Raw genomic sequence first — 111,244 nt, forward strand, 5'->3', positions numbered from 1 at the left:
CGCTCCGGTCGAGGCGGAGCGGCGGCGGCTCGACGCCGTGTTCGCCGCCGAGCTCGACGGTCACGGCGCCTGGACCGACGGGCAGGATTGGCACGCCGCGTAAAGCGCGACCATCCCGAACGAACGACCGCGCCCCTGCCGAGACCCGGCGGGGGCGCGGTCCGTGTTCGCGGGGAAGCCTACCGCTGGGATGAGCACAACGCCGTGCCCCCGGGGGCCCACGGCGCCTATATGAGGGCCGTCCCCTTCCGCGGAGATGGTCCATGCCCCTCGACGTTTCGCTTCACATTGCCGGCCGCTGGCGCTCCGGGAGCGGCGGCGAGACGCTCGCCGTCCTCAACCCGGCCACGGGCGAGCCGGTCGGGCAGGTGGCGGTCGCGACACGGGCCGATCTCGACGAGGCGTTGGCGGCGGTCGAGCGCGGATTTTCCGCGTGGCGGCACGTCTCCGCCTACGACCGCGCCAAGGTGCTGCGCCGGGCCGCCGCACTGATGCGCGAGCGCGCAGACGACATCGCCCGCACCATGACCCTCGAACAGGGCAAGCCGCTCGCCGAGTCGCGGATCGAGACGGCGGTGGCCGCCGACATCATCGAGTGGTTCGCTGAAGAAGGCCGGCGCGCCTACGGCAGGGTCATCCCCGCCCGCGCCGAGGGCGTGCTGCAGATCGTCACTCGCGAGCCGGTCGGGCCCGTGGCAGCTTTCACGCCCTGGAACTTCCCGATCAACCAAGCGGTCCGCAAACTCTCGGCGGCGCTCTGCACCGGCTGCCCGGTCGTCCTCAAGGGCCCCGAGGACACCCCGGCCTCCTGCGCCGCGCTCGTGCGCGCCTTCCTCGACGCGGGCGTACCCGGTGACGTGCTCGCCCTCGTCTACGGCGATCCGGCCGAGATCTCCGGCACCCTCATCCCGCACCCGGTGATCCGCAAGATCACCTTCACCGGCTCGACCGCGGTCGGCAAGCAGCTCGCGGCTTTGGCGGGCCAGCACATGAAGCGGGCGACGATGGAACTCGGCGGTCACGCCCCGGCCATCGTCTTCGACGATGCCGATGTCGAGACCGCCGTGCGGGTGCTGTCCGCCAACAAGTACCGCAATGCGGGCCAGGTCTGCGTCGCCCCGACCCGCTTCCTCGTCCAGGAGCGCGTCTACGACCGCTTCGTCGACGGCTTCGTGGCGGCCTCGAAGGCGCTCAAGGTCGGCGACGGGCTCGATCCCGAGACGCAGATGGGCCCGCTGGTCCACGGCCGCCGGGTCGAGGCGATGGAGGCCTTCGTGGCCGATGCCGAGGCGGCGGGCGCGCGGCTTCTCACCGGCGGCAGCCGCATCGGCAACCGCGGACACTTCTTCGAGCCGACGGTCTTCGCCGACGTGCCGCTCGACGCCCGCATCATGAACGAGGAGCCGTTCGGACCGATCGCGGCGATCCGGCGTTTCTCCGACGACGAGGAGGCGCTGAGCGAGGCCAACCGCCTGCCCTACGGGCTCGCGGCCTACGCCTATACCCGCTCGGGGGCCCGCGCGGCCCGGATCGGGGCGGGGGTCGAGGCCGGCATGGTCTCGATCAACCACCACGGCATCGCGCTCCCCGAAACGCCTTTCGGCGGCGTCAAGGATTCCGGCTACGGCAGCGAGGGCGGCTCCGAGGCGATCGAGGCCTACCTCACGACGAAGTTCGTGACGCAGGCGAGCGCCTGACTCGCCTCGACGAAGCAAATTCGACGAGGGGAGGGGTGCGGCATCCGCTGCGCCCCGCCTCCGGCCGGACAGGGTTGGGCAGGGGCCAAGCGGCGAGCCGGCCGGCACTCGTCGGATGCGGTGGAGGATGCGGCCAAGTCTGGCTTTGAGGAAGCTTCGTCCACAGCCCATCTTGAGCAAACGAAACCTTTTCTCATCCGGGGGAGTTTAGTCCCTCACCAACGGAAGAAAAGGACAGCTTGGTTCAAGCGAGCTGCTCCAGGAGAAGCGCTCGCATGCTGTATCCTCTTTACGAGGCCGGCCACCTCATGCTCGCACCGATGCGGCTGATGGCGGAGGCCACCCGGATCGCTTGCGAGAACCCGTTCAATCCCCTTGCCTACGCCCCCCAGAGCCGGGCGGTGGCGGCAGGCTGCGAGATGTTCGAGCGCACGACCCGCGTCTACGCCAAGCCGGCCTTCGGCCTCGGCGTGCCGGAGCGGATCGTCTGGGAACGCCCGTTCTGCCGCGTCATCGCGTTCGGCGAACCCTCCGCCGAGCTGGACGCCAAGCCCAAACTGCTGATCGTCGCGCCGATGTCGGGCCATTACGCCACGCTGCTGCGCGGCACGGTCGAGGGCTTCCTTTCAAGCCATCAGGTCTTCATCACGGATTGGGCGGATGCCCGACAGGTGGCGGCCTCCGCCGGCCGGTTCGGACTCGACGATTACATCGACACCTGCATCGCCCTGTTCGAGGCGCTGGGGCCGGACCTTCACGTCGCGGCCGTCTGCCAGCCCTCCGTGCCGGTGCTGGCCGCCATCGCCCGCATGGAGGCGGAGGATCGCCCCCTCGTACCCCGCTCGGCCGTGCTGATGGGCGGACCCGTCGATACCCGCCGCTCACCGACCGCCGTCAACGCGCTCGCCCAGGAGAAGGGGTTGGCCTGGTTCGAGCGGCACTGCATCCATACCGTGCCCGGCGGCTATCCCGGCGCCGGCCGCTCGGTCTACCCAGGCTTCCTGCAGCTCGCCGGTTTCATGGGCATGAACTTCGACCGGCACGCGGATGCGCACCACGCCATGTTCGACCATCTCGTGCGGGGCGATGGCGATTCGGCGGCCCGGCACCGCGCCTTCTACGACGAGTATCTCGCGGTCATGGACCTGACCGCCGAGTTTTACCTGGAGACGATCGAGCGCGTCTTCGTGAACCACGACCTGCCGCGCGGCACCCTGCGCCATCACGGCCGGCCGGTCGATCTCGGCGCGATCCGCCGCTGCCACCTGATGGCGGTGGAGGGTGAGAAGGACGACATCACCGGTATCGGCCAGACCCGGGCCGCGCTCGAACTGGCCGTGAACCTGCCGGATTCGGCCAAGCGCTACCATCTCCAACCCGGCGCCGGGCATTACGGCATCTTCAACGGCTCCCGCTTCCGCCAGGACATCGTGCCGCTGGTGCGGGACTTCATGGAGCACAGCCTGCGGCCCGCCGCCCTGCGGCAGGTTCCGGTCGTGCCGGCCGAGGAGCCGCATCCGATCCTGCTGCGCGAGCCTGCCGCCATCCAACCCCCGCGCGCCGCGCCCACGCCGCCCCCCATCCTGCTGCCCCTGGCCGCCATCCCGGATCGGCCGGCACCTCAGACGCCGATCCCGCAGCGCCTCGCCCTCTAAAAGCCGGACGACCCGCATCGCCGAACGGCCGCCGATGGACGCTCGGCGGCCGTTCTATCGCGAAAGTGCCCTGCGGCTCCGCGGCGTTTGACCCGCCTCTCGACAAGAATTATGAATTCAAAAGGGCCTCGATCCCGCTCAGGGTGAGGTCGGGGGGCGGGAGATTCCACTTGGGCGCGAGCGCGAAACCGGCCGGGGCGGCGGTCGAGGCACTGGCTTCGAGCGCGCGGGCGAAGGCCCGCAACGATGCGGGGCTGCCCCGCAAGCTCGCCGAGGTGCTGCAGGGCGAGGCCCGCTTCGACGCCTTCACCCGCGGGCGCTACGCCACCGATGCCTCGATCTACCAGATCATGCCGGCCGGCGTCGTCTTCCCTAGGAATGCGGCTGACATCGCCGCGACCCTGAAGGTCGCCGCCCAGTTCGACCTGCCCGTCATCATGCGCGGCGGCGGCACCTCGCAGAACGGCCAGCCGATCGGCTCGGGCCTCGTCGTCGATTGCTCGCGCCACTTCAACGGGGTGATCGCCTACGACGCTGAGGGCGGCACGGTCACCGTCGAGCCCGGTCACGTGCTGGAGCGCCTGAACGCGCGCCTGAAGGCCGACGGCTGGTTCTTCCCCGTCGAGCCCTCGACCGCGACCCGCTGCACCATCGGCGGCATGGCCGGCAACAATTCCTGCGGCGCCCGCTCGCTGCGCTACGGCAAGATGAGCGACAACGTCCTCGCCCTGGAAGCCCTGTTTCACGACGGCGCCGCCTTCGGCTTCGGCCTGACCGGCAACGAGGCGAGCGCCGTGACGGGCGGGGCGCGGGCGGACGACCTCGCCCGGCGCATGCTCGCACTGGCTGCCGAGCACCGCGACGAAATCGAGAAGATGTATCCGCGGGTGCAGCGGCGGGTCGGCGGCTACAACCTCGATTCCCTGATCGAGCCGCGTCCGAACCTCGCTCATCTGCTGGTGGGTTCGGAGGGGACGCTGGCGGCCACCACCTCGGTGACGCTCAAACTCTCGCGCCTGCCGGCCCACCGCGTGATGGGCGTCTGCCACTTCCCCTCGTTCCGCGCGGCGATGGAGACCACGCGCCACATCGTGGCCCTCGACCCCGTCGCGGTCGAGCTCGTGGACAACAACGTGCTCGTGCTCGGCGCCGACATCCCGCTCTTCCGCACGACGCTGGCCGACATCACCAGGGGCCAGCCGAACTGCCTGCTCCTGACAGAGTTCGCGGGCGACGACCTCGCGGCGCTGAAGCGCGACCTCAAGCGCCTCGACCAGTGCATGGCCGATCACGGCTTTTCCGACGCCGTGGTCGAGGTGGTGGAGCCCAACCGCCAGAAGGCGGTCTGGGAGGTGCGCGAGGCCTGCCTCAACATCATGATGTCGATGAAGGGGGACGCCAAGCCCGTCTCCTTCATCGAGGATTGCGCCGTCCCCCTGGAGCATCTGGCCGACTACACCGACGCGGTCACCGAGGTGTTCACGCGGCACGGCACCCGCGGCACGTGGTACGCCCACGCCTCCGTCGGCTGCCTGCACGTGCGCCCGATCCTCGACATGAAGCAGGGCGGCGACGTCAAGAAGATGCGCGCCATCGCCGAGGAGACGGCGGAGCTGGTGCGTCGCCACAATGGTTCCTATTCCGGCGAGCACGGCGACGGCATCTCGCGCTCAGAGTTCGTGGAGCCGCTGTTCGGCTCGAAACTCACCCGCGCCTTCGAGACGGTGAAGGACGGCTTCGATCCCGACAACCGCCTGAACCCGAACAAGATCGTCCGCCCGCTCAAGATGGACGACCGCTCGCTGATGCGCTTCGGCCCCGACTATGCCGTGAGCGAGCCGCAGAAGACGGCGCTCGACTGGTCCGATTGGGGCGGTTTCGGCCCGGCGGTCGAGATGTGCAACAACAACGGCACCTGCCGGAAGCTCGCCGGGGGCGCGATGTGCCCCTCCTACCGCGCCACCCGCGACGAGCAGCATCTCACGCGCGGCCGCGCCAACTCCCTGCGGCTCGCGATCTCGGGACAGCTCGGCAAGGATGCGTTCCTGTCGCCCGAGATGAAGCGCACGATGGACCTGTGCGTGTCCTGCAAGGCCTGCCGCCGGGAATGCCCGACCGGCGTCGACATGGCCAAGATGAAGGTCGAGTTCCTTCACCACTACCACGCCCGGCACGGCCTGCCGCTGAAGGACCGGCTGGTCGCCGAGATGCCGCGCTACGCGGGCGTCGCCGCCGCACTCGCGCCGCTGCTCAACCTGCGCAACCGCTACCCGGCGCTGGCCCGGTTCGGCGAGACCTGGGCCGGATTCTCGGCCCGCCGCTCCCTGCCCGCGTGGCGCCGCCCCTGGCGCGAGGCGGGCGAGACCGCCCATCCCGAGGACGTGACCGGGGACTTCCGCGACATCGTCCTGTTCGGCGACACCTTCAACCGTGCCTTCGAGCGCGAGAACCTGGAGGCGGCCGAGCGGGTGCTGCGGGCGGCCGGCTACCGCCTGCACCGCGTCTCGGCCCGGACGGGCCGCCGCCCGCTCTGCTGCGGCCGGACCTATCTCGCCTCCGGCCAGACCGACCGTGCCCGAGCGGAGGCGCGACGCACGCTCGACGCGCTGTTGCCCTTCGTGCGGGCCGGCGCCCGGGTGGTGGGCCTGGAGCCTTCCTGCCTCTTCACCTTCCGCGATGAGTTCTTGTCGCTGCTGCCGAAGGAAGAGGCGGGTGAGTTGGCGGGGCAGGCCCTTCTGTTCGAGGAACTCCTCGCCGCCGATCTCGCGGCGGGCCGCATCAGCCTGCCGCTCCAAGACCAGGGGGGCCGCGTGGCGCATCTGCACGGCCATTGCCACCAGAAGAGCTTCGGGGCGATGGGCGCCGTCGAGACGGTGCTGCGCACCGTGCCGGGGCTCGATCTGCGCGTCATCGAGTCGAGTTGCTGCGGCATGGCCGGGGCCTTCGGCTACGGCAAGGACACCATCGACGTCTCCTTCGCCATGGCCGAGCTGTCCCTGTTCCCGGCCCTGCGCAAGGCGGGCGCCGACGACCTCGTGGTTGCCGACGGCACCAGCTGCCGCCACCAGATCCACGACGGGCTCGGGCGCGACGCGATCCACGTCGCGCGGGTGCTCGACGCGGCCCTTGGGCCTGCGGGTTGACCGCGGCTCAGGGTCGCCGCTTCGGAACGGCGGCCCTCGCATCCGGTTGTCGCGGCAATCCCCCAAAGGAGCCGTGATGACCGATCCGCTGACGAAGTATCCCCGCCCGCCCTTCGAGTCGCCGGGCCAGGGCTTTCCGGGCATGACCGACAGGATGGCGCCGGAGCCTGATCACGGCGAGGAGAGCTACAAGGGTTCGGGCCGGCTCGCCGGCAAGGCCGCCCTCGTCACCGGGGGCGACAGCGGCATCGGCCGGGCGGTGGCGATCGCCTATGCCCGCGAGGGCGCGGACGTGGCGATCTCCTACCTCCCCGACGAGCAGCGGGACGCCGAGGCCGTCGGCAACTGGATCGAGCGGGCGGGCCGGCGCGCCCTGCTGCTCCCCGGCGACATTCGGGACGCGGCCTACGCCCGCGAGATCGTCGAGCGCACGGCCAAGGAGTTCGGCCGGCTCGATATCCTGGTGAACAACGCGGCCTTCCAGCAGCCGAACCAGGGCGTGACGGACATCGACGACGCGCTGTTCGAGAAGCACTTCCAGACCAACATCTTCGGCCCGTTCTTCGCCACCAAGGCGGCGCTGGCGCATCTCAAGCCCGGCGCCTCGGTGATCTTCACCTCCTCGGTCAATTCCAAGCACCCGGTGCCGACGCTGTTCGCCTACAGCGCCACCAAGGGCGCGCTCAGCAACATGGTGCTCGGCCTCGCTCAATTGCTCGCCGAAAAGGGCATCCGCGTGAACGGCGTGCTGCCCGGCCCGATCTGGACGCCGTTCATCCCCGCCGGGATGAGCCAGGATTCGGTGAAGACCTTCGGCAGCCAAGTGCCCTTCAACCGCCCCGGCCAGCCTGCGGAACTCGCCTCCGCCTACGTGATGCTGGCGGCTGAGGAGAGCAGCTACACCTCCGGCGCGCTGATCACCGTCGCCGGCGGCATGCCGATCTTCTGAGGACGCGGCTTCGAAAACAGGTCCTTTCGTGGGTCCAGGGCAAAGCCCTGGAGGAGTGCCGGGGCTCTGCCCCGGCGCCCCGCCAAAGGAATGATCCCTTAAGATTACGAGCGATAGGCCGCCATCCAGCCGAGGCCCGCCTGCGTGCCCGAGGCAGGCAGGTACTCGCAACCGATGGCGCCGTCGTAGCCGAGGCGGTCGAGCGTCGCGAAGGCGGCCGGAAAATCGATGGCACCGCTGCCGGGTTCGTGCCGGCCGGGGGCGTCGGCGATCTGGACATGGGCGATGCGGGCGCGGTGGGCGCTGAGCGACTCCGGCAGGTCCTCGTCCATCCTCGCCATATGGTAGAGGTCGGCCTGGATGAAGAGGTTTTCGGTGTTGACTGCCTCGATCACCGCCGCGGCGTCGGCGAGGCGATTGAGGAAGAAGCCCGGCATGTCGCGGTCGTTGATCGGCTCGATCAGCAGGCGGATGCCCGCCGTTTTCAGTTCATCGGCGGCGTAGGCGAGATTCTCGATCAACGTCGCCAGAAGCCGCGCCCGCTCGATCCCCGCCGGCGCGAGCCCGGCCAAGCAGTTGATCTGGCGGCATCCGAGCGTTCCAGCATAGTCGATCGCGCGCGCCACCCCCTCGCGGAACTCGGGCACCCGGTCGGGCAGGATGGCGATGCCGCGCTCGCCCGCTGCCCAGTCCCCGGGGGGCAGATTGTGCAGCACGAGCGGCAGGCCCGCCTCGGCCCGGCGCGCCGCCAGCACCCGCGCGTCCTCGGCATAGGGAAATTGCATTTCCACCGCTGCGAACCCGGCCGCATGCGCGGCCGCGAAACGGTCGAGCAGCGGAACCTCCGTGAACAGAAGGCTCAGATTCGCGGCGAAGCGGGGCATACCGGCGAGATTCGACCGTGAGAATTGCATTCAAAAACAGCGGGCGGCGGGCGCTTACGCACTCTCCGCGGCCACGACCTCACCGGGCGGGGTCACCGCCGCTTCCTGGCTCGCGGCGGCCTTCCGCTTGTTGCGCAGGTGGCGGAACAGGATGTCGCCGAGTTCGGCCCCGGCCCGGCGGCGCAGGGCGTCGAGGATCTCCTCGTGCTCGCGCATCGCCTCGCCCCAGCGGTCGCGGTTGTCGTCGAGATTGGCCGAGTAGCGCACGCGCCGCAGCCGTCCGGCGAAGCCCGCATAGGTGGCGCTCAGGGCGGCGTTGTCGGCGGCCCCGACGATGCGGTCGTGGATCGCCTGGTTGCAGGCGAAGTAGCCGTGCAGGTCCCGCCGCAGGTAGTGGCCGTACATCTCGTGATGGAGCCGCTCGATCTCGGCGAAGGCCGGATCGCTGATGCGCTCGCAGGCGAGCCGGCCGGCCAGCGCCTCCAGCCCGCCCATCACGTCGAACAGCTCCACGATCTCCCGCTCGCCGATCCGGCGCACCCGCGCGCCGCGATTGGGCAGAAGCTCGATCAGCCCCTCGGAGGCCAGCACCTTCAGGGCCTCGCGCAAGGGCGTGCGCGAGATGCCGAAGCGCTCGCAGAGCAGCCGCTCGGGCACCCGCGCGCCCGCGGCGAGATTGCCCTCGACGATGAACTCGCGAAGCCGCGCCAGCACCTCGTCGTGCAGCGAATGCACGAGGCTTTCGCGCGGCTTGGAGGGGAGGGGGATCGGGCCGTTCGCGGGGTCCGATTCACGTGTGGCGAGTGTCATGGATGAATCGTAGCAGCGCGCCCGGCCCGCGTCGACGGGATGAGTGAAGACATGATACCGCTTGTCTCATCCAATTTTGAATGCAATTTGACGAGCCGAGACCGGGGCGACACGACCGGGCGCCGCATGGAGCGGCCGGCACACGGCCCGATGGGAGGGATCATGACGAGCCGCACCGGACGACATTTTCTGCATATCCCGGGGCCGAGCCCCGTGCCCGAGCGCGTGCTGCGCGCCATGGACCGACAGGTGATCGACCATCGCGGGCCGGAATTCGGCGTGCTGGGCCGCGAGGTGCTGGAGGGCTGCCGCACCATCTTCCGCACCAAGGGCCCGGTGGTGATCTATCCCGGCTCCGGCACCGGCGCCTGGGAGGCGACCATCGTCAACACGCTCTCCTCCGGGGATCGCGTGCTGATGTTCGAGACCGGCCACTTCGCCACGCTCTGGCGGCAGATGGCGGCGCGTTGGGGCATCGAGGTCGATTTCGTACCCGGCGACTGGCGCCGCGGCGTCGATCCGGCCGTGGTCGAGGCCAAGCTCGCCGAGGATCGCGGCCACGCGATCAAGGCGGTGATGGTGGTCCACAACGAGACCTCCACCGGCGTCACGAGCCGCATTCCGCCGATCCGCAAGGCGATCGACGCCGCCGGCCACCCGGCGCTGCTGCTGGTCGACACCATCTCCTCGCTGGGCTCGGTCGATTACCGCCACGACGAGTGGGGCGTGGACGTCACCGTCAGCGGCTCGCAGAAAGGGCTCATGCTGCCGCCGGGCCTCGGCTTCACCGCGATCTCGGACAAGGCGCGGGCGGCGGCCAAGTCCAACAACCTCCCCCGCTCCTACTGGGACTGGGAGGAGATGCTGAAGCCCAACGCCAACGGCTACTTCCCCTACACGCCGGCCACCAACCTGCTCTACGGCTTGCGCGAGGCGGTGGCGATCCTGCTCGAGGAAGGGCTCGACAACGTCTTCGCCCGCCACCAGCGGCTCGCCGCCGCGACCCGCGCCGCGGTCGAGGGCTGGGGCCTGGAGGTGCTGTGCCAGAACCCGGACGAGCACTCGCCGGTGCTCACCGCCGTGATGATGCCCGAGGGCAGGGGAGCGGATGCCTTCCGGGCGCTCGTGCTGGAGAAGTTCGACATGTCGCTCGGCGCGGGCCTGTCGAAACTCGCCGACAAGATCTTCCGCATCGGCCATCTCGGTGAGACCAACGACTTGACGCTGATGGGCGCCCTGTCCGGCGTCGAGATGGGATTGGCCGCCGCCGGCGTGCCGCACAAGAGCGGCGGCGTGCTCGCCGCCATGGCGCGCCTGCGCTCCGGCCTCGACGGCTGATCCCGTCGATCGCCCGCGCCCCGGGAAGCTGCGCATCAGACGCGGATTCGGGGCGCGCTCATCCAGAAGAAGAAAATCGGAGGAGATTCCCGATGATCACGATCCCACGCCGCGTGACGGCGCCGGGCATGGTGCTGTTCCTGCTGTGCCTGATGTACTTCATCACCTATGTCGACCGGGTCAATGTCGGCACCGCCGGACCGGCCATCAAGGGTGAGCTCGGGCTCAGCAACACCGAGCTCGGCCTCGTCTTCTCGGCCTTCGCCTACCCCTACGCGGTGTTCCAGATCGTCGGCGGTGCCATGGCCGACAAGTGGGGCGCGCGGCGCACCCTGCTCATCTGCGGCCTGATCTGGGCGGCGGCCACCGTGGCCACCGGCTTCGTCGGAGGCGTGGTCTCGCTGTTCCTCGCCCGCTTCGCCCTCGGCTTCGGCGAGGGTGCCACCTTCCCCACCGCGACCCGGGCGATGCAGTCCTGGGTGGCCAAGGACCAGCGCGGCTTCGCGCAGGGCATCACCCACTCCTTCGCCCGCTTCGGCAACGCGATCACGCCGCCGATGGTCGTGCTGATGATGGCCTATGTCGGCTGGCGCGGCGCCTTCGTGGTGCTCGGCATCGTCAGCTTCGTCTGGGTCTTGGTCTGGGTATTCTACTATCGGGACGACCCGCGCGAGCATAAGGGCGTGACGCGGGAGGATCTGGAGCGGCTGGCGATCCACGACCGGGCGGCCAAGCCCGCTGCCGAGCCCGCCTCCAAGCCCCCGGTGCCGTGGCGGCGCCTCATCCCGCGCATGGCACCGGTGACGCTGACCTATTTCTGCTACGGCTGGTCGCTGTGGCTCTATCTCAACTGGCTGCCCTCCTTCTTCAAGGACGGCTACGGCCTCGACATCAAGAACTCGGCGCTGTTCGCCTCAGGCGTGTTCTTCGCAGGCGTGATCGGCGATACCCTGGGCGGCGTGGTCTCGGACCGCATCCTCAGGAAGACCGGCGACCTGCAGAAGGCGCGCCGCAACGTCATCAGCTTCGGCATGCTGGGGGCCGCGGCCTGCCTCGCGGGCGTGTTCTTCACCAAGGAACTCTCCCTGGTGGCGCTGATGCTCAGCGGCGGGTTCTTCTTCCTCGAACTGGTGATCGGCCCGATCTGGTCGGTGCCGATGGACATCGCCCCGCACTATGCGGGTACCGCGAGCGGGCTGATGAATTTCGGCTCGGCGTTTGCCGCGATCGTCTCGCCGCTCACCTTCGGCCTGATCGTGGATCTGACCGGCAACTGGATCCTGCCCTTCGCCGGCTCGATCGGGCTGCTCCTGCTCGGCGCGGGCCTCGCCTTCACCATGCACCCGGAGCGTCCCTTCGAGGATCACCCCGAGGCGCCAACGCCGCGGGCGATGGCGGCGGAGTGAGAACCGAGCCCGCCGCCGCACAGGCGGTCAGGGGGAGGGGAACCGGTTCTGGAGGCGGGAGAGCATGTCGACCGCCTCCTGCGAGATGCCGGCCTCCCGCGCGGCCTTGAGGCTCTGGTCCTCGGGTTCGGCGGCACTCCTCGCCGGCTCGAACTGGCGGCGGTGAGCCTGATCGAGGATCTCGGCGATCCGGTCGCCGACCGCGATGGCGATGGCGGTCGAGTCCGGCCCTTCCGAGCGGTGGACGTGCATGCGCTGGAGCGCGTCGGCGATCTGCCGCTCGAAGGCCTGGAACAGGGCCTCGGAGGCCTTCGGGTTCATGCGCATCAGGGCACCGGCGGCCGCGCAGTAGGTCTCCTTGAGCATGTAGAGGGTCAGGCGATCGATGGCCTGCTCGTCCTCGTCCACCGGCTTCGCCATCGCGACGGGTCCTGAACGCTTGCGGCCCTCCGCCGGGCGGAGGGCCGGGGCCGTCCCGACCGCGCGAGGCGGCGGGCCGGCCAGGGTTGGTGCCCTTTCGGGCGAAGGGCGGGCCGCGGGGCGGCTCAGCCGGCGGGCGGTGTGAGAATGACCTTGCCCTCGAACGGGTTGCTCCGGCTATTGGCGCCGGTGCAGGCAAAGGACTTCTCCCCTGCCGAGACGGTGCGCAGCCGCAGGGTGCCGCGCCCCTCCCGCTTGACCGTGTAGCCCTTCTCGCTCGCCACGTGCACGAGGTCGCCGTCGGCGTGCAGCACGCGGCCGTTCTCGAACTGCCCGGGCATGGTGATCGTCACGGGCTGGTCGGCCCGGCTGACGACGTTGAGCGCGACGTTGGTATCGGCGGGCAGGCGCAGTTCGGAAGGCTGGCAGACGGGATGCCCGTCGCGCATCTCGACGGTCAGCTCGACCGGCGGCATCACGTCGCTCGCCGGCGGCGGCAGGGGCTTGCCCTGCGCCAGGGCGGCGGCGGGCAGGCCGAGCGCGGCGCCGGCCGTGAGCAGGAGGGCCGGGGCGAGACGGCGGGACGGGCGGTGACGCATGCGCAAAGTCCTTCGCGGAGGTTCGTGCCCTCGCCGGACGCACTCGCCCCGCGCCCGGTCGGCGGGGATCGTGGGCGGCATCCTGCGGGGCAACGGTTCGCCGGGGGAAGGAGGCGGACGCCCGCTGCGTTCCGCGCCGCGACGCCGCGCCGCGCATGGTGTCGCAAGGAGAGAGGCGGGTTGCCGGGCTTTCGCGGCACCGGCTCGGCGGTGTCCTCGAGGGTAGCCGGCCTCCCCGCCATCCGCGATGGGGATGGCGGGGGGTCGTCGTTCGCACGACCGAGCCGATACGCAACGTGGCTCCCCATCAGAATGACCCGGGCCGGTTAGCCGACGGTCAATGGCGGCGCGCGTCCCGGTGCCGGAATGGGACGGACCTCACCCCTCCGGTCCCGCCGGACGCGCGGCTGGGGCGAAGACGAGGCGCTGGTAGACGAGGCCGATGGCGATGAGGCAGGCGCCGAGGCCCAGGAACGACAGGGCGCGCAGCGGTCCCTCCAGCCCGGAGAGGTCGAGCAGGAACACCTTGAGCGTCGCGAGCCCCACCAGCACGGCGGAGGCCAGCCGCGCGGTCGCCGACCCGCGCAGGATGCCGTAGCCCAGGGCCAGGAGGCCGAGACCGAGCCAAGCCGCGGAATAGGCGTACCACTCCGCCTGCCCCGTCTCCCGGTCGAGCCCGAGCCGCTCGCCCTGGAAGCCGTGCCGCACCGCGAGGCAGAGCGCGAGGAAGCTCAGGGCGAGGCCGAGCGACGCCGCCGCGCGCACGAACCAGGCGAGTCGCACGGCCCGGCTCGCCCGGGCCAGCGCGAAGGCGGCGGCCGCCGGCAGGCCGTAGGCGAGCACGGCATCGTTCAGGATCGGACCGCCCGCGACCGGCTCGTCCGTGAGCAGGGGGTTGGCGGCGAGTCCCAGGCCCAGCGCGCCCTGGAGGAGGCCGAGGCAGGCGAAGGCCAGACCGCCGAAGCGGATCACCGGCGAGGCGGCGGGACCGGACAGGCGCGTCAGCACCAGGGAGAAGCCCAGAGCGGTCAAGGTCGTGAGGCCCTGCTCCAGCACGCTGGTGCCGGGCGCGGCGAGGTCGCCGCCGTGGAGCGCGTGGCGGATCTCGAGGAAGACGAACAGGCCCGAGAGGAGAAGGGCCAGGGCCTGGGCCACCTGCTCGGGCACGTCCGCGCGGCGACCGGGCAGGCGGATCGCCAGAGCCGCGAGGCCGAAGCAGAGGGCCGGCAGGCCGTAGGCCGTGATCAGCCCGTTGAGGATCGGCGTGCGCGAGAGGCCCGCCCCCGTGAGCGCCGGGTCCCAGGCGAGGCGCGCGGCGACCACCGCGGCGAGACCGGCGACGCACCAGCGCAGGGCCGGGATGTCGAGCCGGCGCGCGATCAGGCCGGTGGCCAGCGCCGCCCCGGCCAGCGCCGGCGTCAGCGAGCCGCCCGCGAGAGCGAAGACGAGGCCGAGGCACAGGCTCGCCACCGCCGCCGAGGCGAAGGCGCCGAGCCCGAGGGCCAGGGCGGGGGAGGGGGTGCGGTCCCCCTGCCGCCGGCAGAGGGCGGCGAGCCCGCTGAATCCCGCGGCCAGGGCGCCCGCCGCGGCGGCGAAGCCCGGGGCGACCGCGCCGCCCGCGATCCGCAGATCCGCCAGCGCCAGGGCGGCCAGCGGCGCGAGCGTCGCGCCCGCGGCGAAACTCAGCGCCGTGGCGTAGGGCAGGCGGCTCCCGCCCAGGAGCCGCAGCGCCCCGAGTCCGGTCACGGTCAGCCCGCCGGCCGCAGCCAGGGCGAGCATGAGCCCCGGATTCTCCGCGCCGTACCAGAGCAGGAAGAAGGACGCGCTTAGCGGGTCTTGCGCCTCTGGCCAGAGCACGAGGGCGCCGGCGAGCGTCAGGGCCGCGACGGGCAGTCCCGCGGCGGCGGGCGCGGCGACGAAGCCGGCGAGGGCGGGCAGGACGACGGCCGCCAGCGCCGCGGCGGCCCAGCCCGTGCCGCCGCCCTCGGGCAGCGTCAGGCCGAGCACCGCCAGGGCGACGCCCGAGGCGGCGGCGAGCGCCAGGGCGGCGGCGCGGTCGAGGCGGGCCGCCTCGTCGGGCACGCCCCGCCCCGGCAGCACCGCGAGCGTGACGATCCAGAGCGCCAGTTGCAGCACGAGATGGACCTGCGCCGCCGTGGCGTCGCTTCCCTGCAGGGCCAGGATCAGGGCCCAGGCCGCGGCACCGATGCCGCCCGCCACCGCAAGCGCGCGCCAGCCCTTCGCCCAGGCGAAGGCGTAGGCGCTGCCGGCCACGACGGGCAGGTAGAGGGCGAGCGGCCACAGGCTCTTTCCCCCGCCGCCCACGAGGAGCGGCGTGGCGAGCGCCCCGACGAGACCGATTCCGGCGAGCGCCGGCCCGTGCAGCAGGGCAGCGACCATGGCGGCGAGGCCGGTGGCCGCCAGCCCGGCAAAGGCCGGCGCCGGACCGACGAAACCGTAGAGGGCGTGTGCGGCGTAGACCGTGCCGAACAGGCCGACCGTTCCGGCGGCGGTGACCATGGCCGGGATGTCGGGCCAGGTCGCGGGCACGGGCTCCGCTCCGCGCAACCGCCGCCGCAGCGCTTCGCCGAGGCCGACGAGACCGAAGGCGAGGGCGAAGCCGCCGGCGATACGCACGCCCGGACCGAACAGGCCGCGCTCGGCCGAGTAGCGCACCAGCAGCGCCGCGCCGAAGGCGAGGGCGAGGCCGCCGACCCAGACGGTCCAGCGCGTGCCGAAGCGCTCCTCGATGGACGGCCGGGGCGGCCGAGGGACGGCGGCCGGAGTGACCGCCGGGGTGACTGCGGGGACGGCGCCGCGCCGGGGCGGCTCGGACGAAGGGGAGGGCGCGGGAGGAACGGGAACCGGCGGCGCCTCGGTCGTCGGCTCCGGGCGCGCGGGTTCCGGCGGTGGGGCAGCCGCCGATCCCGAGGCCAGCGGGCGGGAAGCCGAGGCCGCCTCAAGCAGGGCGAGGCGCCGCTCCAGCACGTGGATGCGCTGGCGCTGCCCCATCGCCAGCAGCAATCCTGCGGGGCCGGCCAAGGTCAGAGCCAGGACGACCAGGGCCGCGAACAGGAAAAAGGAGTCGTCCATAGGCCGGCCGTCCGTTTCGGGAGCGGCGAGACTAGTCTCTGTTCCGGCTGCCGCGGGTGCGGGCCCTCACACGCCCGTGAGTCGTCGTCAGGGAGATCCGATAGATCGGCCGGCAATGCAAATCAGCGGCGCGTCAGGTCCGATGAATGCCTGATCCGCTCCCCAGACCTGCCCGTCTCAACGGAGAAAGGCGAGGTGGAGACGGCTTCCCTCCCGTTCGACGACGGCACAGGGACAATCGATCTTCAGGCAGGCGACCGACAACCGAACCGAATCCGGGACAACGACATCTGGGCCGACTTCGACATCGACACCTTCGGGTGTTGTATCCCAAATCAGACAGCCAATATCACTGCGAGCACCGGAAGATGAAATCAGTCCTACCGTAAAAGCGTCTTGCAGAAATAAATCACGGGAAGCTTCCAACATTGGTTAACTCCGCGATCGCCTCTAACCCGAGACAGAATTGTACGGTTAACGCTCCCTAAAGGCACGCAGAAAATGTCGCGGCAATGCGCAAAAATCAGGTTGCGAAACCTTGGAATCCATGGAAGCCTGGCCTTGGTTGCTTATTCGTTCTCCGGCTAAGTGTCTCTCGTTTCAAGTGTTCGGCGTTTCGCTTCTTCGGAAGAGGGCCGCACCGGCCGCCTCTCGCACACCGCCATCCACGCCAATCGGGCCCGCTCCCCGGTCCGGCGACTTGACCCGCCCCGGCCGGAGCCTCACCATTCGCTCTACGCGCGAGGACAAGGTTTAAGAGGCGTGGCGACAGGCCGGTTGGCGACCATCCCGTTCTTCAAAGAACCGGGTGTCGATCTCTCCCCATTCGAGATGCGCTGCCACTGGCGGCGCTTCGACGAGAACGAGACGCTCGTCGACTACGACGACATCTCGACCGACGTGTACTTTCTCGCCATGGGCGAGGTGCGCATCCTCAACCGGTCGCAATCCGGCAAAGAGGTGATTCTCGGCGAGATGCGCACGGGCGCCTTCTTCGGCGAACTGGCGGCGCTGGACGGGATCGGCCGCTCGGCCAACGTCACGGCGCTGACCCGCGGCGAGGTCTGCGTGGTGCCCGCCCCCGTCTTCCGCCAGATCGTGTTCGCCTCCGAAGCCATCGCCGACCGGCTCTTCCGCCTGCTCGCCAAGCGGGTCCGCGAGTTGAACACCCGGCTCATGGAGCACGCGCTGCTCGACCTGCGCCACCGGCTCTACGCGGAGCTGCTGCGCCTCTCCGTGCCGCGGGCGGGCCAGGACGGCGAGCGGGTGGTGACGCCGCCGCCCTACCACCACGTCCTGGCCGCCCGCATCGGCTGCCGCCGCGAGCAGGTGACCCGCGAGTTCACGGTGATGGCGGGGGAGGGGCTGATCGACCGCACCCGCGGCGCCCTCGTCATCCGCCGCCCCGACCTGCTGGAAGCACGGGTGCAGGAGGCACTGCGGGAAGACGCCTGAGGCGTGGTCTCGGCGTTCGCGCAGGCGCATCCGCGCGACGCCGTGCTAAGGAAGCGCCGGCCCTGCCCCGCTCGCGCGGGCTCGCAGCGCCGCGGCGACACCTTCGCTCCCGCCCCACAGCGCCGGACGAGACATGGCTCCATTGCCCGGCCCCCGCGCCTCCGCGGCGGCTTACCCGATCCTGACCCTGACCACCCTGCTCTGGGCCGGCAATGCGGTGGCCGGCAAGTGGGCGGTCGGCGCGGTCTCGCCGCAGGTGCTCACCACCCTGCGCTGGGCCTTCGCCTTCGCCCTCCTGCTCGTGATCGCGCGTCGGCAGGTGGCGGCGGATCGGGACCGGCTCGCGGCGCGCTGGCCCTACCTGCTCCTGATGGGGGCCTTCGGCTTCACGATCTTCGCGAGCCTGTTCTACGCCGCGGGCACCTACACCACGGCCGTCAACGTCGCCCTGATCCAGGGCGCGGTTCCGGTCTTCGTCATGCTCCTGAACTTCGTCGTGCGCCGGGCGCCCGTGCGGGCAGGGCAGGTCATCGGGGCGGGGATCACGCTGGCCGGCGTCGCGGTCGCGGCGACCCACGGCGATCTGGCCTTGCTGCGCAGCCTCGGCTTCAATCTCGGCGACGGGCTCATGCTCACCGCCTGCCTCGTCTATGCCGGCTACACCGTGGCGCTCACCGCGCGCCCGGCCGTCTCGGGCCTTGCCTTCTTCACCGCCCTGGCGCTCGCCGCCTTCGTCACCTCGCTGCCGCCGCTGGCCGCCGAATGGGCGCTCGGGCGATCAATCTGGCCCTCCACCGCGGCGGCCTGGGCCATCGTCGCCTTCGTGGCGCTGGGCCCCTCGCTGCTGGCGCAGCTTTCCTTCATCCGCGGCGTCGAGCTGATCGGCCCGAACCGGGCCGGGCTGTTCGTCAACCTCGTGCCGGTCTTCGGCGCGGGGCTCGCCGTCCTGCTGGCGGGCGAGCCCTTCGCCGGCTCCGACGCGCTGGCGCTCGGCCTCGTGCTCGGCGGCATCCTGATCGCCGAGACCGCCGGGCGCCGGGCCGCGCGCAGCGATGAGCGTCGGACGCGCCAAGCAAAAGACGGCAGGTGAGGGGGGTCGCATCGTCTTGCCGAAGGAAACCGAAGAGCGGCGCGCTCGAAACGTCATCCGCTGATCTTTCGCAGATCCGGTCGAAAACGGCCCGTCGCGGCAGGGGGGCCACAACTTGGACCGGAAGAGGCGCATAAAGTCGGGCGAATCGCGCTTTCGGATCTTCCGGCCCCATGCCCTCATCCCTCACCTCCCGGCCCCGGGTCGCCCCGGCCGCCGGCCGGTGGCCAGTGCCGTCCTGGCTCGGCGAACTCGCCGCACTGGCCGCGACCGGGATCGCCGTGCTCCTGCGCTACGCGCTCGACGACGTGCTGCCGCCCGGCTTTCCGTTCCTGACCTTCTTCCCGGCGGTGATCCTGACGACCTTCTTCTTCGGCCTGAGGCCGGGGATCGTCTGCGCCGTGCTCTCGGGACTGGCCGCGTGGGGCTTGTTCATCGGGCCGTCCGGCCTCTTCCTGCTCGACCTGCAGACGGGGTTGGCGCTCGCTTTCTACGCCTTCATCGTCACGGTCGACATCGCGCTGATCCACCTGATGCGTGTGGCGGGCGAGCGGCTGAGCGCGGAGCGGGCGGTCAGCGCCGAACTCTACGAGCAGCAGCGCACCATGTTCCAGGAGCTGCAGCACCGGGTCGCCAACAACATGCAGTTCGTGGCGGCACTGCTCGCCCTGCAGAAGCGCAAGATCGGCGAGAACCCGGAGGCGGCGCTCGGCGCCTTCGACGAGGCGCAGGCCCGGCTGGAAACGATCGCCCGCATTCACCGCCGGCTCTACGACCCGGCGCGCGCCGACCAGCCCGTGGGCCAGTATCTCCAGGAACTCTGCTCCGACCTGCTCGGCGCCACGGGTGCGCGCAACATCGTCTGCCTCGTGGATGTGCCGCCGATGCGCTTCGATCTCGCCCGGCTGACCACACTCTCCCTGCTCGTGGTCGAGGTCGTGACCAACGCCCTCAAGCACGCCTTCACGGAAGCCGAGCGCGGCACCATCACCATCCGGCTCGAAACCCTCGATGCGGGGCAGGTGGCGCTCAGCATCGCCGATGACGGCCCCGGGATCCCCGAGAGCTTCGATCCCGCCGCGAGCCGCAGCCTCGGCTTCCGGATCGTGCAGGGACTGGCCGCCCAGCTCGACGGCACGCTGACCTACGCCAACGACGGCGGCACCGTCGTGCGGCTGGTCTTCGCCCCGGGACGGGCGATGCCCCGCCGGGCCGCCGCCTGAGCGGGCAGACGAGGGCAGGGGGCGCTCGGCCGATTCTCCCGAGGCTCACCGACAGGCGGTTTAGCGGCTTCGGTTCTACCCGCATGGCCGGCGTTCCGGCTGCGGAAACGATCGCGCAAGCCCGGCCCTAAGCCCGTGAAAGCCGTTCGCATAAGATATATTATGGAACTATGAGATGGATGCGATGGGCCATTAAGACCCGTTAACCATACCGTTCCGGCCGCTTTCGCGGGTTTTTGCGGCAAAGCGCGTGACTGGCGTCACAGCGTGCCGGGCGACCCGCAACCGTGCGGTCACCACGATCCTGCATCAAGAATTCATGCTGGCGGCAAAGGCGGGCCCCCTACCCCTCGCAATCGTCACATTTCCTGGGCAACATCAGGAAATACACCGGCCGCACAGAACGTTCCGCCATGCTCCTCCGCCCCCTCTCCGGCCTGATCCTCGCCGCCGCCCTGGCCGGCCCGCTCGGTGCCGTGTCAGTGCGCGCGCAGCCGGACGCACCGCCGATCACGGCTCCGCAGCCGCCGGCCCCGGCCGAGCGCCTGCCGGTGAAGCTCGCGCGGCTCGCCTCCCTGCTCGGGCGGGACGGCGACGTGCGGATCGTGGCCTTCGGCTCCTCCTCGACGGAAGGGGCGGGCGCCACCTCGCCGGCTATGGCCTACCCTGCCCTGCTGGAGCGTGATCTCGAGGAGCGCCTTCAGATCGGCGCGTCGAGCCGGCGCTCGATCACCGTGATCAACCGCGGCAAGGGCGGCGACACCGCCGAGGCGATGGCCCGGCGGCTGGAGCGCGACGTGCTCGCCGAGCGGCCCGACCTCGTGGTCTGGCAGACCGGCAGCAACGATCCGCTGGCCGGCGTGCCGCTGGAGCGCTTCGTGGAGCTGACCCGCGCCGGGCTCCTGGCGATCCGCGCGACCGGGGCCGACGTGGTGCTGATGGACCAGCAATGGTGCAGCAAGCTCTCCGGTCAGGAGGGCGCGGAGCGCTACGGCGAGGCCCTGCACGCCCTGGCAGCCGAACTCGGCGTTCCGGTGATCCGCCGCCGCGCGCTGATGCAGTCCTGGGTGTCGCACGGCCTGATGACCCCGGCCCAGATGATCGGCCCCGACGGCCTGCACATGACCGATGCCGGCTACCGCCAGCTCGCCAAGGCCGCCGCCGCCCAGATCCTCGTCGGCGCCGGCCTGATCCAGCCCGCGCTCGCCCGGAACTGAGCCGGGGCAGGGGCGGCTTTCGCCAGGATGAAGCCCCCTCCCCGCGCGATTGCGTGAATCAGGGCCATGAAACAGGCCGAACTGACCGAGACGGCGCTCGCCGCCTTCCTCGATGCCTTCTACGCCCGGGTGCGCCGCGACCCGCTGATCGGGCCCGTCTTCGCTGGAAAGATCCCGGACGAGGCGTGGCCGCGCCATCTCGCCACGATCCACGACTTCTGGTCCTCGGTGCTGCTCAAGACCGGCCGCTACAAGGGCAACCCCTTCGCGCGCCATCTCGGCATCGCGGGGATCGACCCTGCGCATTTCGCGCGCTGGCTCGGCCTGTTCGAGGAGACCGCAACGGAGGTCTTCGTGCCGGAGATCGCGCTCGAGATCGTGGAGCGGGCGCACCGCATCGGCGACAGCCTCAAGGCGGGGCTGTTCTTCCGGCCGGACATGCGGGGCGTGCGGCCCTGACAGGCTCAGAGATCGACCGTCGCGCTCAGCCCGTCATGGGCCGGCACCACGTGGGCCGGCAGCTTCCGCGCCAGCGTCGCGTAGTCGAGATCGGTGTGGAGGTTCGTGAGGATGGCCCGCTTCGGCGCGACCTCCTCGATCAGGGCCAGCGCGTCCGAGACCGAGAAGTGCGACGGGTGAGGGGTCTCGCGGAGCGCATCGATGATGAGCAGGTCGAGGCCGTGCAGCCGCGCCTTGGCGGCCTCTGGCATCAGGCTCACGTCGGGGGCGTAGGCGGCCGGGCCGAAGCGGAAGCCGTGGGCGACCTCGTTGCCGTGCTCCATCGCGAAGGCCTCCGCCTCGAGGGGTCCGCCCGCGCCGTCCAGGGTCAGGGTCGCGCCCGGGCGCATCGCGTGCAGGTCGAGGATCGGCGGGTAGAGGCTGCCCGGCGGCGTCTCGAAGGCGTAGCCGAACCGCTTGATCAGGAGCGCGTGGGTGAGGGGGTCGGCGTGGACCGGGATGCGCCGGCGCATGTGGATGACGAGCGGGCGCACGTCGTCGATGCCGTGGGTGTGGTCGGCATGCGCGTGGGTGTAGAGCAGGGCGTCGAGGCGAGTGACGCCGGCGTCGATGAGCTGCTCGCGCAGATCCGGTGAGGTGTCGACGAGGACCGTCGTGGCCTCCCCCGCCCCGTCCTCAACCCCGTTCCCTTGGCGGCGCTCGACCAGCAGCGAGCAGCGGCGGCGGCGGTTGCGCGGGTCGGTCGGGTCGCAGGCGCCCCAGCCGTAGCCGACCCGCGGCACGCCGCCGGACGAGCCGCAGCCCAGGATGCGCAGGGTCAGGCTCGCCATGCGCCCTCCCCCGGGTTCATGGCCCGGCCCTCATGCCGTCACCCCCTCGATCGCCGCGGCCTTCGAGAACAGCCGGTAGAAGTTGGCGGTGGTGGCCGCACAGAAATCTTCGAAGGGCAGGTCGAGGGCCTTGGCCAGAGCCCGGGCGGTGTCGGCGGTGTAGGCCGGCTCGCAGCGCCGGCCCCGGTGCGGCTCCGGCGCGAGGAAGGGCGCGTCGGTCTCGACCAGGATGCGGTCGAGGGGCAGGCTCCGGGCGATGTCGCGCAGCGCGTCCGAGCGGCGGAAGCTGACGATGCCGGAGAAAGAGACCGACAGGCCGAGTTCGACCCCGACCTGCGCGAGACGCGCGCCGGACGAGAAGCAGTGCAGCACCGCCTTGAAGGGCTGCCGCGCCATCTCGTCGGTGAGCACCGCTTCCATCGGCGCGTCGGCGTCGCGGGAATGGATCACCAGCGGCAGGCCGGAGAGGCGCGCGGCCTCGATATGCGCGCGCAGCACCCGCTCCTGCACCGCCTCCGGCGCGGCGTCCTCGTAATGGTAGTCGAGCCCCGCCTCGCCGATGCCGACGCAGCGCGGGGTCTCGGCCAGCGCGGCGATGGTGTCGGCGGGCACGTCCGGCTCCTCGGCGGCTCCGTGCGGGTGGGTGCCCACCGTGTACCAGACCGCCTCGTGCGCCTCGGCCAGCGCCCGGTAGCTGGCGGCCTTGGCGACACGCGTCGAGATGGTGAGCAGGCGTGTCACCCCCGCCGCCCGGGCACGGGCGATCACGCCGGGAATGTCCTCGGCGAAATCGGGGAAATCGAGGTGGCAGTGGCTGTCGACCAGCATGGTTTCTTCGGGCTGCGTCTCTTCGGGCCGAGGTCGTTCGAAGGCGGGGAGGGGCGGACCCGTCAGGCCGCCGCCTCCGGCCGCTCGAAGCGCGGGAAGATCGGGCTCGGCGCCGGCAGGGCCGTGCCGCCCTGAAGGCGGTGCTCCTCGCCGGCGAAGGCGAAGCTGCGGCGATCCACCGGCACCGCGAGCAGGTCGAGCAAAGCGGCGCCCGCCGTCGGCACGAAGGGCTGCACCATCAGGCCGACCCGGCGCAGGGTCTCGACCGTGACGTAGAGCACCGTGTTCATGCGCGCGGGATCGCTCTTGCGCAGTTTCCACGGCTCCTCGGACGCAAAGTAGCGGTTGGCCTCGCCGACCACGGCCCAGATCTCGGCCAGGATCGCGTGCAGCGCGAGATTCTGCATCAGCCCCCTCGCCTTCTCCGGCAGGGCCGCGGCGGCCGCGAGCAGCCGCGCGTCGGCGTCGGTGAAGACCCCCGGCTCCGGCACGGCGCCGAAAGAATTCTTCGCGATCATCGAGAGCGAGCGCTGGGCGAGGTTGCCGAGATCATTGGCGAGGTCCGCGTTGATGCGGTTGATGATCGCCTCGTGGTCGTAATTGCCGTCGCCGCCGAAGGGCGCCTCGCGCATCAGGAAGTAGCGCACCGGATCGACGCCGTAGGTGCCGGCGAGATCGAGCGGATCGACCACGTTGCCGAGCGACTTCGACATCTTCTCGCCCCGGCTCAAGAAGAAGCCGTGGCCGAAGACGCGCTTGGGCAGCGGCAGCCCCGCCGACATCAGGAAAGCCGGCCAGTAGACCGCGTGGAAGCGGACGATGTCCTTGCCGATGATGTGCAGGCTCGCGGGCCAGAACCGGGCGTTCGGCGCCTGCGCATCGGGAAAGCCCGTCACCGTCAGGTAGTTGGTCAGCGCATCGACCCAGACATACATGACGTGGCCCGGCCGGTCCGGCACCGGCACGCCCCAGTCGAAGGTGGTGCGGCTGACCGAGAGATCCTTGAGGCCGGAGCGCACGAAGCTCGCGACCTCGTTCATGCGGGTGTCGGGGCCGAGGAAGTCCGGCTGCTCGGCGTAGAGCTTGAGCAGGGGCTCTTGGTACTGGGAGAGGCGGAAGAGGTAGTTCTCCTCCTCCATCCACTCGACGGGCGTGTCGGTCTTGATCGAGCGGCGGTTGCCGTCGGGGCCGAGAACGGTCTCGGCCTCGTCGTAATAGGCCTCGTCGCGCACCGAGTACCAGCCGGCATACTTGGCGAGGTAGATGTCGCCGTTGGCCTCCATGCGCCGCCACAGCTCCTGCGCGGCGGCGTAGTGCTCGGGCTCGGTCGTGCGGATGAAGCGGTCGTAGGCGCAGTTCAGGGTATCGGCCATCGCCTTGAAGCGCCCGGCCATGTCGTCGACGAAGGCGCGCGGCGTCACGCCGGCCTTGGCGGCCGTCTGCTGGATCTTGAGACCGTGCTCGTCGGTGCCGGTGGTGAACAGCACTTCGCGCCCGTCGAGGCGGTGGAAGCGGGCGATCGCGTCGCTGGCGATCACCTCGTAGGCGTGTCCGATATGCGGCGCGCCGTTGGGGTAGGAGATCGCCGTGGTGATGAGGAAGGGCGCCTTCGCCGTCTCGCTCGCGCTCACGTCAGAAGATGTCCCGGATGCAAAAGGTCGGACCGAGATGCCTTGTGGCGCGCAACGCCACGGGACGCAACCGGACCGGCGGGGCCTGCGATCGCGGCCCGACGCACGATGCAGTGCAGTCCTACTTCCCCGCAGAACCTTCGCAGACGCGAAAAAGCCCTGCCGGGATCCGGCAGGGCTTCATCGAGCGACGGCGTTGATGCCGTGCGATGGGAGGCTTAGGCGGCGCGCTTGGCGGCGACCGGCGAGAGGTTCTCGTTACCGACCTTGACGGCGCCGACCTTCGTGGAGACCGGGGCGGTGCCGACGGCAGCGAACTCACCGGCGGAAACGGTGGTGCCGGCCTTCGGACCCAGGCGGTCGGCCATCAGGGTGACCAGGGCGATGTTGGCGGCGCCGGCGGCGGCGGCAGCGAGGAGAGCCAGAGCGATCATGGTGCGCGTCCCGTGCGGTGTGTTGCGTTGCAGCGTATGTGCCACCACACGGCCCCCTTTGGTATACCAGACACCAAATGCCAGGCATTCGCTGGGTGCATGCATCGCGCACTTGAGAGGTCGAGCCCCCAGCTTTTTGCATTATGGTACCTATTATTCCGGTACTCCGTGCTATTTTGCATGGACACGGACTCGGTGATCTGATTAATCCACCTCAGCGACGCTGCATCGAACGGCAAGGCTTTGGCCCGCGCCCTCAGCATTGTCCGCTTTCGCCGGCATCTTCGAGGAAGGTCTGCATGTCGATCGCCAAGGTTCGCGAGTCCGCTGAACAGTGGATCGAGTTGCCGGAGCCGAATCTCGACCGGTACGTGCTGCGGACACGGCGCCCTGCCGCCAACGACAACAGCCGGATCTCGACGGAAACCTTTCGCGTCGTGCAGATCGGCGCCTGCGTGGCCCTGATCGGCGCCGCCACGCTTCTCGGCGCCCTGGTCTGACGCCAGTCTCCCTGCGGCCCCGATCCGCAAGGCGGCCTCCGCGGAGGCCGGGGGCGGTCGGAGACACCGGTGTCTTGGACGACTGAAGCCGAGAAGGAAAAAGGCGCCTCACGGCGCCTTTCTTCGTTTCAGCTGGCTACCTCATGAGGCCTTGCGACGGCCCTTGGCCTTCGTGCCGCTGTCGCCGCCCTCCTCGGCCTCCGAGCCCTCGAGATTGAGGCTCTCGGCGATCTGAGAGAGCAGCTGATCGGTCTTCTTCTCTTCCTGAAGGGTCTCGTCGAGCAGTTTGGCGGCATCCGCATAGCCGAGCTGGGTGGCCCAGGTCTTCAGCGTGCCGTAGCGAGCGATCTCGTAATGCTCGATCGCCTGAGCACAAGCCGCCAGAACCGCGTCCGCGGCCGGGCTGTCCTTGAAATCCTCCAGATCCTCCTCCATCTCGGACGTCAGGCCCTGCATCGCCTCGCAGGTCTTGGCGCGGGACGGCTTACCGATGATTTCGAACACCTGCTGCAGCCGCTCGACCTGACCGGCGCTCTCCTCGGCATGCGTCTCGAAGGCTTGGCGCAGCTCCTCGTGCTCGGCCGCCTTGGCAGACTTCTTCAGCGCGCGAACGGACTGCTTTTCCGCGTAATAGACATCCTTCAGAGTCTCGTAGAAGGCGTCCTGCAAGGTCTTCGTCTTGGTAGCCATGGCGGTCCGTCTCCGGATTGTTGAACGAGTAGGCTGCGGGAGCGAACTCACCGGCAGCCTGTCCCGTCGAAACGCTCCGCTTGGCGCCCGGGTCCGCAAATTAGTGCGGGGAAGACTGCAAAATTCTGGGAACCTTCGACAGCCTGGACCGCGCGGCCAGCCCCACTCGCGAGGTGCTCGGCCCGCCCCTCAGGACCGCGTCGGCCCCGCCGTCACCTCTGACAGTTCGCGGAAGGCCATGAGGATCAGGGGCCGGCGGTCGAGATTGTACACCGCGGCCTCGCGGGCGGCCGTGGCGATCCGCTCGGCGGCTTCCACCAGTCCCAGCAGCCGGGCCGGGCCCTCGCTCTGGCGGCGGTCGATCTCGGCGGCGACGTGGCGCTGGATCGCGTCGAGCACGGTGGCGAGCAGCGGCTCGGCATCGCGGCCTGCCAGCGTCTCGGCGAGCTTGAGCACGCGCCGCCCGTCGGGCTCGGGCAAGCCGGCCAGCAGGGCGGAAACCTCGGCCTCGATCGCGGCGGTGGCGGGATCGAGCAAAGCCACGGCGCGGGCGACCGAGCCCTCGCTGAGCGCCACCGCCCGGGCGAGGGCGGCCTCGTCGGGCGAGGGGAAGGGCGGCGGGAAGCCCTCGATCACGGCGCGCACGTCGGCCTCCGGCAGGGCGCGGAGCGCCAGAGCCCGGCAGCGGGAGCGGATCGTCGGGAGGAGGCGGCCCGGCGCGTGGGAGACGATGAGGAAGATGGCGCGGGGAGGCGGCTCCTCGATCATCTTCAGGAGCGCGTTGGCGCTGTTGGCGTTGAGATCCTCGGCGCTGTCGACGATGCAGACGCGCCAGCCCCCCTCCCCGCCCGCCGTGGTGCCGAACAGGGCGAGCGCCGCGCGGGCGGCATCCACCGAGATGCGGGTCGGCAGCGTCTTGGCGCCGGGCGCCTGGACCCGGCGGAGCGCGATCAGGTTCGGGTGCGAGAGCGCCGTCACCTGCCGCGCGGCCGCGTGATCCTCCGGCACGTCGAGGGTACCGGGGAAGGAGAGCGTGCGCGGATCGGCCACCAGCCGGCGCGCGACCCGGTAGGCCAGCGTCGCCTTGCCGATGCCGGGCGGGCCGCCGATCAGCCAGGCGTGGTGGAGCCGGCCCGCGGCCAGCGCCCCGGCGAAGGCGGCCTCGGCGTGGGCGTGGCCGAAGAGACGGGTCTGCTCGCGCGGGCGCGGCACGTGGGCGAGATCCCCCGCCTCGGCCTCCGTGCGGGCCGCCTCGCGGACGGCGCGGGCGGAATCAGGCCGCATGACCCTGTCCCTCACGGCCCTGTCCCTCACGGCCCTGCCCCTCCCCGGCAGTTGGGATCAGGTCCGGCCGCCGGGCGGCGAGGCCGGCGCGGATAGCGGCCTCGACCGTGTCGGGATCGGGGCTCGCGTCGATCACGAGGCAGCGCTCCGGTTCGGCCTCCGCGATGGCGCGGAAGCCCGCCCGCAGGCGCTCGTGGAAGCCGAGCGCCTCCGCCTCGAAGCGGTCGGTCTCGCTCCCCTCCCCGCGCCGGCGCGCCCGGGCGAGCCCGGATTCGGGGGGAAGATCGAGGATCAGGGTGAGGTCGGGGCGCAGGCCCTCTAGCGTCACCCGCTCCAGGCTGACGATCAGCGCCGGATCGAGGCCACCCGCCGCGCCCTGATAGGCGCGGGTCGAGTCCGCAAAGCGATCGCACAGCACGATCGCCCCGCGCGCCAAAGCCGGACGGATCAACGCCTCGATATGGTCGATGCGGGCGGCGGCGAACATCAGCGCCTCGGCGAACGGCCCGTAGGGCTGGGCCACGCCTTCGAGCAGCGCGGCGCGCAGGGCCTCCGCCCGGGGCGTGCCGCCGGGCTCGCGGGTGGTCACGACCTCGCGGCCGCCCGCCCGCCGCAGGGTTTCGGCAAGGCGCGCGATCTGGGTGGACTTGCCCGCCCCCTCCCCGCCCTCGAAGGTGATGAAGACGCCCCGCGGCGCATCGCTCGACATGGAGCCGGGGCTAGCACAGCGGGGGCCGGGGCGCGACTAGGCTGCGCTCGCCTTGCGCCCCGTCAGCCACGAGGCCGCCAGCACCACGAGGCCGACGGCGGCGATCATCAGCGTCGAGGCGGCGTTGATCTCCGGATTCACCCCGAGCCGGACCTGGCTGTAGATCCGCATCGGCAGGGTGGTGGCGCCCGGCCCCGAGACGAAGCTCGCGATCACGAGGTCGTCGAGCGAGAGGGTGAAGGCGAGCAGGAAGCCGGCGACGACCGACGGGGCGATCAGCGGCAGGGTGATGCCGAAGAAGACCCGGGCCGGGCCGGCGCCGAGATCGGCAGCCGCCTCCTCGAGCGAACGGTCGAGACCCTTCAGGCGCGCGCCCACCACCACCGCGACGAAGCCGGTGGCGAAGGTCGCGTGGGCGATGACGAGGGTCGCGATGCCCCGGTCGAGGCCGATGCCGACGAAGAGCAGCAGGAGCGACAGGCCGGTGATGACTTCAGGCATCACCATCGGTGCGTAGAGGAGCCCGGTATAGGCGCCCCGCCCCCGGAACCGGCCGTGCCGGTCGAGCGCGAGCGCGGCGCAGGTGCCGAGCACCCCGGCGATGGCCGCCGAGAGGGCGGCGACCTTCAGCGAGACGAGGGCCGAGGCGATGAGCGGGCCGTCGGCGAACAGAACCCCGTACCAGCGGGTCGAGAAGCCGCCCCAGACGGTGACGAGCTTCGAAGCGTTGAAGGAATAGGCCACCAGCACCAGGATCGGCGCGTAGAGGAAGGTCAGCGCCAGCGCGAGCGCCGTGCGGGCGAAGAGGCTCATCGTCCGCCCTCCCCCGCGCGTCCCTCGGCGGCCTCCTCGCGGCGCAGCTCCGCCTCGCGGAACAGCACCACGGGCCCGACCACGAGGATCAGCAGCAGCACCGCCACGGCGGAGGCGAGCGGCCAGTCCCGGTTGGAGAAGAACTCGCTCCAGAGGACGCGGCCCAGCATCAGCGTGTCCGAGCCGCCGAGCAGGTCGGGAATGATGAACTCGCCCACCATCGGGATGAAGCAGAGCAGCGCCCCCGCCGCGAGGCCGGGCAGGCTCAGCGGCAGGGTCACGGTGAAGAAGGTCCGCACCCGGGCGGCGCCGAGATCGGCGGCGGCTTCCGTCAGCGCCGGGTCCAGGCGGCTCATCACCGCGTAGAGCGGCAGAACCATGAAGGGCAGGTAGGCGTAGGTCAGGCCGATCAGGACGCCGAAGGGCGAATCGAGGATCGGCAGCGGCGCCCCGATCAGGCCGAGCTTGATCAGCGCGGCGTTGAGCAGCCCTTCCGGCTTCAGGATCGCGATCCAGGCATAGACCCGGATCAGAAAGCTCGTCCAGAACGGCACGATCACGAGGGCCACCAGGATCGGCTGCCAGCGCGCGGAGGCACGGGACATGGCGTAGGCCGTCGGGGTGCCGAGCAGGACGAGGATCGCGGTGGCGAGCGCGGCGTAGCCCAGCGAGGAGAGGGCGGCGTCGCGGTAGAGCGCGTCGGCCGCGAGCATCTGGTAGTTCTCGAAGTCGAGCGCCTCCAGGAACTCGCGCCAGCCCTCCAGGCCCCCCTGCCAGTCGAGCACGGGCAGGTAGGGCGGCTGCGCCGTGGCCGGCGAGGAGAAGCTGATCTTCAGCGTGACCGCGAAGGGCACGAGGAAGAACAGCCCGAGCCAGAGCAGCGGCAGGCCCCGCACGAGGCCGCGACCGAGACGTCCGGCGAGATCGCTCCTAGCGCTGGGTTTCATGTCGGCGGGTCTCATGCCGGCAGCACCCGCGCGGCGTCGGCGGGAACCGTGACGGTGACGGCCTCGCCCACCGACGGGGCCGGGCCGGCTCCCGGCAGGGCGGCGGAGGCGCGCAGCGACGTGCCGTCGGCCATCGCCACCCGGTAGCGCACGCGGTCGCCCAGGAAGGTCGCCTCGCTGAGTTTGCCGGTCAGGCCTCCTGCGCTCACGCCCCCGATCACCATCCGCTCGGGGCGGATCGCGACCACGACGGAAGCGCCCGCCTCGCCCGCCCCGCTCGCGCACAGGGTCCCGAGCGCGGTCTCGACGGAACGGACGCCGCCCGGCTCCGTCGGCCCGAGGCGCCCCGCGATCAGGTTCACGTCGCCGAGCAGGCCGGCGACGAAGCGGCTGGCCGGGCGCTCGTAGAGCTCGCGGGGCGGGCCCACCTGTACGAGGCGCCCGCCCTCCATCACGCCGATGCGGTCGGCGAGCGCCATCGCCTCCTCCGCGTCGTGGGTGACGACGACGAAGCTCGTGCCGAGCCGTCGCTGGATCGCCCGCAGCTCCGCTTGCGTCTCCTCGCGCAGGGCCCGGTCGAGGGCGCCCAGCGGCTCGTCGAGGAGCAGGAGACGCGGCTGGCGCGCCAGCGCCCGGGCGAGCGCCACGCGCTGGCGCTGGCCGCCCGACAGCGTGCCGGGGCGCCGCCCCTCGAAGCCTTCGAGCCGCACCAGCCTGAGCAGATCCGTCACCCGCTCGGCCGACTGGGCCCGGTTCAGGCCGAGACCCTTCAGCCCGTAGGCGAGGTTGGCCGCCACGCTCATGTGCGGGAACAGGGCGTAGGACTGGAACATCATGTTCACGGGCCGCCGGTGCGGCGGCAGCGCCGTCAGATCCGCCTCGCCCAAGCGGATCGTCCCGGAATCGGGCGCCTCGAACCCGGCCACCAGCCGCAGCAGCGTGCTCTTGCCGCAGCCCGAGGGGCCGAGCAGGCAGAAGAACTCCCCGCCCGCCAGATCGAGGGAGACGGCGTCGACGGCCCGGTGGGCACCGAAATGTTTGATGACCCGCTCCAGGCGGAGCAGCGGAGCGGACGCGGTCGGCGGTGCGGAATCGGGCAAGATGGCGGACGGCTTCGGTGAGGACGAATGCTCAAGGTAGCAGAATCGGTGCCGAGCGCACCCGCGTCGCGGACAGGGATCGACGCCGCCCGCCGCCGGGTTCACCCTTTCGTCGGCTTGACGTTCCGCCTCGCCTGAACGACCTCAGCCCATCCGCGCCGGAGCCCAAGCCCTGTCCGCCGTCAAACCCTCGCGCCGCCACGCCGATCTCGGCCCCGACTTCTACGACGTCGTGGCTCCGGCGGATTTTCCGTCCGCGGTCCCGCGCTACCGCAACCGGGCCTGGGCGCGGCGCGTCGGGCTCGACGACCTCACGGACGAGCAATGGATCGCGCATTTCGCGCGCTTCGCACCGCTGCCCGGATCGTTCGAGCGGCCGCTGGCGCTGCGCTACCACGGCCATCAGTTCCGCTCCTACAATCCGGAACTGGGGGACGGACGCGGCTTCCTGTTCGCGCAAGCCCACGATCTGCGGGACGGGCGCCTGCTCGATCTGGGTACCAAGGGCAGCGGGACGACGCCCTGGTCGCGCGGGGCCGACGGGCGGCTCACCCTGAAGGGCGGCGTGCGCGAGGTGCTCGCCACCGCCATGCTGGAAGCGCTCGGTGTCGAGACCTCGAAATCGTTCAGCCTGATCGAGACCGGCGAGGCGCTGGAGCGGGGCGACGAGCCCTCCCCCACCCGCTCGGCGGTGCTGGTGCGGCTCTCCCATTCGCACCTGCGCATCGGCACCTTCCAGCGCTTTCTGTTCCTCGAACAGCCCGAGCAGATCGCCCGCCTCGTCGATCACACGCTCGAGACCTACTACCCCGAGATCCGCGCGGACGAGGGGTCTGAGCGCGCCGCCCTGTTCTTCGAGGCGATGGTCGCGCGGGTGGCGCGAATGGGCGCGCAGTGGATGGCCGCGGGCTTCGTCCACGGCGTGCTCAACACCGACAACATCAACGTCACCGGCGAGAGCTTCGATTACGGCCCCTGGCGCTTCGCGCCGGTCCACGATCCGGCCTTCACCGCGGCCTATTTCGACGAGTGGGGCCTATACAGCTTCGGCCGCCAGCCCGAGGCCCTGTTCTGGAACCTGAGCCGTCTGGCCGATTGCCTGCTTCCCCTCGCCCCGAAGGAACGGCTGGAGGCGGGGCTCAAGACCTTCGGGCCCGCGCTTCAGGACGCCTTCGCCGAGGCATTGCTGTCCCGGCTCGGCGTCACGCCCCTGCAAGGGGAGGGCGAGGGGGCGGTCCACCGGCTGGTGGGCGCGTTCTGGGCCTTCCTGGAGACGAGCCGCGCGCCCTTCGAGCAGGTCTTCTTCGACTGGCGCGGCGGCTTGGCGAGCGAGGCGCGCGCCGCCCGCAGCCCGGCGGGCGAGCACTACGCGAGCGATGCCTTCCGCCCGGTCCACGCCGCCTTCCAGGCGATGCGGCCGAGCGCGCGGGCCAACCTCGACCACCCCTACTTCGCGCGGGCCACGCCCTGCACGATGCTGATCGAGGAGGTCGAGGCGCTCTGGGCGCCGATCGCCGAGGCCGACGACTGGTCGGCGTTTCAAGCCAAGCTCGCCGAGATCGAGACGATGGCCGCAGCCTACGGTACCGCTCCCCTCCCCCCGGAGGCCTGAGGCGGCATGGCGCGACGCTTCGTTCTAGGAGGAAAGACCGCGCTTCTCACGGGGGCGGCGAGCGGCATCGGCGCGGCGCTCGCGCCGGTACTCGCAGGGCGCGGCTGCGCGCTGGCCCTGGCCGACCGGGACGCGGAGGGGTTGGCCGCCACCGCCCGCACCGCCCGCGCCGCGGGCGTCGAGGTCAGCGAGCATGTCCTCGATCTCGCCGACCGTGCGGCGCTTCTCGCCCTGCCGGAGGCGGTCCGCGCCCGGCACGGCGGCCTGCAGCTTCTGATCAACAATGCGGGCGTGGCGCTCGGGGGACGGTTCGAGGATACGGACCCCGCCGACATCGACTGGCTGATGGACGTGAACCTGCACGCGGTGATGCGCCTGACCCATGCCTGCCTGCCCCTGCTGCGGGCGGAGGCCGAAGCTCAGATCGTCAACCTGTCGAGCGTCTTCGGCATCATCGCTCCGGCGGGGCAGGCGGCCTACGCGGCGAGCAAGTTCGCCGTGCGCGGCTTCACCGAGGCCCTGCGCCACGAGGTCGAGGGCACCGGGCTCGGCGTGACGCTGGTGCATCCGGGCGGGGTCGCCACCGCCATCGCCCGCAACGCCCGCACGCCCCGCCACCTCGACGCCCGCGAGGCCGCCGAGGGTCTGGCCGCCTTCGAGCGCCTGCTCACCCTGCGCCCGGAAACGGCCGCCGAGGCGATCCTGCGCGGGATTGAGGCCCGGGCGCCCCGCATCGTCATCGGCGCGGATGCCCGGCGCGCCCTGCTGATCCAGCGCCTGCTGCCGGTACGCTACTGGTCGCTCATCCGCCGCGCCGTCCGGGACCGATAATTACCATGGCGAGCCTGCGCGCCCACCTCTTCGACCTCACCATCCGGCTCGCCGTGAAGGCACGGATCGGCCGGAGCGTCGATGTCGATACGATCCGCCGGACCTTCGACCGGGCCGCCTTCCCGGCGCCCGCCGGCGTCGCCTTCACCCCCGGCGAGCTGGGCGGCGTGCCCGGCGAGTGGGCGCAGGCCGAAGGGGCGGCAGGGCCCGAGCGCCCTACCCTGCTCTATCTCCACGGCGGCGGCTTCATCGCCTGCTCGGCCGCCCTGTACCGCCCCGTCACCGGGCATTTCGCGCTGGCCGGCTTCCGGGTCTTCGCTCCCGATTACCGCCTCGCCCCCGAGCATCCCTTCCCCGCCGCGATCGAGGATGCCGTCGCCGTCTGGGCCGCGCTGGCGCAGGCGGGGCCGGCCGTCATCGCCGGGGATTCCGCGGGCGGCAACCTCGCGCTGGCGACCCTGGTCGAGGCTCGCCGCCTCGGCCTGACGCTGCCGGCCGCCGCGGCTCTGTTCTCGCCCGCCACCGACCTGATCGGGCGCAGCGACTCCTTCCGCACGAATCGGCGGCGCGACGCGATGTTCCGGCTCGAATCCCTAATGCGGCTCGTGCCCGTCTACCTCGCGGGCGCCGATCCCTGCGACCCGCGCGCCTCGCCGATCGAGGCGGATCTCTCGGGCTTCCCGCCGCTCCTCTTCCATGTCGGGGCGCGCGAGATCCTGCGCGACGATTCCCTTCGATTTGCGCAGAAGGCGCGGGAGGCCGGCGTGGCCGTCGAGGTCACGCTCTTTCCCGTGGTGCCGCATGCCTGGCAGCTCGCCGAGAGCTTCCTGCCGGAGGCGCGCCGTTCCCTCGACGAGGCGGCCTCGTTCCTTCGGCGGGCTCTGGAAGCGGCCCGGCCCGTGACGGAGACGGCCGCGTGAGCGAGGCCCCCCTCGATCTGCTGATCGTCGGCGCGGGCTTCTCCGGTCTCGCCATGGCGATCCGCGCGCGGCAGGCCGGCGTCACGCGCCTGCTCGTGCTGGAGAAGGCCGCGGGCGTCGGCGGCACATGGCGGGAGAACACCTATCCGGGCGCGGCCTGCGACGTGCCCTCCTATCTCTACTCCCTCTCCTTCGCCCAGAAGCCGGACTGGTCGCATCTCTTCGCCCGCCAGCCCGAGATCGAGGCCTATCTGGAAGGGCTCGTCGCGGAGCACGGCCTCGGGCCGCATCTGCGCCTGGGTACGAATGTGCGCCGGGCCGTGTTCGACGAAGGGGCCGGCCTGTGGCGGGTCGAGACGGACGGGGAGACGTTTGCCGCCCGCGTGCTGGTGGGCGCGCTCGGCGCGCTGCACCACCCCGCCCTGCCCCGCCTGCCCGGCCTCGACCGCTTCGTCGGGCCGGCCTTCCACTCCGCGACCTGGGACCACGCCTGCGACCTGAGCGGCAAACGCGTCGGTGTGATCGGCACGGGGGCGAGTGCGGTGCAGTTCGTGCCGGAGATCGTCGGCCGGGTCGCCCACCTCACCCAGTTCCAGCGCTCGGCCCCCTGGATCCTATCCCGCGGCGACCGCCCGACCGGCGCGGTCAGCCGCCTGTTGCTGCGGGCGGGCCCGCTGCGCCGGCTCTACCGGGCCTCGCTGTTCTGGCGCCGCGAGTTGGCGGCGATGGCGGGCTTCACCCGCGTCTCGCGGGTGACCGCGCTCGCGGAGGGCCTCGCGCGGCGACATCTCGAAGCCTCGATCGCAGACCCGGCGCTCCGAAAGAAGCTCACGCCCGATTACCGGCTCGGCTGCAAGCGGGTGCTGCTCTCCGACGACTACTACCCTGCGCTGGCCCGTCCGAACGCGAGCCTCGTGACCGAGCCGATCCGCGAGGTCCTGCCCCACGCCGTCGTCACAGCGGACGGGCGCGAGCACGCGATCGACGTGCTGATCTTCGCCACCGGCTTCGCCCCCGGCGGCAGCGTCCTGCGCACGGACATCGTCGGTCGCGGGGGCGTCAGCCTGCTGGAGGCCTGGAAGCCCGGCGCGGACGCCTTCCGGGGCGTGTCGGTCGTGGGCTTTCCGAACTTCTTCCTGCTGCTCGGGCCCAACACCGGGCTCGGCCACAACTCGGTGCTGCTGATGGTCGAGGCGCAGGTCGCTCACGTGCTCGACGCCCTGCGCCGCCTGCGCGACCATCCCGGCGCCGTGCTCGACGTGCGGCCGGAGGCGCAGGCGCGCTTCCGCTCCGAGGTCGATGCGCGGATGCAGGACAGCATCTGGACCCGGGGCGGCTGCGGCAGCTGGTATCTCGACCGGGCGGGGCGCAACCGCACCCTCTGGCCCGGCACGGTGGGCGATTACGTGCGCGGCACCCGCCGGCTGCGGGCCCAGGATTACCGCCTGACCGAGCCGGAGCGATCCTCAGGCCGTCGCTGAAAGGTCGCAGGCCGATCGGTCTTCCCAAGACGCGTATCGAAGGCGAAGCCGCTCAGGGGGTGGACGGCGCGTCGGCCAGCGCCCGCGCCAGCCCCTCGTAGACCCGCGGATCGGACATCTGCGCCACGTTGAAGCGCATGAAACCGCCGGCCGTCTGCGCCACGCTGAAGACGTTGCCCGGGGCGAGGACGAGGTCGTCGCGAAGAGCGCGGCGGGCGGTTTCGGCCGCGTCGCGCCCGTCCGGCAGGCGGCACCAGAGCGTGTAGCCGCCGCGCGGCAGGAGCCAGGGCTCGATGCCGAGGCCGGCGAGACGGGTGGCGGCCTCCCGGCGCGCCCGCGACAGGCGGCGGCGCAAGCCCTCCAGATGCTTGCGGTAGCTGCCGTCGGCCAGCGTCCCGGCGACGAGTTCGGCGGCCACGGGACTCGGTCCGCCGAAGCTCGTCGCGACCTGAAGATCGACCAGGGCCTCGATCCAGTCGGGACGCGCCGCGACATAGCCGCAGCGGATCGAGGCGGAGAGCGTCTTCGAGAAGCTTCCGACCCGGATCACGCGGTTCAGACCGTCGAGGGCGGCGAGCCGGGGCGAGGGCTCGGGCTCCAGATCGGCGAAGATGTCGTCCTCGACGATGATGAGGTCGTGAGCCGCGGCCAGCGTCAGGATCCGGTGCGCGATGCCGGGGGAGAGCGTCGCGCCGGTCGGATTGTGGAGCGCGGAATTGGTGAGGTAGAGGCGCGGACGATGCTCGGCCAGCGCCGCGGCGAAGCGCGCGGGATCGGGTCCGGTCGCGGTGTGGGGTACGCCGACGATCCGCACGCCGTGCGCCCGCAGCAGGGCCTGGAAGTTGAAGTAGCAGGGATCGTCCACGATCACGGTGTCGCCGGGCCGAAGCAGGAGGCGGCCGATCAGGTCGATGGCGTGCGTGCCCGAGCCGGTCAGCAGCACCTGCTCCGCGCCCGCCTCGATCCCCTCCCCCGCGAGACGGCGCACGAGCAGGCGGCGCAGGGCCAGCATGCCGCGGGTCGCCCCGTAATCGGTGAGCACCGCGTCCTCGGCCCGGGCGAGCCCACGCACGGCCCGGCGGAGCGCCGTGTTCGGCATCCACTCGGCGGGAAGCCAGCCGCAGCCGGGCTTGAGCGTGCCGGGCCCGGCATCGAGCGACTGGCGCGAGATCCAGAGCGGATCGATCGCCCGGTCCCGCCGGGGCTCCGCCTCGGTCAGCGCCGGGGGCGAGACCGCCCCGCAGACATAGAAGCCCGAGCCCGGTCGGGGCCGGATCAGCCCCTCCGCCGCCAGCCGACCGTAAGCCTCGACCACGGTCGAGGGCGAGACGCCCATGATCGCGGCCAGACGCCGGATCGAGGGCAGCCTCTCCCCCGGTGCCAGACTGCGCGCGGCCAGCCTCTGGCGGATCGCCGCCATCACCGCCCCGGTACGGCCGCCCGCGACTTCCGTCTCACGATCCATCGGGTGTGCGGGTCCACCGAGCCATACAGTTCGGCGCAAAGCGTACGGGACCGTGCCTGTCGCCGCCAGCGCCCGCTCCCTACCGTCGCGCCGAATCCGGGAACGAGCGATGCGGCGAGACGACAAAAGATCCTGGGAGGGCTGGGGTCACGGCCTTCTCGGCGTGGTGATCTTCAGCGGATCGCTTCCGGCGACGCGGGCAGCGGTCGGCGGCTTCACGCCGCTGTTCCTGACCTCGGCCCGGGCGGTGATCGCCGCCGGGCTCGGGGCGGCGCTGCTGGCGCTGCTGCGGCAGAAGCGGCCGGGCCGGCGCGACCTCGGCGCCCTGGCGGTCGTGGCGCTGGGCGTGGTGATCGGCTTTCCCCTGCTCACGGCTGTGGCGCTGCAGCACATCACCTCCGCCCGCTCCATCGTCTTCATCGGCCTGCTGCCGCTGGCCACTGCGCTCTTCGGCGTCCTGCTGCGCGGCGGCGAGCGGCCGAGACCGGCCTTCTGGCTGTTCTCGGTGGCGGGCAGCCTACTGGTGGCGGGTTTCGCGCTCGCGCAGGGCGAGGGCACCGACCCGGTGGGCGACCTGCTGATGGCGGCGGCGATCCTGCTCTGCGGCCTGGGCTACGCGCAGGGCGCGCTGCTGTCGCGCCGGCTCGGCGGCTGGCAGGTCATTTCCTGGGCGCTCGTGCTCTCGGCTCCTGCCATGATCGTGCTGGCGCTCGCCACCCTCCCCGCCGCGTGGAGCGGGATCGGCGCGTCGGCCTGGGCCGGGCTCGCCTACGTCTCGGTGTTCAGCATGCTGGTGGGCTTCGTGTTCTGGTACCGCGGGCTGGCCCTCGGCGGCATCGCCGGTGTCGGACAGCTGCAGCTGCTCCAGCCCTTCCTTGGCCTCGCGCTCGCCGGCCTGCTGCTGCACGAGCCCGTGGAGGGCGCGATGCTCGCCGTCGCCGCCGGGGTGGTGCTCTGCGTCGTCGGCGCCAAGCGATTCGCCTGAAAGCCCGCTCGATCGGCCCCTCCGATCCGACGCCCTCGTCCTGAGGTGCTGGGAAGTAGCCTCGAAGCAGGCCTCCCGTTGTCGCGCGATCCTCGGAGTCCTTCGAGGGCGACGCGGCGCGCCGCACCTCGGGAGGGGGCTGGGCGTTGGAATCCTCGCCTTGCGCTCACCGCTCGATCTCAGAAGCCGCCCGCCTGATCGAAGTCGAGATAGGCGGTCTCGATCACGATCTGCGTGCGGCTGATGACTTCGAGCTTGCGCAGGATCTCGGAGACATGAGCCTTCACCGTCGAATCGCCGACCTGCAATTCGTGGGCGATCTGCTTGTTGAGCTTGCCCTGGCGGATCATGGCGAGCACCCGCATCTGCTGCGGGGTCAGGCGCGCGACGCGCTCGGCGACCGGCGGCTTGTCGCCGCCCCGCGCCGGGGCCGGGGGCGGGGCGAGGTCGGGCGGCATGAACAGGGCTCCGCCGAGCACCTCGGAGATCGCCCGGGTCAGGGTCGCCTTGTCCACGGCCTTGGGCACGAAGCCTGCCGCGCCGTGGCGCAGGGCCTCCTGCATGATGCGCGGCTCGGTGAGCCCGGAGACGATCAGGATCGGGATCCGGGGGAAGCGGGTGCGGATCGCCACCAGCCCGTCGAAGCCGGTCACGCCCTGCATCGAGAGGTCGAGCAGCGTCAGGTCGATGGCGGGGTTCCGGCCCAGGATCTCGCAGGCCGCGCGGATGCCGTCCGCCTCGTGCAGTTCCGCCGTGGGGAAGGCCAGGGCGATGGCGCTCGCCAGCGCCTCGCGGAAGAGCGGATGATCGTCGACGACGAGGAGGCGCAGGGCGCTCTCGACGTTGAGCGGTGCCGCGGCCCCGGGGCCGTCCTCGAAGTCCGATGCTGCGTGAGCCATCATCGCGTTCATGCCTTCCGGCGGGCCGCGCTCCCCGGCATGCGGCCTCTGTCCCGGCCCCTTTTAAGGCATTTGGGCCGGCGCGGCTTCCGGTCTTTCGTACCCCCTTCGCGCGCGTCTTCGCGCTTCCCGGCCCAACCCGTCACCCGCCCTCGAGGACGAGCTGGCGGCGACCGGGGCGATGCCCCTCCGAGCCGGTCTCGCGAAAGCCGAGCTTGTGCAGCAGGCCCCAGGAGGCGACGTTGCCGGGCCGGCACTCGGCCACCACGACCCGGCGCGGGAAGCGCCGGCGCAGGCACGCGACGGTGGCCGAGACGGCTTCGGCCCCGAAGCCGCGCCCGCGGGCGGCCCCTCCGATCCAGTAGCCGATCTCGATCGCCCCCTCGCCGCGCAGATGCGCGCCGACGACGCCGACGAGGGAAGCGTTCGCATGCAGGTCGCCGGGACCGTCGGGATCACGATGCCAAGCGCCGAGGAAGCGGTCGCGCCCGTGCCGGGCCGAGCCGATCAGCGCCCGGGCATCCTCGAGCGTGAAGGGATCGGCGAGGAAATCGACGGCGCCGGTGATGGCGGGATCGTCGGTGATGGCGCGCAGGGCCGGCGCGTCCCGGGCCTCCAGCGGCGCGATCGACAGGCGCGCCGTCTCGAAACCGGGCAGGTCGGTCAGGCTGTCGCGACGGGGGCGGCGGAAGAACATGGCGGAGTCTTGCGCGCAGATGAGGGTGTTAACGAACGAGGCCGCCCACCTCATCCATCACATCTCGAAAAATTCCCGGCTCGAAAAAACCCGTCCGGCCCGGCATGGGAGACCTGCGGCCCGAGGTGCGAACCATCGCGGCGGGCGCCGGTTGCCCTGCGAGGAGATCCCGATGACCGAGACCCGCGACGAGATCCGGGGTGACACCCGCTTCGAACCCCAGGCGCCGCTCAGTGTCGCCGCGCGCAGCGCCTGCCCGCGCTGCGGCCGGGGCCACCTGTTCAAGGGCTTCCTGGAGATCGCCCCGGCCTGCGACGCCTGCGGGCTCGACTTCTCCTTCGCCGACCCGGCCGACGGCCCGGCCTTCTTCGTGATGATGACCACGGCGATTCCCGCGGTGGCCTTCGGCCTGTGGCTGGAACTCACCTACGATCCGCCGCTCTGGCTGCACTTCGTGCTGACGCTGCCGGTGGTGTTGATCACCTGCACGCTCCCCTTGCGTTTCTTCAAGGGATGGCTGGTGGCGAGCCAGTACGTGCACCGGGCCGAGGAGGGGCGGCTCGCCCGACCCGCGCCGCCCGCCGACGCGGCGAAGACGAGTACCGTCGAGACGGACGCATCCGGCATCCGCTGACCGGGTCCAGAAGTCGAACCAAGGAACCGAACCAAGGAACCGAACCAAGAAAAAGCCCGCCCCGTGGGACGGGGCAGGCTCTTCTTCGCGGCCGGTGCGACCGGGCGTCAGTGCGCGGCGGGCGCGAGGTTCGCCGGCGGGTGGATCACCATCTCGGTGAACGGGTAGACGTAGGCCTGGAGCATCACGAGGCCGCCGACGAGGCAGGCCAGCACGATCGAGTGCCAGAACACGAAGCGCAGGATCTTGCTCTCCTGGCCGAAATAGCCCGTCGCGGTCGAGGCGACGACGATCGACTGGGCGTCGATCATCTTGCCCATCACGCCGCCGGACGAGTTCGCCGAGGCCATCAGGATGCCCGACAGGCCGAGCTGCTCCGAGGTGATCCGCTGCAGGCCGCCGAACAGCACGTTCGAGGCCGTGTCGGAGCCCGTCAGCGCGACGCCGAGCCAGCCCAGCAGCGTGCCGAAGAACGGGTAGAGGATGCCCGTGCCGGCAAAGGCCAGACCCAGCGTGGCGTCGACGCCCGCGTAGCGGGTGAGCACGCCCAGCGCCAGCATCGCGGCGATGGTGATGAGCGAGTAGCGCAGCACCCAGATCGTCTCGAAGTAGGCGGTGACGAGGCGCACCGGCGAGAAGCGCATGATCAGGCCGGAGATGATCGCGGCGAACAGCACGCCCGTGCCGGTGTAGGACATGTAGGTGAAGTTGAAGATCGCGGCCTCGGCCTTGGGCGCGGCCTCCACGGGCGGCACCTTCATGATCATGTTGTGCAGGCCCGGCACCTCGTACTTCCACGAGAAGATCGGGTTCACGATGCCCTTGAACCAGCCGGTGCCCCAGATCGCGACGATGATCGAGAGGATGATCCACGGCACCCAGGCCATGAAGATCTCCTGCGAGGAGGCGGTGCGGCCGCCCAGATGCACCTTGGGCAGGTCACCGGGGACGCCCGCGCCGAGGGAGGCGGGCTTGGGCGCGCCGTAGCCGATCGACGGGTCGTGGCCGCGCAGGGCCGGGGAGGTCCAAACCTGGGCCGGACGCCAGACCTTGAGGAAGGCGACGAGGGCGGCCATCGAGACCAGCGAGGCACCGATGTCGACGATCCAGGGGTTGATGTAGTTCGAGATCAGGAACTGGGCGAGCGCGAAGGAGACGCCGCAGACCGCGATCGGCGGCCAGATCGCCATCATGCCGCGGAAGCCCGCGAACACCCAGATCAGCCAGAACGGCACGATCACCGAGAAGAACGGCAGCTGCCGGCCGATCATCGCGCCGAGCACGTAGGGGTCGTAGCCCGTCACCGAGGCCAGACCCTGAACCGGGGCGCCGAGCGCACCGTAGGCGACCGGTGCGGTGTTGGCGATGAGCGAGAGGCCCGACGCGGCCAGCGGCGAGAAGCCCAACCCGATCAGGATGGCGCCCGTGACGGCCACCGGCGTGCCGAAGCCGCCCGCGCCCTCGAAGAAGGCACCGAAGGCGAAGGCCACCAGCAGGAGCTGGATGCGCCGGTCCTCGGTGATGCCGGCCACCGATTGCTGGAGGACGGCGAACCAGCCCTTCTCCACCGTCAGGCGGTAGAGGAAGATGACGTTGAGGATGATCCAGCCGATCGGGAACATGCCCGTGACGACGCCGAGGATCGTGGCGCGGACGGCGAGATCCGTCGGCATGCCGAAGGCGACCACCGCCACGAGGAAGGCGACGACGAGGGCGAGAACAGCGGCGATGTGGACCTTGATCTTGCCGCTGGCGATCATGCCGAGCAGGGCGATGACCGGCAGCGACGCGACGAAGGTCGAGAGCCACTGGCTCCCGAATGGATCGTAGACCTGATTCCAGGGTGTCACGGGCGGCGCCCTCCTCCGATGCCCGGATCTTGTGCCGGGCCTAGCCTTGGGTGCTAGCAGAGCCGTTAATCCCGCTCAACGCACGTAATCATGTATCCAGGGCAAGTGTCGTGGATCTGCATCAGGTTAGCCCCCGCCAGGCCCGCCGCGGCGGTCAAGGGCACGCATTTTACCTGCCTTAATCGGGCGCGGCCCGGAACAGGGAGGGCGCCCCACGGTTCCCCCGCCACGACTTCAGAGGCCAGGGAGCCTTCCCCATGTTCATGCGCGTCGACAAGCTGCAGGCCGAGTTGCCCGCACCCAAGCGTCGGGATCCGAACGCGGCGGCTGCGCTGCAGGAACTGCTCGGCGGCAAATACGGCGAGATGTCCACGCTCGGGAACTACATGTTCCAGAGCTTCAACTTCCGCAGCAAGGACAAGCTCAAGCCGTTCTACAGCCTGGTGTCGAGCATCACGGCGGAGGAACTCGGCCACGTGGAGCTGGTGAGCAATGGCGTCGCCATGCTCAACAACGGCCCCGACAACGATGGCGACAAGACGGATGGAGGCGACATCTCCGGTGCGCCCTTCGAGGACATGAAGGACATCCGGCTCGCGGCGGCCTTCTTGTCGAACGGCGGCGGCGCCGCGCCGATCAACAGCAACGGTGCCTCCTGGAACAACGACTTCATCACCTCGACGGGCAACGTCGTCGTCGACCTGTTGCACAACTTTCACCTCGAATGCGGCGCGCGGCTGCACAAGCTGCGGGTCTACGAGACCCTTTCGGACCCCACGGGCCGCGAGGTCTGCGGCTACCTGCTCGTGCGCGGCTCGGTCCACGCCCACGCCTACGCGCTGGCGCTCAAGCAGATCACCGGCGTCGAGATCGAGAAATTCCTGCCGACGCCCAACATCGTCCTCGACAAGATCCCGGAATGCCAGAAATACCTCCAAGAGGGCTCTCACCGCCGACTCTATACTTGGAGCCCGAACGACTACAAGGACATCGCCGGCCTCTGGGGCAACGGCGAGCAGGCGCTGCCGGGCGACCCGCCGGGCGAACTCGAGGTCGTCGACGGCATGCCGGATGGCGGCAAGATCCACCAGCTCACCGGCGTCCCCTCCGCCTTCTCGCCGGACTACGCGCCGGAGGAGATGTTCGAGATCGCCCAGAAGCTGACGAAGAAGGCCCGCTGAGGCCATGCGGCGCGGGGCGTGATTTGCATTCACGCCCCGCGCCGTCATCCGAGAGAACGCATTCTATCCCGCGAGATCGACCGGGAAATCACAGCCCCTTACGCGCCGCCCGCCACAGACGCCACAGGCGGCGCCAGCGCGGGATCTCGATCAGGCTGTTGAGCGGGTCGTAGCCGGGTCGCTCCATGACCGCGAGATAGGGCTCGACCAGCGCCACCGGCAGGAAGGCGGGCCGGGCCGCGGGCGCGATGGTGGCGCGCGCCGCCTCGTAAGCCTCCAGGTGCCGCCGCGCGAGCGCCCGCAGCTCGGCGCAGGCGCGCACGAGGCCGGGGCCGCCGCGGCCCGAGACGATGTCCTCGCGGGTGACGCCGTTCTGGCGCAGCAGGTCGCCGGGCAGGTAGACCTGTCCCTGCCGGGCGTGCCAGGGCAGCGCCCGCAGGAGCCCGGTGATGCCGTAGGCCACGCCCGCATGGCCGGCCGCCGCCGCCCCGCCGGGCTCGGCCCCGTCGGCGAGCACCAGCCCGGACAGGCGGATCAGCGCCGAGGCCGTCTCGCCGCAATAGCCCTCCAAGTCGTTCACCCGGGGCATCGGGTCGTCGTAGAGGTCGAAGACGCGGGCGTCGATCAGGTCCACGAAGGGCTGGCGCCCGAGGCGGCGCCCGACGATCGCGTTCTCCAGGGCCGCCGCGACCGGATTGGCCCGGACGTCGCCGCGCGCCTCGCCCTGGAGTGCGTCGCGCCACCATTGCAGGCGGATCTCCCCCGCCATCGGGTTCGAGGCCGCCCCGCGGACCCGGGCGACCGTGAGGCTGAAAGCCGAGAGCGCGTAGAGATGCGGGCGGAAGGCGGCGGGCGCGAAGAGCGTGGCGAAGTAGCGGTCCGGATCGCCCTCGCGCACCAGCTCCTCGCAGTGCCGGAACGCGAAGGCCAAGCCGGCGCTGCCGGCCTCGGGGCTGCTCGTCTCGGTTCGGGTCTCGGGGCGCGTCATGGAGCGGGGCTCATGCGGCGGTGAGGAGGATCAGGCGACGGCGATCAGCGCGGCCGCGACCTTGCGGTTCTCGGCCATGAGGATGTTGTAGGTGCGCGCCGCCGCTCCCGTCTGCATGGCATCGACGCCGATGCCCGCGGCCTTGAGGCGCTGGCGCAGCGGATCGGGCAGGAAGACGATGTCGGCGCCGGTACCGATAAGAAGCAGCTCGATGCCCTCGGCCTCCGCCAGCACCGGGGCGAGGCTGCGCGCGTCGATGGCGGCGGGCGCATCCACCTCCCAGGCGCGGATTCCGGAGGGCAGGAGCAGGATCGAGCCGCGATGGGACATCTGCCCGAAGCGGAAGCCGCCATTGCCGTAGGCGTCGATGCCGTGACGGCCGGGCAGGAAGCCGTCGTGGATCTGGCCGGGATGACGCGCTTCGCTCACGCCGCGTCCTACTCGGCCGCCTGAGGCAGGCCGGCCTCGCGCTGCGACGATTTCGCACCCGACAGGCGCAGGCCGATATAGATCAGCGACGGCGTCGAGACGAAGATGGCCGAGTAGGTGCAGATCACCACGCCCGCGAGCATCACCACGGCGAAGCCCTTGATCGCCTCGCCGCCGAACAGCACCAGCGCCACGAGCGACAGGGTCGTCGAGAGCGAGGTCATCACCGTGCGCGACATGGTGGAGTTGATCGAGAGGTTCAGGAGCTCGACCACGGGGATCGTCTTGTAGCGGCGCATCAGCTCGCGGGTCCGGTCGAACACCACCACCGTCTCGTTGAGCGAGTAGCCGACGATGGTCAGGATCGCGGCGATCGAGGTCATGTTGAACTCGATGCGGGAGACGATGAAGACGCCGACGGTGAGAACGATGTCGTGCAGGGTACCGACGATGGCACCGAGCGCCAGCTCCCGCTCGAAGCGGAACCAGAGGTAGAGCAGCACCGCCAGCACCGAGAGCACGACGCCGACCGTGCCGGACTGCACCAGCTCGCCCGAGACGCGCGGACCCACGGTCTCGGTGCGGCGGAAGTCGTACCCGGCGTCGAAGGCGGCATGCGCCTTCTGCATCACCGCGGTCTGGCCCTGCTCGCCGGCCTGGAGCGGGAAGCGCACCAGCACCTGCCCCTCGCCGCCGAGTTCCTGCACCTCGGTCTCGCCGAAGCCGAAGCCGTTGGCGGTGTGGCGGATCTCCGCGACATCCGCCGTCCTGCCGGCCTTGGCCTGCAGCTCGACCAGGGTGCCGCCCTTGAAGTCGATGCCGTAATTCAGGCCGACCGTGAGGAACAGCACCACGGTCGCCACCGACACGAGCGCCGAGAGCGGGAAGGTGAAGCGCCGGAACCGCATGAAGTCGAAATGCGATTCGTCGGGCCAGAGGCGAAGGAGGCGCATGGTCGGTCTCGAAGCGTGGGAAGCGCCGGGCGCCCCCCTGAGAGTAGCATGGCGCGGCCGGGGGGCCGGCGCCGGAGGGGAGCGCGGTCAGCGCGCTCCTCAGAACGGCAGGGCCTTGGGCCGGAACACGTTGTACCACACTGCGATCATCATGCGCGTCAGCGTCACCGCCGTGATGACCGTGGTGAGGATGCCGAGGATGAACACCACGGCAAAGCCCTTCACCGGGCCGGAGCCCATGAAGAACAGGAGCAGCGCGGCGATCGCCATGGTCGAGTTCGAATCGATGATGGTGGCGAAGGCTCGGTCGAAGCCCGCCTGGAGCGCCGAGACCAGGGAGCGACCGGAGCGGGCCTCCTCGCGCATGCGCTCGTAGATCAGCACGTTGGAATCGACCGCGGTGCCGATGGTGAGCACGATGCCGGCGATGCCCGGCAGCGTCATGGTCGCCTCCAGCACCGACATCAGGCCGAGGATCAGGCCGACATGGACGATGAGCGCGATGTTGGCGATGAAGCCGAACACGCCGTAGGTCGCGAACATGAAGATGATGACGAGCCCGGCCGCCACCAGGGTGGCCTTCTGCCCGGCCTCGATCGAGTCGCGGCCGAGGCCCGGTCCGACCACACGGCGCTCGACCACGGTGAGCTTGGCCGGCAGCGCGCCGGCGCGGAGCAGCACCGAGAGGTCGTTGGCGTCCTTGACGGTGAAGTTGCCGGTGATCTGGCCCGAGCCGCCGGTGATCGCCGAGCGGATCACGGGGGCGGACTGGATCACGCCGTCGAGCACGATCGCCATGCGCCGGCCGACATTCTCGGAGGTCGCCTGACCGAAGCGCTGGGCCCCGCGCAGGTTGAACTTGAAGCTCACCATCGGCTCGTGGGTCTGCGGGTCGAAGGCGGGCTGCGCGTCGGTGAGGTCGCTGCCATCGGCCATGACGCGACGCTCGACCGGCACCTTGGCTCCGCCCTCGTCCTTCGAGGGCAGCATGTCGACGTCACCCGAGGGCGAATCGGCCAGCATGCGGAATTCGAGCTTGGCGGTCTTGCCGAGCTGGTCCTCCAGCTCCTGCGGGTTCTGCAGGCCCGGCACCTGCACCAGGATGCGGTCGGCGCCCTGCTGCTGGATCGACGGCTCCTTGGTGCCGCCGAAATCGATGCGCTTGCGCACGACCTCGATCGCCTGGCTGACCGCGCGGCGGGTGCGGTCGTTGATGCCGGCATCGGTGAGCGTGAGCTGGATCGTGCCGTTCTCGGCCTCGTTGACCGCCAGCGTCTGGCCGCCGCCGGGGCCGGCGAGCGGGTTGTTGATGGGCTGGGCGAGTTCGCGCAGCTTCGGCATCACCTTGGCGCGGGCCGCCGCGTCGGGGATTCGCAGCTCGACGCCGCGGTTGATCACGCGGATGCCGCCCTCCGGCGAGACCGAGGCCTCGCGCAGGATGCGGCGCACGTCGTCGCGCAGGCCGGTGGTCAGCGAGCGGACCAGATCCGGCTGGTCGATCTCCAGCAGGATCTGCGAGCCGCCCTGCAGGTCGAGGCCGAGCACGATCGCCCGCTGCGGGATGATCCAGCTCGGGAACCAGGAGGGCAGCGATTGAATGAAGGCCTTGCGGCTGTCGGCCGGCACGAAGCTCGGCACCGCGAGGCTGAGGCCGATCAGGATGACGGCGAGCGTCGCGACGATCTTGGTTCTCGTGAAACGCAGCATCCGCCCGATTCCGACTTTTTGTCATTGGTGCCGGGCGTCGACGCCCGGCACGCTTACGCCGTCCTTCAGGAGCTCTTGCCCTCAGGAGCTCTTGCCCTCAGGAGGCCTTGACGGGCGCGCCCTTGACGCGGACCTCGGAGATCATCGAGCGGACGACCTTCACGCGCACGTTCGGGGCGATCTCGACTTCGATCTCGGAGCCTTCGTCGGACACCTTGGTGACCCGGCCGATCAGACCTCCGGTGGTCACGATCGTGTCCTCGCGGCGCACGTTCTTGACCATGTTCTGGTGATCCTTGAGCCGGCGCTGCTGCGGGCGCAGGATCAGGAAGTACATGATCACGAAGATCAGGACGAAGGGCACGAATTGCAACGCGACGTCCATGCCGCTTCCGGCACCGGCTCCTTGCGCGAAGGCGGGGGTGATCAACGCGGGTGACTCCTGATCGAGGGCAAGCGGCCCGTGAGGCCCGGCGGCGCCGGAGCCTTACGACGACGGACCTGCCGAGAATGGCTTGCCGAAAAGCGCGCGGACTATAGCGAGGGGCGACTCGAAAGCAACGGCAGGCGGCCGCATCCGGATCGGCGACGGCGAGGTTCCCCTGTCCGGCCTCCTCGGCCTACAAGGCGCCCTCCCCCGAGACCGGACACTCGCCATGGCCTCCGAGCCGACGCCCGCCGATCCCCTCCCCCGCCTTCTCCCGCTCCTGGAGCGGATCGCCGCAGCCCTGGAGCGCGCAGCCCCACCCGCCGTCCCGCGGGTCGATACGGGCGCCGCCGACGCCTTCCTGTGTGGGCCCGAGCGCCGGCTGATTCCGGTGCCGCGGGTCAACCGGGTCGAGATCGGCATCCTCACCGGGATCGACCGCGCCCGCGACACCCTGGTGGAGAACACCGAGCGCTTCGCGAAGGGGTTTCCGGCCAACAACGCCCTGCTCTGGGGCGCGCGCGGCATGGGCAAGTCGTCGCTGGTCAAGGCGGCCCATGCCGAGATCAACGCCCGGCGCTCCGCCGACACGCTGCCGATGAAGCTCGTCGAGATCCACCGGGAGGACATCGAGGCGCTGCCCGAGTTGATGAGCCTGCTGCGCGGCGATCCCCACCGCTGGCTGGTGTTCTGCGACGACCTCTCGTTCGACGCCGACGACACCTCCTACAAGTCGCTCAAGACCGCACTCGACGGCGGCATCGAGGGACGCCCGGAGAACGTCCTGTTCTACGCCACCTCGAACCGGCGCCACCTGCTCGCCCGCGAAATGGTCGAGAACGAGCGCTCCACCGCGATCAATCCCGGCGAGGCGGTGGAGGAGAAGGTCTCGCTCTCCGACCGCTTCGGCCTCTGGCTCGGCTTCCACAAATGCAGCCAGGACGAATATCTGGCGATGATTCGCGCCTATGTGGAGCGCTACCGCCTGACGGTGGAGCCGGACCGGCTGCGGGCCGAGGCGCTCGAATGGGCCACCACCCGCGGCTCGCGCTCGGGACGCACGGCCTTCCAGTTCATCCAGGATCTGGCCGGACGGCTGGGCCAGCGGCTGGAGGGCTAGCCTCGTCCAATCCGCTCGCTCGAACGAAAAGGGCGGCCCCTCGCGGGGCCGCCCTTCGTCCGTCGATGCGTTGAGAAATCAGTTGCCGGCGAGATGCGGCATCGGATCGACCGGGGTCGCGCCCTTGCGGATCTCGAAGTGGAGCTGCGGCGAGGTGACGTTGCCGGTGGCGCCGGACTTGGCGATCGTCTGGCCGCGCTTGACCTTCTCGCCGGGGCGCACGTCCAGCTCGCCGTTATGGGCGTAGGCCGAGACGTAGCCGTTGTTGTGCCGCACCAGAACCAGCTTGCCGTAGCCCTTCACGTCCGAGCCCGCATAGGCCACGGTGCCGTCCTCGGCCGCCTTGACCGGCGTGCCCTCGGGCACGGCGATGTTGATGCCCTCGTTGCCGCTCGAGCCGTAGGCGTTGATGATCCGGCCCTTGGCCGGCCAGCGGAAGGATTCCGCCGCCTGCTGGGCGGGCGGGGCCGCCGCCGGGATCGGAGCGGAGGCGTCGGCGCTCGCCACCTTCACCGGGGCGGACTCCTTCACCGGAGCCTTCGCCGTCTCTTTGGCGGCTTCCTTGGCGGCGGCCTTCGCCGCAGCCTCGGCGGCGCGCGCCTCCGCGACCTTCTTGGCGGCGTCCGCCTTGGCCTGCTTGGCCTCGGCCTCGGCCTTGCGGGCCGCCTCCGCCTTCGCGGCTTCCTTGGCGGCCTCCTTCGGATCCGGCTTGGCCTCGACCTTGGCGACCTTCTCGGGGGCCTTCTGGCCCGGGCGCGCATGCGCCTTGGCATCCGCCGCCTTCTTGGCCTCAGCGGCTTTGGCGTCGGCGAGCTTCCTGGCCTGGGCGGCCTTCTCGGACGCCTTGGCTTCGGCCGCCTTGGCCTCGGCGATCTTGGCGGCGGCGGCCTGACGCTCGGCCTCGCGGCGGGCCTCCGTGGCCTTCGCGGCCGCGGCCTCGGCGGCGCGCTTCTCCGCAGCCCTCTCGGCAGCCTTGTCGACGGGCTTGCCGAACTGGAGCTTGGGCTGCGGCACGGGGGCCGAGGCGCGCGGCGTCATCGCGCGGCCGGAATCCGGGTTCAGGCCCGACACGTTGCCGCCGAACGACTCGGCAGTGGCCACGCGGGTCGCGGTCGGGGCCGGAGCCGGGCCGATCGCCGTGGGACGCGGCGCGGCGGGGCGCGGCGACATCGACGCGCCGGGGGCCGGCAGCGCCTCGGACTGGACCCGCGGCGTGCGGATCGCCGGGGCCGGTGCCATCTCCGGCTCGCCGCCCTCCGGCAGGCTGCCGGTGGCGGAGGGCTCACCCGTCAGCGACGCGAACGGGTTGGAGAAAGGATCGCCGAGGCGCGACGCGTCCGACGAGCAGGCGGCGGTCCCGCCGCCGATCATTCCGATGAGGGCGAAGCGCGACAGCGTCCTCAAGCCCAGAACCGTCCCCCGAACCCGCATCGACGCACCCGTTTGACCTGACGCAACCTGATGCCGCATTCAAACGGGATTCAGGTTAAGCATCCGTTCCCGAGATGCGCGCAGCGTTCAGTTTCACGCCGGGACCGCGAGGGTTGGGACGCCCCGGACACGGGCGGAGCACCGGTTCGAGGGCCGCTTCAGGCGGTGCGCGAGGGGGCGAGCGCCCGCCCCGGCGTCAGCGGTCCGAGCCGCAGCACCACCCCTTCCGTGCGCGCGAAGGCGGCCGCGCCATCGCGGGCCAGCGTCAGGAGCCGGCTCGCCCGCCCCGTCCACAGTCCCGCCACCAGCCGCCCGCCGGATGCGAGCGCGGCGGGCAGGTGCGGCGGCAGCGCCTCCAGGCTGCCGTTGATCAGGATGCGATCGAAGGTCTCCCCGCGAACCGCCTCCTGCGCGAGGCCGTCGGCCACCTCGACGGTGGCGTCGTTCAGGTCGCGCCCGAGATTCTGGCGGGCGGCGCGGGCCAGCCCGTCGTAGCGCTCCACGCTCCGCACGTGGACGGCCCCGAGCCGCACCAGCAGGGCGGTGACGTAGCCCGTGCCGGTGCCGACCTCCAAGACCCGCGCGCCGGGCCGCACATCGAGGGCGCCGAGCATCGCCGCGACGACGCTGGGCGCGCTCATGGTCTGGCCGCAGGCGAGCGGCAGGGCGATGTCCTGCCGGGCGTAGGCGAGCAGGCCCGGCGGGGCGAAGCGCTCCCGCGGCACCCGCTCCATCGCCCGCAGCACGGCGGTGTCGCGCACGCCCCGCTCGCGCAGGGACAGCACGAAGGCGGCGTTGCCCGTCGCGTGCGCCAGCCCCTCGGCGAGCCCGTCGGATTCGTCGGCCTCAGACGCCATGCGCGCCGCCCGGGCCCGGGCGGGCGCTCACCCCTCGAAGCCCTTGGCGAAGCGGGTCAGTTCCGGCTCGTCGGTGAGGTCGAGCCGCAGCGGCGTCACCGAGATGCGGTTCTCGGCGATGGCCTTGAGATCCGTACCGTTGCCGGGCTCGAAGCGGGCCTTGGCGAAGGCGAGCCAGAAATAGGGGTTGCCGCGCCCGTCGTGGCGGGCGTCGATCTGCAGGAGCGCCTGGTTGCGCTGGCCCTGGGCGGAGACCGCCACGCCCTTCACCTCCCCGGGCTCGCAATCGGGGAAGTTCACGTTGACGAGGATGCCGGGCTCGATCCCGATCTCCAGGATCTTCTGGATCACCCGCGGCCCGTGCTCGGCGGCGCAGGCCCATTTCAGGTTGGCCCGCCCGCCCGCGCCGTAGGCCTGGCTGAGCGCGATCGAGCGCACCCCGAGGATGGTGCCCTCCATCGCCCCGGCGATGGTGCCCGAATAGGTCACGTCCTCGGCCACGTTCTGGCCGCGGTTGACGCCCGACAGCACAAGGTCCGGCCGGTGGTCCTTGAGGATGTGGGCGATCCCCATGATCACGCAATCGGAGGGCGTGCCCTTCACCGCGAAGCGCTTCTCGGAGATCTGCCGAAGGCGCAGGGGATCGTTCAGCGAGAGCGAGTGCGACACGCCCGACTGGTCGGATTCGGGGGCGACCACCCACACGTCGTCGCTGAGCGCGCGGGCGATGCCTTCCAGCGCCTCCAGGCCCGGCGCGTGGATGCCGTCGTCGTTGGTGACCAGGATGCGCATCAGTTCTTCGGTCCCTCGATCCGGGTGAGGCCGCCCATGTAGGGCTGGAGCGCCGACGGGATCGTGACGCTGCCGTCGGGGTTCTGGTAGTTCTCCATCACGGCGATCAGCGCGCGGCCGACCGCGACGCCGGAGCCGTTCAGGGTATGGACGAAGTTGACCGCCCTGCCCTCCTTGGCCCGGTAGCGCGCGTTCATCCGCCGCGCCTGGAAATCGCCGCAGACCGAGCAGGAGGAGATCTCGCGATAGGTCTTCTGGCCCGGCACCCAGACCTCGATGTCGTAGGTCTTTTGGGAGGCAAAGCCCATGTCGCCGGTGCAGAGCGTCATCACCCGGTAGGTCAGGTCGAGCTTCTTCAGCACCGCCTCGGCGCAGGCGAGCATCCGCTCGTGCTCCTCCGCCGATTTTTCGGGCGCGGTGATCGAGACCAGCTCGACCTTGTTGAATTGGTGCTGGCGCAGCATGCCGCGGGTGTCGCGCCCGGCCGCCCCAGCCTCGGCGCGGAAGCAGGGGGTGAGCGCGGTGAAGCGCAGGGGGAGCTCGTCCTCGGCCAGGATGCTTTCGCGCACGAGGTTGGTGAGGGGGACCTCCGCCGTGGGGATGAGCCAGAAGCCGTCACCCGCCGCGAACTGGTCGTCGCGGAACTTCGGCAGCTGCGCCGTGCCGAACATCGCCTCGTCGCGCACGAGGATCGGGGGCACCACCTCGGTGTAGCCGTGCTCGCCCGTGTGCAGATCGAGCATGAACTGGCCGAGCGCTCGCTCCAGCCGGGCGAGCTGGCCCTTGAGCACCACGAAGCGCGAGCCGGAGAGCTTGGCCGCCGCCTCGAAATCCATCAGCCCGGTGGCCTCGCCGAGTTCGAAATGCTGGCGGCCCTCCGCCAAGCGCTCGCGCGAGGAGTCGAAGCGTCGATACTCGACATTGCCGTGCTCGTCGGCGCCGGGGGGCACGTCGTCCTTCGGCCGGTTCGGGATCGCGGCGAGGCGTTCATCGAGAGCTTTCGCCGCCTCGCCCTGCGCGGCTTCGAGGCCTGGCGCCTCCTCCTTTAGGCGGGAGACCTCGGCCATCAGCTCGGCGGCGCGCGCTTCGTCCTTCGCCTTCTTGGCGGCACCGATCTCCTTGGAGAGCGCGTTGCGCCGCTCCTGGGCGCCCTGCGCCGCCGAGACGGCGCCCTTGCGCGCGTCGTCGAGGGCGATCAGCTCGGCGCTGAGCGGCGCGAGGCCGCGGCGCTCCAGATCGCGGTCGAAGGCCTCCGGGTTCTCGCGGATGGCGCGGATGTCGTGCATTTCGGGGCTCGTGAGGTCTCAGGCGCGCGAGGGACCCGCTTTGCCGCATCGCCCCCGGCATCACAAGAGCGGGGCGCCGGCACCCGGGATCGCGCCCCGCGGCGCGGGTTTCTCCGCGTGCGCGGCCCCGATCCGCCGCTCGCCCGCCTCCCCTGCGCTCGCCCCCTCGGTCGAGGCAAGAATTCCTGCAAAAATGCTCGGGATAATCCGGCAATATCCCGAGCGGCCTCTCCCACCCGCCGGCTTGCACAGAAACCGCGTCGGCACCATATCTCTGAAAGACCAGCACTTTTTCACGCGCAATGCCCGCTCCTGCAACCGGGCGTCGCCGGCTTAGGCCTCCTTCAAGCCGAACTATGAGAAATATAAGTGTAGGGTCCGCTTGAATTGCGCCCAACGGATTGTCTATATCAAGGGCGTCGAACACGAGGGACCCGCGACCGAGCGGCCACCATCTCAGTTCGAGGTTGGGCCGGTCGAGACATCGACCTTCGTATTCAAATCACTATCAGGAGACACGCCATGAAGTGGTCTGCCCCCGTCGTTGCCGAGATCTGCGTCGGCATGGAAGTCACCTCCTACGAGTCCGCCGAGATCGACACCTTCAACTAAGAAGGCTGTCGCCGGCCCTGCCGGCTCGGTTTCATTCAACGTCCTACCAGGAGAAACGTCATGAAGTGGTCCGCCCCCGTCGTTGCCGAGATCTGCGTCGGCATGGAAGTCACCTCCTACGAGTCCGCCGAGATCGACACCTTCAACTAAGAAGGTTGTCGCCGGGCTGACCCGGTGATCCAAGGGGCGTCGTCCGAAAGGGCGGCGCCCTTTTTCGTTCGGGTAGGCAGCAAAAAAGCGGAAAGGCCGGAGGGTTCGCGTGAACCCTCCGGCCTTTCCGCTTTCCGATGATCGTCCGCGATCAGAGCCGGTAGCGGATCTGGTCGGTCCAGAAGCGCTCCAGGCGGGCGAGCGCTTGGTTGAGGCGGCCGAAATCGTCCTCGGAGATGCCGCCGATCGGCTGGATCGTGCGGGCATGCTTGTCGTAGAGGCCCTGGATCAGGTCGTGGATCTCGCGGCCCTTGGGCGTCAGGCTGATGCGCACGGAGCGCCGGTCCGTCTTGGAGCGGGCATGGTGAAGGAAGCCGGCCTCGACGAGCTTCTTGACGTTGTAGGACACGTTCGAGCCGAGATAGTAGCCCTTCGAGCGCAGCTCGCTGGCGGTCAGTTCCTTGTCGCCGATGTTGTAGAGCAGCAGGGCCTGGACGCTGTTGACGTCCTCGCGGCCGCGCCGGTCGAACTCGTCCTTGATCACGTCGAGCAGGCGGCGGTGCAGACGCTCCACGAGGTGCAGCGCCTCGAGGTAGGAGCCGGCGGCGCCCTGGGCCTCGGGGGCGGTCTCGGAGGTCTTGAGGGCGGTGTTGGCGGCCTTCGTGCTCATCGTCGTGCCTTCCTGTCGGTTCGCGCCGGCTCTTGCTGGCCGGCATCGCTTATGGGTCGAACCTAGGCGGCACCGATGAAAGCGAGTTTAAGCGACAGGATGAACTTCCGATTTACTTCTGTCGGTAAATGCAAAATGAAACGATGATATTGACCACTCGTTCAGCCTACATCGCGCGCCGCCAGCCAGGATAACACGAAGTAAACGGCGACAATGCTTGCCTGCACTGCGATGACGGGTGCCGACATCGGCAGGAGCTGCGGCGTCAGCACCGCCAGCGTCAGGGCCGAGGTTGCGGCGAGCAGCCAGACCACCCCGCCCCAGGCGCTCGTCAGCCACAGGCCGACCGCCGCCACGAAGTCGATCACCGCGAAGTAGACGATGGTCGATTGCCGCCCCAGCGCGAGCTCGGCGAACGGGGTCCGGCCGGGGATCAGGTCGAGGATCTCGCCCCAGGTCGCGAGGCCCTTGGCGAGCCAGACCAGCGCGCTCACGCGCATGAACCAGACCAGCACCACGTCCCAGCGGGTCTGCTGCTTGGGCGAGACGCCCTCGATCCGGTCGCTCGCCGCGGCGCTCGGGCGTCCGCGCCCGTCGCGGGTGGTCCCGACCTTGGCGAGGGCCCTCACGGCCGGGCTCCTTCGTCGGGACCTTGGCTGCCGTCGAACAAGGATTCGGCACCGTCGAGGGAAGCGAGCACCGCCTCGATCGCCCCGGCATCGACGCCCTCCAGGCTGTCGGGCCGCCAGCGGGGCGCGTTGTCCTTGTCGACGATCACCGCCCGCACGCCCTCGTAGAAGTCGTGTTCCTCCATCAGCCGCTCGGCCAGCCGGTACTCGGCGAGCATGGCCTGGGCAAAGCTGAGATCGCCGCCGCGGCGCATCAGGGCGTGGGCGATGACGAGGCTGGTGGGAGAGCGGCCGCGCATCGTGGCGGCGGCCGCTTCGGCGAAGGCGGAGCCTTCCCGCGCCGCCGCGTCGAGCCGCGCCAGGATCTCCGCCACGCTGTCGCCCGAGAAGCAGGCGTCGATCAGCGCCCGCTCCGCGACCAGCGGGCCGGTTTCGGGCTGCGGCGCGTCCAGGCCTTCGAGGGCGCGCGCGATGTCCGCGCCGGCCGCGAGCCGGTCGATGATGGTTTCGAAATCGGCAGCCCGGGCCGTGTGCGTCGCCAGCCCCACCGCCCGCGCGTCGCCCGCGCCGATCCGGCTCCCCGTCAGGGCGAGGTAGCGGCCGATGCAGCCGGGCAGGCGCGGCAGGGCGTAGGTCGTGCCGACATCGGGGAAGAAGCCGATGCCGGTCTCGGGCATGGCGAAGCTGTAGCTCTCGGCCGCCACCCGCACGTCACCGTGCAGCGAGATGCCGACGCCGCCGCCCATCACGATGCCCTCGATCAGCGCGATATAGGGCTTCGGAAAGGTCTTCACGGCCGCGTCGAGGCAGTATTCTCCGCGCCAGAACGCCATCACCTCGGCGTCGCGCCCGGCCTTGCCCAGGGCGTAGATCTGCCGGATGTCGCCGCCCGCGCAGAAGGCGCGCCCGCCCGAGCCGCGCACCACGACCCGCGTGACCCGCGCATCCGCCGCCCAGGCCCGCAGCCGGGCATGCATCGCCTGCACCATCGGCAGGGTCAGGGCGTTGAGCGCCCGCGGCCGCCTCAGGGTGATCACCCCGGCCTCCCCGCGGATCTCGAAGCCGATCTCGGACTCCGCCGATTCCTCCTGCAGCTCCTCTCGCCCGGCCGCCTGCCCGTCCGCCATTCCGCGCTCCACCGCCCGCGCTCCCTCCACCGTGCCGTCACGCCCCGAGCGATGCCCGCCGCGTGGCGGCACGGGCTCGGCGCGGGGCCTGTCTCGCGGCCCCTTAGACGGACTCCCGCGCGGGGCGTCAACGCGGCGGGTTCGGTCTCCCTCGAGAGCAACCGCGCGACACCGTGGGAGCGGCTTCGCGGCGCGAGGCGGGGGGTTTCGGGGCGAACGTATCGTCGAGGTCGTGGCCGATCTCGGCTGCCGCCTCGGCCTGGCCACCGTGGCTGAGGGCGTCGAGGCCGCGTCGCATCTGGCCCTCGTCACCGCCGAGGGCCGCACCGAGGTGCAGGGTGACCGGCGCGGGCGCCCCACGCGCGCGATGCCGCCGCGATCACACGGCTCGCGGCCCGCGCGAACGAAGCATCGGGCGAGAAGCGGGACGAGCACGGCGGCGCGGCGGACCGAAGCGATCGCCCTCCGATACTGATTTCGCCGCGGGTTCTCCCCACCCTGCATTTGTTGTTGAGGCATCACCGGCTCCGTTGCGAGGGTGGCGTTCGGGGAAAGCCCGCGCGATCCGGACCGGGATTGCCGGGGCGTCCCTCGCGCCGGGGCGGAAAGGGGCCGGACATTGCCTCGCTACTTCTTCGACATCGCCGACGAGGCCGTCGTGATCGACGCGAGCGGCCGGGAACTGGCCGACCCGACCGCCGCGCGGGCCGAGGCGCTGGCGCGGGCGGCGGATTATGCCGCCGACCCGGTGAAGCTCGGCGGGTCCGGCATCCTCGTGGTAACCGTGCGCGAGGCGCCCGACACGGTGCTGATGCGCCTGCGCCTCGTCTGTCAGGTCGAGGATCTGACCGGCTGACGGCGGTTGCGGTGCCGGGGAGGCTGCCCTGCGGCGACGGCGCCTTTCGGGCGCGAAAGCGGATGTGGTAGGGCGCTTACCGCTGCTGCCCGCGCGCGCCGCTCTCCGCGAACCGGATGCGGGCGGGACGCGCCGTCCGGAGTCCGCGCGCGACGAACCGCCGTCGCATGAAGGCTCCGAAGTCCTTGTTGTGCAAGTCCTTGTTGTGACGGACCCTCCCCCGCGGCCGGAACGGCGTCCGGTCCGCCTCGGAAGCGTTCGAGAAGCGACCGGAGTCCCAGGACCATGTCAGACGCAACGCCGCGCCCGCTCGCCATCGAGACCGCGCGCGAGGCCGCCCCCGGCGCCGGGCCGCTGAGCCTCACCCAGCGCCCGCGCCGCAACCGCAAGGCGGAGTGGTCGCGCCGCCTCGTGCGCGAGCATACGCTCACCGTCGACGACCTGATCTGGCCGCTCTTCGTGATCGAGGGCGAGCGGCGACGCGAGCCGATCGCCTCCATGCCCGGCGTCGAGCGCCTCAGCGTCGACGAGATCGTGCGCGAGGCCGAGCGCGCGGCCCGGCTCGGCATCCCGGCGATCTCGTTCTTCCCCTACACCGAGCCGGGTCTGCGGGACCCGACGGGCTCCGAGGCTCTGAACCGCGAAAACCTCGTCTGCCGGGCGGTGCGGGCGGTGAAGCGGGCGGTGCCGGAGATCGGTGTGATGACCGACGTGGCGCTCGATCCCTATACCAGCCACGGCCATGACGGGCTGATCGAGGACGGCGCCATCCTCAACGACGAGACCGTGGCGGTGCTGGTCGAGCAGAGCCTGATCCAGGCCGAGGCCGGCACCGACATCATCGCCCCCTCGGACATGATGGACGGGCGCGTCGGCGCGATCCGCACCGGCCTCGACCGGGCCGGCTTTCGCGACGTGCAGATCATGGCCTACGCCGCGAAATACGCCAGCGCCTTCTACGGTCCGTTCCGCGACGCCATCGGCACCAGCGCGGCGCTGGTGGGCGACAAGCGCACCTACCAGATGGACCCCGGCAACGCGGCGGAGGCCTTGCGCGAGGTCGCGCTGGATCTCGCCGAGGGCGCCGACTCGGTGATGGTCAAGCCGGGCCTGCCCTATCTCGACATCATCACCCGGGTGAAGACCGCGTTCGCGGTGCCGACCTTCGCCTACCAGGTGTCGGGCGAGTACGCGATGATCGAGGCCGCCGCCCGCAACGGCTGGCTCGACGGCGAGCGTGCCATGACCGAGAGCCTGCTCGCCTTCAAGCGGGCGGGCGCCGACGGCGTGCTGACCTACTACGCCCCCCGCGTCGCCGAGCGCCTGCGCGGCGGCGCCTGATCGGGACGCGGCCGGAATGCGCCGGAAGGGCCGGGGTGCGGCGCTGGCCGGCGCCCTCGCCGTCTGGCTCGTCGGCGGCGCGGCCTGCGACAGCGCCCTCGACGCACGCCGCGCCGCGCTCTGCCGCCGGGCCGTGCCGGCGCTGGCCCCGCCCGGGGCAGACATCACCCTCCTGCGGGTCGGCCCCGGCGCGAGCCGCGGCAGTGTGCGCGTCGATTACCGCCTCGCAGGCGCCGGCGGGCCCCCCCTGAAGGGCGAGGCCGCCCGCCCCCGCCACCTCGTTTGCGGCTTCGGCCCGGGCGACGACCTCACCGCGGTCACGACCGAGCGGGGACCGGTCAACGGCGCCTCCCTCTACCTGCTCAAGCGCTACTATCTGGCGAGCCCCGAGGCCGAGGCGGCCGATCCCGGCGGCGGAGGCTGAGAAGCTCCGCTTCCCCCGCATGCCCTCCTCCCGGCATCCCTCTCAATATCCCTCTTGGCAGCGCAGCCCGGTCTTCCCACCTGAACCGGGTTGCACGCAGCGGTCGAGGGAGCGCCGGACATGACAGATTTCCAGCCCGGCTATCAGCCCGGTTACAGCGACCCGACCGGAATGCCGGGCCAGGGCGGCTTTCCCGTGCCCTACGTCCGGGCGAGCCTGGGCGGGCGCACGGTCGCCTACCTGCTCGATCTGGCCTTCATTTTCGCGTTCACGGCGGTGCTCGCCACCGCGATCGCGATTCTGGGCGTTCTCACCTTCGGCTTCGCCTGGATGCTGTTCCCGATCCTCGGCATCAGCGGCATCCTCTACAGCGCGATCACCGTGGGCGGCCACAAGCAGAGCACGCTGGGCATGCGCATGATGGGCCTGCGCGTGGTGGCGCCCGAGAGCGGCCGCCCGGTCGACATGCTCACGGCGGCGATCCACGCCCTGCTGTTCTACGTGGCGATCTCGACCTTCCTGCTCTGGTGCCTCGACATCGTGTTCGGCCTCGTCCGCCCCGACCGGCGCCTCGGCCACGATCTGCTGCTCGGTCTCGCCGTCGTGCGGATCTGACCGGCGCGCGACTACGCCGTTTGGGCGATCCCGCGGCGGCGGAAAGCCGCCGCCGACACCCATCAATCCAGTTGAGCGCCGCCGCGATCCCGCTACACTGACACCTCGGCGGTGCAGTTCTTTCGCTGCCGCCGGCCCCGAGGGCGAGCCTTCCGAGCGTGACGAGCCATCCGCGCGACACCCCGCAATTCTACCTCACGGCGCCCTCCCCCTGCCCCTACCTGCCGGGCCAGGAGGAGCGGAAGGTGTTCACCCACCTCGTCGGGCGCCGCGCGCGCGATCTCAACGAGATCCTGACCCAGGGCGGCTTTCGCCGCTCGCAGACCATCGCCTACAGGCCGGCCTGCGAAACCTGCCGTGCCTGCGTCTCGGTGCGGGTCGTGGTCGAGGATTTCGCCATCACCGGCAGCCAGCGCCGCATCCTCCAGCGCAATGCCGGGCTGATCGGCACGCCCGAGCCCAACCGCCCGGCTTCCGAGCAATACGCGCTGTTCCGCCGCTACCTCGACGCCCGACACGGCGATGGCGGCATGGTCGACATGACCGTGCTCGACTACGCCATGATGATCGAGGACAGCCACGTCGACACGCATCTCGTGGTCTATCGCGAGCGCGGCCCCGACAGCGCGATCCACGGCCGCGGCACCGGCGCGCCCGTTGCCGTCTGCCTCACCGACGTGCTCGCCGACGGCCTGTCGATGGTCTACTCGTTCTACGACCCGGCCCAGGCCAGCCGGTCGCTCGGCACCTACATGATCCTCGACCACATCCAGCGCGCCCGCGCGCTCGGCCTGCCGTATCTCTATCTCGGCTACTGGGTCGATGGCTCCCGCAAGATGGACTACAAGGCCAAGTTCCTGCCCCAGGAGCGGCTGATGCCCCAGGGCTGGATGCGGGTAGAATAGCGCGGCGCTCAGAAAACCTTCGGGCTCCCACCCCTCCACACCTTGAATGGTAACTTTTAAGGTACTGTTCTCGATGGAGATCCGGGAATATGTGGACAGCCGAGGCCACAGCCCTTTCAGCCGCTGGTTCGACGATCTCGACCCACAAGCCGCCGCCAAGGTCACGGTCGCGATGGCGCGCATGGAGGCGGGCAACCTTTTGAACGTGAAAGGGGGCGGAGAAGGTGTGCAGGAGTACCGGATCGCCTGGGGACCCGGCTACCGGCTGTATTTCGGGCGGGACGGGGACACGTTGATCGTTCTGCTCTGTGGCGGCACGAAGCGGCGTCAGTAAGACGACATCGCCGAGGCGCTTGCCCACGGGCGGAGTACAGGCGACGGAAGAAGGAGACCGCGTGATGGCCCTGACCCGCAGCTTCAAGGACACCGTGAAGGCAAGGGCCGAACGCGACCCGGCATTCCGTGACGCTCTGCTCACCGAAGCTGTGGACCAGTTGCTCGCGGGCGACATCGAAACCGGCAAGGCGGTCTTGCGTGACGACATCAATGCCACGATCGGCTTCGAGCGTCTGGCGGAGGAGACGGGTACGTCTTCAAAGAGCCTGATGCGTATGCTCGGTCCGGCCGGGAATCCGACCGCGACCAATCTCTTCAGTGTTCTGAGGACGGTTCAGAAGACGTCAGGCATACAGCTTTCCGTCGCCGTCGGCCGCTGACCGACTCAGGAATCCCTTCGGCCGGCCGCCGCGCTCACTCCTCGGTCCAGCGCACCACCTTGGCCGGGTTTCCCACCACCACAGCCCCCGGCGGCACGTCGCGGGTCACCACTGCGCCCGCACCGATCACCGCCCCGTCGCCGACCTTGATGCCGGGGAGCAGGATCGCGCCGCCGCCGATCCAAACGTCGTCGCCGATGCTGACGGGCCGGGCCGATTCCCAGAACGCGGCCCGCGCGGCGCGGTCGAGGGGATGCTCGGCGGTGTAGATCTGCACGGCCGGGGCGATCTGTGCCCGGTGGCCGATGGTGATCGGGGCGCAGTCGAGGAAGACGCAGTTGAAGTTGCAGAAGAAGTCGTCGCCCACCGAGATGTTGCTGCCGTAGTCGCAGGCAAAGCCCGGGCAGATCGTCGGGTTGCGCCCGGCCGCGCCCAGAAGCGCCCGGACCACCGCCTCGCGGCCCGCCGCATCCTCCGGCTCCATGGCGTTGAGCCGCAGGAGCCGCCGCTTGGCGGCGTTGCGCAGCGCGACCAGTTCCGGATCGTCGCCGCGATAGGGCTTGCCGGCGAGCATCAGCTCGCGCGCGGTCTCGGCCATGGAAGCCTCCCGAGAGATCCGAGAAAATCAGCCGCGGCTGGCGCGGAAGGTGTCGCAGGACTTGGTCTGGCCGCTCTTGTAGCCGGTCATGAACCAGCGCATCCGCTGCTCGGAGGAGCCGTGGGTGAAGGAGTCCGGCACGGCGTAGCCCTGCGATTTCTCCTGCAGCTTGTCGTCGCCGATGGCGCTGGCGGCGTTGAGCGCCTCCTTGATGTCGTTCTGGTCGAGCGCGTTCCACCGGTCGTTCGAGTTCTTGGCCCAGACGCCGGCAAGGCAATCGGCCATCAGCTCCACGCGCACAGAGAGCTGGTTCGCCTCCGTCTTGCTGCTCGCGTTCTGCTGGCGGCTCTGCACCTTGCCGAGGATGCCGAGCACGTCCTGCACGTGGTGGCCGACCTCGTGGGCGATGACGTAGGCGTAGGCGAAATCGCCCTTCACGCCGAACTTCGTCTGCATCTCCTTGAAGAAGCCGAGGTCGATGTAGACCTTCTTGTCGAGCGGGCAGTAGAACGGGCCCATCGCGGCCTGGGCCATGCCGCAGCCTGAGCGGGTGCCGCCCTGGTAGAGCACCATCGTGGTCGGCGTGTATTGCCGCCCGGTCTGGTTCGGCAGAACCTCCTTCCAGACATCCTCGGTGTTGCCGAGGATCTTGGAGGCGAATTGCCCGGCGCGGTCGGTCGGGGCCTCGCCGCGGCGCGCCTGCGTCTCGGGATCGACGCGCTGCTCGCGCTGGCTTCCGCCGCCGGCCATCTGCTGGGCGCCGCCGAGCAGGATCGCCGGGTTGATGCCGGTGACCCAGGAGATCAGCAGCACCACGACGATGGTGCCGATGCCGAGCCCGCCCATGCCGCCGCCGGGGAACCCGCCGCCGCCGCCACCCTCGCCGCGCCGGTCCTCGACGTTGTCAGAAGCGCGAAAATCGTCCCAGCGCATAGAGTCTCCCGACGCCCGCGTCGCATCCGGCCTCATCGCGAGACCGGGCCTGCTTTCTAGAATGGCGAGGCGGAGGCTACGGTTCCGCTTAGGCCGCCCCGGGCCTACTTGGCCAGGGCGCTCCCGTCGAGGGCGCTCTTCAGCATGCGGAAGTCGCGCCAGGCGAGGCGCTTCTGCACCGGCTGGCGCAGCAGGTACGCCGGATGGAGGGTGGCGAGCGCCCGGATCTCGCGGCCGTCGCGCAGGCGATAGGGGTAGAACCGCCCGCGCGCCTTGAGGATGCCGTCCTTGGTGCCGGTGAGCGTCTGCGTCGCGGGCGCGCCAAGGCAGACGAGGATATCGGGGCTCGCGAGTTCGATCTGGCGCTCGACGAAGGGGCGGCAGATCGCGATCTCCTGCGGGGTCGGGTTGCGGTTGCCCGGCGGGCGCCAGGGCACGACGTTGGAGACGTAGGCCATCGTCCGGTCGAGCCCGATCGCCGCCATCATCCGGTCGAGGAGCTGGCCGGAGCTTCCCATGAAGGGTTTGCCGATCCGGTCCTCGTCGGCCCCGGGGGCCTCGCCCACGAACATCACCCGCGCCTGGGGGTTGCCGTCGGCGAAGACGAGGTTCTTGGCCGTGAAGCGCAGCGAGCAGCCCTCGAAGCCGCGCAGCAGCGCCTCCAGCTCCTCGAGCGTGTTCATCTCCGCCGCCCGCGCACGAGCATCGTCGGCCGCCTCGCCGGGCTTGGCGCCCGCCGCGTTGCCGTAGGTGCGCGGCGGCTCGCGCGGCGGCGGATCGCGGCTCGGCAGCTCGCGCCGGAAATCGAGGGGGGCCCCCTCGCCGGAGGGAGCGTCGCGCCGGGCCGAAGGCTCGGAGCGGGCCGAAGGTTCGGAGCGCGGCGGGGGCTCACGGCGCGGGGCCGGCTCCGGGTGGGGCGCCTGTGCCGCCGCCTCGGCCTCGGCGAAGCGGTCGTGGGGCCGCTCGTCGAGGGCTGCGTCGACGCCCGCCTCGACGTGGAAGTCGAGGTAGGAGATCAGGTCGGCCCTGGCGTCGTGTTCCGCGCTTCTCGCAGTCATCGGTTCCATGTGGCGTGTGCGTGCCCTGTGGACAACGCCGGCGACCGTATCGCGGATCGTCGCATGGGCACGCCCGGCGCGGGCCTGCCGCTACCCGAACGGCCTTGCCTTCCTACCTTGGAATCGGTTGAGAGACATCTTGACAATAGATTGGGCCGACGCGGCGTGAGACAGCACCCGAACGATCGGCCGCAGGAGGAGCAAGGATGGCGCTGCCCGAACGCGAAGGCATGGATTTCGATGTGGTGATCGTCGGTGCGGGACCCGCCGGCCTCGCCGCCGCGATCCGCCTCAAGCAGCTTTCCGCGCAGAAGGGCGAGGAGATCTCGGTCGTCGTGGTGGAGAAGGGCGGCGAGGTCGGCGCGCACATCCTCTCCGGCGCGGTGGTCGATCCGCTCGGCCTCGACACCCTGCTGCCCGACTGGCGCGAGGACCCCGACCGGCCGCTCAAGACGGCGGTGGAGCGCGACGAGTTCCTGTTCCTCACGAAGAACAGCGGCGTCACCATGCCGAACGTGTTCTTCCCCAAGCTCCTGTCGAACCACGGCAACTTCGTCGGCTCGCTCTCCAACACCGTGAAGTGGCTCGGCACCAAGGCGGAAGGTCTCGGCGTTGAGATCTATCCCGGCTTTCCGGCAGCGGAAGTGCTCACCGACGAGCGCGGCACGGTGACCGGCATCGCGACGGGTGATCTCGGAATCTCCCGCACCGGCGAGGCGCGGGACGACTTCACCCGCGGCATGGAGCTGCGGGCCAAGTACACGGTCTTCGGCGAGGGCGCCCGCGGCTCGCTCACAAAGGGGCTGATCGAGCGGTTCGGGCTCAACCGCAACAGCGACCACCAGAAATACGGCCTGGGCGTCAAGGAGTTGTGGCAGCTCGCGCCGAACAAGTTCGAGCCGGGGCTGGTGCAGCACACGATGGGCTGGCCGCTGCCCAACAAGGCCGGCGGCGGCTCGTGGCTCTACCATTTCGACGACCATCTGCTCTCGGTCGGCTTCGTCACGCACCTGAACTACGAGAACCCGACGCTGTCGCCGTTCGAGGAGTTCCAGCGCTTCAAGACCCACCCGATGATCGCCGAGACCTTCGAGGGGGCCAAGCGCATCGGCTACGGCGCCCGCGCCATCATGGAGGGCGGCTGGCAGTCGGTGCCCAAGCTCGTCTTCCCCGGCGGCTGCCTCGTCGGCGATTCGGCGGGCTTCGTGAACGTGCCGCGCATCAAGGGCTCGCACAACGCGATCCTTTCGGGAATCCAGGCGGCGGACGCGATCTTCGACGCGCTCGTCCAGGGCCGTCAGGGCGACGAGCTCACCGCCTACGAGGAGGGCTGGCGCGACAGCCCGATCGGGCGCGACCTCAAGCCGGTGCGCAACGTCAAGCCGCTCTGGTCGAAATACGGCACGCTGGTCGGCGTGGGGCTGGGCGGGCTCGACATGTGGATGAATTCGATCGCCGACGCCTCGCTGTTCGGCACGCTGGGCCACGGCAAGCCGGACCATGCCTGCCTCAAGCCCCTGTCGGAGGTGACGCCGATCACCTACCCGAAGCCCGACGGCAAGCTCACCTTCGACCGGCTCTCCTCGGTGTATCTCTCGAACACCAACCACGAGGAGGACCAGCCGCCCCACCTCAAGGTGAAGGACATGGAGCTGCAGAAGCGGTCCGAGCACGACGTCTACGGCGGCCCGTCCAGCCGCTACTGCCCGGCCGGCGTCTACGAGTGGGTGGAGGACGCCGCGGCCAGCGACGGCGTGCGCTTCCAGATCAACGCGCAGAACTGCGTCCACTGCAAGACGTGCGATATCAAGGACCCGAACCAGAACATCAACTGGGTCACTCCGGAGGGGCCGGGCGGGCCGAACTACACCAACCTGTAGGATCGCTCCCCGTCATCGCGAGGCGAAGCCGAAGCGATCCGGAGCACCGACCTGACCGGAACGGTCGCGCCGGCTGGATTGCTTCGCTCCGCTCGCAACGACGCAGGAGAACCTAGCCGCCGTGCAGCTCCCGCCACGCCGGCAGGTCGAGACACGGCAGCCGGGTCGCGGCGTGGACGCCGATGGCGACCGCCCGCGCCAGCGTCTCGGCCGCCGCCGCGCCGAGGCGGGCGAGGTCGCCGACCGGATCGGCGAGCGGCACCGCGCCCGTGGCCACCGCGAACACCACGTCGCCGTCGAGCGGCGTGTGGGCCGGGTGGATCGCCCGGGCGAGGCCGTCCTGCGCGGCGATGGCGAGGCGCTTGGCCTGCGCCTTGGTGAGCGCCGCGTCGGTGGCGACGACCGCCAGCGTGGTGTTGGCGCCGGGCAGGGGTTCGCGCGGCCAGGACAGGGCGTCGTCGGGCACGCGCGGCGGCAGGCCGAGGCCGCCGAACTCGGCCCCCCGCTCGAACGGCGCGGCCCAGAAATGCGGCCCCTGCCCCATCGTGACCCGACCGAAGGCGTTGACCGCCACCAGGGCGCCGACCTGCGCCGGGAGACCCGGCACGAAGCTGGAGGCCGAACCGAGGCCGCCCTTGAGATTGGCGGTGCGCGCGCCGAACCCGGCGCCGACGGAGCCGAGGGCGAAGGCCCCGCCCCGGGCCTCGTCAGCCGCCGCGTAGCCGAGTTCGCGATAGGGCGGAAACCGGCCCCAGTTCTTGTCGCCGCCGTTGAGCAGGTCGAACAGGATGGCGCCCGGCACGATCGGCACGCGCACGCCGCCCACCGCGAAGCCGCGCCCCGCCTCGCGGAGACGGGCGACCACGCCCGCCGCCGCGTCGAGCCCGAAGGCCGAGCCGCCCGAGAGCACGAGGGCATCGACGCTGGGCACGGTGGAGGCCGGATCGAGCAGGTCGGTCTCGCGGGTGCCAGGGCCGCCGCCGCGCACGTCGACGGCGCAGACGAAGGGCGTGTCGAAGACGAGCGCGGTCACGCCGCTGGCGATCCGCGCATCCTCCGCGTGGCCGACGCGCAGGCCGGGGATGTCGGTGATGCGGTTGGTCCGGGTCATCGCCTCTCTCCTGCCGGCGCGCCTGCCAGCGCGGCGCGCCGTCCGCGCTCGTGGCGCAGCGCGTCGGTGGCGTAGAGCACCAGCGCCAGCCAGATCAGGCCGAACAGCACGAGGCGGTCCGGCGTCAGGGTCTCACCGTAGACGAGCGTGCTGAGAACCATGAGGCAGGTGGGCGCGAGGTACTGCATCAGGCCGAGCGTCGCCAGCGTCAGCCGCGTCGCCGCGGCGGCGAACCAGATCAGCGGCAGCGCCGTGGTCACGCCCGTGAGCGCGAGCAGCCCCCAGGTTCGGGCGTCGTCCGGCACCGGCGGCGCGGCGAAGGCGAGGTAGCCCAGGGCGGCGGGCAGGAGCAGGAAGGTCTCCGCGCAGAAGCCGACCGTGCCGTCGACGCCGACGACCTTCCGGATCAGCCCGTAGAGCGCGAAGCTGACCGCGAGCCCCAGCGAGAGCAGCGGCAGGCGCACCGCCATGATCAGCGCGATCACCACGCCGAGGACGACGATGGCGACCGCGACGACCTGGACCCGGCGCAGGCGCTCGCCGAGCACGAGCGCGCCGAGCGCCACCGAGACGAGCGGGTTGATGAAGTAGCCCAGGCTCGCATCGAGCATGTGCCCGCTCGTGACCGCCAGGAGGTAGAGCAGCCAGTTGCAGGCGATCAGAAGCGCCGAGACGACGAGCAGGGCGTGGCGCCGCCGCAGGGGGAAGGGGTTGGCGAGCCTATGGCGCAGGAGCGCGATCAGACCGGTGACGAGCACGGCCGACCAGACGATGCGCTGCGCCAGGATCGTCCCGGGCGGAATGCCGTCGAGCAGGCGGAAATGCACCGGGACGACGAGGCCCCAGCTCAGATAGGCGGCAAGCGCGTAGATCAGGCCCACGATGTCCCGGGTCGGCGGCGTGACGGGACGCCGCTTGTAGCCCGGACCGGGCGTCCGGTCAGCGCTTGCGGGCGGGAGCCGGGAGGGTCTCGCCGCGCATCAGGGCGTTGAGCCGCTCGGTGTCGAAGCCGGTGAGTATGCGGCTCTTGGCGGTGTCGCCCGCATCCGGCCCCTGGGTCACCGTGCCGGTGGTGACGGGATCGGGCCGTTGCGGCGCCGCCCGCACCAGCGCGGGAGCCGGGACGGCGGCCACGGCCGGATGCGTGAGGCGATCCGCGCTCACGAGGACGACGCTGAGAGTTCCGAGGGCCGTGATGGTGCCGAAGACGATGACGCGCAGAATGCTCAAGGCGACGCACTCACAGGAACGCAGATACGCGGAACCGTGACGGAGCGGCTCCGGAAACAGGATGCCCGCCCTCTCGTTAATGAACCGGACGGCCGGGCCCGACGCGGGCCGGCCCACTTCAAGACAACCGGCAAAGGATCTTCGCCATGAACGAACAGGCGACCGCGAGCGACAGTCCCTTCATCCAGGGGCGCAACGCGCGGCTCTACGGCAAGAGCGTCGAGGAATGCCCCTACCCGGAGGGCTCGCAGGACCGCGAGGCCTGGCTCCAGGCCTACGAGGAGGCGGCGGCCGACGATCCGAAGGCCTGACGCGAAGCGCCTTGACGCTGCCGGCCCCGGAGGGCTGAAAGGGCCTCAGCCCGAACGCCCTCTCTTCCCCTCCGAGGCCGATGTCCAAGTCCCCTCCCCGCGACCGCGGCCGCTTCGGCGCCGACACTCGCCTCGTTCTCGCCGGGCGCGATCCGGGCGCCCAGCACGGCTTCGTCAACACGCCGATCTATCGCGGCTCGACGGTCCTCTATCCGACCTACGACGACATCAAGCACCGGCGCGGGCGCTACAATTACGGCACCTCCGGCACCCCGACGATGGACGCGCTCTGCGAGGCCTGGAGCGAGGTCGCCGGGGCGGCCGGCACCGTGCTGGCGCCGTCCGGCCTCTCGGCGCTGACGCTGGCGCTGATGACCTGCGTGAGCGCGGGCGACCACCTCCTCGTCACCGATTCCGCCTACCGCCCGACCCGCATCTTCTGCGACGGGGTGCTGAGGCGCTACGGCGTAGACGTCGAGTATTTCGACCCGGTGATCGGTGCGGGCATCGCCGGGCTGATGCGCGACAACACCCGCGCCGTGCTCGTGGAGGCGCCGGGCTCGCAGACCTTCGAGATGCAGGACGTGCCCGCCATCGCCGAGGCGATGCACGCCCGCGGCGGCACGGTGGTGATGGACAACACCTGGGCCACGCCGCTGCTGTTCCCGCCCCACGAGCGGGGCGTCGACCTCGCGGTCGAGGCCGGCACCAAGTATCTCAGCGGCGGCTCGGACCTGCTGCTCGGCCTCGTCTCGGCCAACGCCGAGCACTACCCGGCGCTCAAGCGCACCTACGAGCACTTCGCCAATTGCCCCGGCCCCGAGGACATTTTCTTAGGACTCCGGGGACTGCGCACCATGGGCCTGCGCCTGCGCGAGCACGGCGCCCGGGGGCTCGCCATGGCCGAGTGGCTCCAGGCCCGCCCCGAGGTGCTGCGGGTGCTGCATCCGGCGCTGCCCGACGATCCCGGCCACGCGATCTGGAAGCGCGACTTCTCCGGCGCCTCGGGCCTGTTCGGCGTGATCCTGAAGCCCGTCTCGGAGGAGGCGCTCGCCGCCTTCCTCGACGGGCTCGAACTGTTCGGGATGGGTTTTTCCTGGGGCGGCTTCGAGAGCCTCGTCATTCCCTTCGACCCGACCGTCTACCGCACCGCCACCCGCTGGCAGCCCGGCGGCCCCGCCCTGCGCTTCCATATCGGCCTGGAGGATCCGGAGGATCTGAAGGCGGATCTGGAGGCCGGCTTCGCGCGCATGGCGGCTTTGGCCTGAGGGGCAAACTCGGTCGGCCTGAGCGTTTGGATGGGTTGGCGAGGGTGGAAACCGGTCATTCCAAGTTGGCCAGCACCAACTGCGATGGTCTCATGACCTTCTCGAATTGAAATGCATCGCCATCGCCAGGGAGGTCGTCTTGCCCTCCCGGCTGGTTTGGATCCGAATGATATTATTAAAGAACTCGATGATTTTGAAGCCACATTTATTGACGTAAAAATGGATGTTCCGCTTCTCAAAATATGGGGTGTGCGTCTGCCAAGTGATTGTTTCGGGAAATCATCGCTCAATGGCACGCCAAGCCTGAAGGCCCAAGCTGCGGCCGTGCTCGGCGACCTTTAGAAAAAACAGGTCGAGCGAGTTGTGATGGGTCTCCTCGTTGATCGTGACGACGGCGCCACCGATTTTCCGCCCGCCGCACAAGATGCGAAGGGCCACAGCACCTGGAGCTTTGACGGCAGCATCCAGCACTTCGTCGGATGGGATCGGCCCATCAGGCAGTTCCCCGAACTCGTCAGCAACCGCCACCGCGAAGGCGTCCTGCAGCTCGGACTTGAACGCTATGATGTCGCTGGGATGCGTTTCGGCGAGGGTGACCGGTTCGTTCGTCATGCGGCGCCTCTGGCCCGCCATTCCAGAGAAAGTGAGGCGGCAGGCGTACGCAACCGGTCGCAAGCCGCCCCTCCTGCGATCAATGTGTGCCGGGCTTTGCCCTCAGGGCGTCACCCACGTCCCCCGCCGGTCCTCTCCCTCCCGCGAAAAAACCGCCCGCCGGTGCCCGCGCCGGTCGAGATAGAGCAGGTCGAGCCGCTCGGCCGTCAGCATGACAGCACAAAAATTCTCGCGGCCGACCCGTGCCTCCGGATCCTCGTCGGGCAGGGCGTAGGCCTCGCCCGCCGGCAAGGCCGTGCCGGGGGCGGGCTGCACCCCGTAGCAGACCCGGCTCATCGCCAGGGCGCTCGCCCAGGCGGCGTCGGCGATTTCATCGTCGACGTGAAGGCTCGCTCTCGCCTCCAGGCGAAGCTGAAGCTTGGTGGCCCGATCGTAGACGTGGAGGGCGGCGCGGCCCGATTGCGCGATCTCCCGGGCCTTGTCCGAGCGCCGGTCGCAGTGGAAGCGCAAGGTCTCTGCCCCGGCATCGTTCGCGCGCAGCACCACCGTGCGCAGGCGTGGGTGCCCCTCCGCGTCGACCGTGGCCAGCGACGGCGTGTGGAAGGCGCTGTGCCGGTTGGCGACGCCCTCCGCGAGGCGCCGCCAGCCTTCCGCGCGAAAGCCGTCGAGGTCGTCGTAGAAGGAAGGCAGCGCGTCCACGCCGGGGCTCCTGCGCGAAGAGGGTTTCGGGCCGAACGGGTCCGGGCCGAAGGCGGCCCTGCGCGAAGCTGGCGCGAGGGTCGGCCCCTGGCAAGGCGCGGACGGCTTGCGAGCCGACCGGCCGCGCCGCGGTTCCGCACGGCCTCGTGATTCCTGCCCCGATTTGGTTGGTTGGGATTGATCTGTCATGGCACGCGCAACGCGTCGATGGCACGGCTTGCCCGCGGCCGCGTTGAACGCTCTCGAACGCTCACCGTCCCGCTTCCATCTTGCCCGCGTCACCCTTGATCCCCTCCCCGATGCCTCCTGCTCGCCAGACCGCCCTGCCCGGCGGGCGGCCCCGTCCGCCCCGGGATGCCGCCGCGTGAGCAGTCTGCCCCCCTTCCTCGACGGCGGCGGCGAGACGGGCGCCCTGATTCGCGCCCACGACTGGGCGGACACGCCGCTCGGCTCCCCGGAGACATGGCCGGTCGCGCTCAAAACCCTGGTCGGCGTGATGCTCGGCTCGCGCCAGCCCATGCTGATCGTCTGGGGCGAGGCCTACGTCACGCTCTACAACGACGGCTACGCTCCGATGTGCGGCGGCCGCCATCCCTGGGCGCTCGGCCGCAGCTTCGCGGAGGTCTGGCACGACATCTGGGATCAGGTGGAGCCGATCCTGTCGCGTGCCTATGCGGGCGAGGCCACGCATATGGACGACATCGCCTTCACGATGCATCGCAACGGCTTCCCGGAGGAGACCCACTTCGCCTTCGGCTACACGCCCGTGCGGATCGAGGACGGCACCGTGGCCGGCATGTTCTGCGCCTGCTCGGAGACCACCGCCGCGGTGCGGGCGGGACGGCAGATGCGGGCCGAGCGCGAGCGCCTCGCGGGGCTGTTCGAGCAGGCGCCGAGCTTCGTCGCCGTGCTCGACGGGCCCGGCCACGTCTTCTCCTTCGCCAACGCCGCCTACCGCGGGCTCGTGGCCCACCGCGACGTGATCGGCAAGCCGGTGCGCGAGGCCTTGCCGGAGATCGCGGGCCAGGGCTTCTTCGAGCTGCTCGACGAGGTCTACGCCACGGGCCGCACCCATTCGGCGCACGGCGCACCCGTGACGCTGCTGCGCGTGCCCGGCGGCGCGCCGGAGCAGCGCTTCCTCGACTTCGTCTACCAGCCCATGCGCGACGCGACCGGGACGGTCACCGGCGTGTTCGTCGACGGGTCGGACGTCACCGAGCGGATCGCCGGCAACGCCGCGCTCGCCGAGAGCGAGGCGCGCTTCCGCACCATGGCGGACGACGCCCCCGTGATGATGTGGGTGACGGACGCGCAGGGCGCCTGCCTCTACCTGAACCGGCGCTGGTACGAGTTCACCGGCCAGGACGAGGTGGGGGCGCTCGGCCTCGGCTGGCTGGAGGCGGTCCACCCGGACGATCGCGGCTGGTCGGGGGAAACCTTCCTCGCCGCCAATGCCCGGCGCGAGGCCTTCCAGCTCGAATACCGCCTGCGCCGCGCCGACGGCGCCTATCGCTGGGCGATCGACTCCGCGAGCCCGCGCTTCTCCGCCCACGGGGCCTTCCTCGGCTATATCGGCTCGGTCGTCGACATCGAGGAGCGCCGCGCCGCCGAGCTGGCGCTGGCCGAGAGCGAAGAGCGCCTGCGCGTCGCGGTGGAGAACGCCGAGGTCGGCTTCTGGGACGTCGATCCGATCGCCGGCACCCTGTTCTGGCCGGCGCGGGTGAAGGCGATGTTCGGCATCTCGCCCGAGGTGCCGGTCTCGATGGACGATTTCTACATCGGGCTCCATCCGGAGGACCGGCCGAGAACCAGCGCCGCCTACGCCGCCGCGGCCGACCCTCACACGCGCGCGCTCTACGACATCGAGTACCGGACCATCGGCAAGGAGGACGGCCTCGTCCGCTGGGTGGCGGCCAAGGGGCGCGGCGTGTTCGATGCGCAAGGGCGCTGCCTTCGCGTGCTGGGCACCGCCATCGACATCACCGCGCGCAAGGCCATCGAGGAGCGGCTTCTCGAGACCACCCGCCGCCTCGACGCGGTGCTCGACAACGCGACCCAGGCCGTCTTCATGATGGATGAGCGCCAGCACTGCGCCTACATGAACCGCGCCGCCGAGCGCCTGACCGGCTACAGCCTGGAGGAGACGCAAGGGAAGGCGCTCCACGACGTCGTGCACCACACCCGGCCCGACGGCAGCCCCTACCCGCTGCACGACTGCCCGATCGACCAGGCCTTCCCGGAGAACAACCAGGAGCAGGGCCAGGAGATCTTCGTTCACCGGGACGGCTCGTTCTACCCCGTCGCCTTCACCGCCAGCCCGATCCGCGACGAGCGGGGCACCGCGATCGGCACGGTGATCGAGGCGCGCAACATTGAGGCGGAGCTGCGCGCCAAGGCGCAGCTGGAGGCCTTCAACGCCAGCCTGGAACAGCAGGTGGCGAGCCGCACCGCGGAGCTGATGCGGGTCGAGGAGGCCCTGCGCCAAAGCCAAAAGATGGAGGCGGTGGGCCAGCTCACCGGCGGGCTCGCCCACGACTTCAACAACCTGCTCACCGGCATCACCGGCTCGCTCGAACTGCTGCAGACCCGCCTCGCTCAAGGGCGGCTCACGGAGATCGACCGCTACGTCAACGCCGCGCAGGGTGCCGCCAAGCGCGCCGCGGCGCTGACCCACCGGCTGCTCGCCTTCTCACGCCGCCAGACGCTCGACCCCAAGCCCACCGACGTGAACCGGCTGGTGACCGGCATGGAGGACCTGCTCCGCCGCACCATCGGCCCCTCCATCACCCTGGAGGTGGTGGCCGCGGGCGGGCTCTGGTCGGTGCTGGTCGATCCGAGCCAGCTCGAGAACGCGCTCTTGAACCTCTGCATCAACGCCCGCGACGCCATGCCGGAGGGCGGGCGCATCACGATCGAGACCGCCAACCGCTGGCTCGACGACCGGACCGCCCGCGAGCGCGACCTCGATCCCGGCCAGTACCTCTCGCTCTGCGTGACCGACACCGGCACCGGCATGAGCCCGGACGTGATCGCCAAGGCCTTCGACCCGTTCTTCACGACGAAGCCCATCGGCCAGGGCACCGGGCTCGGCCTCTCGATGATCTACGGCTTCGTGCGCCAGTCGGGCGGGCAGGTGCGGATCTATTCCGAGATCGACCAGGGCACGACGATGTGCCTCTACCTGCCGCGCCATTACGGCGCGGCGGAAGAGCCGGACGCGGCCCCCGACCTCGCCGCGGCGCCCCGCGCCGAACAGGGCGAGACGGTGCTGATCGTCGACGACGAGCCGACCGTGCGGATGCTGGTGACGGAGGTGCTGGAAGATCTCGGCTACACCGCGATCGAGGCGGCGGACGGCCCCTCGGGCCTGAAGGTGCTGCAATCGAACGCCCGCATCGACCTGTTGGTGACCGATGTCGGCCTGCCCGGCGGCATGAACGGGCGGCAGGTGGCCGATGCCGGCCGGGCCCTTCGGCCGGGCCTGAAGGTGCTGTTCATCACGGGCTACGCGGAGAACGCGGCGGTGGGCAACGGGCATCTGGAGCCCGGCATGCAGGTCATCACCAAGCCCTTCGTGATGGAGGTGCTGGCCGCGCGCATCAAGCAGATGATCAATTCGCGATAAGGGGACGTCCTACGCAGTCGGTTCGATAGATGTGCAGTCCGGATTTCGTGTTTCGCTCGGAGGCCGCACGGATCAACGAATCGCGTCCCATGCCAGCCCTCCCCGTCATCGCGAGCGCCAGCCGAGCGATGACGGACCGCGCGTCCGCATAGCGGCTCAGAACCGCGCCGGGTCGAGCTCGAAGGTGGGCGGCAGGGCCTCGAACCACTCGCTGTAATAGGGGTCGCGCGGGATCGTCTCCGCCCAGCGTGCCCGGAAGCGGGCCTGCTCGTCCGCCGCGACGGTGCGGGCGCGGTTGCGGCTCTCGTAATGGTAGAGTTCGACTTGCGCGCAATAGACGCTGCGCAGACCCCGCTCGCGCAGGCGCAGGCAGAGATCGACGTCGTTGTAGTTGACGGCAAAGCCCTCGTCGAAGCCCTGGATCGCCTCGAACTCGGACCGCCGCACCATCACGCAGGCGCCCGTCACCGCAAGATAGTTGCGGTTGCCCGCGGTCGAGAAGAAGTGACCCGGATCCTCCCGCGGATAGGAGCGGCGGGGATGATCGGGCGTCGCGTCGATCACGGTGACGCCGACATGCTGCAACTCGCCCGTCTCGAACAGGAGTTTTGGGCCGACCGCGCCGACGCCGGGGATCTGCAGGAGCGCCAGCATCGCCTCGATCCAGTCGGGGCTGATGACCTCGATGTCGTCGTTGAGGAAGACGAGCACATCACCGCGTGCCGCGCGCGCGCCGAGGTTCATCTTGGCCGCGACGTTGAAGACGGGCTGGTCCCAAGTGACGGAACGCGCCCCGAATTGCTCCAGGGCCGCGCGGGTCGAGGGCCGCAGGTCGCCGTTGTCGACCGCGACGATCTCGAGGTTTTCGTAGCGGCTCCGCTCGCGGATGCTGGCGAGGCAGGCGGCGAGAAGATCGACGGTGCGACCGCGGACCTCGCTGTCGCGGCCGGCGGTCGGGATCACGATCGAGACCAGGGGCCGTTCCGTCAGCGGACGGCGCAGGTGGAAGCTGCCGGCAAAGGCGGTGGGGCGCACGGAATCGAGCCCGCCGGTGCGCCGCGCCCGGTCTTCGAGCGCGCGGACGGCGGCGGCGACCACGTAGCCCTTGTTGTCCATGGCCTGGGCGGTCGAGCCGGGGATCGCCCGCCAATGGTAGAGCACCTGGGGCACGTGGCGCACGCGCCTCGCGTGCTCGGTGTAGCGCAGCACGAAGTCGTAATCCTGGGCGCCCTCGCACTCCGCCCGGAAGCCGCCGATGCGGGCGACGATGTCTCGCCGGTAGAGCGCCAGATGGGCCGTGTACATGCAGGCCTCCAGCGTCTCCGGGGACCAGTCCGGCTTGAAGAACGGCTCGTAGCGCTCGCCGCGCACCGTGATCTTGTCCTCGTCCGAGTAGAGGAAGTCGGTCTGCGGATCGGCGTTCAGAGCCGCGACGAGGGCGTAGAGCGCGTGCGGCGGAATCGCGTCGTCGTGATCGATCAGGGTGAGCCAGTCGCCGGTCGCGAGCGCCAGCGCGTCGTTGCTCGCGCCGACGATGCCGCCGTTCTGGGTTCGCCGGTGAAGGCGCACCCGCGGCTCTTCGCGCACCAGCGCGTCGAGCATCGGCGCGATGTGGGGAGCGCTCGAGGCGTCGTCGGTCAGGCACAGCTCCCAGTCGGGATAGGCTTGCGCCCGGATGCTGGCGAGCGCCGCCTCGAGATAGGGTTTGGGCGTGTTGTAGACCGGCATGACGATGGAGATGCGCGGCCGCACCCGGAAGCCGGCGATCGCCGTCCGCATCGCCTCCGGGCTCGGCAGGGCCGGGCGCTCGACCTGCTCGATCCAGGCGGCGTAGGAGGCCGCGGCCGGGCGCGGCCGGGCGCTGTCCCAGAAATCCCGCCATAGGGCGGCGGGCGGGCGGCTTCGCGCGACGTGGGCAAGGCGCCCGATCACCGCTCGCGCGCCCCGCTCCTCCTCCGGGAGCCGGGCCAGGAGCCGGCGGGCCACGGCGAGCGCGGCGGCGGGGCCGCGCAAGGGCTCGAGGGTGGCTCGCGAGAGGCGGAAGCGCCCGCTCGCGGCGAGCGGATCGAGGCGCAACCCCCGCACCCGGCGCGGCAGGTACACGAGATCGTCGATCCCGCCCTCCTCCCGCATCTCCAGCCGGACCGCCTCGTCCTCGCGGAAGCCCGAGCCGTCATCGACGTAGAGGAGCGGCACGGTCTTGGTCGCGCCGAGTCCCTCGATGTCGGCGCGGATGCGCACCCAGCCCGGGGCCAGCCGGAACGGGAACAGCCGCCCGCCCCGCGGATGGGTCAGGCGAAATTGCGGGTCGGACCCGGTGGAGCGCCAGAGGCCCTCGCCCTCCGGCTCGACCTGTCCCTTGGGTTCGATGCGGCACGCGATCATGATGCAAGGCGTTAGCGCGGCGCGAGGTGAACCGCGAGCCAGATCGTCGGATTTGCCGTGCGCTCGACCCGGTGGCGGCGGTGCGCCGGGATCAGCAGGTGGTCGCCCTCGGCGAGATGACGCGGCGCTTCTTCATCGGCAAAGCGCAGTTCGGCGGCACCCTTCAGCACCGCGACCCACTCGTCCTCGGCCCCATCGTACCAGTGGCCCGGCGGGCTCGCCTGCCCCGTCGAGACGATGCGCTCGATCCGCGCGTTCGGCGCGGCCAGCAGCGTCTCGAAGACCTCCTCTTCGGCGCGCGCCGGGACGCCGGCGAACAGGTTCGGGCAGGCGGTCATGCGCAGGGGCGCTCCTCGATGGCGGGAAGGGCGGACACCGGCCGGCGTTCCGGGCGTTGAACACGGGCGACCCGCCTCGCCCGGGCCGCCTCTAGCGAAGGGTGTAGCACGATGCCCGAGACCGAGCCTCCGCCGCTCCCGCCCGCCGACGCGGATGCGGGCCTGCCGACGCCGCCGAGCCCCGGCCGGGTGCGGCCCCCGACCCTGCCGCCGAGACCGGCGCAGGACGCCCCTCCCCCCGGCGAGGCGGAGGACGAGCGGGAGGGGTAGCACGGTGCCGGACCTCGCCGCCGCGCGCGCCCGCATGGTCGAGACGCAGCTGATCGCCCGCGGCATCCGCGATCCGGCCGTGCTCGCGGCGATGGGCAGCGTACCGCGGGAGGCCTTCGTCGCGCCGGCGCTGGCGCAGGAGGCCTACCGCGACGGGCCGCTGCCGATCGGCGAGGGTCAGACGATCTCGCAGCCCGCCATCGTCGCCCTGATGATCGCGGCTCTGGCCGTGCAGCCCGGCGCGCGGGTGCTGGAAGTCGGGGCCGGCTGCGGCTACGCGGCGGCCGTGCTGGCGCGGATGGGCGCCGCGGTCTTCGCGGTCGAGCGCCACGCCCGCCTCGGCGAGGCTGCCCGGGCTCGGCTCGCCGCCCTCGGCTTCGACGCCGTGGCCCTGCGCATCGGGGACGGCCGCGCCGGCTGGCCGGAGGCCGCGCCCTTCGACGCGATCCTCGTCTCGGCGGCCGGCCCGGACGTGCCGGCGGCGCTGAAAGACCAGCTCACGCCCGGCGGCCATCTCGTGCTCCCCGTCGGCCCGCCCGGCGGGCAGACGCTGCTGCGGCTGACTCGCAGCGGACCGGAGCGCTTCGCGAGCACGGATCTCGGCCCGGTCTCGTTCGTGCCGCTCGTGCGGGGGGAGGTTGCGACGGAGAGGGGGTGAGGGGCGATCCGATCCGTGAAGCACCCGATTGCGGCTCCACCGATCGCTCAAGCCGTGGCGATGCCGTCATCGCCGGCCGCACTCGTCGGATCGAGGCCGCCGGGAAGCCTCCGGCGCGGCTCCATCCTGTCGTGCAGGATGCGGAGGATCACGACTTCGCCCGCATCGTCCGCCGCATCCACCACTGTGAAGTAGAGGACGTGCGACGCTCCGGTCCGGCGCCTGCCGGCCAGAGCGACGTGGAACGAGCGAATTCCAGCTGCGATCTCCGGTCGGATCTTCGAGGACGGACGCCGAGGCTCTTCGACTACCATGGCGATCGCCCTGTCGATCAGCTCCGCGTAGGCCTGCACCTGACGAGAGCCGAACGCGCGGAGCGTTTCCTCCAAGATCTGCTCGATGTCCTCGTCCGCTCGACGCGTGAGCCTAAGGCGCACGGCCGGCCTTGCGCATCACGGCCTGGGCGATGCTGGCCGCGGTCCTGTCGCTGAAACGGTCAGCCCGCAGATCGTCCAGGCCGCCTTCGACCTCGCGCTTCAGGATCGCAAGCCTCTCGGCCTCGGCGGCCTTTTCCTGCTCCAGCAGGCGCAAGCCCTCCCGGACGACCTCGCTCGCCGACGCATAGCCGCCGGAACGCGTGAGTTCGTCCACGAACGACAGCAATTCAGGGGGCAGGCTCACATTCATGGTGGCCACGGCATGTCTCCCGACGGATGAGGGAACCTGATCGGCAATTCTTGTCAACAGAAGCGCGCGGGGCGGGGCGCCTTGCGATCGTCCACGAGCGCTCATGTCGGCACCGAATAAGAGCGAATTTATTTTCTCTCGGTGACCTGAATAACGGCGAAACGCCTTCCCGGTTAAGGGCGGTTCGAACCCCGGGTTTCCAGCCTAACGGCGAAGCAGGCCGAAATCGACCTCCTGGGCGGGCATGCGTCTGCCAGGCGCAGCGCCTGTTCGGCGCTACCTTACAGGATAAGGGCGAAGCGCTTCACGCTCAGTATACTGGATAACGGCGAAGCGGCTTGCACTCCGCACGCAGGATAAGAGCGAAGCACAGATGCTCAGGTCGAGCTTGCGGCCACGGCGAAGCATCCGTTTCATTCGCAAGCTGTTCTGGGGCGCCGCGCCCGCCGGGCATCCGTCTCACAGTGGAGGAGCGCTCGCCGACGGTCGGCCGTCCCTGCGCCCTTCCCTCTTGTGCATTCCGCTTTCGTTGGTCCAAGCGAAAGGGCCGCCGAATAAGAGCGAAGCAGCGCGCTGAGGGATACCGGATAAGGGCGAAGCATCCTGCCATACCGCACAGGATAGGGGCGAAGCGACCGCTCGGCCCTCAAGCCAACGTTTCCCTGGTCACCGCGCCGCCGGGGCTATGCCGGGATAGGGAGCCCGGTCGCCATTTTCAGATGCGCTTGACCAGCCAGTCACCAAGACCAAGCCTTACGACGAGCTTCGCCACCTTCGGGCCATCCCATACCTGAACCGGCTCGCCGGGCGGCGCGGCCAGCGAGCCCTTCGGGGAATGCACGGCGAAGATCATCCGGTGGTATCGTTCGCGACGCTCACGGAACCTGCCGACGTAGTCGTCGAGCGTTTTCTGTCCCGCCGCAGCCTTGACCTGAACGAAGGCTATCTCGTCGGTGGCAGGGTTCTCCACCTCAACATCGATGCCCTCCGTTGCGCCGCCGAGCTTGGCGAGTCGCGTCCAGCCGGACCGCGACAGGATGAGATCGACAAGCACCTCGAAATCCTTCGGCCGAAGCCGGGCGACGAGCTTGCCAACCGCCGCTTGGTAGGCGAGCTGAGCGGCAATGGCGGCGGCAGCCTCTTCGTCCTCCTCGTCGCGGATCAGGCAAAGGATCTCACGCCAACCCTTCGGCTCGCAGATCGTCCCTTGGAACCCCGCCGTGGTCGTGACGACGCCGGGCAGTTCCGACATGGCAAGGTAGCGCCCGGTCAGAGAGCGGTTAGACCAAGGCCGATCAAGGTCTAGCCAGAAATGGCCGTGCTCGACCGTCTCGTTGTCTGGGCTGATGGTGATGCCGTCGCGCACGGTCGACCACCACATGAAGCCGTCCTCGAAAGTCACCCACAGGTGCCGGCTTGGACTTTCGAGGAGCGACCGGAGCGCATTCAGATCCTGCGTGGCCCCCGGCTTCAAGCCGTACTGCTCGCGCAGGATGGCCGCGATGGCCGATAAGTCGGTGGCACGAAGCATCTCATCCGGCACTCGGCTCCAGCCGGCGTGAAGGCCTGACCGGCTCTTCGCGTCCGGCCACCAGCGTCCACCGGCACCGTTTTTTACATAGCGGACGGAGGTGGGAAGATCGGGCAAAGCCTAGTCCGTGCGATTGTGTCGGGGCGTCGTGATAGCACGCCATCACGAAAATAGCATTGCTGTGCCGCCGGGCTTGTGAGAGTTAACTCCGTGACGACGGGATGACCCGACATCACGGAGATGCATATGACCGCCACCAATGCGCCCACGGACGCCGAGCTGCTTCGTGAGCAGTTCCACAGCCAGTATGGCAACGGGAACGACTTCGAGGGCGCCACCCTGATTGAGATCGTCGTCGGCGCCGGTCGCCTCCTTGCCGAGCTTGTAGGCACGGAGAACGCCAATATCGGCATGGCCGCGTTCGTGCGGCAGTTGGGATACCGCGTCGAGGCTCCCGAGGACTGGGCAGAGGTCCTGCGCGACGACGCGTTCGGGGATGCCTACTGCTGGGAGCTCGGTGTCACCTTCCATAACCTGAACGCCTACGCCTACTACGGCATCGCCTTGACTGGCGCGTCCGCCGCGCCGGAGCGCGAAGGCTACCTGCGGGACGAAATCGCGCGGGCCGGCGCTTTCATGGGCAAAGTGCCGTTCGAAGCCTGGGAGATCGATCCGGCCGACGCGGGCCGCACCCTGCGGCTGGCGCGCGGGCGCTTCGCCCTCGACACCGGTGGCCTCGTCGAACCTTGGGCGCTCGCCGAGTTCGGAGGTGTCAGCGAGCGGCGCATCCGCAACATGATGGCTGGCAGCGAACGTGTCTTCGATCCGAAGGACGGGGCGGTACCTGCATCCCAAGCCTTGGATTGGCTGAAGCAGCGCAAGCAGTTCCGCCCATCGACCTGGCGCGACCAGAACACGTTCGAGGATCTGGCCGGCGTCGACCTGGAAGAGGCCATCGATGAGATGCTGTTCGTGCCAGTCGCCGCCGACGGTTCGACGTTTCATCCCGGCGTCGGCCACGAGGATGGTTTCACGACCGGTCCAACCGGTCGGGAGACGATTTGGCCGACCTTCGAAGAGGCCCTGACCGCCCTGCAGCGGTCGCCGGAGCCTGTCTGGCGGCGCCCGACCCCGCGCGGGCTCCGGACGCAGGCGCGAGGGGTCCGCTGGGAACGGACCACCCGGGCTGCCCTCGACCGGATGGCATCTGAGGCCGCCGCTCGGATCTGAACCCCCACCCGCACCCGAGACAAACAAAAGCAAGGAGCAACCCAATGAGCCTCAATGTTTCCGCTCGCGCCCAGATCGAGCGTGTCCTCCCCGTCCTGAGAGCGCAGTCCGCGGACGAGATCACGCGCTGCGTCGATGCGTCCGGACATTCCCTCCTTCGTGACGATGTCTTCGGCCTCGGCCGCGAGGGCCGCTTCAGCGCCTTCTACGCCCCGTTCGACTGGATCAACGACGACGCGGACATCGTGATCGTCGGGGTTACGCCAGGTAAGCGGCAGGCCAAGGACGCACTCTTGGCGCTGCGCTCGGCCACAATGAGAGGGGCCTCCGTCGAGGAGGCTGCAGCGGCGGCGAAGTCCACCGCGTCCTTCGCCGGCATGCGAGACCTCGGTGCCCGCTTGATGGATCATCTTGGCCTGCACCAGGTGTTCGGCCTCCGCAGCACGGCCGACCTCTTCGGCTCCGCCGCGACACGCGTCCACACCACCTCGGTGCTGCGCTATCCCGTCCTCAAGGACGGCGCGAACTTCGCAGGAGACCGGCGTATCATGGCACGACCTCTGATGAGGCGCATGGTCGAGGAGAACCTTGTCCCGGAACTCGCCCAGCTCTCGAATGCCAGGATCGTGCCGTTCGGCATCAACGCCCTGCTCGTCCTCGAAGACCTCGCCGCGCGTGGGCTGATCAATGGTGACCGCCTCCTGGGCGGGGTGCTCCATCCGAGCGGGCAGCAGTGGAACCGGTACAAGGTGCAACTCGGGATCACCACGGGCGCGGCCGTTCGGGCCGTGTCTGGCGGTGCCGAGGTGCTCCGGCGGAGCGAACTGTTGCGCGATAAGGTGCGCCATCTCGTGAGCCTCAGAGCGGTTGCCTAAACGTCGACGGCGCTCAACGACGAGGCCGGGCCGGACGGCGTGGCCTCGTCAATGTGGACGCAAGAGATGCAGACGGTCCGCGTGCGCTCGATCCGGGGACGTCGCACCGTCGACCTCGGATGATGCACAGTTTCACCCTAGCGATGATGCTCACCTGCCCTATCCTGACACTGTCAAGGTTATAGCGGACGGGCGGCTACATGGCGGACGTGACGAGGTTCCCGCGCTACCACCAGGCCGAGAACGTGGTGACGAACCACGTCATGGTCATGCTGCGCATGCTCTACAACGCCTCGCCGAAGCTCCTCGAAGGGCTGCTGCAGGCGCTGTGCGCCGACGAGGTGACGGTCGGGCCCCGCTTCTCGCAGCAGGTCGCCGGCGCCCACAGCGTGCCGGACGGGCTCATCCTCCAGGAGCCGCTCGCCGTCTTCGTCGAGACGAAGCTGGGCTCCGCGGCCGACCCGGGCCAGTTGCGGCGACACTGCCGGACCATCGTGGACCGCCTTCCCGGCCGGAAGGGCACTTACCTGGTGTCGCTGACCGCAGGGCAGAGGGGCTCCATCCCGGACGAGGTCATGGAGATGGCGCGGGAGCACGGCATCAAGGTCGTGCCGGCGAGCTTCGGCGACCTCGTCGAGCAGGTCGGGCAACTCCCCGTGACCGACCTCGCCCTCAGGGAGGTCGTCCAGGAGTTCACCGACTTCGTCTTCTCCCAGGGCCTCGTGCCGCGGGAGGACCAGTTCCTGGTGGCGATGCTCACGGGCACGTCGTGGCGGGACAATCTCGCGCACGGGGTCTACTACGAACCGGTCGACCGGAACCCAAAGTGGCAGCGCGCGGCCTTCCTCGGCCTCTACCACGACCGGCAGGTCAGCCATGTCGGCCGGATCGTCGCCGCGGTTGCCGCAGTTCAGGACGCCGCCGGCGAGATGACCTTCGACGACCCGGAGACCGGTTCGCTGGACGACGCGCGCCGACAGGCCATCAGAGACGTCGTCGCCGCGGCACAGGCATATTACCCGGGGCTGGAAGCCTCCCGCCACCGCTACTACGTGGTGGACGCCTTCACCCCGACGGACTTCCGAAAGCGAACGGGCGGCGGGATGATGGGGCACCGCTACTTCGACATCGAGAACTTGAGCGGCGCCCGCCTGCCGAACAGGGCTCCGGGCACGTTGGCCGCACAGGCCCTGGACGGTCGCTTGTTCGACTGAGTCATTGGCTCCCATCGCGGACGGAATCGCGGCCCGATTCTAAAAGGGTCGCCCTACCCGGGACGGATTGGACTGGCCCGGGAAAACCTCGGCCCGGCGCCAGACGAGCCTGTTGCCCTTGTGAAGGGCGGCCGCCGGCTCGATCCCCTTCTCGGCCATGAGACGCTTCACGAACGACGGGTGGACGCCGAGGGTGCGCGCCACCTCGGCGGTGCTCGCGTAGCTCTCGTTGAACGCCCTGACGTCGCGCCTCGTGATGCGCCGGTCCCCGCCCGTCCCGCTCCCAAGCAGGCCCGCCGCGACGAGCCAAGTGACGTTCGGCGCCGGCATGCCGATGAGCGGGGCGACCTCGCGGTAGGAGAGTCTCGCCTCCTCGTCGGGGGCGGCGGCATCTGTCGGCGCCCCGGCGAGCACGATGCCCGTGAGCCGGGCCTCGTCGACGAACAGACGTTCGACGAGGCGCTCGCCCTCCCCCCACGCGGCGAGTTCGCCCGACGCCAGGGCCCGCACTATCCCGAGCCACGGCTTGTCGCCCGGCGGCAGCCGGTTCAGAACGGAGCAGATCCGCCGGGTCCCGACGACCGGCCGGCCTGGCGACATCCGGTCGAGAATGGACGCCACCAGGGCGTCGAGCGTGGATTGCCGGAAGTAGAGGCTGCCCATCCCGAGCAGGAGGGCCGGGCCTTCCGCACGGGCGACCATGCCGGCATCCGCCAGCGCCTCAAGCGCCTCGACGGGCAGGCCGACCGCGCGGGCCGCCTTGGTCGCCTCGGTCATGTCCCGCTTGACCTGGGCGATGGCCTCGACCTCCGCTCGGTCGTAGAGCGTCAGGGTCCTGTCGGCGCCCTCCATGGCGAGAGCCTTCAGCGCGCCGCGGGCGGCGAGCTTGGGCATGTGGGCGTGCTTGACGCCGAGGATGGCCGCCGCTTCCATCGTGTCGACGAGTTCCTCGCGGTGCCGGTGCACCCGCTTGCGGAAGGGCGATTGTTCGAACGCGGTGCGCCTCATGTCCTCCGCGAAGGCCATCCGGACCGCCTCGCGGAGGGCGGGCGTCAGCGACAGGCTCCAAGCCGCGTTTCGGAGGTGGCCGATTTCCTTGAACGCCCCGAAGAGCCGCGGTCGCTCGTCGGCCCTCTCGCGCGCCTGATCGCACAGGCGCCCGATGCCGACTTGCCATTCCATGAGCGTGCGTCCCATGACCGAAAGCATGTGCGGGGTCAGGAACGCGCAATCGTCCGGCCCCCGCAGGCTGCGGACCTGCGTTTCGATCATCCGCGAGGGTGTCATGGCGGCCCGCGCGAGCATAATGGCAAGTTCGAACAGGTCGCCCGGGGTCGTCCCTGCCAGGGCGGGGTCGACGTTCCCGACCGCCTTCGCCCGCCGTGCGGGGTCCGGGTCGACGAGGTCGGTCAGGAGCCTGAGCCCGGCCTCGTCGTCCACCTCGACCAGCGGCTGCGGATGGTCCCTCAGGTCAACGAGGGGCTCGTCGTCCTCGTCGCGGCAGCTTTCGCAGAAGGCGATCCCGCGGGTCGTGCCCCATTGCAGATGCCTGCGGCAGATCGGGCACCTGTCGAGCAGGGTCTCCATCGTCTCCGGGCAGAACGAGAACGGTGCCAGGTCGTGGATGGCGCGGTGGTGCGGGGACCGCCTTAGGGCCAGCGGGGAGATTCGCCGGTAACGCTTCTCCCGGTAACGAGCCTGAATCATGACACCGAAGAAGTTGATGAACTCCCCCTCGCGGTCTGGGAAAGTGAAGGTCCGATGAAGGCGAGAGACCACCTCGTCCGTCGGGACCTTCATGACGTAGGCGAGGCGTTCCGCCTCCTCGTCCGTGACCTGCGCCGGGATGCTGTTCGTCTGCCCTCGCCCGATGTCGGCCAGCCGGATCACCTTGAGCAGCGAGGGATACCCGTTCCGCGTCGTCGCGCGTGCGACCAGCCCGAGCAGGCTCTCCCCCGGGATCGGCGCGGGGTCGGGCCTGAACATCAGCGGCCGCAGGCGGTCTCCCCGCCTCCCGGGGGCCTTCATGCGGTATCCGGAAAGGTCCGAGGCGGCCACGCCGGGGGCGCTCACTTTGTCTTCTCGCGGTCGCGCAGCGCTCGCGGACCATGCCGGAATGGATTGTGGTCGGTCATCCCCATCTCGATGGCCCAAGCGTCCACCGCCTCGACGAGGTCCTCCCACTCGATGCGCCGGGCGCCGCGCTCAAGGGCGAAAACGGCGGCGGCCTCGAAGGTGTTTGAGGCCGTGCCGATCACGCCGCCGCTGACGTCGAACATGTTGGCCGGGATGCCGTTGGCCAGCAGGCCGGACCTCTCCTCGAAGATGCCGTGCTCGACGAGCTTCAGGTCGAAGCCGTGGCAATGGTCGAGGAACTCCTGCCTGTCCGCGGCGTACTTGGCGTCGAGCGGCTTGATGAAGAGCGGCGTGTAGGCGCGTTGCGCGATCTGCGGGTTGTTCACGGGCAGCGGCTTGGCCGTCTCGATGCCCACGAGCACGAGGGGGCAGGCGCCGCGGATCAGCATCCGCTTGACAGTCTCCGTCACCGTCCAGGAGCGGTCGGTGCCCTTGTCGTTCCGGATGAGGTGGTGGAACTCGTCGAGCACCATGACGTCGGTCCTCGCCATCTCCATCGCGTTGCTGGCGCGCTTCAGCAGCGTCCGGGCGATGCCGACGTTGAACTCGGCGTCGTCGTATTCCTCCAAGATGTCGGACCCGAGGGACTTGGTGTTGGCTTCCGCCGACAGCGTGACGTGCGCCACGGGCTTCACCTCATCGTCGAGCGCCTCGTCCTCCAGCATCTCCTCGACGTAGGTCTTGATGCAGGTGCTCTTCCCTGAACCGGAAGGCCCGATGATGGCGAGGTACTTCTGGGGGATGCGGGGGCCGCGCATGCCCTTCTGCTCCCACAGCTTGCGCGATCCCTCTCCGACCTTCCGGAGGATGTTGATCTCCCGGCGGATGCGGTCGACGCGGGAGTTCGGGAGCCTGAACAGGCGGAACTGCAGCTTGGCGTGGGCGATGCGGTCTTCGAGCGTCATGGGACCCGTTCACCCCCTCTTCCGGTTGCGGTCCGCCATCCGGCGCTCGTAGTCCCGCGCGTATGCGTCGGCGTCGTCCAGGGCGAAGCCGGAACCGACAGGTGCGGCCTTCGGAGCGCTCTCCGCGGCGGCGGAGGATGCCCCGGCTTCCCTTTCCGCCTTCTTGCGCCTGCGGGTCTCCGCGGCCGTCTTCATGGCCTTCTTGGCGCCGCGACGGGCGCCCTTCTCCGGGATGCCGTCGCCCTCGCGCTCGACGGCGAGCGGCACCGTGGGTACGTCGGCGGCCTTCGCCGCCAGCGTGCCCGGCACCACGGTGCCGTGCCTGACGAGGTCGCCGGCGAGGACGGGCTTGGGCGGTTCGAGGAGCCGACGCTTGCGCCGCATGGCCGCGTACTTGGCCTTCGGCGCGTACTGCTCGATGCTCGCCCGGAGGCGGTTGCGTGCCGACCAGCGCTCCTCGTCGGTCGAGAACGGCAGGTTCTCGGCCTTCGCCCATTCCTTGAGCTGGCGGTGATGCCAGAAGCCTAGGCCGCCATTGACGTAGCGGACGTCGAGGTTCGGCAGGATCTCGTACTTCTTCCGCGGCTTGGCCTCGGGGTTCCAGACCGAGATCTGGCTGGCATCGGCCGGGTTGTACTTGATCTTGACCGTCGCAGTGGCGCTGCCCTTCCGGCGCTTCCGCATCGGCGTGAGGTGGGCGAGATCCTCCAGCAGCTTCGAGGTGATGACCGGGTCGTGGAAGCGCATCCCCTCGAAGGTGATGCCCGAGCGGGTCAGCATCGCCGTCCCCACGGTGCCGAACGCGGACGCCAGGAAGTTCACGTCGTCGATGGTCTCGCGGCTCTTGGCGAGGCCGCGGCGCCAGAGAGTCTCCGGCGCCGCCTGGATGCCGGCGTGCTCCTCGTACTGGTAGGTATCCCGAAGGGTCTGGTAGACGAGCCCTTCCAGTTGGCTCCGGGTCGTGGTGGCGTCCCGGGCCGGGTCGAAGCCCATCCGCGTCATCAGGTGCGGCGGCAGCGGCACGCCGCCGGCCAGCTTATGGAAGAGCTTCTTGTTGAAGGTCCCGAACAGCCGCTCGACCGGGGCCTTGTACTCCGGGTTCTTCACGGGCGCCCACAGGACGTTGATGCCGGCGTCCTCGCAAGCGTCCTGGAACGACACGCCGATCTGTTCGAGGGCGTTGTCGACGATGATGGTGTCCGGCTTGCCGTGCTTGTCCCGCCAGAGCTCAGCGAACTCCGGCCAGTGCCGCATGAGGTCGAGCTTCGGCGTGGTCAGGAGTTGGACGCAACTCACACTTGGACGAGGCGATGCTGCGGAAAAAGATGGACATCCGGGTAGGGTGGGACCGATATTTCGATAAGAGCGGCGACGATTCGTATGCACGCCTGCCCGGCTGGAACGGGGCTATTGGGGTTCGCGAGAAGAAGCTAGTCAAAGGCTCCGCGTAGGCCTATTTCGCTGTTATCCTGTAATTGCTTCGCTCTTTCTCTGTAACGATTGCTCATCGCCGCCCGAACAGCCGCTCGATATCAGCCAGCCCCAGGGTCACGAAGGTCGGGCGGCCGTGGTTGCACGAGCCGGAGAGCGGAGTGGCCTCCATCTCGCGCAGGAGCGCGTTCATCTCCTCGGACTTGAGGCGGCGCCCGGCCCGGATCGAGCCGTGGCAGCTCATGCGCGACAGGAGCGCGTCGAGGCGCCGCCGCACCGGGTCGGGATCGCCCCCGCCGGCGGGTCCCCCCTCCTCCACGCCGCTGGCCTGCAGCGCGTCGAGCACGTCGAGCACGAGGTGCTTCACCGAGCCGCCGGCCAGGGCCGCGGGCACCGCGCGCACCAGCACCGCGCCGGGGCCGAAGGCCTCCAGGCTCAGGCCCAATCGCTCCAATTCCGGCGCGGCCTCGACGAGCCGGTCGGCCTCCTCGGGCGCCATCTCGACCACGTCGGGGATCAGCAGGCCCTGGGTCGCGACGCCGCCCTCGGCGCGCTCGCGCTTCAGCCGCTCGTAGACCAGCCGCTCGTGGGCGGCGTGCTGATCGACCAGCACGATGCCCTCCCGGGTCTGGGCGAGGATGTAGGTCTCGTGGATCTGGGCGCGGGCGGCGCCGAGGGGGTGAGCCTCGGAGGGGGAATCGGTCTCCGGAACCGCCTCCGGCTCGGGCCGCAGGTCGGCGCCGGGCGGGGCGAGGTCGGCGGCAAACAGCGCCTGCGGCGTTTCGGCGAAACCGGCCCGGTCCCATGCCAGGCCGGCGGAGAGGGCCGGATGCTCGGGCGCGCGGTAGCCCGCGGGCGCGGCCACGGAGGGACCGGAAAAGAGGCGGCTGGCCGGGCGGGGGCTCAAGGCGCTCGCGGCGGAGACGCCGGAATGGACGGAGAAGCGCCCGAGCCCCGCCGGGCCGGCGGAGCCGCCCGCGCGCAGGGCGTCGAGGGCGGCCTGCGTGCCCGTGCTGGAAGAGCGCGCCCCGGCCCGGCGCAGGGCCTCGTGGATCGCGCTGACGATCAGCGCCCGCACCAGCCCCGGCTCGCGGAAGCGCAGCTCCGTCTTGGCCGGGTGCACGTTCACGTCGACGAGGGCGGGATCGCAGGTGAGGGCGAGCGCCAGGACGGGATGGTGGTCGGAGCTCATGGTGTCGGCATAGGCGCCGCGCACGGCGCCCAGCAGGAGCCGGTCGCGCACCGGGCGCCCGTTGACGACGAAGTGGATGTGGCTCGCCGCGCCCCGGTGGAAGGTCGGCAGGCCGACATGGCCGGCGAGCGCGAAGCCCTCGCGGGCCATGTCGACGGGCACGGAATTGCCGGGAAAGTCCGGCCCCAGCACGGCGCCGAGGCGGCGCAGCAGGGCGGCCGGGCCCGGCTCGCTCTCGGCGGGAAACACCGTCGGGCTGCCGCTCTCGGTGCGCAGCGTGAAGCGCACCTGCGGCTGCGCCACCGCGAGCCGGCGCAGGATCTCGGAGACGGCCGCCGTCTCGGCACGGTCGGATTTGAGGAATTTCAGCCGGGCCGGGGTCGCCGCGAAGAGTTCGGTCACCTCGATGCGGGTGCCGCGGGAGGCGGGCGCCGGGCGCACCGGGCCCTTGCTCCCGGAATCGACGGTGAGGCTGACGCCCTCCCCGTCCGCGGTGCGCGAGGTGATGGCGAGCCGCGAGACCGCTCCGATCGAGGGCAAAGCCTCGCCGCGAAAGCCCAGCGAGCCGATCCGGGTGAGATCGCCGTCGGGAAGTTTGGAGGTGGCGTGGCGCTCCACCGCGAGCGCGAGATCTTCCGCGCCCATGCCGATCCCGTCGTCGATGACGCGGATCAGGCGCCGCCCGCCGCCCTCGATCGCCACCTCGACGCTGCGTGCACCGGCATCGATGGCGTTCTCGACGAGTTCCTTGACGGCGGAAGCGGGACGCTCGACCACCTCGCCCGCGGCGATCCGGTCGACCAGGATCGGGTCGAGGCGGCGGACGGCGGCGCGCGGCGGTTCGCGAAGGTTGGGGGCGGACATCCGCAAAATATAAGCCCCCGGGCGCCGGTCCGGTAGCCGAAGCGCGCCGCCATCCCGCCCGGAGCCGGCCCGGCCGCGGGACGAGGACCACAACTTTCGCCTGCGCGCCGAGCCAGCCGCCGACGCCCTGTCGGGAACGCGACGCCGCCGGCAAACCCCTCAACCCGCCGACGCAGATGGTGCCGGTGGTCCAGCCGGAGCAATCCGCGGCGCGGCTGAACGCCACCGTCCAGCCCCTCCCGAGGGGGACGCCGTTCGCCTTCTACCGGCTCATCCCGGCACGATGGACCGGCGCGTTCGGCAACACGCCCTAAGCCGCGGCAGCTCGGCGATTCGGTGATCGGGACCGACGTGACGCCGGGCGCGAAAACCTACGGCTGCCTGCAATGCCACGACGGGGCGACCGCCTGGCCCTCCAACAAGCCGGCGGACCGCAGCTTCGTCATCAACGCCCGGCAATAAGGTATCGGCGAACGCTCGAGCGGTGATGCCGGCCCTCGGGCGCGGCGCCACCGCGGGGAGGTCCTGCGCGGCGGCCGCTCACCCCCGCGGCAGCATCCGGTCGCTGATGATGCGGCGCTGGATCTCGCTGGTGCCCTCGAAGATCGTGGTGAGGCGCGCGTCGCGCCAGTAGCGCTCGACCCGCCGCTCGGTGGTGTAGCCGTTGCCGCCGTGAAGCTGCATCGCCTGGTTCGTCACCCGCACCGCCATCTCGGTGGCCAGCAGCTTCACCCCCGCCGATTCGCTCTCGGCGGGCAGGCCTTCATCCAGGAGGTGGGCGACCTGCTGCCAGTAGGCGCGGGCCTGGGCCACTTCCGCCGCCATGTCGGCCAGCGCGAAGCGCAGGGCCTGGAACTGGCCGATCGGCTGGCCGAACTGCTCGCGCTCCTGAAGGTAGGCGGTGCAATCCTCCACCGCGGCGCGGGCCACGCCGACCGCGCGGGCGGCGGTGTGGACCCGGGCGATGTTGAGGCCGCGCTGCACCGAGGCGAAGCCGCCGGAATCGGCATCCGCCCCCTCGTCGCCGTAGAGGCCGGTGAGCCGGTCGCGCTCGGGCACCCGCACCCCGTCGAGCGTGAGCTCGAAGGTGAGGAAGCCGTGATAGCCGATCTTGTCGATCACCGTGCCGGTCATGCCCTTCGGAAAGGTGCCGGGCTCCTTGACCACGAGGAAGGGGTCCAGCCCCGCCGAGCGCGGCTCTCCCGGCTCGGGCTCGCGCACCCGGGCCAGCACCTCGATGAAATCCGCGCCCTGAGCGAAGCCGGCCCAGCGCTTGGTGCCGGTGAGCACCCACTCGTCGCCCTCGCGCACGGCGCGGGTCTGAACGCCGGCCAGATCCGAGCCGGCGGTGGGCTCGGAGAGGGCGATCGAGCCGATCCACTGCCCCTTGGCGGATTTCGCCAGCAGCGCCCGGCGGCTTTCATCGTCCAGCGTCTGCGTGCCGAGCCCCTGGCCGCGGGCGAGGATCGAGCCGGTGGAGAGCCAGGCGCGGGCGAGCTCCTCCGAGACGAGGCAGTACTCGAACACGCCGAGCCCCATCCCGCCGTACTCGGCGGGGATGGTGATGCCGAACCAGCCTTTCTGCGCCATCGCGTCGATGAGCGAGCGGGGCATCTCGCCCTTCTGCGGGTCGAGTTCGTCGGCGATGGGCAGGATCACGTCGCGGGCAAAGCTCCGGGCCTCCTCCTGGAGCGCGGCGCGCCTGTCCGTGCGCCAGGGCGAGAGCAGCTCCGGCGGACGCGGCGCCTTGAAGTCCGATTGGCCCATGGTTCCTCGCCCCTTTCGTCTCGCCCGCCCGAGCCGAACGCTTAAGGTGGCAAAACGTTCGCGTCGGAGCAGGGCCGGCCTCGGCGAAGCGGTCCGGAACCGAGGCCCCGAGCGCACACGCACGGCATCTCCGCACGGCCCGGCCGCATCGACTCCCTTGCGCTGAGACCCGGCCGCCCCCAGAACGCGCCCATGCTGCGCGTCAACGATCTCACCTACCGCATCGGCGAGCGGGTCATCCTCGATTCGGCGACCTTCTCGATCCCCGACCGGGCCCGTGTCGGCCTCGTCGGCCGCAACGGCGCGGGCAAGACCACCCTGTTCCGGGCGATCCTCGGCGAGTTGCCGACCGATGCCGGCGCGGTCTCGCTGCCCAAGGGCATGCGCATCGGCGCGGTGGCGCAGGAAGCACCCGCCGGCCCCGAGACCCTGCACGCGGTGGTGCTCGCCGCCGACACCGAGCGTGCCCGGCTGATGCAGGAAGCGGAAACCGCCGACGGGCTGCGCCGGGCCGAGATCGAGACGCGGCTCGTCGATATCGGCGCCCATTCGGCCCCGGCCCGCGCGGCGGCGATCCTGCACGGCCTCGGCTTCGATGCGGCGGCGCAAGGCCGTCCCTGCTCGGACTTCTCCGGCGGCTGGCGGATGCGGGTGGCGCTGGCCGCAGTGCTGTTCTCCGAGCCCGACCTGCTGCTTCTCGACGAGCCCACCAACTACCTCGACATCGAGGGCACGCTCTGGCTCTACGACTACCTCGAGAAGTATCCCCGCACGGCCGTCATCATCAGCCACGACCGGGAATTGCTCGACACATCCGTCGATCACATCCTGCATCTCGACCGCGGCAAGCTGACGATCTACCGCGGCGGCTACACCAGCTTCGCCCGCCAGCTCTCCGAGAAGCGGGTGCTCCAGGCGAAGGCGAAGGCCAAGCAGGAGGTCGAGCGGGCCCATCTCCAGAGCTTCATCGACCGCTTCAAGGCCAAGGCGACCAAGGCGCGCCAGGCCCAGTCGCGGATGAAGCGGCTCGCCAAGATGGAGCCCATCGCCGCGCTGCTCGAAGACGAGGTGCCGGTGATCCACCTGCCGAGCCCGGAAAAGCCGCTCTCGCCGCCGATCGTGGCGATGGAGCGCGTCCAGGCCGGCTACGGCGAGCGCATCGTGCTCTCGGGGCTGAACCTCAGCCTCGCTCCCGACGACCGGGTGGCGCTCCTGGGCGCCAACGGCAACGGCAAGTCCACCTTCTGCAAGCTGATCGGCGGGCGGCTGCCCCCGCTCGCGGGCGAGATGCGGCGCTCCTCCAAGATGGAGGTCGCCTATTTCGCGCAGCACCAGCTCGACGAGCTGCGCCCTTCCGAGAGCGCCGTGGCGCATGTGCGCGACCGGATGCCCGACGCCCCCGAGGCGAAGGTGCGCTCGGCCGCCGCTCGGCTGGGCTTCCCGGCGTCGAAGGCCGACACGCCGGTGGAGAAACTCTCCGGCGGCGAGAAGGCGCGCCTGCTGATGGGGCTCGCCGCCTTCGACGGGCCGCACTTGCTGATCCTCGACGAGCCGACCAACCACCTCGATATCGAGAGCCGGCAGGCGCTGGTGGAGGCGATCAACGACTACGAGGGGGCGGTGATCCTCGTCAGCCACGACCGCTTCCTGATCGAGGCCTGCGCCGACCGGCTCTGGATCGTCGGCGACGGCTCGGTGAAGTCCTTCGACGGCGACATGGACGATTACCGCCGCCTCGTTCTCGCCGGCCCGGAGCGGGTGGACACGTCCGGCGACGGCACTGGGGGGCAGAAGGCCGAGGCGCGCCGCTCGGCGGTGGAGCGTCGCGCGGCTCTGGCGCCGCTGCGCAAGCGCCTCGACGGCATCGAGGCGCGCATGGCCAAGCTCTCGGGGGCGATCGAGAAGATCGATGCGGCTCTGGCCGACGGCACCGCCTTCCTCAAGGACGCGGCCAAGGCCGGCGATCTCGCCCGCATGCGCGCCGAGGCCGCCGAGGCCCTGGCCAAGGCCGAGGAGGAGTGGCTGGAGGTGAGCGGGGAGATCGAGGCGGCGGCCTGAGGCCGCGGCCGCGACGAGGTCCGAAGCTCGAAGGCTGTTCGAGCGAGGTTTACGGGCCGGGCCATCGCTCCTCATGGTGAGGAGCCTTCAGCTTGCCGGCGCCGGGTGGAACCGTCGCTCAAACGGGCTCCCGCGAAAGGCGCCCGGCCCTCGGCGCCGCATCGACGGACGAGGCCGCGCCCGACCGACTGAGCAGAGCCGCGACCATCGCCGCCCCCGCCGCGAGGCCGAGCCAGAGCCCGGTCCCGATCATTTCGGCCGGGATGAACAGGGCCGGAAGCGGCACGAGGTAGAGCGGGCCGAGCAGCGTCCCGAGGCCGGCCGCGAGGACGAACAGCCCGGTCGCCGCGGCGTTGCGCTCGGGCGGCGCGGCCCGCAGCAGCGCCAGGACGTTGCCGACGGTGAACAGGCCGCGGCCGATGCCGAAGGCAAGGAGGCCGGCGGCCAGAATCGGCCATCCGTCCGCCGCCCCGCCATCCGGGAGCCCCACGGCGAGAGCGGCGAGGCCGGCCGCCGCGAGCCCCATCCCGATCCGGGCGAGACGCGGCGCGCCGGACCGGCCGGCGTAGTAGCCCGCCCCGGCGGTGAGGGCCGCAAGCCCCAGGAACACGACGCCGACGCTGTCCTGCAACAGGCGGTCGCGCGCGCTGAGATGGGAGAGAAGGGCCGTGTCCGCCGCGGTGAGGGCGACGTTGCCCGCGAGGGCCGCGGCGAGCGGCCATGCGAGGCCCGGCCGCGCGAGAAGATCGAGCGGCAGCAGCGGCGCCGGCCGCCGCCATTGCTGCCAGATCCAGAGCCCCAGCAGCATCAGGCCGAGATTGAGCACGAGCAGGGCCGCCAACGGCCGGATCAGCGCGAGCGGCACGGCGGTCAGGAGCAGCCCGAAGCAGAGCATCGAGAGGACGGCGCCGAGTCCGTCGAAGCGCGGCCGCGGCGCGTCCTCCCTCGGCAGGGCGAGGAGACCGAGAATCAGGCTCGGCCCCGCCAGGAGGAGGGTGGGGACGAGGATGCCAGGGCTTCCGAACCGCGGCAGCGCGAACCCGGCCGACATCTGAAGAAGCAGCAGCGCCGGCAGGACGGTCACCTCCCTCAGTCCGAGGCCGAGCCCGAGGCGCCCCTCGCCGAAGAGGCGGCGCAGCAGGCTCCAGCCCGCGCAGACGAGAAGTGCCGAGGCGATGCCTTGCGCCAGACGCAGACCGAGCAGCGGTACGAGGTCGAGCGGCAGCACCGCGGCGGGGACGAGCCCCGTGAGGGCGAGGACCGCGGCGAGGAAGCCGCGCCGCGGTCCGAGCCGCGCGGCCAGCGCCGCCATCGGCAGCGCGCCCAGGATCAGGCCGTAGGTGTGCGCCGTCTGGATCACCGCAGCCGTGGAGGCCGGGTACGCCCCCTGCTGCATCACCCACGGCATCAGGAACGCCATCCCCGTGGTCGGCAGCGCCGCCATCCCGAAGCCCGTCAGGACCGCGACGACGGCGAGGACGCGGCGCTCGGGCTTGCGATCCTGCATCCGGTTCCTGTCCCCTTCGACGCCTCCCGACAGCCTTTAAGGGCAAGCCGGCGCCCCGTGAACCGTGGGCGGCAGGCCGCGGCAACGTCGGCCCCCGGCCCGCGTTGTCCGTCGCGAGAACGGAACGGAGGAACCATGCGCGGCACGCGCCATCTCAAGGTCCGGAAGGCCAGGACGGCCGGGGCTCTCGCGCTGCTGCCGCTGGCTGCGGCCGGCGCCTGGATCGCCTGGAGCCATCTCGGGCTGAACCGGGCCGGCCCCCTGCCCCCGGCCCTGTCGGGGCGGCGCAGCACCCTGCGCACGCGCTCCGGCCGGGTGAACCTCTACGCCGCGGATGCGCAGGGCGGACGGCCGCTCCTCTTGATCCACTCGATCAACGCGGCGGCCAACGCCTACGAGGTTCGGCCGCTCTACGAGCATTACCGCTCGCGCCGCCCCGTCTACGCCCTCGAACTGCCGGGCTTCGGCTGCTCCGAACGGGCGGACCGCCTCTACACGCCCCGGCTCATGATCGATGCGATCGTGGATGCCGCCGCCGAGATCTCGGCCCGCCACGGCGGGGCGCCGCTCGACGGCGTCGCGCTCTCCCTGTCCTGCGCTTATCTCGCCCGGGCCGCCCTGGAGCGGCCGGAGCTTTTCGCCAGCCTCGGCCTGATCAGCCCGACGGGATTCGACGGGCGCCTCTCGGGCGAGGGCCCGGCGGATGCCCATCGCGGCAATCCCGTGGCTCGGCAGCTCGCCGCCTTCCCGCTCTGGGGCCGCCCGCTCTTCGACGCGCTGGTGAGCGGGCCGAGCATGCGCTTCTTCCTCGAGAAGACCTGGGGCAGCCGCGACATCGACGAGGGCCTGTTCGCCTACGACCGGCTCTCGGCCCGTCAGCCGGGGGCGGAGCATGCGCCCTTCTCGTTCCTCTCCGGCTACCTGTTCCCGGACGACACCACGCGGGTCTACGAGGCGCTGACCCTGCCGGTCTTCATGGTCTACGGGGCGCGGGGCGACTTCGTCGATTACCGCCATGTCGGCGAGGTGGCGGGCCGCCCGAACTGGACGATCCTGCGGCTGCCCACTGGCGCCTTCCCGCATTTCGAGAACCGGGCGGCGGTGACGAACGCCTACGACGCGTTCCTCACCGTGCAGGCCGCGATGGACGATCAGCCCACCGGCTCGATCCGGTAGCGCAGCCAGACGGTGCCGTCTTCGAACGGCTCGCAGGCGGTGCGGGTGAGGCGGCGGCGCGAACCCATGGAATCACCCTCCCCGCCCTCGAAGTCGAACAGGGCCGGTGTGCCGAGCACGCCGTCGACGGCCGGGGCCAGCAGCAGGCTCAGCTCGTCGACGAGTCCGGCCTTCAGCATCGAGCCGTTGATGCGCCCGCCGCCCTCCACCAGCAGCCGCTCGATGCCGAACAGCGCTTTCAGCTTGGTCAGCGCCAGGGCGAAGTCGACCGCCCGCTCGCCGGCCAGGATGTAGGATTGGCCGCCCGCCCTCAGGCGGCGCAGGCGGTCGTCGGAGGCTTGCCCCGTGGTCACCACCACGACGTGATCGCCCTCGATCTCGTTGCGCGCGCCCCAATCCATCGCGCCGCGGGCATCGAGCGCCACCGCGTAGCCGGGGGCTTCGGTGCGGGCGACGTGATCCTCGCGCGAGACCGGCACTTCGGGCGGCACGGAGGCGAGCGGCTTGGCGCTGTCGGCGTAGCCCTGCATGGTGATGCGCCCGCACATCCAGGCGTCGCCGCCGAGGCGCTTGTGGACCTCCTCGTAGTGCGAATCCGCATCGACGGTGGTCCAGCGCCGCACCTTGATGCGCCCGTCGACCGAGGTGGTCATGTGGCACAGGACGTAGGGGCGGTCGGTTCCCTCAGCCATGGTCTCGAAGCTTCCTGCTCTGCGATTTCCATGGCGGAACTAGACCGGCCTCCCCGCCCGGCCAGAGGGCGGGCCGCCGCGACGCACCGCCGGGGACGGGACTCCACCGGCTTGGTCCGACCGCACCCCGCCGGATAGGCTCGCCCCGCGACGGGAGGGACGACCATGGCGAGCTACACCGCGGATGTGCGCTGGGCGCTGGCGGAGGGCGAGGATTTCGCCGCCGGGCGCTACAGCCGCGGCCACGCGATCCGCTTCGACGGCGGGATCGCGGTGCCCGGCTCGGCCTCGCCGCACGTCGTCGGCAAGTGGGCGGTGCGCGAGGCCGTCGACCCCGAGGAGATGCTGGTGGCCGCGCTCTCCTCCTGCCACATGCTGAGCTTCCTCCACGTCGCCCGGCTCGCCGGCTTCGTGGCGCACGCCTATCGCGACCACGCCGAGGGACGCATGGAGGCGATCGCGCCGGGCCGGCAGGCGGTGACGCGGGTGGTGCTGCACCCGCGCATCGAGTGGACGGGCGCGGCACCGGACGCGGAGCGGCTCGCCGCGCTTCACCACGAGGCGCACGAGACCTGCTTCATCGCCAATTCCGTGCGTGCGCAGGTGACGGTCGCCTGACACGACCGGCTTGGCGAAACCGGCCGCGACGGTGCATGTCCTGCCCACGACCTTGCCCTTCGAGGACATCCGCATGACCGACCTGACGCTTGCCGCCGCGCAGACCCTCGTCGCCACCGCCCTGAAGACCGCCCGCGAGCGGAACCTCAAGCCGCTCGCCGTGGTGGTCTACGACGCCCGCGGCGCCCTCAAGTGCCTGGCCGCCGAGGACGGCACTTCCCTGCGCCGCGCGGAGATCGCCCGGGGCAAGGCCAATGGCGCGCTGGCGCTCGGCCTCGGCTCGCGGGCGATCGCCAAGCGCGCGGAGGAGCAGCCGCATTTCGTCGCCGCGGTGAGCCACCTCGTCGGGCCGGATGCCCTGGTGCCGGTGCCCGGCGGCGTGCTGATCCGCGACGGCGAAGGACGGCTGCTCGGCGCGGTCGGCATCTCCGGCGACACCTCGGACAACGACGAGATCTGCGCGCTGGCCGGCATCGAGGCCGCGGGGCTCAAGGGGGATACGGGCGCCTGACCGGGCGCCGATCGCGTGCGGGAGTTCGCGCCGTTTGCCCCTTCTCCCCGCGAGCGGGGCGACGGGACGCATCGGATAACCCCATGAGCCTCCTCCGCCGAACCGTCCTGCGAAGCGGCGCGGCGCTCGCCGCCGGGCTCGCCCTGCCCGCACGCGCCGCCGCGCCGGTCTACCGCCGCGGCAACGACGCCGACCCGGAGACGCTCGACCCGCACAAGACTTCGACGGTGGCCGAGGCGCACATCCTGCGCGACCTGTTCGAGGGGCTGCTCACCTACGACAATCTCGGCACGATCATCCCCGGCGCCGCGCAGAGCTGGACCATCTCCGACGACCACCTGACCTACCGCTTCACTCTGCGCCCCGACGGACGCTGGTCGAACGGCGAGGCCGTGACGGCCGAGGACTTCCTGTTCTCCTTGCGCCGCATCCTCGATCCGCGAACGGGCGCGAAATACGCCGAGGTGCTGTTTCCGATCCGCGGCGCGGCGGCCGTCAATGCGGGCGAGCAGCCGCCGGAGACGCTGGGGGTGAGCGCGCCCGATGCCCGGACGCTGGAGATCGTGCTGGCCGAGCCGGTGCCCTACCTGCTCGAACTCCTCACCCACCAGACCTCGCTGCCCGTCCACCGGCCCTCGCTGGCGCGCTGGGGCGACGCCTTCGCGCGGCCCGGCAACCTCGTCTCGAACGGCTCCTACGCGCTGGTCGACTGGGTGCCCAACGACCGCATCACCCTGACCAAGAACCCCCACCATCGCGACGCCGCCGCGATCCCGATCGAGCGGGTCGATGTCGTGCCGACCCCCGACCTCGCCGCGGCGGTGCGGCGCTACGCGGCCGGCGAGATCGATTCCCTGTCCGACCTGCCCGCCGACCAGATCGCCTCCCTGCAGAAGCGCTTCGGCGCGCAGGTCCGGCTCGGGCCGGGGCTCGGCCTGCTCGCCATCGCCTTCAACCTGCGCAAGGCTCCCTTCGACGACGCGCGGGTGCGCCGCGCCCTCTCGCTCGCGGTGGACCGGGAGTTCCTGGCCGAGATCGTCTGGGGGCAGACCATGGCCCCGGCCTATTCCTTCTGCCCGCCGGGCCTCGACAACGCCCTGCCGCCGCCGCTGATGCCGGGGCGTGAGGACGGCCCCATCGACCGCGAGGAGGAGGCGCTGCGGCTGCTCGCGCAGGCCGGCTTCGGGCCCAGGACGCCGCTCACGGTCGAGTACCGCTTCAACACCACCGACAACAACCGCAACACGGCCATCGCCCTGGCCGATGCGTGGCGCGGCATCGGCGTCGAGACCCGCTTCGTCTCCACCGACGCCAAGACCCACTTCGCTTATCTGCGCGACGGCGGCCCCTTCGACCTCGCCCGGATGTCCTGGATCGCCGACTATTCCGACCCGCAGAACTTCCTGTTCCTGCTCCGCACCGGCAATGACGGCTTCAATGCCGGGCGCTGGTCGAACCCGGTCTTCGACGGGCTGCTGACGCGGGCGGCGGGAGAGCGCGACGTGGACGCCCGTGCGCGGATGCTGTTCGACGCGGAAACAATCGTGCTCGACGAACTGCCCTGGATGCCGCTGCTGCACTACCGCTCGAAGGCGCTCGTCTCGCCGCGGCTGCACGGAATGCACCCCAATATCCGCAACGTCGCGCCCACCCGCTACCTCCGGCTCGACACATGATCGCCCTCATCGCTCGCCGGATCGCGCAGAGCCTGCCGACCCTGTTCCTCGTTGTGACGGGCAGCTTCTTCCTGATCCGGCTGGCGCCGGGCGGTCCGTTCGATCTGGAGCGGCCCCTGCCCCCGGCGGCGATGGAGAACCTGCGCCGCGTCTACGGGCTCGATCAGCCCCTGATCGTGCAGTTCGGGCGCTACCTCGCGAGCCTCGCCCGGGGCGATCTCGGGCCCTCCTTCAGCTTCCGCGACCTGACCGTCACCGACCTGTTCGCCCGCGGCCTGCCGGTCTCGGCGACCCTCGGCGCACTGGCGCTCGTGCTCGCGCTCACCCTCGGGCTGGCGCTCGGGAGCCTCGCCGCGTTCCGGAGCGGCGGGCCCGCCGACCGGCTGGTGGGGCTCGTCGCCTCGCTGGGCCTCGCGGTGCCGAACTTCGTCACCGCGCCCCTCCTTCAGATCGTGTTCGGCCTGGGGCTGGCGTGGCTCCCCGTCGGCGGCTGGGCGGGGGGCAATCCGAAAAACCTCGTCCTGCCGGTGCTCACCCTGGCCCTGCCCCACGCCGCCGGCATCGCCCGGCTCACCCGCGCCTCGCTGGCCGAGGTGCTGATCCAGCCGCACATCCGCACGCAGCGCGCCATGGGGCTGTCCCGTGCCCGGATCGCCCGGCACGCTCTGCGCGGCGCACTGCTCCCGGTCGTGGCCACGCTGGGGCCGCTGGCGGCGGGGCTGATGACCGGCTCGGTCGTCGTCGAGACCATCTTCGGCCTGCCGGGCATCGGCCGCTACTTCATCGAGGGCGCGCTCAACCGCGACTACACGCTGGTGATGGGCACCGTCGTGCTGGTGGCGGTGATGGTGATCGCCTTCAACCTGATCGCCGACCTCGCCGCCGCCGCGCTCGACCCGCGCCTGAGGGTGTCCGCGTGAGCGCGGCCCTGGCCCGCCTCGCCCGCCGCCGGCTCGCCCGCGACCGGGGCGCCCTGGCGGCTCTGGCGAGCCTCGTGCTGATCGTGCTCGCCTGCCTGATCGGCCCCTTCCTGACCGGACACAAGCCCGAGCAGATCTATCCCGATTTCGTCCGGGTCGCCCCGAGCCTCGACGCCCACCCGCGGGCGGACGAGTTGCGCCCGGCCCTGACGCGCCTCGCCTTCCGCATGCGGCTCGGGCTGGAGGATGTGAGGCTTGAGGGCGACCGGGTGCGGCTGACGCTGACGGCTTCGGGAAGGCCCGTCGACGAGCGGGCGCTGCGGCTCCTGCCCCGCTCGGGCCTGTTCGGCTCGGCCCAGGTGCTGGAGCGCGCGGCCGACGGAAGCCGTCTCGTGGTCGCCCTGCCGGTGCGGAAGCTGACTTTCCTCCTCGGCACCGATGCGCTCGGGCGCGACCTCCTCACCCGCTGCCTCGCGGCGGGCCAGGTTTCCCTGCTGATCGGGCTGACCGCGACGCTCGCCGCCCTGCTGATCGGCGTGAGCTACGGGGCCGTCTCCGGGATGGCCGGGGGATGGGTCGACGCGCTGATGATGCGCCTGCTCGACATCCTCTACGCCCTGCCCTTCGTGTTCTTCGTCATCATGCTGCTGGTGTTCTTCCGCGCCGGGCTGTGGCTGGTGATGGTGGCGGTGGCGGCGGTCGAGTGGCTCGACATGGCCCGCATCGTGCGCACCCAGACGCTGAGCCTCAAAGGCCGCGACTTTTTCCGCGCGGCGACGGCTTTGGGGGTGGGGCCGGGCACGATCCTCGTCCGCCACGTCGTGCCCAACACGCTCGGGCCGATCATCGCGGCGGCGACCCTGCTGGTGCCGCGGGTGATCCTCTTGGAGAGCTTCCTGTCCTTCCTCGGCCTCGGCGTGCAGGAGCCGGCGACCTCCTGGGGCGTGCTGATCGCGGAAGGCGCCCGCGCGCTGGAATCCGCGCCCTGGATGCTCGCCGCACCCGCGGGCTTCCTCGTCGTCACCCTGGTGGCCCTCAACCGGCTCGGCGACGGCCTCGGCGAGGCGCTCGACCCGCGGCTTCAGCGGGATTCGGCCGGCACGTAGCCCTGGTAGACGATGCGCACCGTGCGCCGCTCACCGGGCAGTTCCGAGAGCGGGACCGATTTCGAGCCCCGCAGCACGGGAACGGGCGCGATCTCGGCGAGGGCCGCCGCCACGGGTTCGGCCTTGGGCCGCAGGGCCCAGCGGGCGGCGCCGCCCGCCTGGGCCGCCAGCGTGGAGACGGCGAGCACGGCCCCCAGGGAGCCGAGGGCGACGGCGAGCGGCGGAAGGATCGTTCTGGCGGAAAGCGGCGCGAAAAATGTCATGGCGAGAGGCCCGGCGGATGGGGCCATTCCGCAACCTGAAGCGTTTCCGAACGCCGATTCGTGGGACTGCCGGGCAGCGGTTTGGCGCTGCCCGGCGGGACTTGCGAACAATTTTGCCGATTCAAGGTAAACGGAGTGGCAATGACGAGCCGAGCGGAAGGTCAGGCCGGAACCGCGCCCCCTGAGCGGGTCGCGGCGGGCACGGTGATCGACACCGACATCTCCGCCCGGCTCGACCGCCTACCCTTCGGCCGCTTCCACACCCTGGTCATCGTCGCGCTCGGCATCACCTGGGTGCTCGACGGGCTCGAAGTGACGCTGGCGGGCGCCCTCGTTGGGGCGCTGCGCAAGGAGCCGATGTCCTTCACCGAGTTCGATGTCGGCCTAGCGGCGAGTTCCTACCTCGTCGGCGCGGTGGTCGGCGCGGTCGGCTTCGGCTGGCTCACCGACCGGATCGGGCGCAAGAAGCTGTTCTTCATCACGCTCGCCCTCTACCTCATGGCGACAGCGGCCACCGGCCTGTCGTGGAATATCTGGAGCTTCTGCCTGTTCCGCTTCCTCACGGGAGCCGGCATCGGCGGCGAGTACACCGCGATCAACTCGACCATCCAGGAGCTGATTCCCGCCCGCGTGCGCGGCTGGACCGACCTCGTCATCAACGGCTCGTTCTGGATCGGGGCGGCGCTCGGCTCCTTCCTCTCGATCGCGCTGCTGCGGCCCGAATGGATCGACCCGGCCTGGGGCTGGCGCATCGCCTTCTTCGTCGGCGGCGGCATCGGCCTCGTGATCCTGCTCCTGCGCACCTGGATCCCCGAGAGCCCGCGCTGGCTCGTCACCCACGGCTACGCGGCGGAGGCCGACCGGGTGGTGACGGGCATCGAGCGGCGCTTCACCGACGAGGGCATCACCCTGCCGCCGCCCGACGAGTCGCGGCGCCTCAAGCTCAAGGTCCGCAGCCACACCCCGCTCGCGGAAGTGGCCCAGGCCCTGTTCGTCACGAGCCGCCGCCAGACCATGGTCGGGCTGGCGCTGATGATCGCCCAGGCCTTCTTCTACAACGCGCTGTTCTTCACCTACGCCCTGGTGCTGGAGCGCTTCTACCAAGTGCCGGGCGGCGATGTCGGCTGGTACCTGCTGCCCTTCGCGCTCGGCTCGTTCCTCGGCCCGCTGCTGCTGGGACGGCTGTTCGACACCGTGGGCCGGCGCCCGATGATCGCCTTCACTTACGGCATCTCGGCGGTGCTGCTGGTCGTGGTCGGCCTCGTCTTCCGCGCCGACCTGCTCGGCGCCTGGGGCCAGACGGCGGCCTGGATGGGCGTATTCTTCTTCGCCTCCGCCGCGGCCAGCTCCGCCTACCTCACGGTCGCCGAGACCTTCCCGCTGGAGATCCGCGCGCTGGCGATCGCGGCCTTCTACGCCATCGGCACCGGCATCGGCGGCGTCTCGGGGCCGCTGCTGTTCGGCGCGCTGGTCGAGACCGGCTCGCGCGATCTCGTGCTGGTGGGCTACATCATCGGCGCGAGCCTGATGGCGGTAGCGGCCATCGTCGGCTGGATCTGGGGCACGGCGGCCGAGGGCAAGTCGCTGGAGGACGTCTCGAAGCCGCTGGCCTCGGCCTGAGGGGCGTCCTCAGGGGGCGTCGTGCAACCCGGCCTGCCGGGCATCGCCTCTCCCCGCCTGCGGGGAGAGGGATCGGACGACCGACGGCCGAACCGTTCGGCCTCTTCGTCCTTGCGAGGTTCAGCGCAAGCGATGACGGCGTGGGGCCGAACCCGAAGCGTTCAGCCGGAAACCGGTATCGTCTGGCGACCCTGGCAAGACCCGCCTCAATCGACGAGCGGTCTCACGTCGGCTCCGATCGCGGGGCCGACCCTTTTCGCCGCAGCCAGATCGCCGAGGCCACCGCCAGAGCGTCGAGCGGCAGCGTCACCGCCCCCTGGCGCTTGCCCCACAACTCCAGGCCGCTGAAATCGACGCGGCGGATTTCGAGCCAAGCGCCGAAGGGGAAGACCGCCTCGGTGCCCTCGCCGGGGCCGAAGCACTCCTCGAAGGCCAGCGGATCGACCATGATCGCGTCGTACTTGGCGAGGTGGCCGGCGATCGCGACCTTGGAACGGAACGGCCCCCGGTCGCGGTGATACGAGGAGAAGCAGGGCTCGACCTCGGTCAGCGTCACCCAGAGCTTGCCGCCGATGCGCAGGTAGGGTGCGTTCGGGCCCTCGGCGCCGAAATTCTCCGGGCCCCAGCCCGCCTCGCTCATCAGGGATTGCGCCAGCGTCACCGGCTCGCTGGGCGGGGCGGCGGGCACCCACGCCTCCAGCACGCCCACGGGCTCGGCGGGGAGACCGGGTCCGGTCGCGCCGCCTTCGGCCAAGCCACCGTGGATCATGCCACGCCCTCGCGCCTGCGACCGCTCACCGGGAGCGATCCTGCTGCATTATTCAGCATATGACATGCGCAGGCGAGCAGTTTATTTCAAGGCACCGAGCCTGTCGCCCGAAGGCGGCCGGGCTCTCAAGGCCGCAGGAGGCCTTACTCCTCGTCGTCCTCGTCGATGCGGCTCATGCCCTTGAGCTTGGCGAAGACCGCGTCGGCGTTGAGATCCTCCTCCTCTTCCTCCCGCTCCGCGGCGGCCGGGGCGGTCGAGACCTCGGTGGGCAGGAGCTTGGCGCCGCCATCGGCGGGCACCACGGCCGGACGGTCCTTGGCGGCGCGCTGCACCTCGAAGTCGAGGTCGATCTGCGAGCACAGGCCGAGCGTCACCGGGTCCATCGGCTGGAGCGAGGCGGAGTTCCAGTGGGTCCGCTCGCGGATCTGCTGGATCGTCGCCTTGGTGGTGCCGACAAGGCGGATCACCTGCGCGTCCTTCAGTTCGGGATGGTTGCGGATCAGCCAGAGGATGGCGTTCGGCCGGTCCTGGCGGCGCGACAGGGGCGTGTAGCGCGGGCCCTTGGTGGTGCGCTTGACCTCCGGCAGCTTGACCTTGGAGACCGCGACCTTGAGGCGGTAATTGGGCGACTTCTGCGCCTTCTCGATCTCGTCGCGGGTGAGCTGGCCGGTGGTGATCGGGTCGAGCCCCTTGATGCCGGCGGCGACCTCGCCGTCGGCGATGCCCTTCACTTCCAGCGGGTGCAGCTTGCAGAAATCGGCGATCTGCTCGAAGGCCAGCGAGGTGTTCTCGACGAGCCACACGGCGGTCGCCTTGGGCATCAGCGGACCTTGGGACATCGGCAAAGCTCCAGGCGGTTTTTCGCGAATGCGCGGCGGAGCCGGGATGACGGAAACGGTCTCTCCCGGTCTCCGGCCTCGTGTGTCGAGCCCGGAGAATCCCGTATCGCGCTGAATGGGGGGATGAATCTCATATAGCGGCGGAGGGGGGCTGCGCGCAATTGCGTTGTACCCGCCGGCAACCATTTCGGCCGGCCCTCACGCCGACGGAGCTTCCGGCCGCCGCCCCTCCAATGTGGGGCGCAACGGCGCGACCTCCGCCGCCACGTGGTCCATGAAGGCGCGCACCCGTGCCGCGTGGCGCAGATCCGGATGGGTCAGGAGCCACAGCGAGCCGGCGAGATCCGGCTCCGGCCCGGACAGGCGGCGCAGGGCCGCGATCCTGTCGCCGCGGTAGCAGGGCAGCGGACCGATCCCGACGCCCTCGACGATGGCCTCGCACAGGCCCTGCACGGTGTTGATGCGCAGGGCCACCCGCTCCGGTCCGGCCCGGGCCGCGACGAAGCGCGCGAAGAGCCCGCCGGCCACCGCCTCGCTCGGGCTGACCCAGGCCGCGTCGGCGGCCTCGGCCTGCACCCGTCCATAGACCGCCCAGGCGATGGTGGCGATGCGCCGGCCGACGAGGTTGGGCGGCGGGTCGCGGGTGGCGCGCAGGGCCACGTCCGCGTCGCGGCGGGAGAGGTTCAGCGCCTCCTCCGAGACCACGAGATCGACCTGCACCGCCGGGTAGCGCGCCCGGAAGCGGCCGAGCATCGGCATCAGCAGGTCGGTCACCAGCGTCGCCGCGGCGGTGACGCGCAGGGTGCCGGAGGGCGTCAGCGCCCGGTCGGCCACTTCCCGGTCGAAGCGCGCGACCTCCTCCTCCATGCGCGCCGCCGCCACGGCCATGGCCTCGCCGGCGGGCGTCGGCACGTAGCCGGAGCGGTGCCGCTCGAACAGGCGCGTGCCGAGCGCCGCTTCGACCGCGGCGAGGCGCCGGAAGGCGGTGGAGGGATTGATGCCGAGATGCGCCGCGGCCGGCGCCAGCGCTCCCCGCTCGGCCACCGCCCGCACAAGGCGGAACTCGTCCCAGGCCACCGGCATCGCTCCCCTCCTTGCAGATACGCAAGATGCATCTTGCACATCGAGGCGTTCCTGCAAGCGGGGCGAACCTCCATACTCCGACCGCATTCGATGATCGGGCCGCGTGTCGGGCCCGCCGCGGAAGAGGACAAAGCGATGGCGAAGGTTCTGGTGCTCTACTACTCGTCCTGGGGCCACGTGGAGCAGATGGCCAAGGCGGTGGCCGAGGGCGCCCGCGAGGCCGGGGCCGAAGTCGCGGTCAAGCGCGTGCCGGAGCTGGTGCCGGAGGAGGTGGCCAAGCAGTTCCACTACAAGCTCGAGCAGGACGCGCCGATCGCCACCGTCGAGGAGCTGGCCGATTACGATGCGATCATCTTCGGCACGCCGACCCGCTACGGCAACATGGCCGCGCAGATGAAGCAGTTCATCGACCAGACCGGCGGCCTCTGGGCCAAGGGCGCGCTGGTGGGCAAGGTCGGCTCGGCCTTCACCTCGACCGCCTCGCAGCACGGCGGCCAGGAGACCACCCTGACGAGCTTCCACACGGTGATGTTCCACCACGGCATGGTGGTGGTGGGCCTGCCCTACAGCTTCGCGGGCCAGAACGGCGTCGAGCAGGTGAAGGGCAACTCGCCCTACGGCGCCACCACGATCGCCGACGGCGACGGCTCGCGCCAGCCCTCCCAGGTCGAACTCGACGGCGCCCGCTACCAGGGCCGCCACGTGGCCGGAATCGCGGCAAAGCTCGCCGGCTGAGGCGCGTGTTCCCTCCTCTCCCCGCAGGCGGGGAGAGGAGATCAACATCGCTGCGGTCGCGCCCTACCGGGCCGCGGCGAGATCGCCCTTGCCGATCGCGGCGAGCACCACCGCCTCGGTGAGGAGTTGCGGCAACACCTGCGCTTCGCTCGTGCCGCGGTAGACGAGGTAGAGCGGCACGCCGCTGCGCCCGTAGCGCTCCAGGAGGCGGGTGATCTCCGGGTTCTGATTGGTCCAGTCGCCCTTCAGATAGGCGACCCCGCCTCCCCGGAAGGCCGCCTGCACGCTGTCGCGGGCGAGCACCGTGCGCTCGTTGACCTGGCAGGTGATGCACCACGCCGCCGTCATGTCCACGAACACCGTGCGCCCCTCCCCGCGCAGGGCGTCGAGACGCGCCTGCGTGAACGCTTCTTCGCCCTGGGCCAGGGTGGTGCCTCGCGCGGCGGCCCGGTCGCCGTCGAGGGCGGCCACGAGGCCGAGCGCTCCGGCCAGCGCCACCAGCGCCGCCGCCCGGGCGATGCCGGTGCCGAGCCGCCCCGCGTCGCGGGCGCGCTCCCAGGCCCAGGCGGCCAGCCCCACCAGCACGAGGCCGGTCAGACCGGCGAGCAGGCCGTTGGGCCCGACCTGCTGGGCGAGCACCCAGATCAGCCACGCCACGGTGGCGTAGACGGGGAAGGCGAGCGCGCCCTTGAGCACGTCCATCCAGGCGCCGGGCCGCGGCAGCCGGCGCAGCGCCTGCGGAAACGCCGTGAGCGCCAGGAAGGGCAGGGCCAGCCCGAGGCCGAGGCTCGCGAAGACGGTGAGCGCGGTCGCGGGCGACTGCGTCAGGGCGAAGCCCACCGCCGCGCCCATGAAGGGCGCCGTGCAGGGCGTGGCGACGAGGGTCGCCAGCACGCCGGTGAAGAACGAGCCGGAATAGCCCGCCCGCCGGGTCAGCCCATCGCCGAGCCCGACGAGCCGCCCACCCAGATGCACCACGCCCGACAGGCTGAGCCCCATGGCGAACAGCCCGTAGGCCAGCAGAGCCACCACGACCGGCGACTGGAGCTGGAAGCCCCAGCCGATCCCGGCCCCGCCCGCCTTGAGGGCGATCAGGAGGCCGGCGAGACCGAGGAAGCTCGCGAGCACGCCCGCCGTGTAGGCGAGCCCGTGCAGGCGCACCCGCGCCGTGGATTCCCCCGCTTGCCGCACGAGGCTCAGGACCTTGATCGAGAGGACCGGGAAGACGCAGGGCATCAGGTTGAGGATGAGCCCGCCGAGCAGGGCGAGCCCGGCCGCGCTCCACAGGGTCAGGCTTTCCTCCGCCGGGGCGGGCGGGGCCTCGGCGGCGGGAGCGGTGACGGCGGGCGGAGCCGCGGGCGCTTCGCCGAGCGCAAAGGCCCTGCGCGCGCCGGCCTCGGTAAGCGCGAGCACGCCGGCCAGCGCCTCGGGCGGTTGCTTGGCGTCCCCCGGCGTGAGGGTCAGATGCAGGCCGGCGGCATCGACGGTCAGGTCCTGGGGGGCGGCGTTCTCGATCGCGCCCTCGGCGTAGGGGAAGAAGGCCGCGCCGCTCACGCTCTCCGCCGCCAGCCCCGTTCGGTCGAGATGCAGCACGAGGCGGTCCCCCTCGCGGCTGGTGCGCACCGGGCCGGGGGCGGCCTCGGGCAGGGCGGCGCGGGCGCGAGCGAACAGGGCCGCCTGCCCCGAAGCCGGCTCGGTGGAGGCGGCCACGGGCAGGTCGAGGCTCAGCTCCGCCGATCCCGGAATGCAGATCTCCTCGCAGACGAGGTAGGAGAGCGTGCCGGCCAGTCGCACCGTCTCTCCCGGCGCGGCCTTCGCGGGGACGGTCAGCGGCACGAGCAGGGTGACCGCGCCCTCGTAGCCGAAATTCATCAGGGTCTGGACCGGGATGCGCTCCGGGACTGGCCAGTCCACCGCGCCGACGGAGAAGCCTGCGGGCAGCCGCCACGCCATCTCCGGCGGCAGGCCGGAATCGCCGGGATTGCGCCAGTAGACGTGCCAGCCCGGCTTCATCACCATGTGCAGGCCGAGCGTCGCGGTGCGGCCGGGCACCAGGGCCTCGCTCTCCGCGACGAGGCTCGCCCGCACCAGATCCTTCGCCTTGGCGGCCGTCAGCGTGCCCTGCGCCAGGGCGGGGGCGGCAAACGTCAGGGCGAGAGCCAGGATCGGCGTGAGAAGGCGAAGCATCGAGCGTCCCTGCGGGCGGGCCGGTCCCGGCAAGCGGGTCCGGCCGGGCAGGGATAGCAGACCTCGGCCGCGAAGTGAGCCGCGGCCTCACGGCGCGTCGGGCCGTCCGCCTCAGGCCTCCGGCACGTTCCGCTCCAACTCGTCGAGCCAGGCCCGGGCGCTGGCATCGGAGGGGGCGCGCCAATCGCCGCGAGGGGAGAGGGCGCCGCCCGCCGAGACCTTCGGTCCGTTGGGCAGCGCCGAGCGCTTGAACTGGCTGAAGCGGAAGAAGCGGTCGAGGAAGACGTGGAGCCAGCGCCGGATCTCCGGCAGGCCGTAGGCCACGCGCTTGGCCTCCGGGAAGTCCGGCGGCCAGTCGCCCGCACCCGCATCCGCCCAGGCATGCAGCGCGAGATAGGCGATCTTCGAGGGCGGGAAGCCGTGGCGCAGGGTGAACCACAGCGAGAAGTCCTGCAGCGCGTAGGGGCCGATCTTGGCCTCCGTGCTCTGCGGCCCCTCCCCCTCGGTCGCCGGCACGAGTTCGGGCGAGATCTCGGTGTCGAGCACCGCCCGCAGGGTCCTATTCTCTTCCTCGCCGAATTGCCCCGAGGAAATCACCCAGCGGATCAGGTGCTGGATCAGGGTCTTGGGCACGCCCGCGTTGACGCCGTAATGGCTCATCTGGTCGCCGACGCCGTAGGTGCTCCAGCCGAGCGCCAGTTCCGAGAGGTCGCCGGTGCCGATGACGATGCCGCCGTGCTGGTTGGCCAGCCGGAACAGGTAATCGGTGCGCAGGCCCGCCTGCACGTTCTCGAAGGTGACGTCGTAGACCGCCTCGCCCCGCCCGAAGGGGTGGCCCATATCCGCCAGCATCTGCCGGGCGGCGGGGCGGATGTCGATCTC

104 protein-coding genes and 1 pseudogene (1 of these 105 cut by a window edge) are annotated in these 111,244 nt (G+C 70.8%); 48 read left to right on the plus strand and 57 right to left on the minus strand.

Translation table 11 applies throughout. The features are described from left to right. The first annotated feature begins 263 nt into the window (after positions 1-263). The 4 genes from BY998_RS10160 (at position 264) to BY998_RS10175 (ending at position 7,444) form a co-directional block, all read left to right on the plus strand. Complete coding sequence (locus BY998_RS10160; RefSeq protein ID WP_110351516.1) at positions 264-1,697, plus strand: NAD-dependent succinate-semialdehyde dehydrogenase; 1,434 nt, start codon at positions 264-266, stop codon at positions 1,695-1,697. 275 nt (positions 1,698-1,972) lie between these two features. After that, positions 1,973-3,352, plus strand: coding sequence for a polyhydroxyalkanoate depolymerase (gene phaZ / locus BY998_RS10165; RefSeq protein WP_110351517.1), 1,380 nt, complete (start codon positions 1,973-1,975; stop codon positions 3,350-3,352). A gap of 170 nt (positions 3,353-3,522) precedes the next feature. Continuing rightward, positions 3,523-6,495, plus strand: coding sequence for an FAD-binding and (Fe-S)-binding domain-containing protein (locus BY998_RS10170; protein WP_110351518.1), 2,973 nt, complete (start codon positions 3,523-3,525; stop codon positions 6,493-6,495). 76 nt (positions 6,496-6,571) lie between these two features. Further along, the gene (locus tag BY998_RS10175) at positions 6,572-7,444 is read left to right on the plus strand and encodes an SDR family oxidoreductase (protein ID WP_110351519.1); all 873 of its coding nucleotides are present in this window, start codon (positions 6,572-6,574) and stop codon (positions 7,442-7,444) included. A 104-nt stretch (positions 7,445-7,548) separates the two neighbouring features. Here the strand turns inward: BY998_RS10175 and hyi are convergent, their stop codons facing one another. Both hyi and BY998_RS10185 read right to left on the minus strand, forming a co-directional pair. Continuing rightward, positions 7,549-8,328: a hydroxypyruvate isomerase gene (hyi, locus tag BY998_RS10180; RefSeq protein WP_110351680.1), complete on the minus strand. Its 780-nt coding sequence runs from the start codon at positions 8,326-8,328 to the stop codon at positions 7,549-7,551. Positions 8,329-8,382: 54 nt separating this feature from the next. Next, positions 8,383-9,138 (minus strand): GntR family transcriptional regulator, encoded by a 756-nt coding sequence (locus BY998_RS10185; protein ID WP_110351520.1) that lies wholly within the window; start codon positions 9,136-9,138, stop codon positions 8,383-8,385. Between the two features lie 162 nt (positions 9,139-9,300). Here BY998_RS10185 and BY998_RS10190 point away from each other — a divergent pair, with 162 nt between their 5' ends. Beyond that, complete coding sequence (locus BY998_RS10190) at positions 9,301-10,476, plus strand: aminotransferase class V-fold PLP-dependent enzyme (protein ID WP_110351681.1); 1,176 nt, start codon at positions 9,301-9,303, stop codon at positions 10,474-10,476. 92 nt (positions 10,477-10,568) lie between these two features. Beyond that, positions 10,569-11,882 (plus strand): MFS transporter, encoded by a 1,314-nt coding sequence (locus BY998_RS10195; RefSeq protein WP_110351521.1) that lies wholly within the window; start codon positions 10,569-10,571, stop codon positions 11,880-11,882. 27 nt (positions 11,883-11,909) lie between these two features. Here the strand turns inward: BY998_RS10195 and BY998_RS10200 are convergent, their stop codons facing one another. The 3 genes from BY998_RS10200 to BY998_RS10210 form a co-directional block, all read right to left on the minus strand. Next, positions 11,910-12,302 (minus strand): hypothetical protein, encoded by a 393-nt coding sequence (locus BY998_RS10200; protein ID WP_110351522.1) that lies wholly within the window; start codon positions 12,300-12,302, stop codon positions 11,910-11,912. A gap of 125 nt (positions 12,303-12,427) precedes the next feature. Beyond that, entirely contained in the window at positions 12,428-12,901 is a 474-nt protein-coding gene (locus BY998_RS10205) for an anaerobic typically selenocysteine-containing protein (RefSeq protein WP_181425479.1), read from the minus strand. A gap of 378 nt (positions 12,902-13,279) precedes the next feature. Further along, positions 13,280-15,994, minus strand: a complete 2,715-nt coding sequence (locus BY998_RS10210) for a DUF2339 domain-containing protein (RefSeq protein WP_110351523.1) — start codon at positions 15,992-15,994, stop codon at positions 13,280-13,282. 762 nt (positions 15,995-16,756) lie between these two features. On the opposite strand from BY998_RS10210, the gene BY998_RS10220 reads away from it, so the two are divergent. The 5 genes from BY998_RS10220 (at position 16,757) to BY998_RS10240 (ending at position 21,438) form a co-directional block, all read left to right on the plus strand. Then, positions 16,757-17,449 carry a Crp/Fnr family transcriptional regulator gene (locus tag BY998_RS10220; protein WP_110351524.1) on the plus strand — a complete coding sequence of 231 codons (693 nt, stop codon included), beginning with the start codon at positions 16,757-16,759 and terminating at the stop codon, positions 17,447-17,449. A 133-nt stretch (positions 17,450-17,582) separates the two neighbouring features. Then, on the plus strand, positions 17,583-18,539 hold the full coding sequence (locus BY998_RS10225; protein ID WP_110351525.1) for a DMT family transporter: 957 nt from the start codon (positions 17,583-17,585) through the stop codon (positions 18,537-18,539). 173 nt (positions 18,540-18,712) lie between these two features. Beyond that, positions 18,713-19,762: a histidine kinase dimerization/phosphoacceptor domain -containing protein gene (locus BY998_RS10230; protein WP_110351526.1), complete on the plus strand. Its 1,050-nt coding sequence runs from the start codon at positions 18,713-18,715 to the stop codon at positions 19,760-19,762. 413 nt (positions 19,763-20,175) lie between these two features. Beyond that, positions 20,176-20,979 (plus strand): SGNH/GDSL hydrolase family protein, encoded by an 804-nt coding sequence (locus tag BY998_RS10235; protein WP_110351527.1) that lies wholly within the window; start codon positions 20,176-20,178, stop codon positions 20,977-20,979. Between the two features lie 66 nt (positions 20,980-21,045). After that, positions 21,046-21,438: a group III truncated hemoglobin gene (locus tag BY998_RS10240; protein WP_110351528.1), complete on the plus strand. Its 393-nt coding sequence runs from the start codon at positions 21,046-21,048 to the stop codon at positions 21,436-21,438. Between the two features lie 5 nt (positions 21,439-21,443). Here BY998_RS10240 and BY998_RS10245 read toward each other — a convergent pair whose 3' ends face one another. The 4 genes from BY998_RS10245 to BY998_RS10260 all read right to left on the minus strand — a co-directional run bounded on the left by BY998_RS10245 (position 21,444) and on the right by BY998_RS10260 (position 25,161). Then, positions 21,444-22,268 (minus strand): MBL fold metallo-hydrolase, encoded by an 825-nt coding sequence (locus BY998_RS10245; RefSeq protein WP_110351529.1) that lies wholly within the window; start codon positions 22,266-22,268, stop codon positions 21,444-21,446. 30 nt (positions 22,269-22,298) lie between these two features. Continuing rightward, positions 22,299-23,096 (minus strand): TatD family hydrolase, encoded by a 798-nt coding sequence (locus BY998_RS10250; protein ID WP_110351530.1) that lies wholly within the window; start codon positions 23,094-23,096, stop codon positions 22,299-22,301. A gap of 62 nt (positions 23,097-23,158) precedes the next feature. Next, the gene (metG, locus tag BY998_RS10255) at positions 23,159-24,727 is read right to left on the minus strand and encodes a methionine--tRNA ligase (protein WP_110351531.1); all 1,569 of its coding nucleotides are present in this window, start codon (positions 24,725-24,727) and stop codon (positions 23,159-23,161) included. Between the two features lie 218 nt (positions 24,728-24,945). After that, on the minus strand, positions 24,946-25,161 hold the full coding sequence (locus BY998_RS10260; RefSeq protein ID WP_110351532.1) for a hypothetical protein: 216 nt from the start codon (positions 25,159-25,161) through the stop codon (positions 24,946-24,948). 299 nt (positions 25,162-25,460) lie between these two features. Between BY998_RS10260 and BY998_RS10265 the strand changes: the two genes are divergently transcribed. Next, entirely contained in the window at positions 25,461-25,661 is a 201-nt protein-coding gene (locus tag BY998_RS10265; RefSeq protein WP_110351533.1) for a hypothetical protein, read from the plus strand. Positions 25,662-25,802: 141 nt separating this feature from the next. On the opposite strand, the gene BY998_RS10270 is transcribed toward BY998_RS10265, so the two are convergent. From BY998_RS10270 to BY998_RS10295, 6 genes are all read right to left on the minus strand, one after another. Continuing rightward, positions 25,803-26,351 (minus strand): ferritin-like domain-containing protein, encoded by a 549-nt coding sequence (locus BY998_RS10270; RefSeq protein WP_110351534.1) that lies wholly within the window; start codon positions 26,349-26,351, stop codon positions 25,803-25,805. 189 nt (positions 26,352-26,540) lie between these two features. Beyond that, complete coding sequence (locus tag BY998_RS10275; RefSeq protein WP_110351535.1) at positions 26,541-27,635, minus strand: DNA polymerase III subunit delta'; 1,095 nt, start codon at positions 27,633-27,635, stop codon at positions 26,541-26,543. After that, complete coding sequence (gene tmk / locus BY998_RS10280; RefSeq protein ID WP_110351536.1) at positions 27,625-28,344, minus strand: dTMP kinase; 720 nt, start codon at positions 28,342-28,344, stop codon at positions 27,625-27,627. The genes BY998_RS10275 and tmk overlap by 11 nt, the downstream gene beginning before the upstream one ends. Before the next feature lie 36 nt (positions 28,345-28,380). Then, positions 28,381-29,157, minus strand: coding sequence for an ABC transporter permease subunit (locus tag BY998_RS10285; protein WP_110351537.1), 777 nt, complete (start codon positions 29,155-29,157; stop codon positions 28,381-28,383). Beyond that, on the minus strand, positions 29,154-30,104 hold the full coding sequence (locus BY998_RS10290) for an ABC transporter permease subunit (RefSeq protein ID WP_110351538.1): 951 nt from the start codon (positions 30,102-30,104) through the stop codon (positions 29,154-29,156). Before BY998_RS10290 ends, BY998_RS10285 begins: the two co-directional genes overlap by 4 nt. 11 nt (positions 30,105-30,115) lie before the next feature. Next, positions 30,116-31,204: an ABC transporter ATP-binding protein gene (locus BY998_RS10295; protein ID WP_181425480.1), complete on the minus strand. Its 1,089-nt coding sequence runs from the start codon at positions 31,202-31,204 to the stop codon at positions 30,116-30,118. A 172-nt stretch (positions 31,205-31,376) separates the two neighbouring features. Between BY998_RS10295 and BY998_RS10300 the strand changes: the two genes are divergently transcribed. Genes BY998_RS10300 through BY998_RS10315 form a run of 4 tightly spaced genes read left to right on the plus strand, consistent with a single transcriptional unit; the run spans position 31,377 to position 36,048 of the window. Next, positions 31,377-32,816, plus strand: a complete 1,440-nt coding sequence (locus BY998_RS10300) for a protein adenylyltransferase SelO (RefSeq protein WP_181425486.1) — start codon at positions 31,377-31,379, stop codon at positions 32,814-32,816. Between the two features lie 6 nt (positions 32,817-32,822). Then, positions 32,823-33,647, plus strand: coding sequence for an SDR family NAD(P)-dependent oxidoreductase (locus tag BY998_RS10305; RefSeq protein ID WP_110351540.1), 825 nt, complete (start codon positions 32,823-32,825; stop codon positions 33,645-33,647). Positions 33,648-33,652: 5 nt separating this feature from the next. After that, entirely contained in the window at positions 33,653-34,567 is a 915-nt protein-coding gene (locus tag BY998_RS10310; RefSeq protein WP_110351541.1) for an alpha/beta hydrolase, read from the plus strand. Next, positions 34,564-36,048, plus strand: a complete 1,485-nt coding sequence (locus tag BY998_RS10315; RefSeq protein WP_110351542.1) for an NAD(P)/FAD-dependent oxidoreductase — start codon at positions 34,564-34,566, stop codon at positions 36,046-36,048. The genes BY998_RS10310 and BY998_RS10315 overlap by 4 nt, the downstream gene beginning before the upstream one ends. 52 nt (positions 36,049-36,100) lie before the next feature. Here BY998_RS10315 and BY998_RS10320 read toward each other — a convergent pair whose 3' ends face one another. Continuing rightward, positions 36,101-37,513 (minus strand): PLP-dependent aminotransferase family protein, encoded by a 1,413-nt coding sequence (locus BY998_RS10320; RefSeq protein WP_110351543.1) that lies wholly within the window; start codon positions 37,511-37,513, stop codon positions 36,101-36,103. Positions 37,514-37,622: 109 nt separating this feature from the next. On the opposite strand from BY998_RS10320, the gene BY998_RS10325 reads away from it, so the two are divergent. After that, positions 37,623-38,498, plus strand: a complete 876-nt coding sequence (locus BY998_RS10325; protein WP_110351544.1) for a DMT family transporter — start codon at positions 37,623-37,625, stop codon at positions 38,496-38,498. Positions 38,499-38,677: 179 nt separating this feature from the next. Here the strand turns inward: BY998_RS10325 and BY998_RS10330 are convergent, their stop codons facing one another. Together BY998_RS10330 and BY998_RS10335 are read right to left on the minus strand one after the other, a co-directional pair. Next, the gene (locus BY998_RS10330; protein WP_110351545.1) at positions 38,678-39,409 is read right to left on the minus strand and encodes a response regulator transcription factor; all 732 of its coding nucleotides are present in this window, start codon (positions 39,407-39,409) and stop codon (positions 38,678-38,680) included. Between the two features lie 130 nt (positions 39,410-39,539). Then, positions 39,540-40,094, minus strand: a complete 555-nt coding sequence (locus tag BY998_RS10335) for a GNAT family N-acetyltransferase (protein ID WP_110351546.1) — start codon at positions 40,092-40,094, stop codon at positions 39,540-39,542. A 172-nt stretch (positions 40,095-40,266) separates the two neighbouring features. Between BY998_RS10335 and BY998_RS10340 the strand changes: the two genes are divergently transcribed. Then, complete coding sequence (locus tag BY998_RS10340; protein ID WP_110351685.1) at positions 40,267-40,728, plus strand: DUF983 domain-containing protein; 462 nt, start codon at positions 40,267-40,269, stop codon at positions 40,726-40,728. Positions 40,729-40,835: 107 nt separating this feature from the next. Here the strand turns inward: BY998_RS10340 and BY998_RS10345 are convergent, their stop codons facing one another. Next, positions 40,836-42,578: an L-lactate permease gene (locus BY998_RS10345; protein WP_110351547.1), complete on the minus strand. Its 1,743-nt coding sequence runs from the start codon at positions 42,576-42,578 to the stop codon at positions 40,836-40,838. A 257-nt stretch (positions 42,579-42,835) separates the two neighbouring features. On the opposite strand from BY998_RS10345, the gene BY998_RS10350 reads away from it, so the two are divergent. After that, on the plus strand, positions 42,836-43,759 hold the full coding sequence (locus tag BY998_RS10350; RefSeq protein ID WP_110351548.1) for a manganese catalase family protein: 924 nt from the start codon (positions 42,836-42,838) through the stop codon (positions 43,757-43,759). Between the two features lie 88 nt (positions 43,760-43,847). On the opposite strand, the gene BY998_RS10355 is transcribed toward BY998_RS10350, so the two are convergent. The 5 genes from BY998_RS10355 to yajC all read right to left on the minus strand — a co-directional run bounded on the left by BY998_RS10355 (position 43,848) and on the right by yajC (position 48,266). Continuing rightward, a complete protein-coding gene (locus BY998_RS10355) occupies positions 43,848-44,747 on the minus strand; it encodes a phytoene/squalene synthase family protein (RefSeq protein WP_110351549.1) in 900 nt (299 codons plus the stop codon). Between the two features lie 30 nt (positions 44,748-44,777). Further along, positions 44,778-45,176 carry an MTH938/NDUFAF3 family protein gene (locus tag BY998_RS10360; RefSeq protein ID WP_110351550.1) on the minus strand — a complete coding sequence of 133 codons (399 nt, stop codon included), beginning with the start codon at positions 45,174-45,176 and terminating at the stop codon, positions 44,778-44,780. An 8-nt stretch (positions 45,177-45,184) separates the two neighbouring features. Next, positions 45,185-46,129, minus strand: coding sequence for a protein translocase subunit SecF (gene secF / locus BY998_RS10365; RefSeq protein WP_110351551.1), 945 nt, complete (start codon positions 46,127-46,129; stop codon positions 45,185-45,187). Positions 46,130-46,228: 99 nt separating this feature from the next. Next, positions 46,229-47,836, minus strand: a complete 1,608-nt coding sequence (gene secD / locus BY998_RS10370; protein WP_110351552.1) for a protein translocase subunit SecD — start codon at positions 47,834-47,836, stop codon at positions 46,229-46,231. Positions 47,837-47,933: 97 nt separating this feature from the next. Continuing rightward, positions 47,934-48,266: a preprotein translocase subunit YajC gene (yajC, locus tag BY998_RS10375; protein WP_110351553.1), complete on the minus strand. Its 333-nt coding sequence runs from the start codon at positions 48,264-48,266 to the stop codon at positions 47,934-47,936. A 226-nt stretch (positions 48,267-48,492) separates the two neighbouring features. On the opposite strand from yajC, the gene BY998_RS10380 reads away from it, so the two are divergent. Continuing rightward, the gene (locus BY998_RS10380; RefSeq protein ID WP_110351554.1) at positions 48,493-49,383 is read left to right on the plus strand and encodes an ATP-binding protein; all 891 of its coding nucleotides are present in this window, start codon (positions 48,493-48,495) and stop codon (positions 49,381-49,383) included. A 78-nt stretch (positions 49,384-49,461) separates the two neighbouring features. On the opposite strand, the gene BY998_RS10385 is transcribed toward BY998_RS10380, so the two are convergent. The 4 genes from BY998_RS10385 to serS all read right to left on the minus strand — a co-directional run bounded on the left by BY998_RS10385 (position 49,462) and on the right by serS (position 53,749). Further along, entirely contained in the window at positions 49,462-50,814 is a 1,353-nt protein-coding gene (locus BY998_RS10385; RefSeq protein ID WP_110351555.1) for a M23 family metallopeptidase, read from the minus strand. 158 nt (positions 50,815-50,972) lie between these two features. Beyond that, entirely contained in the window at positions 50,973-51,671 is a 699-nt protein-coding gene (locus tag BY998_RS10390) for a methyltransferase domain-containing protein (protein WP_110351556.1), read from the minus strand. A gap of 27 nt (positions 51,672-51,698) precedes the next feature. Further along, entirely contained in the window at positions 51,699-52,463 is a 765-nt protein-coding gene (gene surE, locus BY998_RS10395) for a 5'/3'-nucleotidase SurE (protein ID WP_110351557.1), read from the minus strand. Next, positions 52,463-53,749, minus strand: coding sequence for a serine--tRNA ligase (gene serS / locus BY998_RS10400; RefSeq protein ID WP_110351558.1), 1,287 nt, complete (start codon positions 53,747-53,749; stop codon positions 52,463-52,465). The genes surE and serS overlap by 1 nt, the downstream gene beginning before the upstream one ends. Positions 53,750-54,271: 522 nt before the next feature. Here serS and pqqA (BY998_RS10405) point away from each other — a divergent pair. Together pqqA (BY998_RS10405) and pqqA (BY998_RS10410) are read left to right on the plus strand one after the other, a co-directional pair. Then, the gene (gene pqqA / locus BY998_RS10405) at positions 54,272-54,361 is read left to right on the plus strand and encodes a pyrroloquinoline quinone precursor peptide PqqA (protein WP_015857429.1); all 90 of its coding nucleotides are present in this window, start codon (positions 54,272-54,274) and stop codon (positions 54,359-54,361) included. A 60-nt stretch (positions 54,362-54,421) separates the two neighbouring features. Continuing rightward, entirely contained in the window at positions 54,422-54,511 is a 90-nt protein-coding gene (gene pqqA, locus BY998_RS10410; RefSeq protein WP_015857429.1) for a pyrroloquinoline quinone precursor peptide PqqA, read from the plus strand. 151 nt (positions 54,512-54,662) lie between these two features. On the opposite strand, the gene BY998_RS10415 is transcribed toward pqqA (BY998_RS10410), so the two are convergent. The 3 genes from BY998_RS10415 to BY998_RS10425 all read right to left on the minus strand — a co-directional run bounded on the left by BY998_RS10415 (position 54,663) and on the right by BY998_RS10425 (position 56,937). Beyond that, positions 54,663-55,181 carry a winged helix DNA-binding protein gene (locus tag BY998_RS10415; protein ID WP_110351559.1) on the minus strand — a complete coding sequence of 173 codons (519 nt, stop codon included), beginning with the start codon at positions 55,179-55,181 and terminating at the stop codon, positions 54,663-54,665. Between the two features lie 161 nt (positions 55,182-55,342). Further along, a complete protein-coding gene (locus BY998_RS10420; protein ID WP_110351560.1) occupies positions 55,343-55,810 on the minus strand; it encodes a DUF6163 family protein in 468 nt (155 codons plus the stop codon). Continuing rightward, positions 55,807-56,937, minus strand: coding sequence for an enoyl-CoA hydratase/isomerase family protein (locus BY998_RS10425; protein ID WP_110351561.1), 1,131 nt, complete (start codon positions 56,935-56,937; stop codon positions 55,807-55,809). Before BY998_RS10425 ends, BY998_RS10420 begins: the two co-directional genes overlap by 4 nt. Before the next feature lie 619 nt (positions 56,938-57,556). On the opposite strand from BY998_RS10425, the gene BY998_RS10435 reads away from it, so the two are divergent. The 7 genes and pseudogenes from BY998_RS10435 to BY998_RS10465 all read left to right on the plus strand — a co-directional run bounded on the left by BY998_RS10435 (position 57,557) and on the right by BY998_RS10465 (position 61,794). Next, positions 57,557-57,793, plus strand: a complete 237-nt coding sequence (locus tag BY998_RS10435; protein WP_110351563.1) for a hypothetical protein — start codon at positions 57,557-57,559, stop codon at positions 57,791-57,793. Between the two features lie 285 nt (positions 57,794-58,078). Continuing rightward, entirely contained in the window at positions 58,079-59,134 is a 1,056-nt protein-coding gene (gene hemB, locus BY998_RS10440; RefSeq protein WP_110351564.1) for a porphobilinogen synthase, read from the plus strand. 16 nt (positions 59,135-59,150) lie between these two features. Beyond that, positions 59,151-59,558 (plus strand): hypothetical protein, encoded by a 408-nt coding sequence (locus BY998_RS10445; RefSeq protein WP_110351565.1) that lies wholly within the window; start codon positions 59,151-59,153, stop codon positions 59,556-59,558. Positions 59,559-59,678: 120 nt separating this feature from the next. Further along, entirely contained in the window at positions 59,679-60,173 is a 495-nt protein-coding gene (locus BY998_RS10450; protein ID WP_110351566.1) for an RDD family protein, read from the plus strand. Positions 60,174-60,331: 158 nt separating this feature from the next. Next, positions 60,332-61,078: an arginyltransferase gene (locus tag BY998_RS10455; RefSeq protein ID WP_110351567.1), complete on the plus strand. Its 747-nt coding sequence runs from the start codon at positions 60,332-60,334 to the stop codon at positions 61,076-61,078. Positions 61,079-61,151: 73 nt separating this feature from the next. Then, a pseudogene (locus BY998_RS10460) lies at positions 61,152-61,477 on the plus strand (type II toxin-antitoxin system RelE/ParE family toxin). Continuing rightward, positions 61,477-61,794: a transcriptional regulator gene (locus BY998_RS10465; protein ID WP_110351568.1), complete on the plus strand. Its 318-nt coding sequence runs from the start codon at positions 61,477-61,479 to the stop codon at positions 61,792-61,794. Before BY998_RS10460 ends, BY998_RS10465 begins: the two are co-directional and overlap by 1 nt. A 34-nt stretch (positions 61,795-61,828) precedes the next feature. On the opposite strand, the gene BY998_RS10470 is transcribed toward BY998_RS10465, so the two are convergent. The 3 genes from BY998_RS10470 to BY998_RS10480 all read right to left on the minus strand — a co-directional run bounded on the left by BY998_RS10470 (position 61,829) and on the right by BY998_RS10480 (position 64,392). After that, on the minus strand, positions 61,829-62,392 hold the full coding sequence (locus tag BY998_RS10470) for a sugar O-acetyltransferase (protein ID WP_110351569.1): 564 nt from the start codon (positions 62,390-62,392) through the stop codon (positions 61,829-61,831). Positions 62,393-62,419: 27 nt separating this feature from the next. After that, entirely contained in the window at positions 62,420-63,325 is a 906-nt protein-coding gene (locus tag BY998_RS10475; protein ID WP_110351570.1) for a neutral zinc metallopeptidase, read from the minus strand. A gap of 104 nt (positions 63,326-63,429) precedes the next feature. Further along, the gene (locus BY998_RS10480) at positions 63,430-64,392 is read right to left on the minus strand and encodes a uracil-DNA glycosylase (protein ID WP_110351571.1); all 963 of its coding nucleotides are present in this window, start codon (positions 64,390-64,392) and stop codon (positions 63,430-63,432) included. Positions 64,393-64,589: 197 nt separating this feature from the next. Between BY998_RS10480 and BY998_RS10485 the strand changes: the two genes are divergently transcribed. Next, the gene (locus BY998_RS10485) at positions 64,590-66,263 is read left to right on the plus strand and encodes an electron transfer flavoprotein-ubiquinone oxidoreductase (RefSeq protein WP_110351572.1); all 1,674 of its coding nucleotides are present in this window, start codon (positions 64,590-64,592) and stop codon (positions 66,261-66,263) included. A gap of 112 nt (positions 66,264-66,375) precedes the next feature. Here BY998_RS10485 and BY998_RS10490 read toward each other — a convergent pair whose 3' ends face one another. From BY998_RS10490 to BY998_RS10500, 3 genes are read right to left on the minus strand one after another with little or no spacing between them, the layout of a single operon-like run. Beyond that, entirely contained in the window at positions 66,376-67,374 is a 999-nt protein-coding gene (locus tag BY998_RS10490; protein WP_110351573.1) for a P1 family peptidase, read from the minus strand. Next, positions 67,371-68,255: an EamA family transporter RarD gene (gene rarD, locus BY998_RS10495; RefSeq protein WP_110351574.1), complete on the minus strand. Its 885-nt coding sequence runs from the start codon at positions 68,253-68,255 to the stop codon at positions 67,371-67,373. The genes BY998_RS10490 and rarD overlap by 4 nt, the downstream gene beginning before the upstream one ends. Positions 68,256-68,313: 58 nt before the next feature. Then, positions 68,314-68,604 (minus strand): hypothetical protein, encoded by a 291-nt coding sequence (locus BY998_RS10500; protein ID WP_110351575.1) that lies wholly within the window; start codon positions 68,602-68,604, stop codon positions 68,314-68,316. A 146-nt stretch (positions 68,605-68,750) separates the two neighbouring features. On the opposite strand from BY998_RS10500, the gene BY998_RS24300 reads away from it, so the two are divergent. Beyond that, on the plus strand, positions 68,751-68,915 hold the full coding sequence (locus BY998_RS24300; protein ID WP_181425481.1) for an Rmf/CrpP family protein: 165 nt from the start codon (positions 68,751-68,753) through the stop codon (positions 68,913-68,915). Between the two features lie 80 nt (positions 68,916-68,995). Next, a complete protein-coding gene (gene metC / locus BY998_RS10505; protein WP_110351576.1) occupies positions 68,996-70,183 on the plus strand; it encodes a cystathionine beta-lyase in 1,188 nt (395 codons plus the stop codon). A 279-nt stretch (positions 70,184-70,462) separates the two neighbouring features. Here metC and BY998_RS24725 read toward each other — a convergent pair whose 3' ends face one another. Both BY998_RS24725 and BY998_RS10515 read right to left on the minus strand, forming a co-directional pair. Beyond that, a complete protein-coding gene (locus BY998_RS24725) occupies positions 70,463-70,795 on the minus strand; it encodes a hypothetical protein (protein WP_245421546.1) in 333 nt (110 codons plus the stop codon). A gap of 102 nt (positions 70,796-70,897) precedes the next feature. Continuing rightward, a complete protein-coding gene (locus tag BY998_RS10515; protein WP_110351577.1) occupies positions 70,898-71,494 on the minus strand; it encodes a pyridoxamine 5'-phosphate oxidase family protein in 597 nt (198 codons plus the stop codon). A 364-nt stretch (positions 71,495-71,858) separates the two neighbouring features. Between BY998_RS10515 and BY998_RS10520 the strand changes: the two genes are divergently transcribed. Next, positions 71,859-75,119 (plus strand): PAS domain S-box protein, encoded by a 3,261-nt coding sequence (locus tag BY998_RS10520; RefSeq protein ID WP_110351578.1) that lies wholly within the window; start codon positions 71,859-71,861, stop codon positions 75,117-75,119. Between the two features lie 156 nt (positions 75,120-75,275). On the opposite strand, the gene BY998_RS10525 is transcribed toward BY998_RS10520, so the two are convergent. Together BY998_RS10525 and BY998_RS10530 are read right to left on the minus strand one after the other, a co-directional pair. Continuing rightward, the gene (locus tag BY998_RS10525; RefSeq protein WP_110351579.1) at positions 75,276-77,504 is read right to left on the minus strand and encodes a glycosyltransferase family 2 protein; all 2,229 of its coding nucleotides are present in this window, start codon (positions 77,502-77,504) and stop codon (positions 75,276-75,278) included. A gap of 11 nt (positions 77,505-77,515) precedes the next feature. Then, entirely contained in the window at positions 77,516-77,842 is a 327-nt protein-coding gene (locus BY998_RS10530) for a cupin domain-containing protein (protein ID WP_110351580.1), read from the minus strand. 111 nt (positions 77,843-77,953) lie between these two features. Here BY998_RS10530 and BY998_RS24305 point away from each other — a divergent pair, with 111 nt between their 5' ends. Beyond that, positions 77,954-78,112: a hypothetical protein gene (locus BY998_RS24305; protein WP_181425482.1), complete on the plus strand. Its 159-nt coding sequence runs from the start codon at positions 77,954-77,956 to the stop codon at positions 78,110-78,112. A gap of 34 nt (positions 78,113-78,146) precedes the next feature. Next, complete coding sequence (locus tag BY998_RS10535) at positions 78,147-78,770, plus strand: protein-L-isoaspartate(D-aspartate) O-methyltransferase (protein WP_110351687.1); 624 nt, start codon at positions 78,147-78,149, stop codon at positions 78,768-78,770. 47 nt (positions 78,771-78,817) lie between these two features. Here the strand turns inward: BY998_RS10535 and BY998_RS10540 are convergent, their stop codons facing one another. The 3 genes from BY998_RS10540 to BY998_RS10550 all read right to left on the minus strand — a co-directional run bounded on the left by BY998_RS10540 (position 78,818) and on the right by BY998_RS10550 (position 81,105). Continuing rightward, entirely contained in the window at positions 78,818-79,159 is a 342-nt protein-coding gene (locus tag BY998_RS10540) for a type II toxin-antitoxin system RelE/ParE family toxin (RefSeq protein WP_245421548.1), read from the minus strand. 37 nt (positions 79,160-79,196) lie between these two features. Further along, positions 79,197-79,457 (minus strand): type II toxin-antitoxin system ParD family antitoxin, encoded by a 261-nt coding sequence (locus BY998_RS10545; RefSeq protein ID WP_245421553.1) that lies wholly within the window; start codon positions 79,455-79,457, stop codon positions 79,197-79,199. A gap of 715 nt (positions 79,458-80,172) precedes the next feature. Then, positions 80,173-81,105, minus strand: a complete 933-nt coding sequence (locus tag BY998_RS10550) for a restriction endonuclease (protein WP_181425483.1) — start codon at positions 81,103-81,105, stop codon at positions 80,173-80,175. A gap of 129 nt (positions 81,106-81,234) precedes the next feature. Between BY998_RS10550 and BY998_RS10555 the strand changes: the two genes are divergently transcribed. From BY998_RS10555 to BY998_RS10565, 3 genes are all read left to right on the plus strand, one after another. Next, the gene (locus BY998_RS10555; protein WP_110351584.1) at positions 81,235-82,218 is read left to right on the plus strand and encodes a hypothetical protein; all 984 of its coding nucleotides are present in this window, start codon (positions 81,235-81,237) and stop codon (positions 82,216-82,218) included. Between the two features lie 44 nt (positions 82,219-82,262). After that, a complete protein-coding gene (locus BY998_RS10560) occupies positions 82,263-83,093 on the plus strand; it encodes a hypothetical protein (protein WP_110351585.1) in 831 nt (276 codons plus the stop codon). Positions 83,094-83,293: 200 nt separating this feature from the next. Further along, positions 83,294-84,307 carry a hypothetical protein gene (locus tag BY998_RS10565; RefSeq protein ID WP_110351586.1) on the plus strand — a complete coding sequence of 338 codons (1,014 nt, stop codon included), beginning with the start codon at positions 83,294-83,296 and terminating at the stop codon, positions 84,305-84,307. 39 nt (positions 84,308-84,346) lie between these two features. On the opposite strand, the gene BY998_RS10570 is transcribed toward BY998_RS10565, so the two are convergent. The 4 genes from BY998_RS10570 to mutL all read right to left on the minus strand — a co-directional run bounded on the left by BY998_RS10570 (position 84,347) and on the right by mutL (position 90,835). Continuing rightward, positions 84,347-86,380: a TniQ family protein gene (locus BY998_RS10570; protein WP_110351587.1), complete on the minus strand. Its 2,034-nt coding sequence runs from the start codon at positions 86,378-86,380 to the stop codon at positions 84,347-84,349. Then, positions 86,377-87,348 carry an ATP-binding protein gene (locus BY998_RS10575; protein ID WP_110351588.1) on the minus strand — a complete coding sequence of 324 codons (972 nt, stop codon included), beginning with the start codon at positions 87,346-87,348 and terminating at the stop codon, positions 86,377-86,379. The genes BY998_RS10570 and BY998_RS10575 overlap by 4 nt, the downstream gene beginning before the upstream one ends. Before the next feature lie 9 nt (positions 87,349-87,357). Next, on the minus strand, positions 87,358-88,602 hold the full coding sequence (locus BY998_RS10580) for a Mu transposase C-terminal domain-containing protein (RefSeq protein WP_110351589.1): 1,245 nt from the start codon (positions 88,600-88,602) through the stop codon (positions 87,358-87,360). Between the two features lie 250 nt (positions 88,603-88,852). Continuing rightward, positions 88,853-90,835 (minus strand): DNA mismatch repair endonuclease MutL, encoded by a 1,983-nt coding sequence (gene mutL, locus BY998_RS10585; RefSeq protein ID WP_110351590.1) that lies wholly within the window; start codon positions 90,833-90,835, stop codon positions 88,853-88,855. 336 nt (positions 90,836-91,171) lie between these two features. On the opposite strand from mutL, the gene BY998_RS25045 reads away from it, so the two are divergent. Continuing rightward, on the plus strand, positions 91,172-91,297 hold the full coding sequence (locus BY998_RS25045; RefSeq protein ID WP_280952901.1) for a hypothetical protein: 126 nt from the start codon (positions 91,172-91,174) through the stop codon (positions 91,295-91,297). A gap of 78 nt (positions 91,298-91,375) precedes the next feature. Here BY998_RS25045 and BY998_RS10590 read toward each other — a convergent pair whose 3' ends face one another. Beyond that, positions 91,376-92,602 carry an acyl-CoA dehydrogenase family protein gene (locus tag BY998_RS10590; protein WP_110351591.1) on the minus strand — a complete coding sequence of 409 codons (1,227 nt, stop codon included), beginning with the start codon at positions 92,600-92,602 and terminating at the stop codon, positions 91,376-91,378. A 192-nt stretch (positions 92,603-92,794) separates the two neighbouring features. On the opposite strand from BY998_RS10590, the gene BY998_RS10595 reads away from it, so the two are divergent. After that, positions 92,795-94,660 (plus strand): ABC-F family ATP-binding cassette domain-containing protein, encoded by a 1,866-nt coding sequence (locus BY998_RS10595; RefSeq protein WP_110351592.1) that lies wholly within the window; start codon positions 92,795-92,797, stop codon positions 94,658-94,660. Between the two features lie 118 nt (positions 94,661-94,778). Here the strand turns inward: BY998_RS10595 and BY998_RS10600 are convergent, their stop codons facing one another. Continuing rightward, complete coding sequence (locus BY998_RS10600; RefSeq protein WP_110351593.1) at positions 94,779-96,167, minus strand: MFS transporter; 1,389 nt, start codon at positions 96,165-96,167, stop codon at positions 94,779-94,781. A 135-nt stretch (positions 96,168-96,302) separates the two neighbouring features. Here BY998_RS10600 and BY998_RS10605 point away from each other — a divergent pair, with 135 nt between their 5' ends. After that, positions 96,303-97,343, plus strand: a complete 1,041-nt coding sequence (locus tag BY998_RS10605; protein ID WP_110351594.1) for an alpha/beta fold hydrolase — start codon at positions 96,303-96,305, stop codon at positions 97,341-97,343. On the opposite strand, the gene BY998_RS10610 is transcribed toward BY998_RS10605, so the two are convergent. Continuing rightward, entirely contained in the window at positions 97,319-98,035 is a 717-nt protein-coding gene (locus tag BY998_RS10610) for a RibD family protein (protein WP_110351595.1), read from the minus strand. The genes BY998_RS10605 and BY998_RS10610 overlap by 25 nt on opposite strands. A gap of 165 nt (positions 98,036-98,200) precedes the next feature. Between BY998_RS10610 and BY998_RS10615 the strand changes: the two genes are divergently transcribed. The 5 genes from BY998_RS10615 to BY998_RS10635 all read left to right on the plus strand — a co-directional run bounded on the left by BY998_RS10615 (position 98,201) and on the right by BY998_RS10635 (position 102,866). Then, a complete protein-coding gene (locus tag BY998_RS10615) occupies positions 98,201-98,653 on the plus strand; it encodes an OsmC family protein (protein ID WP_110351596.1) in 453 nt (150 codons plus the stop codon). A 73-nt stretch (positions 98,654-98,726) separates the two neighbouring features. Further along, positions 98,727-99,164: a heme-binding protein gene (locus BY998_RS10620; protein ID WP_110351688.1), complete on the plus strand. Its 438-nt coding sequence runs from the start codon at positions 98,727-98,729 to the stop codon at positions 99,162-99,164. An 83-nt stretch (positions 99,165-99,247) separates the two neighbouring features. Next, complete coding sequence (locus tag BY998_RS10625) at positions 99,248-100,840, plus strand: peptide ABC transporter substrate-binding protein (RefSeq protein WP_110351597.1); 1,593 nt, start codon at positions 99,248-99,250, stop codon at positions 100,838-100,840. Continuing rightward, positions 100,837-101,760 (plus strand): ABC transporter permease subunit, encoded by a 924-nt coding sequence (locus BY998_RS10630; RefSeq protein WP_110351598.1) that lies wholly within the window; start codon positions 100,837-100,839, stop codon positions 101,758-101,760. Before BY998_RS10625 ends, BY998_RS10630 begins: the two co-directional genes overlap by 4 nt. Then, positions 101,757-102,866, plus strand: coding sequence for an ABC transporter permease (locus BY998_RS10635; RefSeq protein WP_110351599.1), 1,110 nt, complete (start codon positions 101,757-101,759; stop codon positions 102,864-102,866). The genes BY998_RS10630 and BY998_RS10635 overlap by 4 nt, the downstream gene beginning before the upstream one ends. Here BY998_RS10635 and BY998_RS10640 read toward each other — a convergent pair. Then, on the minus strand, positions 102,842-103,129 hold the full coding sequence (locus BY998_RS10640) for a hypothetical protein (RefSeq protein WP_245421549.1): 288 nt from the start codon (positions 103,127-103,129) through the stop codon (positions 102,842-102,844). The two genes, BY998_RS10635 and BY998_RS10640, sit on opposite strands and share 25 nt — an antisense overlap. 141 nt (positions 103,130-103,270) lie before the next feature. On the opposite strand from BY998_RS10640, the gene BY998_RS10645 reads away from it, so the two are divergent. After that, complete coding sequence (locus BY998_RS10645) at positions 103,271-104,749, plus strand: MFS transporter (protein WP_110351601.1); 1,479 nt, start codon at positions 103,271-103,273, stop codon at positions 104,747-104,749. 223 nt (positions 104,750-104,972) lie between these two features. Here the strand turns inward: BY998_RS10645 and BY998_RS10650 are convergent, their stop codons facing one another. The 3 genes from BY998_RS10650 to BY998_RS10660 all read right to left on the minus strand — a co-directional run bounded on the left by BY998_RS10650 (position 104,973) and on the right by BY998_RS10660 (position 107,440). After that, complete coding sequence (locus BY998_RS10650) at positions 104,973-105,518, minus strand: hypothetical protein (protein WP_110351602.1); 546 nt, start codon at positions 105,516-105,518, stop codon at positions 104,973-104,975. 143 nt (positions 105,519-105,661) lie between these two features. Next, a complete protein-coding gene (locus BY998_RS10655; protein WP_110351603.1) occupies positions 105,662-106,357 on the minus strand; it encodes a DUF1013 domain-containing protein in 696 nt (231 codons plus the stop codon). 198 nt (positions 106,358-106,555) lie between these two features. Beyond that, positions 106,556-107,440: a LysR family transcriptional regulator gene (locus BY998_RS10660; protein ID WP_181425484.1), complete on the minus strand. Its 885-nt coding sequence runs from the start codon at positions 107,438-107,440 to the stop codon at positions 106,556-106,558. A 135-nt stretch (positions 107,441-107,575) separates the two neighbouring features. Between BY998_RS10660 and wrbA the strand changes: the two genes are divergently transcribed. Then, a complete protein-coding gene (gene wrbA, locus BY998_RS10665; RefSeq protein ID WP_110351690.1) occupies positions 107,576-108,175 on the plus strand; it encodes an NAD(P)H:quinone oxidoreductase in 600 nt (199 codons plus the stop codon). A 63-nt stretch (positions 108,176-108,238) separates the two neighbouring features. On the opposite strand, the gene BY998_RS10670 is transcribed toward wrbA, so the two are convergent. Together BY998_RS10670 and BY998_RS10675 are read right to left on the minus strand one after the other, a co-directional pair. After that, positions 108,239-110,362, minus strand: coding sequence for a protein-disulfide reductase DsbD domain-containing protein (locus tag BY998_RS10670; RefSeq protein ID WP_110351604.1), 2,124 nt, complete (start codon positions 110,360-110,362; stop codon positions 108,239-108,241). Positions 110,363-110,473: 111 nt separating this feature from the next. After that, positions 110,474-111,244: the 3' end of an NAD(+) synthase gene (locus BY998_RS10675; RefSeq protein WP_245421550.1), read on the minus strand. The gene runs 1,287 nt beyond the window's last position; 771 of the gene's 2,058 nt are visible here — the last part of the coding sequence; the start codon falls outside the window, past its right edge; its stop codon occupies positions 110,474-110,476.

The organism is Methylobacterium sp. B4, from assembly GCF_003201865.1.
Classification (GTDB): domain Bacteria; phylum Pseudomonadota; class Alphaproteobacteria; order Rhizobiales; family Beijerinckiaceae; genus Methylobacterium.

What these genes read in the sequence shown, in the direction of transcription:
- BY998_RS10320 (WP_110351543.1), bottom strand. Translation starts at nt 37,513, where the DNA reads ATGGATCGTGAGACGGAAGTCGCGGGCGGCCGTACCGGGGCGGTGATG.
- BY998_RS10470 (WP_110351569.1), bottom strand. Translation starts at nt 62,392, where the DNA reads ATGGCCGAGACCGCGCGCGAGCTGATGCTCGCCGGCAAGCCCTATCGC.
- BY998_RS10230 (WP_110351526.1), top strand. Translation starts at nt 18,713, where the DNA reads ATGCCCTCATCCCTCACCTCCCGGCCCCGGGTCGCCCCGGCCGCCGGC.
- BY998_RS10450 (WP_110351566.1), top strand. Translation starts at nt 59,679, where the DNA reads ATGACAGATTTCCAGCCCGGCTATCAGCCCGGTTACAGCGACCCGACC.
- BY998_RS10590 (WP_110351591.1), bottom strand. Translation starts at nt 92,602, where the DNA reads ATGGGCCAATCGGACTTCAAGGCGCCGCGTCCGCCGGAGCTGCTCTCG.
- BY998_RS10530 (WP_110351580.1), bottom strand. Translation starts at nt 77,842, where the DNA reads ATGACCGCCTGCCCGAACCTGTTCGCCGGCGTCCCGGCGCGCGCCGAA.
- BY998_RS10225 (WP_110351525.1), top strand. Translation starts at nt 17,583, where the DNA reads ATGGCTCCATTGCCCGGCCCCCGCGCCTCCGCGGCGGCTTACCCGATC.
- tmk (WP_110351536.1), bottom strand. Translation starts at nt 28,344, where the DNA reads ATGTCGAGCGATGCGCCGCGGGGCGTCTTCATCACCTTCGAGGGCGGG.
- BY998_RS10415 (WP_110351559.1), bottom strand. Translation starts at nt 55,181, where the DNA reads ATGAGCACGAAGGCCGCCAACACCGCCCTCAAGACCTCCGAGACCGCC.
- BY998_RS10465 (WP_110351568.1), top strand. Translation starts at nt 61,477, where the DNA reads ATGGCCCTGACCCGCAGCTTCAAGGACACCGTGAAGGCAAGGGCCGAA.
- BY998_RS10655 (WP_110351603.1), bottom strand. Translation starts at nt 106,357, where the DNA reads ATGTCCCAAGGTCCGCTGATGCCCAAGGCGACCGCCGTGTGGCTCGTC.
- hemB (WP_110351564.1), top strand. Translation starts at nt 58,079, where the DNA reads ATGTCAGACGCAACGCCGCGCCCGCTCGCCATCGAGACCGCGCGCGAG.
- BY998_RS10640 (WP_245421549.1), bottom strand. Translation starts at nt 103,129, where the DNA reads ATGACATTTTTCGCGCCGCTTTCCGCCAGAACGATCCTTCCGCCGCTC.
- BY998_RS10650 (WP_110351602.1), bottom strand. Translation starts at nt 105,518, where the DNA reads ATGATCCACGGTGGCTTGGCCGAAGGCGGCGCGACCGGACCCGGTCTC.
- BY998_RS10565 (WP_110351586.1), top strand. Translation starts at nt 83,294, where the DNA reads ATGGCGGACGTGACGAGGTTCCCGCGCTACCACCAGGCCGAGAACGTG.
- BY998_RS10595 (WP_110351592.1), top strand. Translation starts at nt 92,795, where the DNA reads ATGCTGCGCGTCAACGATCTCACCTACCGCATCGGCGAGCGGGTCATC.
- BY998_RS10160 (WP_110351516.1), top strand. Translation starts at nt 264, where the DNA reads ATGCCCCTCGACGTTTCGCTTCACATTGCCGGCCGCTGGCGCTCCGGG.
- BY998_RS10340 (WP_110351685.1), top strand. Translation starts at nt 40,267, where the DNA reads ATGACCGAGACCCGCGACGAGATCCGGGGTGACACCCGCTTCGAACCC.
- BY998_RS10205 (WP_181425479.1), bottom strand. Translation starts at nt 12,901, where the DNA reads ATGCGTCACCGCCCGTCCCGCCGTCTCGCCCCGGCCCTCCTGCTCACG.
- BY998_RS10325 (WP_110351544.1), top strand. Translation starts at nt 37,623, where the DNA reads ATGCGGCGAGACGACAAAAGATCCTGGGAGGGCTGGGGTCACGGCCTT.
- mutL (WP_110351590.1), bottom strand. Translation starts at nt 90,835, where the DNA reads ATGTCCGCCCCCAACCTTCGCGAACCGCCGCGCGCCGCCGTCCGCCGC.
- BY998_RS10390 (WP_110351556.1), bottom strand. Translation starts at nt 51,671, where the DNA reads ATGGCGTCTGAGGCCGACGAATCCGACGGGCTCGCCGAGGGGCTGGCG.
- BY998_RS24725 (WP_245421546.1), bottom strand. Translation starts at nt 70,795, where the DNA reads ATGACGAACGAACCGGTCACCCTCGCCGAAACGCATCCCAGCGACATC.
- BY998_RS10630 (WP_110351598.1), top strand. Translation starts at nt 100,837, where the DNA reads ATGATCGCCCTCATCGCTCGCCGGATCGCGCAGAGCCTGCCGACCCTG.
- metC (WP_110351576.1), top strand. Translation starts at nt 68,996, where the DNA reads ATGTCCAAGTCCCCTCCCCGCGACCGCGGCCGCTTCGGCGCCGACACT.
- BY998_RS10615 (WP_110351596.1), top strand. Translation starts at nt 98,201, where the DNA reads ATGGCGAGCTACACCGCGGATGTGCGCTGGGCGCTGGCGGAGGGCGAG.
- BY998_RS10240 (WP_110351528.1), top strand. Translation starts at nt 21,046, where the DNA reads ATGAAACAGGCCGAACTGACCGAGACGGCGCTCGCCGCCTTCCTCGAT.
- BY998_RS10605 (WP_110351594.1), top strand. Translation starts at nt 96,303, where the DNA reads ATGCGCGGCACGCGCCATCTCAAGGTCCGGAAGGCCAGGACGGCCGGG.
- BY998_RS10190 (WP_110351681.1), top strand. Translation starts at nt 9,301, where the DNA reads ATGACGAGCCGCACCGGACGACATTTTCTGCATATCCCGGGGCCGAGC.
- BY998_RS10475 (WP_110351570.1), bottom strand. Translation starts at nt 63,325, where the DNA reads ATGCGCTGGGACGATTTTCGCGCTTCTGACAACGTCGAGGACCGGCGC.
- surE (WP_110351557.1), bottom strand. Translation starts at nt 52,463, where the DNA reads ATGCGCATCCTGGTCACCAACGACGACGGCATCCACGCGCCGGGCCTG.
- secD (WP_110351552.1), bottom strand. Translation starts at nt 47,836, where the DNA reads ATGCTGCGTTTCACGAGAACCAAGATCGTCGCGACGCTCGCCGTCATC.
- BY998_RS10485 (WP_110351572.1), top strand. Translation starts at nt 64,590, where the DNA reads ATGGCGCTGCCCGAACGCGAAGGCATGGATTTCGATGTGGTGATCGTC.
- BY998_RS10175 (WP_110351519.1), top strand. Translation starts at nt 6,572, where the DNA reads ATGACCGATCCGCTGACGAAGTATCCCCGCCCGCCCTTCGAGTCGCCG.
- BY998_RS10620 (WP_110351688.1), top strand. Translation starts at nt 98,727, where the DNA reads ATGACCGACCTGACGCTTGCCGCCGCGCAGACCCTCGTCGCCACCGCC.
- BY998_RS10445 (WP_110351565.1), top strand. Translation starts at nt 59,151, where the DNA reads ATGCGCCGGAAGGGCCGGGGTGCGGCGCTGGCCGGCGCCCTCGCCGTC.
- serS (WP_110351558.1), bottom strand. Translation starts at nt 53,749, where the DNA reads ATGCACGACATCCGCGCCATCCGCGAGAACCCGGAGGCCTTCGACCGC.
- pqqA (WP_015857429.1), top strand. Translation starts at nt 54,272, where the DNA reads ATGAAGTGGTCTGCCCCCGTCGTTGCCGAGATCTGCGTCGGCATGGAA.
- BY998_RS10535 (WP_110351687.1), top strand. Translation starts at nt 78,147, where the DNA reads ATGGTCGAGACGCAGCTGATCGCCCGCGGCATCCGCGATCCGGCCGTG.
- BY998_RS10580 (WP_110351589.1), bottom strand. Translation starts at nt 88,602, where the DNA reads ATGCGGCACTGGCCGGAGTTCGCTGAGCTCTGGCGGGACAAGCACGGC.
- BY998_RS10330 (WP_110351545.1), bottom strand. Translation starts at nt 39,409, where the DNA reads ATGAACGCGATGATGGCTCACGCAGCATCGGACTTCGAGGACGGCCCC.
- BY998_RS10625 (WP_110351597.1), top strand. Translation starts at nt 99,248, where the DNA reads ATGAGCCTCCTCCGCCGAACCGTCCTGCGAAGCGGCGCGGCGCTCGCC.
- BY998_RS10355 (WP_110351549.1), bottom strand. Translation starts at nt 44,747, where the DNA reads ATGACGCGCCCCGAGACCCGAACCGAGACGAGCAGCCCCGAGGCCGGC.
- BY998_RS10555 (WP_110351584.1), top strand. Translation starts at nt 81,235, where the DNA reads ATGACCGCCACCAATGCGCCCACGGACGCCGAGCTGCTTCGTGAGCAG.
- BY998_RS10310 (WP_110351541.1), top strand. Translation starts at nt 33,653, where the DNA reads ATGGCGAGCCTGCGCGCCCACCTCTTCGACCTCACCATCCGGCTCGCC.
- BY998_RS10250 (WP_110351530.1), bottom strand. Translation starts at nt 23,096, where the DNA reads ATGCTGGTCGACAGCCACTGCCACCTCGATTTCCCCGATTTCGCCGAG.
- BY998_RS10335 (WP_110351546.1), bottom strand. Translation starts at nt 40,094, where the DNA reads ATGTTCTTCCGCCGCCCCCGTCGCGACAGCCTGACCGACCTGCCCGGT.
- BY998_RS10480 (WP_110351571.1), bottom strand. Translation starts at nt 64,392, where the DNA reads ATGGAACCGATGACTGCGAGAAGCGCGGAACACGACGCCAGGGCCGAC.
- BY998_RS10260 (WP_110351532.1), bottom strand. Translation starts at nt 25,161, where the DNA reads ATGATCGCTCTGGCTCTCCTCGCTGCCGCCGCCGCCGGCGCCGCCAAC.
- BY998_RS10575 (WP_110351588.1), bottom strand. Translation starts at nt 87,348, where the DNA reads ATGACGCTCGAAGACCGCATCGCCCACGCCAAGCTGCAGTTCCGCCTG.
- BY998_RS10235 (WP_110351527.1), top strand. Translation starts at nt 20,176, where the DNA reads ATGCTCCTCCGCCCCCTCTCCGGCCTGATCCTCGCCGCCGCCCTGGCC.
- BY998_RS10385 (WP_110351555.1), bottom strand. Translation starts at nt 50,814, where the DNA reads ATGCGGGTTCGGGGGACGGTTCTGGGCTTGAGGACGCTGTCGCGCTTC.
- BY998_RS10265 (WP_110351533.1), top strand. Translation starts at nt 25,461, where the DNA reads ATGTCGATCGCCAAGGTTCGCGAGTCCGCTGAACAGTGGATCGAGTTG.
- BY998_RS10275 (WP_110351535.1), bottom strand. Translation starts at nt 27,635, where the DNA reads ATGCGGCCTGATTCCGCCCGCGCCGTCCGCGAGGCGGCCCGCACGGAG.
- BY998_RS10670 (WP_110351604.1), bottom strand. Translation starts at nt 110,362, where the DNA reads ATGCTTCGCCTTCTCACGCCGATCCTGGCTCTCGCCCTGACGTTTGCC.
- BY998_RS10200 (WP_110351522.1), bottom strand. Translation starts at nt 12,302, where the DNA reads ATGGCGAAGCCGGTGGACGAGGACGAGCAGGCCATCGATCGCCTGACC.
- phaZ (WP_110351517.1), top strand. Translation starts at nt 1,973, where the DNA reads ATGCTGTATCCTCTTTACGAGGCCGGCCACCTCATGCTCGCACCGATG.
- BY998_RS10600 (WP_110351593.1), bottom strand. Translation starts at nt 96,167, where the DNA reads ATGCAGGATCGCAAGCCCGAGCGCCGCGTCCTCGCCGTCGTCGCGGTC.
- BY998_RS10560 (WP_110351585.1), top strand. Translation starts at nt 82,263, where the DNA reads ATGAGCCTCAATGTTTCCGCTCGCGCCCAGATCGAGCGTGTCCTCCCC.
- hyi (WP_110351680.1), bottom strand. Translation starts at nt 8,328, where the DNA reads ATGCCCCGCTTCGCCGCGAATCTGAGCCTTCTGTTCACGGAGGTTCCG.
- BY998_RS10185 (WP_110351520.1), bottom strand. Translation starts at nt 9,138, where the DNA reads ATGACACTCGCCACACGTGAATCGGACCCCGCGAACGGCCCGATCCCC.
- BY998_RS10525 (WP_110351579.1), bottom strand. Translation starts at nt 77,504, where the DNA reads ATGATCGCGTGCCGCATCGAACCCAAGGGACAGGTCGAGCCGGAGGGC.
- BY998_RS10350 (WP_110351548.1), top strand. Translation starts at nt 42,836, where the DNA reads ATGTTCATGCGCGTCGACAAGCTGCAGGCCGAGTTGCCCGCACCCAAG.
- BY998_RS10290 (WP_110351538.1), bottom strand. Translation starts at nt 30,104, where the DNA reads ATGAAACCCAGCGCTAGGAGCGATCTCGCCGGACGTCTCGGTCGCGGC.
- secF (WP_110351551.1), bottom strand. Translation starts at nt 46,129, where the DNA reads ATGCGCCTCCTTCGCCTCTGGCCCGACGAATCGCATTTCGACTTCATG.
- BY998_RS10380 (WP_110351554.1), top strand. Translation starts at nt 48,493, where the DNA reads ATGGCCTCCGAGCCGACGCCCGCCGATCCCCTCCCCCGCCTTCTCCCG.
- BY998_RS10545 (WP_245421553.1), bottom strand. Translation starts at nt 79,457, where the DNA reads ATGAATGTGAGCCTGCCCCCTGAATTGCTGTCGTTCGTGGACGAACTC.
- BY998_RS10305 (WP_110351540.1), top strand. Translation starts at nt 32,823, where the DNA reads ATGGCGCGACGCTTCGTTCTAGGAGGAAAGACCGCGCTTCTCACGGGG.
- BY998_RS10490 (WP_110351573.1), bottom strand. Translation starts at nt 67,374, where the DNA reads ATGACCCGGACCAACCGCATCACCGACATCCCCGGCCTGCGCGTCGGC.
- BY998_RS10245 (WP_110351529.1), bottom strand. Translation starts at nt 22,268, where the DNA reads ATGGCGAGCCTGACCCTGCGCATCCTGGGCTGCGGCTCGTCCGGCGGC.
- BY998_RS10660 (WP_181425484.1), bottom strand. Translation starts at nt 107,440, where the DNA reads ATGCCGGTGGCCTGGGACGAGTTCCGCCTTGTGCGGGCGGTGGCCGAG.
- BY998_RS10610 (WP_110351595.1), bottom strand. Translation starts at nt 98,035, where the DNA reads ATGGCTGAGGGAACCGACCGCCCCTACGTCCTGTGCCACATGACCACC.
- BY998_RS10195 (WP_110351521.1), top strand. Translation starts at nt 10,569, where the DNA reads ATGATCACGATCCCACGCCGCGTGACGGCGCCGGGCATGGTGCTGTTC.
- BY998_RS10645 (WP_110351601.1), top strand. Translation starts at nt 103,271, where the DNA reads ATGACGAGCCGAGCGGAAGGTCAGGCCGGAACCGCGCCCCCTGAGCGG.
- wrbA (WP_110351690.1), top strand. Translation starts at nt 107,576, where the DNA reads ATGGCGAAGGTTCTGGTGCTCTACTACTCGTCCTGGGGCCACGTGGAG.
- BY998_RS24300 (WP_181425481.1), top strand. Translation starts at nt 68,751, where the DNA reads ATGAACGAACAGGCGACCGCGAGCGACAGTCCCTTCATCCAGGGGCGC.
- pqqA (WP_015857429.1), top strand. Translation starts at nt 54,422, where the DNA reads ATGAAGTGGTCCGCCCCCGTCGTTGCCGAGATCTGCGTCGGCATGGAA.
- BY998_RS24305 (WP_181425482.1), top strand. Translation starts at nt 77,954, where the DNA reads ATGCCCGAGACCGAGCCTCCGCCGCTCCCGCCCGCCGACGCGGATGCG.
- BY998_RS10285 (WP_110351537.1), bottom strand. Translation starts at nt 29,157, where the DNA reads ATGAGCCTCTTCGCCCGCACGGCGCTCGCGCTGGCGCTGACCTTCCTC.
- BY998_RS10210 (WP_110351523.1), bottom strand. Translation starts at nt 15,994, where the DNA reads ATGGACGACTCCTTTTTCCTGTTCGCGGCCCTGGTCGTCCTGGCTCTG.
- BY998_RS10425 (WP_110351561.1), bottom strand. Translation starts at nt 56,937, where the DNA reads ATGGCGGACGGGCAGGCGGCCGGGCGAGAGGAGCTGCAGGAGGAATCG.
- BY998_RS10270 (WP_110351534.1), bottom strand. Translation starts at nt 26,351, where the DNA reads ATGGCTACCAAGACGAAGACCTTGCAGGACGCCTTCTACGAGACTCTG.